At 43.8% G+C, this 115,343-nt stretch carries 110 protein-coding genes, 1 tRNA gene, 2 riboswitches and 1 other annotated feature (2 of these 114 running past the window's edge); of the genes, 64 read left to right on the top strand and 47 right to left on the bottom strand.

The window, feature by feature from the left end; all coding sequences use genetic code 11:
* Both pdxR and I6E26_RS01055 read right to left on the bottom strand, forming a co-directional pair.
* Window positions 1-559 carry the start of a MocR-like pyridoxine biosynthesis transcription factor PdxR gene (gene pdxR, locus I6E26_RS01060; protein ID WP_235319968.1) on the bottom strand. Its footprint begins 926 nt before the window's first position, so 559 of the gene's 1,485 nt are visible here — the first part of the coding sequence; it begins with the start codon at window positions 557-559; its stop codon lies beyond the left edge, outside the window.
* 79 nt (window positions 560-638) lie between these two features.
* Window positions 639-1,133 (bottom strand): ECF transporter S component, encoded by a 495-nt coding sequence (locus I6E26_RS01055; RefSeq protein ID WP_235319967.1) that lies wholly within the window; start codon window positions 1,131-1,133, stop codon window positions 639-641.
* Between the two features lie 153 nt (window positions 1,134-1,286).
* Here I6E26_RS01055 and I6E26_RS01050 point away from each other — a divergent pair, with 153 nt between their 5' ends.
* The 15 genes from I6E26_RS01050 to lysS all read left to right on the top strand — a co-directional run bounded on the left by I6E26_RS01050 (window position 1,287) and on the right by lysS (window position 20,734).
* Window positions 1,287-2,855, top strand: coding sequence for an HsdM family class I SAM-dependent methyltransferase (locus I6E26_RS01050; protein WP_235319966.1), 1,569 nt, complete (start codon window positions 1,287-1,289; stop codon window positions 2,853-2,855).
* A gap of 168 nt (window positions 2,856-3,023) precedes the next feature.
* Window positions 3,024-4,331: a phosphomethylpyrimidine synthase ThiC gene (gene thiC / locus I6E26_RS01045; RefSeq protein ID WP_235319965.1), complete on the top strand. Its 1,308-nt coding sequence runs from the start codon at window positions 3,024-3,026 to the stop codon at window positions 4,329-4,331.
* A 160-nt stretch (window positions 4,332-4,491) separates the two neighbouring features.
* Window positions 4,492-5,715: an O-antigen ligase family protein gene (locus tag I6E26_RS01040; RefSeq protein WP_235319964.1), complete on the top strand. Its 1,224-nt coding sequence runs from the start codon at window positions 4,492-4,494 to the stop codon at window positions 5,713-5,715.
* A gap of 28 nt (window positions 5,716-5,743) precedes the next feature.
* Complete coding sequence (locus I6E26_RS01035; protein WP_235319963.1) at window positions 5,744-6,382, top strand: hypothetical protein; 639 nt, start codon at window positions 5,744-5,746, stop codon at window positions 6,380-6,382.
* A gap of 69 nt (window positions 6,383-6,451) precedes the next feature.
* Window positions 6,452-6,557, top strand: a riboswitch (SAM riboswitch).
* 175 nt (window positions 6,558-6,732) lie between these two features.
* On the top strand, window positions 6,733-7,920 hold the full coding sequence (gene metK / locus I6E26_RS01030) for a methionine adenosyltransferase (RefSeq protein WP_235319962.1): 1,188 nt from the start codon (window positions 6,733-6,735) through the stop codon (window positions 7,918-7,920).
* A 268-nt stretch (window positions 7,921-8,188) separates the two neighbouring features.
* Window positions 8,189-9,106, top strand: a complete 918-nt coding sequence (locus I6E26_RS01025; protein WP_235319961.1) for an Rpn family recombination-promoting nuclease/putative transposase — start codon at window positions 8,189-8,191, stop codon at window positions 9,104-9,106.
* Between the two features lie 386 nt (window positions 9,107-9,492).
* Window positions 9,493-10,590 carry an aminofutalosine synthase MqnE gene (gene mqnE, locus I6E26_RS01020; RefSeq protein WP_235319960.1) on the top strand — a complete coding sequence of 366 codons (1,098 nt, stop codon included), beginning with the start codon at window positions 9,493-9,495 and terminating at the stop codon, window positions 10,588-10,590.
* Window positions 10,591-10,629: 39 nt separating this feature from the next.
* Complete coding sequence (gene mqnE, locus I6E26_RS01015) at window positions 10,630-11,730, top strand: aminofutalosine synthase MqnE (RefSeq protein ID WP_235319959.1); 1,101 nt, start codon at window positions 10,630-10,632, stop codon at window positions 11,728-11,730.
* The gene (mqnC, locus tag I6E26_RS01010) at window positions 11,730-12,773 is read left to right on the top strand and encodes a cyclic dehypoxanthinyl futalosine synthase (RefSeq protein WP_235320079.1); all 1,044 of its coding nucleotides are present in this window, start codon (window positions 11,730-11,732) and stop codon (window positions 12,771-12,773) included. The genes mqnE (I6E26_RS01015) and mqnC overlap by 1 nt, the downstream gene beginning before the upstream one ends.
* The gene (locus I6E26_RS01005) at window positions 12,763-13,611 is read left to right on the top strand and encodes an MTAP family purine nucleoside phosphorylase (RefSeq protein WP_235319958.1); all 849 of its coding nucleotides are present in this window, start codon (window positions 12,763-12,765) and stop codon (window positions 13,609-13,611) included. Before mqnC ends, I6E26_RS01005 begins: the two co-directional genes overlap by 11 nt.
* A gap of 334 nt (window positions 13,612-13,945) precedes the next feature.
* Window positions 13,946-15,337, top strand: coding sequence for an aspartate ammonia-lyase (locus I6E26_RS01000; protein ID WP_235319957.1), 1,392 nt, complete (start codon window positions 13,946-13,948; stop codon window positions 15,335-15,337).
* A 290-nt stretch (window positions 15,338-15,627) separates the two neighbouring features.
* Window positions 15,628-17,445: a translational GTPase TypA gene (gene typA / locus I6E26_RS00995; RefSeq protein ID WP_235319956.1), complete on the top strand. Its 1,818-nt coding sequence runs from the start codon at window positions 15,628-15,630 to the stop codon at window positions 17,443-17,445.
* 170 nt (window positions 17,446-17,615) lie between these two features.
* The gene (locus tag I6E26_RS11290; protein ID WP_235319955.1) at window positions 17,616-18,131 is read left to right on the top strand and encodes a cell division protein SepF; all 516 of its coding nucleotides are present in this window, start codon (window positions 17,616-17,618) and stop codon (window positions 18,129-18,131) included.
* 181 nt (window positions 18,132-18,312) lie between these two features.
* Entirely contained in the window at window positions 18,313-18,786 is a 474-nt protein-coding gene (greA, locus tag I6E26_RS00985; protein WP_235319954.1) for a transcription elongation factor GreA, read from the top strand.
* Window positions 18,787-18,841: 55 nt separating this feature from the next.
* Window positions 18,842-20,734 carry a lysine--tRNA ligase gene (lysS, locus tag I6E26_RS00980; RefSeq protein ID WP_235320078.1) on the top strand — a complete coding sequence of 631 codons (1,893 nt, stop codon included), beginning with the start codon at window positions 18,842-18,844 and terminating at the stop codon, window positions 20,732-20,734.
* Between the two features lie 269 nt (window positions 20,735-21,003).
* Here lysS and I6E26_RS00975 read toward each other — a convergent pair whose 3' ends face one another.
* From I6E26_RS00975 to I6E26_RS00960, 4 genes are all read right to left on the bottom strand, one after another.
* Window positions 21,004-22,152: a tyrosine-type recombinase/integrase gene (locus I6E26_RS00975; protein WP_235319953.1), complete on the bottom strand. Its 1,149-nt coding sequence runs from the start codon at window positions 22,150-22,152 to the stop codon at window positions 21,004-21,006.
* A gap of 232 nt (window positions 22,153-22,384) precedes the next feature.
* Window positions 22,385-22,813, bottom strand: a complete 429-nt coding sequence (locus I6E26_RS00970; protein WP_235319952.1) for a type II toxin-antitoxin system HicB family antitoxin — start codon at window positions 22,811-22,813, stop codon at window positions 22,385-22,387.
* Between the two features lie 33 nt (window positions 22,814-22,846).
* The gene (locus I6E26_RS00965; protein ID WP_235319951.1) at window positions 22,847-23,032 is read right to left on the bottom strand and encodes a type II toxin-antitoxin system HicA family toxin; all 186 of its coding nucleotides are present in this window, start codon (window positions 23,030-23,032) and stop codon (window positions 22,847-22,849) included.
* 63 nt (window positions 23,033-23,095) lie between these two features.
* On the bottom strand, window positions 23,096-23,719 hold the full coding sequence (locus I6E26_RS00960; RefSeq protein ID WP_268824722.1) for a helix-turn-helix domain-containing protein: 624 nt from the start codon (window positions 23,717-23,719) through the stop codon (window positions 23,096-23,098).
* A gap of 135 nt (window positions 23,720-23,854) precedes the next feature.
* Here I6E26_RS00960 and I6E26_RS00955 point away from each other — a divergent pair, with 135 nt between their 5' ends.
* The 43 genes from I6E26_RS00955 to I6E26_RS00745 all read left to right on the top strand — a co-directional run bounded on the left by I6E26_RS00955 (window position 23,855) and on the right by I6E26_RS00745 (window position 64,330).
* The gene (locus I6E26_RS00955; protein ID WP_235319949.1) at window positions 23,855-24,016 is read left to right on the top strand and encodes a hypothetical protein; all 162 of its coding nucleotides are present in this window, start codon (window positions 23,855-23,857) and stop codon (window positions 24,014-24,016) included.
* A gap of 49 nt (window positions 24,017-24,065) precedes the next feature.
* A complete protein-coding gene (locus I6E26_RS00950) occupies window positions 24,066-24,392 on the top strand; it encodes a hypothetical protein (protein ID WP_235319948.1) in 327 nt (108 codons plus the stop codon).
* The gene (locus tag I6E26_RS00945; protein ID WP_235319947.1) at window positions 24,389-24,601 is read left to right on the top strand and encodes a hypothetical protein; all 213 of its coding nucleotides are present in this window, start codon (window positions 24,389-24,391) and stop codon (window positions 24,599-24,601) included. The genes I6E26_RS00950 and I6E26_RS00945 overlap by 4 nt, the downstream gene beginning before the upstream one ends.
* A 45-nt stretch (window positions 24,602-24,646) precedes the next feature.
* Window positions 24,647-24,964 carry a hypothetical protein gene (locus I6E26_RS00940; protein ID WP_235319946.1) on the top strand — a complete coding sequence of 106 codons (318 nt, stop codon included), beginning with the start codon at window positions 24,647-24,649 and terminating at the stop codon, window positions 24,962-24,964.
* 218 nt (window positions 24,965-25,182) lie between these two features.
* Complete coding sequence (locus I6E26_RS00935) at window positions 25,183-25,422, top strand: helix-turn-helix domain-containing protein (protein WP_235319945.1); 240 nt, start codon at window positions 25,183-25,185, stop codon at window positions 25,420-25,422.
* Window positions 25,423-25,749 carry a hypothetical protein gene (locus tag I6E26_RS00930; RefSeq protein ID WP_235319944.1) on the top strand — a complete coding sequence of 109 codons (327 nt, stop codon included), beginning with the start codon at window positions 25,423-25,425 and terminating at the stop codon, window positions 25,747-25,749.
* Window positions 25,750-25,963: 214 nt separating this feature from the next.
* Window positions 25,964-26,245, top strand: a complete 282-nt coding sequence (locus I6E26_RS00925; RefSeq protein ID WP_235319943.1) for a LysM peptidoglycan-binding domain-containing protein — start codon at window positions 25,964-25,966, stop codon at window positions 26,243-26,245.
* 89 nt (window positions 26,246-26,334) lie between these two features.
* A complete protein-coding gene (locus I6E26_RS00920) occupies window positions 26,335-26,817 on the top strand; it encodes a hypothetical protein (protein ID WP_235319942.1) in 483 nt (160 codons plus the stop codon).
* Window positions 26,814-28,394, top strand: coding sequence for a PcfJ domain-containing protein (locus I6E26_RS00915; RefSeq protein WP_235319941.1), 1,581 nt, complete (start codon window positions 26,814-26,816; stop codon window positions 28,392-28,394). Before I6E26_RS00920 ends, I6E26_RS00915 begins: the two co-directional genes overlap by 4 nt.
* The gene (locus I6E26_RS00910) at window positions 28,391-29,404 is read left to right on the top strand and encodes a DUF3102 domain-containing protein (RefSeq protein ID WP_235319940.1); all 1,014 of its coding nucleotides are present in this window, start codon (window positions 28,391-28,393) and stop codon (window positions 29,402-29,404) included. The genes I6E26_RS00915 and I6E26_RS00910 overlap by 4 nt, the downstream gene beginning before the upstream one ends.
* A 109-nt stretch (window positions 29,405-29,513) precedes the next feature.
* Window positions 29,514-30,356, top strand: a complete 843-nt coding sequence (locus I6E26_RS00905; protein ID WP_235319939.1) for a rolling circle replication-associated protein — start codon at window positions 29,514-29,516, stop codon at window positions 30,354-30,356.
* Window positions 30,325-30,603, top strand: coding sequence for a hypothetical protein (locus tag I6E26_RS00900; protein ID WP_235319938.1), 279 nt, complete (start codon window positions 30,325-30,327; stop codon window positions 30,601-30,603). The genes I6E26_RS00905 and I6E26_RS00900 overlap by 32 nt, the downstream gene beginning before the upstream one ends.
* Entirely contained in the window at window positions 30,581-31,354 is a 774-nt protein-coding gene (locus I6E26_RS00895) for a hypothetical protein (protein WP_235319937.1), read from the top strand. The genes I6E26_RS00900 and I6E26_RS00895 overlap by 23 nt, the downstream gene beginning before the upstream one ends.
* A gap of 14 nt (window positions 31,355-31,368) precedes the next feature.
* Window positions 31,369-31,692, top strand: a complete 324-nt coding sequence (locus tag I6E26_RS00890) for a dATP/dGTP diphosphohydrolase domain-containing protein (protein ID WP_235319936.1) — start codon at window positions 31,369-31,371, stop codon at window positions 31,690-31,692.
* Window positions 31,693-31,857: 165 nt separating this feature from the next.
* The gene (locus I6E26_RS00885) at window positions 31,858-32,280 is read left to right on the top strand and encodes a hypothetical protein (RefSeq protein WP_235319935.1); all 423 of its coding nucleotides are present in this window, start codon (window positions 31,858-31,860) and stop codon (window positions 32,278-32,280) included.
* Window positions 32,273-33,613, top strand: coding sequence for a terminase large subunit domain-containing protein (locus I6E26_RS00880; RefSeq protein ID WP_235319934.1), 1,341 nt, complete (start codon window positions 32,273-32,275; stop codon window positions 33,611-33,613). The genes I6E26_RS00885 and I6E26_RS00880 overlap by 8 nt, the downstream gene beginning before the upstream one ends.
* Window positions 33,603-33,866 (top strand): hypothetical protein, encoded by a 264-nt coding sequence (locus tag I6E26_RS00875; RefSeq protein ID WP_235319933.1) that lies wholly within the window; start codon window positions 33,603-33,605, stop codon window positions 33,864-33,866. The genes I6E26_RS00880 and I6E26_RS00875 overlap by 11 nt, the downstream gene beginning before the upstream one ends.
* Window position 33,867: 1 nt before the next feature.
* Window positions 33,868-35,625 carry a portal protein gene (locus I6E26_RS00870; protein WP_235319932.1) on the top strand — a complete coding sequence of 586 codons (1,758 nt, stop codon included), beginning with the start codon at window positions 33,868-33,870 and terminating at the stop codon, window positions 35,623-35,625.
* An 11-nt stretch (window positions 35,626-35,636) separates the two neighbouring features.
* Window positions 35,637-36,026: a Bbp19 family protein gene (locus I6E26_RS00865; protein ID WP_235319931.1), complete on the top strand. Its 390-nt coding sequence runs from the start codon at window positions 35,637-35,639 to the stop codon at window positions 36,024-36,026.
* A 9-nt stretch (window positions 36,027-36,035) separates the two neighbouring features.
* Window positions 36,036-36,710 (top strand): hypothetical protein, encoded by a 675-nt coding sequence (locus I6E26_RS00860; RefSeq protein WP_235319930.1) that lies wholly within the window; start codon window positions 36,036-36,038, stop codon window positions 36,708-36,710.
* Between the two features lie 14 nt (window positions 36,711-36,724).
* Window positions 36,725-37,735, top strand: a complete 1,011-nt coding sequence (locus tag I6E26_RS00855) for a major capsid protein (protein WP_235319929.1) — start codon at window positions 36,725-36,727, stop codon at window positions 37,733-37,735.
* Between the two features lie 14 nt (window positions 37,736-37,749).
* Window positions 37,750-38,094: a hypothetical protein gene (locus I6E26_RS00850; protein ID WP_235319928.1), complete on the top strand. Its 345-nt coding sequence runs from the start codon at window positions 37,750-37,752 to the stop codon at window positions 38,092-38,094.
* A 103-nt stretch (window positions 38,095-38,197) separates the two neighbouring features.
* Window positions 38,198-38,794: a hypothetical protein gene (locus I6E26_RS00845; protein WP_235319927.1), complete on the top strand. Its 597-nt coding sequence runs from the start codon at window positions 38,198-38,200 to the stop codon at window positions 38,792-38,794.
* A 12-nt stretch (window positions 38,795-38,806) separates the two neighbouring features.
* Window positions 38,807-41,074 (top strand): hypothetical protein, encoded by a 2,268-nt coding sequence (locus I6E26_RS00840; RefSeq protein ID WP_235319926.1) that lies wholly within the window; start codon window positions 38,807-38,809, stop codon window positions 41,072-41,074.
* Window positions 41,058-41,537, top strand: a complete 480-nt coding sequence (locus I6E26_RS00835; RefSeq protein WP_235319925.1) for a phage protein Gp13 family protein — start codon at window positions 41,058-41,060, stop codon at window positions 41,535-41,537. Before I6E26_RS00840 ends, I6E26_RS00835 begins: the two co-directional genes overlap by 17 nt.
* Complete coding sequence (locus I6E26_RS00830) at window positions 41,530-42,165, top strand: virion core protein, T7 gp14 family (protein ID WP_235319924.1); 636 nt, start codon at window positions 41,530-41,532, stop codon at window positions 42,163-42,165. The genes I6E26_RS00835 and I6E26_RS00830 overlap by 8 nt, the downstream gene beginning before the upstream one ends.
* Window positions 42,166-42,175: 10 nt before the next feature.
* Window positions 42,176-44,053, top strand: a complete 1,878-nt coding sequence (locus I6E26_RS00825) for a hypothetical protein (protein ID WP_235319923.1) — start codon at window positions 42,176-42,178, stop codon at window positions 44,051-44,053.
* A gap of 9 nt (window positions 44,054-44,062) precedes the next feature.
* Window positions 44,063-54,034, top strand: a complete 9,972-nt coding sequence (locus I6E26_RS00820; protein WP_235319922.1) for an LPD23 domain-containing protein — start codon at window positions 44,063-44,065, stop codon at window positions 54,032-54,034.
* On the top strand, window positions 54,031-55,140 hold the full coding sequence (locus tag I6E26_RS00815) for a hypothetical protein (RefSeq protein WP_235319921.1): 1,110 nt from the start codon (window positions 54,031-54,033) through the stop codon (window positions 55,138-55,140). The genes I6E26_RS00820 and I6E26_RS00815 overlap by 4 nt, the downstream gene beginning before the upstream one ends.
* A 12-nt stretch (window positions 55,141-55,152) precedes the next feature.
* Window positions 55,153-55,383: a hypothetical protein gene (locus I6E26_RS00810; protein WP_235319920.1), complete on the top strand. Its 231-nt coding sequence runs from the start codon at window positions 55,153-55,155 to the stop codon at window positions 55,381-55,383.
* Window positions 55,384-55,395: 12 nt separating this feature from the next.
* The gene (locus tag I6E26_RS00805; protein WP_235319919.1) at window positions 55,396-56,250 is read left to right on the top strand and encodes a hypothetical protein; all 855 of its coding nucleotides are present in this window, start codon (window positions 55,396-55,398) and stop codon (window positions 56,248-56,250) included.
* A gap of 209 nt (window positions 56,251-56,459) precedes the next feature.
* A complete protein-coding gene (locus I6E26_RS00800) occupies window positions 56,460-56,858 on the top strand; it encodes a hypothetical protein (protein WP_235319918.1) in 399 nt (132 codons plus the stop codon).
* A gap of 295 nt (window positions 56,859-57,153) precedes the next feature.
* Window positions 57,154-58,320 (top strand): RNA-directed DNA polymerase, encoded by a 1,167-nt coding sequence (locus I6E26_RS00795; RefSeq protein WP_235319917.1) that lies wholly within the window; start codon window positions 57,154-57,156, stop codon window positions 58,318-58,320.
* A complete protein-coding gene (locus tag I6E26_RS00790; protein WP_235319916.1) occupies window positions 58,301-58,543 on the top strand; it encodes a hypothetical protein in 243 nt (80 codons plus the stop codon). The genes I6E26_RS00795 and I6E26_RS00790 overlap by 20 nt, the downstream gene beginning before the upstream one ends.
* Window positions 58,544-58,548: 5 nt before the next feature.
* Window positions 58,549-58,704, top strand: coding sequence for a hypothetical protein (locus tag I6E26_RS00785; RefSeq protein ID WP_235319915.1), 156 nt, complete (start codon window positions 58,549-58,551; stop codon window positions 58,702-58,704).
* Window positions 58,705-58,710: 6 nt separating this feature from the next.
* The gene (locus tag I6E26_RS00780) at window positions 58,711-58,998 is read left to right on the top strand and encodes a hypothetical protein (protein WP_235319914.1); all 288 of its coding nucleotides are present in this window, start codon (window positions 58,711-58,713) and stop codon (window positions 58,996-58,998) included.
* Window positions 58,999-59,012: 14 nt separating this feature from the next.
* On the top strand, window positions 59,013-59,294 hold the full coding sequence (locus tag I6E26_RS00775; protein ID WP_235319913.1) for a hypothetical protein: 282 nt from the start codon (window positions 59,013-59,015) through the stop codon (window positions 59,292-59,294).
* 18 nt (window positions 59,295-59,312) lie between these two features.
* Window positions 59,313-59,759, top strand: a complete 447-nt coding sequence (locus I6E26_RS00770) for a crAss001_48 related protein (RefSeq protein WP_235319912.1) — start codon at window positions 59,313-59,315, stop codon at window positions 59,757-59,759.
* Between the two features lie 5 nt (window positions 59,760-59,764).
* Window positions 59,765-60,367 (top strand): peptidoglycan recognition protein family protein, encoded by a 603-nt coding sequence (locus tag I6E26_RS00765; RefSeq protein ID WP_235319911.1) that lies wholly within the window; start codon window positions 59,765-59,767, stop codon window positions 60,365-60,367.
* Window positions 60,368-60,425: 58 nt separating this feature from the next.
* Entirely contained in the window at window positions 60,426-61,043 is a 618-nt protein-coding gene (locus I6E26_RS00760; RefSeq protein ID WP_235319910.1) for a hypothetical protein, read from the top strand.
* Between the two features lie 111 nt (window positions 61,044-61,154).
* Entirely contained in the window at window positions 61,155-61,487 is a 333-nt protein-coding gene (locus I6E26_RS00755) for a hypothetical protein (protein ID WP_235319909.1), read from the top strand.
* A 963-nt stretch (window positions 61,488-62,450) separates the two neighbouring features.
* Complete coding sequence (locus I6E26_RS00750; RefSeq protein ID WP_235319908.1) at window positions 62,451-62,933, top strand: hypothetical protein; 483 nt, start codon at window positions 62,451-62,453, stop codon at window positions 62,931-62,933.
* A gap of 200 nt (window positions 62,934-63,133) precedes the next feature.
* Window positions 63,134-64,330 (top strand): dicarboxylate/amino acid:cation symporter, encoded by a 1,197-nt coding sequence (locus tag I6E26_RS00745; RefSeq protein WP_235319907.1) that lies wholly within the window; start codon window positions 63,134-63,136, stop codon window positions 64,328-64,330.
* A gap of 130 nt (window positions 64,331-64,460) precedes the next feature.
* Here the strand turns inward: I6E26_RS00745 and I6E26_RS00740 are convergent, their stop codons facing one another.
* The 4 genes from I6E26_RS00740 to I6E26_RS00725 all read right to left on the bottom strand — a co-directional run bounded on the left by I6E26_RS00740 (window position 64,461) and on the right by I6E26_RS00725 (window position 69,377).
* Window positions 64,461-65,993 carry a nitrite/sulfite reductase gene (locus I6E26_RS00740; protein WP_235319906.1) on the bottom strand — a complete coding sequence of 511 codons (1,533 nt, stop codon included), beginning with the start codon at window positions 65,991-65,993 and terminating at the stop codon, window positions 64,461-64,463.
* Window positions 65,994-66,060: 67 nt separating this feature from the next.
* Window positions 66,061-67,017 (bottom strand): ketopantoate reductase family protein, encoded by a 957-nt coding sequence (locus I6E26_RS00735; protein ID WP_235319905.1) that lies wholly within the window; start codon window positions 67,015-67,017, stop codon window positions 66,061-66,063.
* Window positions 67,018-67,219: 202 nt separating this feature from the next.
* Window positions 67,220-69,106, bottom strand: a complete 1,887-nt coding sequence (locus tag I6E26_RS00730) for a heavy metal translocating P-type ATPase (RefSeq protein ID WP_235319904.1) — start codon at window positions 69,104-69,106, stop codon at window positions 67,220-67,222.
* A 52-nt stretch (window positions 69,107-69,158) separates the two neighbouring features.
* Window positions 69,159-69,377 carry a cation transporter gene (locus I6E26_RS00725; RefSeq protein WP_235319903.1) on the bottom strand — a complete coding sequence of 73 codons (219 nt, stop codon included), beginning with the start codon at window positions 69,375-69,377 and terminating at the stop codon, window positions 69,159-69,161.
* Between the two features lie 162 nt (window positions 69,378-69,539).
* Between I6E26_RS00725 and I6E26_RS00720 the strand changes: the two genes are divergently transcribed.
* The gene (locus I6E26_RS00720; RefSeq protein WP_235319902.1) at window positions 69,540-69,920 is read left to right on the top strand and encodes an ArsR/SmtB family transcription factor; all 381 of its coding nucleotides are present in this window, start codon (window positions 69,540-69,542) and stop codon (window positions 69,918-69,920) included.
* Window positions 69,921-69,996: 76 nt separating this feature from the next.
* On the opposite strand, the gene I6E26_RS00715 is transcribed toward I6E26_RS00720, so the two are convergent.
* Entirely contained in the window at window positions 69,997-71,397 is a 1,401-nt protein-coding gene (locus tag I6E26_RS00715) for a lipase family protein (RefSeq protein WP_235319901.1), read from the bottom strand.
* Window positions 71,398-71,603: 206 nt separating this feature from the next.
* On the opposite strand from I6E26_RS00715, the gene I6E26_RS00710 reads away from it, so the two are divergent.
* Window positions 71,604-72,398, top strand: a complete 795-nt coding sequence (locus I6E26_RS00710) for a ZIP family metal transporter (protein WP_235319900.1) — start codon at window positions 71,604-71,606, stop codon at window positions 72,396-72,398.
* Window position 72,399: 1 nt separating this feature from the next.
* Here I6E26_RS00710 and I6E26_RS00705 read toward each other — a convergent pair whose 3' ends face one another.
* The 5 genes from I6E26_RS00705 to I6E26_RS00685 all read right to left on the bottom strand — a co-directional run bounded on the left by I6E26_RS00705 (window position 72,400) and on the right by I6E26_RS00685 (window position 76,701).
* Window positions 72,400-73,005 (bottom strand): ribonuclease H1 domain-containing protein, encoded by a 606-nt coding sequence (locus I6E26_RS00705; protein ID WP_235319899.1) that lies wholly within the window; start codon window positions 73,003-73,005, stop codon window positions 72,400-72,402.
* 114 nt (window positions 73,006-73,119) lie between these two features.
* Entirely contained in the window at window positions 73,120-74,400 is a 1,281-nt protein-coding gene (locus I6E26_RS00700; protein ID WP_235319898.1) for an amidohydrolase, read from the bottom strand.
* A gap of 36 nt (window positions 74,401-74,436) precedes the next feature.
* Window positions 74,437-75,690: an adenosylhomocysteinase gene (locus I6E26_RS00695; RefSeq protein WP_235319897.1), complete on the bottom strand. Its 1,254-nt coding sequence runs from the start codon at window positions 75,688-75,690 to the stop codon at window positions 74,437-74,439.
* A gap of 93 nt (window positions 75,691-75,783) precedes the next feature.
* Window positions 75,784-76,551: a 5'/3'-nucleotidase SurE gene (gene surE / locus I6E26_RS00690; RefSeq protein WP_235319896.1), complete on the bottom strand. Its 768-nt coding sequence runs from the start codon at window positions 76,549-76,551 to the stop codon at window positions 75,784-75,786.
* Window positions 76,552-76,625: 74 nt separating this feature from the next.
* Window positions 76,626-76,701: transfer RNA gene (locus I6E26_RS00685), tRNA-Lys, on the bottom strand.
* Window positions 76,702-77,511: 810 nt separating this feature from the next.
* Between I6E26_RS00685 and I6E26_RS00680 the strand changes: the two genes are divergently transcribed.
* Window positions 77,512-78,534, top strand: coding sequence for a hypothetical protein (locus tag I6E26_RS00680; RefSeq protein WP_235319895.1), 1,023 nt, complete (start codon window positions 77,512-77,514; stop codon window positions 78,532-78,534).
* A gap of 179 nt (window positions 78,535-78,713) precedes the next feature.
* On the opposite strand, the gene I6E26_RS00675 is transcribed toward I6E26_RS00680, so the two are convergent.
* Together I6E26_RS00675 and trxA are read right to left on the bottom strand one after the other, a co-directional pair.
* Entirely contained in the window at window positions 78,714-79,091 is a 378-nt protein-coding gene (locus I6E26_RS00675; RefSeq protein WP_235319894.1) for a DUF134 domain-containing protein, read from the bottom strand.
* Window positions 79,092-79,102: 11 nt separating this feature from the next.
* Window positions 79,103-79,408 carry a thioredoxin gene (trxA, locus tag I6E26_RS00670; RefSeq protein ID WP_235319893.1) on the bottom strand — a complete coding sequence of 102 codons (306 nt, stop codon included), beginning with the start codon at window positions 79,406-79,408 and terminating at the stop codon, window positions 79,103-79,105.
* A 365-nt stretch (window positions 79,409-79,773) separates the two neighbouring features.
* Here trxA and I6E26_RS00665 point away from each other — a divergent pair, with 365 nt between their 5' ends.
* Together I6E26_RS00665 and I6E26_RS00660 are read left to right on the top strand one after the other, a co-directional pair.
* On the top strand, window positions 79,774-81,186 hold the full coding sequence (locus I6E26_RS00665) for a carbon starvation CstA family protein (RefSeq protein WP_235319892.1): 1,413 nt from the start codon (window positions 79,774-79,776) through the stop codon (window positions 81,184-81,186).
* 204 nt (window positions 81,187-81,390) lie between these two features.
* Complete coding sequence (locus tag I6E26_RS00660) at window positions 81,391-81,846, top strand: Lrp/AsnC family transcriptional regulator (RefSeq protein WP_235319891.1); 456 nt, start codon at window positions 81,391-81,393, stop codon at window positions 81,844-81,846.
* A 98-nt stretch (window positions 81,847-81,944) separates the two neighbouring features.
* On the opposite strand, the gene I6E26_RS00655 is transcribed toward I6E26_RS00660, so the two are convergent.
* From I6E26_RS00655 to thrS, 7 genes are all read right to left on the bottom strand, one after another.
* Entirely contained in the window at window positions 81,945-82,769 is an 825-nt protein-coding gene (locus I6E26_RS00655) for a TrmH family RNA methyltransferase (RefSeq protein WP_235319890.1), read from the bottom strand.
* 75 nt (window positions 82,770-82,844) lie between these two features.
* Window positions 82,845-83,450 (bottom strand): cytidylate kinase-like family protein, encoded by a 606-nt coding sequence (locus I6E26_RS00650; protein WP_235319889.1) that lies wholly within the window; start codon window positions 83,448-83,450, stop codon window positions 82,845-82,847.
* Window positions 83,451-83,561: 111 nt separating this feature from the next.
* Window positions 83,562-84,899, bottom strand: coding sequence for a branched-chain amino acid transport system II carrier protein (gene brnQ / locus I6E26_RS00645; RefSeq protein ID WP_419179893.1), 1,338 nt, complete (start codon window positions 84,897-84,899; stop codon window positions 83,562-83,564).
* Window positions 84,900-84,946: 47 nt separating this feature from the next.
* Window positions 84,947-85,300, bottom strand: a complete 354-nt coding sequence (gene rplT, locus I6E26_RS00640; RefSeq protein ID WP_235319887.1) for a 50S ribosomal protein L20 — start codon at window positions 85,298-85,300, stop codon at window positions 84,947-84,949.
* 38 nt (window positions 85,301-85,338) lie between these two features.
* Window positions 85,339-85,536 (bottom strand): 50S ribosomal protein L35, encoded by a 198-nt coding sequence (gene rpmI, locus I6E26_RS00635; RefSeq protein WP_154405306.1) that lies wholly within the window; start codon window positions 85,534-85,536, stop codon window positions 85,339-85,341.
* Window positions 85,536-86,075, bottom strand: coding sequence for a translation initiation factor IF-3 (gene infC / locus I6E26_RS00630; RefSeq protein ID WP_235320077.1), 540 nt, complete (start codon window positions 86,073-86,075; stop codon window positions 85,536-85,538). The genes rpmI and infC overlap by 1 nt, the downstream gene beginning before the upstream one ends.
* A 201-nt stretch (window positions 86,076-86,276) precedes the next feature.
* Window positions 86,277-88,196: a threonine--tRNA ligase gene (gene thrS, locus I6E26_RS00625; RefSeq protein ID WP_235319886.1), complete on the bottom strand. Its 1,920-nt coding sequence runs from the start codon at window positions 88,194-88,196 to the stop codon at window positions 86,277-86,279.
* Between the two features lie 342 nt (window positions 88,197-88,538).
* Between thrS and I6E26_RS00620 the strand changes: the two genes are divergently transcribed.
* Window positions 88,539-88,832 (top strand): peptidoglycan-binding protein LysM, encoded by a 294-nt coding sequence (locus I6E26_RS00620; protein ID WP_235319885.1) that lies wholly within the window; start codon window positions 88,539-88,541, stop codon window positions 88,830-88,832.
* A 185-nt stretch (window positions 88,833-89,017) separates the two neighbouring features.
* Here I6E26_RS00620 and zapA read toward each other — a convergent pair whose 3' ends face one another.
* The 22 genes from zapA to I6E26_RS00510 all read right to left on the bottom strand — a co-directional run.
* A complete protein-coding gene (zapA, locus tag I6E26_RS00615; RefSeq protein WP_235319884.1) occupies window positions 89,018-89,668 on the bottom strand; it encodes a cell division protein ZapA in 651 nt (216 codons plus the stop codon).
* A gap of 5 nt (window positions 89,669-89,673) precedes the next feature.
* Entirely contained in the window at window positions 89,674-92,109 is a 2,436-nt protein-coding gene (gene pheT, locus I6E26_RS00610; RefSeq protein WP_235319883.1) for a phenylalanine--tRNA ligase subunit beta, read from the bottom strand.
* A gap of 17 nt (window positions 92,110-92,126) precedes the next feature.
* Window positions 92,127-93,158, bottom strand: a complete 1,032-nt coding sequence (pheS, locus tag I6E26_RS00605; protein WP_235319882.1) for a phenylalanine--tRNA ligase subunit alpha — start codon at window positions 93,156-93,158, stop codon at window positions 92,127-92,129.
* A 56-nt stretch (window positions 93,159-93,214) separates the two neighbouring features.
* Window positions 93,215-93,423: a binding site (T-box leader), on the bottom strand.
* A 71-nt stretch (window positions 93,424-93,494) separates the two neighbouring features.
* A complete protein-coding gene (locus tag I6E26_RS00600; protein WP_235319881.1) occupies window positions 93,495-93,932 on the bottom strand; it encodes a MarR family winged helix-turn-helix transcriptional regulator in 438 nt (145 codons plus the stop codon).
* A gap of 164 nt (window positions 93,933-94,096) precedes the next feature.
* Entirely contained in the window at window positions 94,097-95,251 is a 1,155-nt protein-coding gene (gene nspC / locus I6E26_RS00595) for a carboxynorspermidine decarboxylase (protein WP_235319880.1), read from the bottom strand.
* Entirely contained in the window at window positions 95,251-96,450 is a 1,200-nt protein-coding gene (locus tag I6E26_RS00590; protein ID WP_235319879.1) for a saccharopine dehydrogenase family protein, read from the bottom strand. The genes nspC and I6E26_RS00590 overlap by 1 nt, the downstream gene beginning before the upstream one ends.
* A gap of 27 nt (window positions 96,451-96,477) precedes the next feature.
* On the bottom strand, window positions 96,478-97,356 hold the full coding sequence (gene speB / locus I6E26_RS00585) for an agmatinase (protein ID WP_235319878.1): 879 nt from the start codon (window positions 97,354-97,356) through the stop codon (window positions 96,478-96,480).
* A complete protein-coding gene (gene speE, locus I6E26_RS00580; protein ID WP_235319877.1) occupies window positions 97,343-98,194 on the bottom strand; it encodes a polyamine aminopropyltransferase in 852 nt (283 codons plus the stop codon). The genes speB and speE overlap by 14 nt, the downstream gene beginning before the upstream one ends.
* Before the next feature lie 64 nt (window positions 98,195-98,258).
* A complete protein-coding gene (locus I6E26_RS00575; protein ID WP_235319876.1) occupies window positions 98,259-99,713 on the bottom strand; it encodes an aminotransferase class I/II-fold pyridoxal phosphate-dependent enzyme in 1,455 nt (484 codons plus the stop codon).
* A gap of 70 nt (window positions 99,714-99,783) precedes the next feature.
* A complete protein-coding gene (speD, locus tag I6E26_RS00570) occupies window positions 99,784-100,614 on the bottom strand; it encodes an adenosylmethionine decarboxylase (protein ID WP_235319875.1) in 831 nt (276 codons plus the stop codon).
* A gap of 42 nt (window positions 100,615-100,656) precedes the next feature.
* Window positions 100,657-101,412 (bottom strand): TSUP family transporter, encoded by a 756-nt coding sequence (locus I6E26_RS00565; protein ID WP_235319874.1) that lies wholly within the window; start codon window positions 101,410-101,412, stop codon window positions 100,657-100,659.
* Window positions 101,413-101,473: 61 nt separating this feature from the next.
* On the bottom strand, window positions 101,474-102,358 hold the full coding sequence (gene truB, locus I6E26_RS00560) for a tRNA pseudouridine(55) synthase TruB (protein ID WP_235319873.1): 885 nt from the start codon (window positions 102,356-102,358) through the stop codon (window positions 101,474-101,476).
* 193 nt (window positions 102,359-102,551) lie between these two features.
* Entirely contained in the window at window positions 102,552-103,919 is a 1,368-nt protein-coding gene (locus I6E26_RS00555; protein WP_235320076.1) for an alanine/glycine:cation symporter family protein, read from the bottom strand.
* A gap of 122 nt (window positions 103,920-104,041) precedes the next feature.
* Window positions 104,042-104,180, bottom strand: a riboswitch (glycine riboswitch).
* A gap of 158 nt (window positions 104,181-104,338) precedes the next feature.
* Complete coding sequence (coaBC, locus tag I6E26_RS00550) at window positions 104,339-105,598, bottom strand: bifunctional phosphopantothenoylcysteine decarboxylase/phosphopantothenate--cysteine ligase CoaBC (RefSeq protein WP_235319872.1); 1,260 nt, start codon at window positions 105,596-105,598, stop codon at window positions 104,339-104,341.
* Between the two features lie 15 nt (window positions 105,599-105,613).
* Window positions 105,614-105,847, bottom strand: coding sequence for a DNA-directed RNA polymerase subunit omega (gene rpoZ, locus I6E26_RS00545; protein WP_235319871.1), 234 nt, complete (start codon window positions 105,845-105,847; stop codon window positions 105,614-105,616).
* The gene (gene gmk / locus I6E26_RS00540; RefSeq protein ID WP_235319870.1) at window positions 105,847-106,464 is read right to left on the bottom strand and encodes a guanylate kinase; all 618 of its coding nucleotides are present in this window, start codon (window positions 106,462-106,464) and stop codon (window positions 105,847-105,849) included. Before gmk ends, rpoZ begins: the two co-directional genes overlap by 1 nt.
* A gap of 4 nt (window positions 106,465-106,468) precedes the next feature.
* Complete coding sequence (gene remA / locus I6E26_RS00535) at window positions 106,469-106,714, bottom strand: extracellular matrix/biofilm regulator RemA (RefSeq protein WP_235319869.1); 246 nt, start codon at window positions 106,712-106,714, stop codon at window positions 106,469-106,471.
* A gap of 18 nt (window positions 106,715-106,732) precedes the next feature.
* Window positions 106,733-107,611 (bottom strand): YicC/YloC family endoribonuclease, encoded by an 879-nt coding sequence (locus I6E26_RS00530; RefSeq protein ID WP_235319868.1) that lies wholly within the window; start codon window positions 107,609-107,611, stop codon window positions 106,733-106,735.
* A gap of 87 nt (window positions 107,612-107,698) precedes the next feature.
* Window positions 107,699-108,547, bottom strand: a complete 849-nt coding sequence (gene dapF / locus I6E26_RS00525) for a diaminopimelate epimerase (protein ID WP_235319867.1) — start codon at window positions 108,545-108,547, stop codon at window positions 107,699-107,701.
* 81 nt (window positions 108,548-108,628) lie between these two features.
* Window positions 108,629-112,303, bottom strand: coding sequence for a dynamin family protein (locus tag I6E26_RS00520; RefSeq protein ID WP_235319866.1), 3,675 nt, complete (start codon window positions 112,301-112,303; stop codon window positions 108,629-108,631).
* Between the two features lie 36 nt (window positions 112,304-112,339).
* Entirely contained in the window at window positions 112,340-114,793 is a 2,454-nt protein-coding gene (priA, locus tag I6E26_RS00515; RefSeq protein WP_235319865.1) for a replication restart helicase PriA, read from the bottom strand.
* Between the two features lie 77 nt (window positions 114,794-114,870).
* On the bottom strand, window positions 114,871-115,343 hold the 3' portion of the coding sequence (locus tag I6E26_RS00510; RefSeq protein WP_235319864.1) for a prolyl-tRNA synthetase associated domain-containing protein. 28 nt of this gene lie beyond the right edge of the window; the window shows 473 of its 501 coding nt (coding positions 29-501); the start codon falls outside the window, past its right edge — the gene reads right to left on this strand; the stop codon is at window positions 114,871-114,873.

Genomic DNA, 115,343 nt, shown 5'->3' with positions numbered 1-115,343 from the left:
GATTGGCTATGGCCTGCCGCAAAGGGGCTACACCTGCTGTAGGAGACTGAGTGAGAAGAAGCTGCTGTTTCTCGTTAATGGTATGTCGTAGCAAACGGCTCCAGGTGCTAAAGGGAAAATTTTCCGCCAGCAGACTGTTAGAGGACAAATCCACTCTATGAGGGGCAGGGGCTATAGGCGAGTCCTTCAGCTCAGAATTTTTTTGGGTGTCCTGTTGGGGAATGTTATCTTCCCAGTCAGGAGAAGTATTCTTCTTTTGGGGATTGTTATTGTTTATTTGCTGTTGGTCAAAGAAATTCATGGATTGACGATAGTTTTCCACTGGGGAAACAAAATATCCTGATTTTAAGCGGGCATAGATATAACCCTCAGAAACCAGCTGTCCATAGGCTCCTTCTACAGTTATGGTACTGATGCCCAGCTGGGTGGCCAGGGAACGCTTGGAGGGCAGCTTGGTGCCTGGTGTTAGATGATGCAGAAGAATTTCGTTTTTGATGTATTGGTAAATCTGCATATAAATAGGCTGAGGCTTATTGGGGTCCAGATTCAAAGTCAGCATGTGGGGCCGCCTTTCTGTTATAGATTGAAATAAGCTAAAATTGTGGTAAAATAAAAGCGGCAGAAAATGCCGCTTTAGTTTACAGAGAAATTTTCTGCAATGGCTTTACCAATATCAGGAAGATTATGGCATTGAGAAGTGCCTTTAGAGCCAGTCCCGGTGTGGAGCTAAGTCCAGCCTCGATACTGTCATAAAGCACAGCGCCAAAAATAGTATAAGCAGCCACCATCCAGACAAGGCCTAAGAAAATAGCTGTAAGATTGCCACCATTAATCACAAAGCTGTTGTGATTGCTCTTGTAAAGTATGCCAAAAATCCAAGCCATAATATATTTGATAAGCAGTGTAGGCACAATCCAAAGGGCAAAGCCTCCAATCAAATCTGCCAGAGCAGAGCCAACTGCACCGGCAACAGCTCCCTGCTTACGGCCTAACAGTACCACCGCTAGCAAAACAGCTGCATCTCCTAAATGGGCATAACCCAAGGGAATCGGAATCTTTGGCACAAAGGTCATAACAAAAACAATAGCGGTAAATAAAGCAGTAAGACATAAATCCTTAGTTGTTAATTTCATAATTGTCACTCCTGACTGTATTTTTGTTCAATATATTGAATATGGTACTTAGTATAATGCCACATTGGCTATATTGAAATAGTCAGAATAAGATAAAAATATAATATCAGATTTATGGTCAGATGGAAAGATATTTTTGTAAAGGATGAGGAAATGGAGCAGGAAAAAATATATGCCAAGCAAGCAGGATATAAGCATTTGAAGGCTTTGGGACAGTTTTTTACCCCCAAGGCTGTGGCAGAATTTATGTGTAACTGGGCTGGTAAAAATGCCAAAAATATGCTGGACCCTGCAGCTGGTAACAGTGTGTTTCTGTGCCAGATGAACAGGATTTATCCTCAATGTCAGCTAAAGGGCTATGAAATTGACACCGGGATTCTGGATTTTTTTGGTAATCCCTCTGGCGCAGAAATGATTTTGGGAGATTATCTGACTCTGGATTGGCAGGAAAAATACCAGGCTATTGTGGGGAACCCTCCCTATAATAAATTCCAGGCTGTAGACAATCGTCTGAATATATTTAACAGAATTTATGCCGAAACCGGTATTCATTACAGTGGCAATAGCAATCTTTATAGCCTTTTTTTTATAAAAAGCATCTATCAGCTGGCACCGCAAGGGAGGCTGGCCTATATTATTCCCAGTGAATTTCTCAATTCCGCCTACGGCACCCAGCTAAAAGAATTGCTGTTAAGACAGGGATTATTACGGTGTATTATCAATTTTCGTTACAATGAGGAAGTATTTCCCGGGGCCAATACTACCTGTTGTATTATTTTGCTACAGCAGATGAAAAAAAAATATGTGGATTTTTATAATCTATCCTCCATAGAGGAGCTGGCTCAATTAGATGTGGATAAAGGCTTAGGACCACATGGTATCAGGGTGGCCTATAACAATCTAAAGCCAGAGGAAAAATGGCGTCCTTATCTTCATCAGGAAAGTCAGCGACAGCTGGCTCATTTAGTGTCCATAGGGAAGTATTGCCGGGTTGGCAGGGGGATTGCCACAGGAGCTAATGATTTCTTTTGCCTCAGCCGACAGCAGGCAGAGGAATTGAAAATTGATGAAAAGTATCTTCAGCCCTGTCTTTGTCGCAGTAAGGATGTAAAAGGTAATATTTGGCAGCTAAAGGATTGGCAGACTCTGGCAGATAAGCAGGGTAAGGCTTATCTACTGAATATACAGGGTGAGCCAGATGGCAGGGTACTGAAATACCTTCGACAGGGACAGGCTCAGGGACTGGATAAGCGGTATCTTCTGTCCAAAAGACAGCCCTGGTATAGTATGGAGCAAAAGCCTGTGGCTCCTATTTTGATTTCTTCTGCCTATCGCAAAGAATATAAGCTTTTGCGAAACTTGGCTAGAACAGCTAATCTAACAGCCTTTCATGGTATTTTTATTCGCAAGGACTATGAGAAATTAACGGATATTATCTTTTGTTATTTTCTAACAGCTACTGCCAGAGAGCTTGTTAATCGCAATCGGAAAGAGCTGGGACGAGGACTGGAGAAACTGCAACCAGGGGACTTACAGCAGGCAGAAATGCTGGATATAGAAATCCTTGGTGAGCAAGCCAGGTCAAAAATATTGACTATTTATGACCAAATAGTGAAGCAGGAAGCTTCTCAGGTAAATCTGGTTAATGAACTGGAGAAAATTTTTTCTCCCTATTATTGTACAAATTTGGAAAAAGATGTTACAATAAACAAAGACGAATAAATTAGACAAAACGGGAGCTTGCAGAGGCAGGCTGAGAGTAGGCGTAGGCCTTGACCGTACCTGATGTGGATAATGCCACCGTAGGGAACCATATTGTGTAGATATAATGGTATACCAATGGTTGTGGCTAGGTATACCATTTTTGTGTATTAGGAAAGGATGTTATGTATGGCAAAAGAGTATAAGACTCAGATGGAGGCAGCCCGCAAGGGGATTGTGACTCCGGAAATTGAAAAGGTTGCTGCCAAGGAGCATATGTCTGTAGATGAGCTGCTGCCACTGGTAGCTTGTGGCAAGGTGGCTATTCCTGCCAATGTTAACCACAAATGTCTGGAGCCAGAGGGTATTGGCTCCATGCTGCGCACTAAGATTAATGTAAACCTTGGTGTGTCCAGAGACTGCAAGGACTATGATGTGGAAATGGAAAAGGTTATGTCTGCTGTAAACATGGGCGCAGAGGCTATTATGGACTTGTCCAGTCACGGCAATACTCAGCCTTTCCGTCGTAAGCTTACCAGTGAATGTCCTGTAATGATTGGTACTGTACCGGTTTATGACAGTGTTATTCACTATCAGAGAGATTTGGATACCCTGACTGCCAAGGATTTTATTGATGTTATCCGCCTTCATGCTGAGGATGGTGTGGATTTTGTTACCCTCCATTGTGGTATTACCCGCAAGACCATTGACCAGATTAAGAAGCACAAGAGAAAGATGAATATTGTTTCTCGGGGTGGTTCCTTGGTTTTTGCCTGGATGTCCATGACTGGCAATGAGAATCCTTTCTATGAATATTATGATGAGATTCTGGACATTTGCCGTGAATACGATGTTACCATTTCTCTTGGTGATGCCTGCCGTCCTGGCTGTCTGGCTGATGCTACTGATGTATGCCAGATTGAGGAGCTGGTACGCCTTGGTGAGCTGACTAAGAGAGCTTGGGCTAAGGATGTACAGGTTATGGTTGAGGGACCTGGTCATGTGCCTATGGATCAGATTGCAGCCAATATGAAGGTACAGGAGACTATTTGTCAGGGAGCACCTTTCTATGTATTGGGGCCATTGGTAACAGATATTGCGCCTGGCTATGACCATATTACAGCAGCCATTGGTGGCGCTATAGCAGCTATGAATGGTGCGGCCTTCCTGTGCTATGTAACCCCAGCTGAGCATCTGGCTCTGCCAAATGTAGATGATGTAAAGCAGGGCATTATTGCCAGCAAGATTGCGGCTCATGCAGCTGATATTGCTAAGGGGGTCCGTGGTGCTAGGGATATAGACGATAAAATGGGTGATGCCCGCCGGGTATTGGATTGGGAGGCTCAGTGGGAGTGCGCTCTGGATCCTGAAACTGCCAAGGCCATCCGGGCGGATCGTTCTCCAGAGCATGAGGATACCTGCTCCATGTGTGGCAAATTCTGTGCTGTTCGCAGTATGAACAAGGCTTTGTCTGGAGAGCATATTGATATTCTCTAATAGGTATTAGTTCTGTAAGCCCTGCTGATAAATAAACTGCTGGCTTTCTTGAAATAAGAAATTGTTGCTGGCTGTTATTTATTGGCAGGGTTTTATCATGGTAAAAATTTTGTATTTGTGGTATGATAGGCAGGAACTAAAAATGTGGAGGTGCTAATATTTGAAGGCTTTAAGAAATTTTGCTTCCTCAAGAAGGTGCAAGGATTTGATTGTCATTGCTGTGGTGTTGGAGGCCTTTTTTCTGGCACTGTCGCCTTTAGTAGCGGAGGTTTCCCTGCTAATAGGCTTTTTGATTTATCTATTTCGCTGGCGAATGGATAAAAATTACCATTATAAGAAATCACCGGTATTTGGAGCTATAGCTGTATTTATGGTCTGTGGCGCAGCCTCCATACTGGTTTCTCCAGATAGTGGCTTTAGCTTTTACAATTGGTACAATCTGGCGGTAGTATACTGCATGACCTTTGTGCTGGTGACGCAGAATGTTACGACTAGGGATGAAATCAAGGTGGTAGCTTGTGCTCTTGGACTTTCTGCTTTAGTGGTGGTGGCAGATGGCTTCTATCAGTTTATTTTCGGCATTGATACTGCCGATATGAAGTGGGTGGATGGCGAGGCCTTTCCAGAACTGCGGAAGCGGGTTTTTGCTACCTGGGAGAATCCTAATATTTTGGCAGCCTATTTGGATATTGTTATCTGCGTTCTACTGGGGCTGTTTGCCAAAATGAATAATAAGAGCACCAGAATATATCTGGCTATGTTTATGGTGGCCTCCTTGGCCTGTCTGGCCATGACCTATGCTAGAGGAGCCTTGCTGACTATCGCTGTTATTATAGGCTGTTACGGTATTCTAAAGGATAGACGGATTCTGCTGACCCTTATTCTAGTGGCCGGTGGTGTATTGGCTTTGGATCCAGTGCTGTTGGAGCGCATGCAGACAGCTTTTCTGGTGGCAGATACATCCTCGGAAATGCGGATTGCCATGTGGGAAAGTACAGTTCAGATGATTATGGACCATCCTCTGCTGGGGATTGGCTGGGGTGCCTACTGGATGGTGTACCCGCTGTATGATACCTATATTGTTGATGGCAGTGTAACACTGGTTCATGCCCATAATATTTATTTGAATTACTGGGCAGAAATTGGGTTGATCGGCGGTACTGCTTTCCTGTGGTACTTTTTCAAAACTATGGGACTGGCTCTTTTTAACAAGCGGGTATTGCCAGACACTTTGATGGAAGGCTTGCTGCTGGGATTGGGATTGGCGTTGGTTTCTGTAGCGCTGAATGGTGTGACAGATGATGTATTGTTTAATATTCCATCCTCTATGCTGTTATGGCTGCTATGTGGATTGGTCTATGCTATAAGGAGTCTTGGGCGGTAGTAAAATAGATTCGAGGGGAGTGATTGCCATGAAAAGATTTGTAGTATTTGTTTTAGGCTTTATATTGTTCCTAAATGGTGCTTTGATGGCTGAGGCTAAGGACAATGTATCTGAAAATGCATCTACTACAGAAGCTATGGCAGTTATTGCTGCTGATACTCCAGAAATTGCTGTGCAAAAACCAACTGTTATTGTGATGAATGGCAGTGAAAGATATTTGCAGGAGGAATATCAGGATATTTTAACCCGCTATTTTGTAAAATGCTATTCCAAATATCGTTTTCCTATGGCATATGGCCGGAAAGCACAACAGGATTTTTATCAGGCCTGCAGCAAGGTAAATGGGGCTAAAGATATACACAGCCTTAGCCAAAAGGAAATGACAGAGGTTTTGACCAGTATGGACAAGGAACAGGCATTGTTTCTTAATGTTCATGACAGGGTATACAAGACAAGGCGCCATTGGGATTGGTGGTTTGGCTCTGAAGATACCTGGGATGCAGTAGTTTATTTAGAGGCCACCTTGGTAGATAAACAGGGTATCATCGGTCACAAAAAATATCAATACACCATTGAATCCCAGTACACCCCTGGCAAAGCACTACAGGCTGCTTATACCAGATGCATCAGACAGCTGCAGAAATCTGATATACTTACTGCTAAATAAATTGTTGACATTTGGTGTTTTTTCGTGTATCATTCATATGTGTTGTTAAGGACACTAAAAAGAAATATGAACTCATCCAGAGCGGTGGAGGGACTGGCCCTGCGAAGCCGCGGCAACCATTGTCAGTGTGACAAAACGGTGCTAATTCCTGAAGGCATAGCCTGAAAGATGAGAGGTTTAGAAACTCTCTCATTAGGGAGAGTTTTTTTGTGTATTAAAAGCGATAAGGGCTGTTATATAACGGTTGTTTTCATATTTCAGGTCGTGTTTTGTTAAGAGTACAGCGACGGATAGCTGATTAGGTTATGTAGAGGTTTCTGCTGTACAGTAGTTTATGAGGAGGCGTTTTTATGGCAAAGCGTTTATTTTTTACCTCTGAGTCTGTTACTGAGGGACATCCTGACAAAGTAGCAGATCAGATTTCTGATAGCATTTTGGATGCTATTCTGGCCAAGGATCCATATGGTCGTGTAGCTTGTGAGACTATGGTTACCACTGGTCAGGCTCATATTGCTGGCGAGATATCCACCAAGTGCTATGTGGATATTGCTAAAATCGTAAGAGATACAGTTCGTAAGATTGGTTATACCAGAGCAAAGTTCGGTTTTGATGCAGATACTTGCGGTATTCTTGTTTCCCTTGACGAGCAGTCCCCAGATATTGCTCAGGGTGTTGACAAGGCTCTGGAAGCTCGCGAGGGAAATCTGAATGAGGAAGAAGCTACTGGTGCTGGTGACCAGGGTATGATGTTTGGTTATGCTACCAACGAAACTCCTGAGTATTTGCCTGTTCCAATTGCTTTGGCACATCGTTTGGCTCGTCGTTTGGCTGAGGTGCGCAAGAATGGCACACTGCCGTATCTCCGCCCAGATGGCAAGACTCAGGTTACTGTTGCCTATGAGAATGGCAAGCCTGTAGCTATTGATACTATTGTTATCTCTACTCAGCATGATGAAAGCGTTACTCTGGAGCAGATTCGCAAGGATATGATTGAGTATGTAATCAAGGCTGTTATTCCTGCTGAACTTCTCAGCGAGGAAACCAAGTATTTCATTAACCCAACTGGCAAGTTCGTTATCGGCGGCCCACAGGGTGACTGCGGTCTTACTGGCCGTAAGATTATTGTTGATACCTATGGCGGTATGGCTCGTCATGGTGGCGGTGCTTTCTCCGGCAAGGATCCAACGAAGGTTGACCGTTCCGGTGCCTATGCAGCCCGTTATGTAGCAAAAAACATTGTGGCCGCTGGTTTGGCTGACAAGGCAGAGGTACAGCTGGCTTATGCTATTGGCGTAGCTACTCCTGTGTCCATCATGGTTGATACCTTTGGCACTGGCAAGGTTAGTGACCGTGTTCTGGAAGAGCTGGTTACCAAGAACTTTGACCTGCGCCCAGCTGGCATTATCAAGATGCTGGATCTTCGTCGTCCTATCTATGCTCAGACTGCAGCTTATGGTCATTTCGGCCGTACTGATGTGGATCTGCCTTGGGAGCATACTGACAAGGCAGAGGCTCTGAAGGCTCAGGCTGGACTCTAAGTAAAAACAAATAATGTGTGCAACATCTCTATAGGTAGCGGGGTGTTGTACTCTCTTAAAGAGCTGTTTCCTTGGGGATTTGTATAGCAGCGTGAAAATATGATATTTTCATGGTGTTAGCTTAATTTCTCTCCTGAGGAAATAGCTCTTTTTCGTTATAAGTGCCAAGGTGAACCCGTTTCACCATGAGGAGTTGGAAAACCTACCTATATCAATTACTATAAGTGTCTGGTTTATGGTATAATAAAAGCAGTAGGGGGGATTGGCTTTGGGAGAAAAAGACATTACGCAAAAGAATTTTGAGGCATACAACGATGTTTTTGCAGATATTATCAATGGCTGTCTTTTTGATGGGGAGGAAGTGATTTCTGAAAACAGCCTGATGGATGCCCAGACTTATTCACAGTATAAAGCAGATGATTCTGCTATACATGAACAGGAACGGGATGTAGCAAAATATTGGCTTGATAAAAAGTGTTGTCTACGCTTAGCACTTATAGGTGTGGAAAATCAATTGGCTATTGACACGGATATGCCTCTGCGAATCATGGGCTATGATGGTTCAGCTTATCGTGACGAAATGAATCAGGATGAGTTGCAGACCTGTCAGGTTACAGGACAGAAGCGCAGAGTCAAAAATAAGCGTTATCCTATCATAACCTTAGTTTTGTATTTTGGTAAAACACCTTGGAAAAAGCCACTTTGTTTGTATGATTCGTTGGATATTCCTCCCAGATTGAGGGATTTTGTTAGTGATTATAAAATAAACGTCATAGATGTGCCTAGACTAACTGACGAGCAGGTAGGAAAATTTGTAAGTGATTTTAGAATCATCGCTGATTATTTTGTGCAGATTTACAATACGAAAGAATATCAACCTAGTAAACAAAAAATCCGCCATGTAGACGGATTGCTGAAGCTTATGTCAGTATTGACTAACGATAAGCGCTATATGGAGGTATATTCTACAGACTTAAATGAAATGGAGGGATTGGATATGTGTGAGGTATTGGATAGAGCCGAATCCCGGGGCAAGGAAATTGGCAAGAAATATGGAATTGAGATGATTAATAAGCTATATGCCTTACTCTTGGCCAAGGGATTAAATGATGATGTAACCAAGGCTATTCAAGACAAAACTTATTGTGACTATTTGCTGAATAAATATCACTCTGCACTGGTGTAGAATTGGGGGCTGTTCCTTAGTGGACAGCTCTTTTGGTTATAATGGAAACAATAGTGGATAGTGCTGTTGTATGATATGCAAACAAAAAAGGCCCTGTAAAGGTAGAGGACTTCGCACGTTCTACCACTACTGCCACTAGCACGTATTCCGCTAATGGAGAGAGTCTTTCTTGTAATCCAACTATACCACAGAATCAGTAGAAGGGCAATGAAATCCCTAATGTCTCAAGCAAGAAAATGTGTAGGGAATTTATAGAACAGACTGTTGTCAATGAAGATACCCGAATAAATAGCAAGCAAACAAAAAGAATAATATGATATTTTGCAAATCTGCTTATTAATTGATATAATGTATTTTGTATGCATTTAAGATAGGAGGAGCGGGTTTTGTATAGTTCCGAGGAATATAAAGAAATAGAAAAAAAGATTTTTGCAGGGGAGAGATTGAGCCGTGAGGATGGTATAAAGCTTTTTGCCTGCAAGGATATAGCCTGGTTAGGTAATATGGCAGATTACGTCCGCCAGCAGAAATGTGGGGATATTGTTTATTACAATGTGAATTGCCATGTTAATCTAACCAATATTTGTACTTCCAAGTGCAAGTTCTGTGCCTTTGGCCGGGATAAGGATGACAAAGGGGCTTATGCCATGGATGTAGAAGATGCCTTGGCGCTGGTACGGGATGCCTCCAAGGATCCAAATCTGGCTGGGCTTCATGTGGTAAGCGGACTGCATAGTGATTGGAGTTTTGAGGATTATCTACAGCGATTGCAGGCCTTGCATGATGAGTTTCCAAATTTATATCTCAAAGGATTTACTGGGGTGGAAATTACGCATTTTGCCAAGATTTCTGGGTTGAGCGTTGAACAGGTTCTGCGCAAGCTGCAGCAGGCAGGTTTGCAGGCTATTGCTGGTGGCGGAGCGGAAATCCTTAGTGATAGAGTACGCAATGAACTGTGTCCTAACAAGGCTACGGCAGCTCAATGGCTGGAGGTGTCTAGAACAGCTCATAAGCTGGGCATCAAAACCAATGCCAGCATGCTCTATGGTCATATAGAAACCTTGGAGGAGCGGGTAGATCATCTGCTGACCTTACGGGATTTGCAGGATGAAACTGGCGGTATACAGACCTTTATCTGCTTCCCATTCCTGCCGAAACATACAGAGCTGGGCAAAACTGTTCAGCAAACCTCCATGTGGGATGATTTGCGCACCATTGCTATTTCTAGATTGATGCTGGATAATATTACCAATATCAAGGCCTATTGGGTTATGCTGACAGTGCCGGTAGCTCAGATTGCTTTGGGCTTTGGTGCTAACGATATTGATGGTACCATTCACAAGGAAACCATTCTTCACGACGCAGGAGCTTCCAGTCCTACTGCTCTCAGCGAGGACAATATTATCAAGATTATTCGTGAGGCAGGCCGGATTCCAGCAGCCTGTGACTGCAATTTCAATATTCTGAGAACTTTTGCAGATTAAGGATTAGATAGGAGATTTTTACAAATAAAAGGGGATATTATGATCAAAGAATTGATTCTGCAGGCCAGAGAAAAAGCCAATGCTGGCTTGCGGTTGAATTTACAGGAGGCCTTGGCCCTCTATGAAGATAATGATTTGTTGTTTTTGGCAGATTGTGCCAGACGCATGAAGGAAAAAAAGAGCGGACGACAGGTTTTTTATAATGTTAATAAGCATATTAATTTGACCAATATCTGTACTTCGGGCTGTCCTCTTTGTGCCTTTCAGAAAAAGGAAGGGGAGCCGGGAGGCTTTGTACTGGAGGAAACAGATATTGCCAAAATTCTGGAGGAGGCCAAGGTTACCAGAAATCTAGGCGAAATCCATATTGTCAGCGCACTCCATCCAGATAAGCCCTTTGAATATTACCTCAATGTAGTAAAACAGGTACGGCAGGCTTTGCCACAGGTGGATATCAAGGCTTTTACTCCGGTGGAGATTGTGCATTTTAGCCAAATGACTGGCAAATCCATCAAAGAAGTATTGGAGATTTTGCAAAAGGCTGGCCTTTCCTCTCTACCAGGAGGTGGCGCAGAGATTCTTAGCGATAGAGTAAGGGAAATTATCTGTCCGAAAAAAGCTACTACTGTCCAGTGGATTGAAACTATTAAGACAGCTCACAAGCTAGGCATCCGCACCAATTGCACCATGATGTATGGTCATATTGAAACCATTGAGGAAAGGTTGCAGCATCTATTTACCCTACGGGATATTCAGGATGAAACCGGTGGTTTTCAGGCCTTTGTTTCCTTCCCTTTCCACCCTGCCAATACAGGGTTGGATTATTTAAAGCGGGTTGGTTCCTGGGAGGATATGAAAATGATGGCCTTGTCCAGATTGATTCTGGATAATGTGGATCATATTAAGGCTTTTTGGATAATGCTGACCATGCCTATTGCCCAGCTAGCTTTGGGCTTTGGAGCTGATGATTTGGATGGTACCATTGGAGAGGAAAAAATCATTCATGCTGCTGGTGCCAATACAGGACGGGGGATTACCCGCAGCAAATTGCGTCAGCTGATTACAGAAGCTGGTTTTGAGCCTGTGGAGCGAGATACTTTCTATCATCCTGTGGAAACTGGAGAGGAGGCAGTCAAATGATGAGAATGAATGCCAAGGAAGCAGAACAGCTGCTGATAAATGGAGATCCTATCCAGTTAGGACAGCTGGCAGGAGCCGAAGCTAGAAAACGCTTTGGAGATAGAATTACCTTTATTGTAGATAGAAATATCAACTATACCAATGTATGTGTTAATGAATGTAGATTCTGTGCTTTTTTCCGTCGCAAGGAAAGCAAGGATGCCTATCTCCTGACCTTTGATGAAATTCTAGGCAAGGTGAGAGAGGCAGTAGATGCTGGGGCTACTCAGGTTATGATTCAGGGTGGTCTTTATCCTGATTTGGGGCTGGAGTATTATGAAAAAATGCTGCGGCTTATCAAGGAAAATTTCAAGATTACCATTCATTCTTTTACTGCTACGGAAATTCAGCATTTTGCCCGTCAGGCAGGTATTTCTATCTTGGATTGCCTCAAAAGATTGCAGGCAGCAGGTTTGGACAGCCTGCCTGGTGGTGGAGCTGAGATTCTGGTGGACGAGGTGCGCCAGCGGGTCAGCCCCAAGAAGATTATGACGGAGGATTGGCTCCATGTCATGGAATGTGCTCATTCCATCGGTATGGAAAGCACTGCAACTATGGTTATCGGCTTAGGTGAAACCATGGCTCAGCGGGTGGAGCATATGGAGCGTATTCGTCAGCTACAGGATAAAACAGGAGGCTTTAGGGCCTTTATTACTTGGAGCTTCCAGCCTGGCAATACAGAGCTGGGAGGAGAAAAAACCTCTGGCTGGGATTATATGCGAAATTTGGCTATAACCAGACTTTATATGGATAATGTGCCTCATATTCAGGGTTCTTGGGTAACTCAGGGAGAACGTATTGGACAACTTACTCCGGCTTTTGGGGCAGATGATTTGGGCAGTATTATGCTGGAGGAAAATGTGGTCAAGGCGGCCGGTACAGCCTATGATATGTCTATTCAGAAAATGGTGGACATGATTCAGGGAGCAGGCTGGCAGGCAGCTCAGCGAGATACGGAGTACAATGTAATCAAGACATATGGAGGCAAGGCTGATGTTAGATAACAAGATACCCAAAGCCGAATATGGTATTGTGGGAGGTTCTGGTACGCTTTCCAGCGATTTTCCTAACAATATTCAGGCTCAGGATGTAGAGATAATTGCGGATAATCTGAGATTTGAGACTCCTTATGGTGAAAGTCCAGCTATGCGGCTCTTTTCTGTAGGAGATAAGCAAGTATTGACGGTGAAAATGCACGGCTGGCGCAGCGGTGTCAGCAGAAGTGATGCTTCTCGACAGGTTTTCTGGGTGTTCCGGGAAGCAGGTGTTAAGAGGATTCTGTCCGAGGGGGGAGTAGGCACCGTAAACAAGCTGCTGGATTTACGGGATTTTATTGTGCCAGATGATTATTTGGATATGTCTGTCCGCAAGGATGTTATGCTGGATGGCAGATATCTGTTGATTATGCGGGAGGCTCTTTGCCCAGAAATGCGTAAAACTCTCATTGAGGCTGTTTCCAAGCGGTTTGATGGTAGAGTCTTTATTCGAGGAACCTATGCTGTAACCGATGGCAGGCATTTTGAAAGTCCAGCTGAGGTGGCTATGCTTAATGGACATGCAGATATTGTGGGCCAAAGCATGTGTCCTGAGGTATATCTAGCCCGGGAAATCGGCGCCTGCTATGCGGGATTGTATTTTACTGTCAACTACGGCGAGGGAATCAAAGTCTGGTCCCATGAGGATATGTCCAATATCTTCTATGACGATGCTGTTATGATAGGAGAAATTTTGCTGGAAACCATCCGTAACACCTCCGCCCAGGATAAGCATTGCCATTGCCAGGAACTACGCAAAGAAACCCTGCTAAAAGATGTATACAACTCCGAATCTGCTAAAGGATAAATAAATGAAAAAGCCTCGCACAACGCGGGGCCTACTAGCATACAACATTGTTTTTGAGCGCTTATGTTAATTCATAGGTGCTTTTTTGTGGAAAATTTTCTGATTATATGCCAAAACCAGTGTACATTTAAATAAAATATATTTATTTTATAATAATCAATAGATAGTATATTGTGCAAAGCTTGGATTAAAATGCTTGGTATAATAAATATTATTAATTTTTATATAAACTATGCCTTTTTAGTACTTGTCTGTTTGAGTATTCTGTGGTATATTATGGTCAACAGGAATATTGTATACAGAATACAAAATAAAATACGGGGGGGCGAGCAATATGAGAAAGGAACATGATTTTCTCGGTGAGTTAGAGGTTCCAGATGAGGTTTACTATGGGGTACAAACCTTAAGGGCTATAGAGAATTTTGCCATTACCGGTCATAAGCTGGACGATGATTTCATTACAGCTATGGCACAGGTAAAGAAGGCTACCTTCCTTGGCAATATGTCTACTGGCAGAATGGACAAGAAAATAGGCAATGCTCTTGTACAAGCTGCTGATGAAGTTATCCAGGGCAAAATGCATGATCAGTTCCCAGTTGATCCAATTCAGGGTGGTGCTGGTACCTCGTGCAATATGAACATGAATGAGGTTTTGTGCAACAGAGCTTTGGAGATTCTGGGTGAGGCTAGAGGACGTTATGATATTGTTTCACCAAATAACCATGCTAATATGGCTCAGTCTACCAATGATGTTTTCCCAACCTCCATTAAGGTTTGCCTCAGAGCCAAGGGCAAAAAGCTGATTGCAGCCCTGACTTCGCTGGCTGAAGAGCTGGATAAGAAAGCTGAGGAGTACAAGGATATCCTGAAAATGGGCCGTACACATCTTCAGGATGCCGTGCCTATTACTCTGGGACAGGAAATGGGATCTTACGCTTCTGCTGTTAGACGTGGGGTGCGTCGCATAGAAGCTGCTTTGGACAATCTCCAGTACATCAATATGGGCGGTACGGCTGTAGGTACTGGCCTTAACGCAGAGCCTGCTTATCTGGCTTGTATTGCCCAGGAATTAGAAAAGGTAACTGGGGAGCAGTGGCAGGAAGCAGAGAATCTCATTGATATGACCAACAACACCGATGGCTTTGCTGATGTATCTGCTGCCATGAAGAATACCGCTTTGGTACTTATTAAGATGGCCAATGACTTCCGCTTGATGGCTTCTGGACCAAGAGATGGCTTCTACGAATTGAAGTTACCTATGCGCCAGCCAGGTTCTTCCATTATGCCAGGCAAGGTAAACCCTGTTATTGCTGAGGTTTTGAACCAGACCTGCTATCAGGTTATTGGCAATGATTTGGCTGTTTCCCTGGGTGTAGAAAATGGCCAGTTCGAGCTGAATGTTATGGAGCCGGTTATTGCCTTCAATCTCTTTAACTCCATGAAGTTCCTGACCAATGCAGTAAATGGCTTTGTTGATAAGCTGTTGAAGGATTTGCAGGCCAATAGAGAGCAGTGTCAGCATTGGGTTGATGTCAGCGTAGGCGTTGTTACCGCTTTGCTGCCTCATATCGGCTATGAAACCTCTGCTATGCTGGCTAAGGAAGCATATAATTCCGGCCGTCCTATTAAAGAGATAATTCTGGAAAAGGGAATTATGACTCAGGAGAAGCTGGATGAGATTATGGCTCCTATGTCCATGACCACACCAGGTATTACTGGCAAATAAATTAATAATGTAGGATTTTGAATTTGTGATTTTTACATGATGGCATATACATAGAGAGCAGTTGCTGTACTATGTATATGTCATCATATTTTTATTGTAGTAAATCATGATATGATGAAAACAGTGTCAAAACTACTCATAAGGTACTCAAAATTTGGTGTTTTCTTATGAAAATAATTGACAGTGGTGAAATACTAGCATATAATTGTTATGTTATTACAGAATGTGTTATTAATGGGGAGTAGGTGACTCCCCTTTTGTTTGCATTAATGGGAGGAATTGAAAAACCAATGAGTACAAACGAGAATTTGAGAAATATTGCGATTATTGCCCATGTAGACCACGGTAAAACTACTTTGGTAGATGCCATGCTGCAGCAGAGCCACATTTTCCGTTCTAATGAGCAGGTTGCCGAGCGCGTAATGGATTCCGGTGACCTGGAGCGTGAGCGTGGTATCACAATTCTTTCCAAGAATACTGCTATTATGTATAATGGCATCAAAATCAATATCGTAGATACCCCGGGCCATGCTGATTTCGGTGGCGAGGTAGAGCGTGTACTGAACATGGTAGACGGTGTTGTTCTGCTGGTAGATGCCTTTGAGGGCCCAATGCCACAGACTAAGTATGTACTGCGCAAGGCCTTGGAGCAGGGACTGAAGCCTATCGTTGTTATTAACAAGATTGATCGCCCTGATCAGCGTGTTGATGATGTTTATGATGAGGTTCTGGAACTGTTCATGGATTTGGATGCTGATGACGATCAGCTGGATTTCCCTTGTATCTATGCAACTGCTCGTGATGGTATTGCCAAGTACAGCATGGATGATGATAATAATGATATGACTCCATTGATGGAAACTATTATCAAGGAGATTCCATGTCCACAGGGCGATGCAGATGGCCCTCTTCAGATGATGATTACTAATCTGGAAGCTGATGAATACGTAGGCAAGGTTGCTGTAGGCCGTATTATCCGTGGTAAAGTGAAGCCTAACCAGAACGTTGTTCTGTTAGATGGTGACAGCCAGACTAAGGCCAAGATTGGCAAGGTATATACCTATCAGGGCCTAAGCCGTGTAGAGGTTCCAGAGGCTTCCATGGGTGAGATTGTTTGCTTGACTGGTTTGGGCAATGTTAGCATTGGTTATACTGTTGCCGATGCAGAAAATCCAGAGGCGTTGCCAACTATTAATATTGATGAGCCGACTCTGTCCATGACCTTTGGTGTAAATACCAGTCCTTTTGCTGGTCGCGAGGGACAGTTTGTTACTTCCCGTCATCTCCGCGATCGTCTTTTCAAGGAAGTTGAGACCAATGTATCTCTCCGTGTAGAGGAAACTGATAGTGCTGATGTATTCAAGGTTTCTGGCCGTGGTGAGTTGCATCTGTCCATTTTGATTGAGACTATGCGTCGTGAAGGCTATGAGCTGCAGGTTGGTAAGCCAGAGGTTGTATACAAGACCATTAATGGTCAGAAGTGCGAGCCTATGGAGAATCTGACTATAGAGGTTCCACAGGAGTATCAGGGTACTGTCATGATGTCTCTGGGTACCCGCAAGGCAGAGCTGTCCAATATGACTGAGGTTTCTGGTTATATGCGCATGGAATTCCTGATTCCTGCTCGTGGCTTGATTGGTTTCCGTTCTGAGCTTTTGACTAATACTAAGGGTAATGGTATTATGAACCATACCTTTGCTGGTTATGTACCTTATAAGGGAGATATTCCAGGCCGTGCTCGTGGTTCTCTTGTAGCCTTTGAGCAGGGTGAGACCACTGGTTATGGTATCTTTTCCTTGCAGGACCGTGGTACTATGTTTATCTCTCCTGGTCAGGCTGTATATGAGGGCATGATTGTGGGTGAGAACTCCCGTGAGATGGATATTGATATTAATCCATGTAAGGCTAAGCATGTATCCAATATGCGTACTTCTGCATCTGATGAGGCAATTCGTCTTGTTCCTCCTCGTATTCTCAGCTTGGAGCAGGCTATTGAGTACATCAATCAGGACGAATTGGTAGAGGTTACTCCTGAAAGCATTCGTCTCCGCAAGGCTATCCTGGACAGAACCACTCGTGGCCGTGCTAGCAAAAATGCAAGAAAATAATTGAAATATATAAAATAGGTCTTTAATCTCTATTGCTATTTATTGAATTATCATGTACAATAGTAGCATGCTGAAATAATATATGATAATACAAGTAACCCTTGAACAGCGTAAAAATTATTTTTGGATGAAAGCCGTAGGGATATGGGACTTATTTGGAGGCGGAGATTGTGGAGATACTTGAAAAGCTTAAGAATTTTTTAGCACCTGTAGATGAAGAGGTTATTTTTGATGATGGATATGCTAAGGCAGAGGATGCTGTAGCATCTGCTGGCCAGCAGACACAGTCCGTTAACAGCCAGCAGGTTGTAGGTGGGGAGAGCATCAATGTTAACAGTGTTGATACTAATCCATTTGCTAAGGCAGCTATGAATCGTCAAAACATGAAGCTGGTTGTCAACAACAAGGAGCAGGATATGCGGATTCAGATTTACACTCCTCAGAATTTTGATAGTGTATCTGAGATTGCAGATGCACTCAAGTCCAAGCGCTCCGCAATCGTAAACTATGAGCGAGTAGAATTGGCTGAGCAGCGTCGTATTTGTGATTTCCTCAATGGCGTTTGCTATGTGCAGGATGGTGATGTACGTCGTATCACAGCTACTATGGTATTGTATGTACCTGACTGCGTGGAAATTAACGAGGTTAAGAGCGTAGCGCCTGATGCTGCACCAGTAAAATTCTAATAAAATGATAGGCATGGAGTCAGTTTGCCCTATGGCAGATTGACTCCATTTTTTTAGCTTGCCAGCTGAGCCAAGGTTGACACATTGACAATATACTAAAAAATTAATATAATAGTACAGTGTGACTTATGAAAAGTATGGGCTTTGCCCATAACAATATATGAAAAGGAGTTTTGACGATATGGCAGATAAACGTGTATTATTGACAGCTGATGGTCTGAAAAAGCTGCAGGAAAAACTGGATTTTTTGAAAGGCGAGAGAAGACAGGAGGTTGCTGCACGTCTGAAAGCAGCCATTGCTTTGGGCGATTTGTCAGAGAACTCCGAGTATGATGATGCCAAGAATGAGCAGGCATTCCTGGAGGGCGAAATCTTAGAGCTGGAGGAAAGCATCCGCAACTCCAAGATTATTGAGGCTAGTGCAGATAGCAATACTGTATCCCTTGGTGCGCAGGTTGTATTGAAGGATATTGAATTTGATGAGGTTGATACCTACATGCTGGTTGGTGCTACTGAGGCCGATCCTGATAACGGCAAAATTTCCAATGAGTCTCCAGTAGGCTTGGCTATTATGGGTCAGCCTGTAGGCTCTGTAGTGGATGTTGTGGTAGGCGAGAATGTTATCCAGTATCAGATAATGGAAATTAAGAACTAATAGGAGATAGATTTAAGTGTCAGAAAACAAGGAAAATAGACCTGTTGAGCAGGATATGAATGAATTGATGAAGGTTCGCCGGGATAAACTGGCTGCCTTTGAGGCTAAGGGGGTGGCTCCTTTTGGCCATCGCTTTGAGGTTTCTCATCATGCTAAGGATGTACTGGAGCAGTTTGGTCATCTGGAAGGTGAGGAGGAAAGCTCCGAGGAAATTACCATTGCTGGCCGTCTGATGGCTATTCGTGGTCATGGTAAGGCAAGCTTCTCCGTATTGATGGATCGCAGCGGTCGCATTCAGATTTATTTTAAGCTGGATGTTTTGGGTGAGGAAAAGTATTCTCAGTTTAAGCTACTGGATATTGGTGATATTATTGGTGTTAAGGGACATGTATTCCGTACTCGTCGTGGAGAGATTACCGTCCGTGTTGACGACTTTGATATGCTGTCCAAGTCTCTGCGTCCATTGCCAGAGAAGTTCCACGGCTTGACTGATACAGAGATTCGTTATCGTCAGCGTTATGTTGATTTGATTATGAATCCAGAGGTTATGAATACCTTTGTTGCTAGAACCAATATTATGAAGTCCATCCGTGAGTATCTAGATGAGAGGGATTATATTGAGGTAGAGACTCCTGTATTGGGCACTATTGCTGGCGGTGCTGCGGCTCGTCCATTTATTACCCATCACAATACTCTGGATCTCGATATGTACCTGCGTATCGCTACAGAGCTGAATCTGAAGCGTCTGATTGTTGGTGGCATGGAGCGTGTCTATGAAATGGGCCGCGTATTCCGTAATGAGGGTATGGATGTCCGTCACAACCCAGAGTTTACAACTATTGAGCTTTATCAGGCTTATGCGGATTATACTGATCTGATGGATATTACTGAAGGCCTTGTATTGAATGCAGCCAACAAGGTTCTTGGTACAACTGAATTTGATTATCAGGGTACTCACATTGATTTAGCCAATGTAAAGCGCATCAGCATGAATGATGCTGTTAAGGAAGCAACTGGCAAGGATTTCCTTAGCTGTCAGACTGTTGAGGAAGCAAGAGCTATGGCTACTGAAATTGGTGTACCTTATGAGGAGCGTTTCGGTATTGGCGGTATTCTCAACGCAGCCTTTGAGGAAAAGGTTGAGGAGACTCTGATTCAGCCAACCTTTATTACTGGTCATCCAACAGAGATTTCCCCATTGGCTAAGCGCAACCCTGAGAACCCAATGATTACAGATAGATTTGAGTTCTTTATCTATGGACGTGAGCTGGCTAACGGCTTTACTGAGCTGAATGATCCAATTGATCAGGAGGGACGTTTCCTGGATCAGTTGAAGCAGCGTGAGGCTGGTGACGATGAAGCTCATGAAATGGATCGTGACTTCATTACTGCTCTGGAATATGGTTTGCCACCAACGGGTGGTCTTGGAATCGGTATTGACCGTCTGGTAATGTTCTTGACTGACAGTGCATCCATTCGTGATGTATTGCTGTTCCCAACCATGAAACCATTGGCTGGTGAGGGTAAGAAGAACCTGCATGCAAATTCACCAGCAAAGGTTGAGGAAAAGATTGATTTCTCCAAGGTTCAGATTGAGCCTCTGTTTGAGGAATGCGTAGACTTTGAGACATTCTCTAAGTCGGATTTCCGTGCTGTTAAGGTTAAGGCCTGTGAGGCTGTACCAAAGTCCAAGAAGCTGTTGAAGTTTACTTTGGATGATGGTACTGACAATGACAGAGTTATCCTCAGCGGTATTCATCAGTATTATGAACCAGAGGAGCTGGTCGGTAAGACTTTGATTGCTATTGTTAACCTGCCTCCAAGAAAGATGATGGGCATTGACTCCTGTGGTATGATCATAAGTGCTGTTCATCAGGAGGATGACGAGGAAGCTCTGAATCTGTTAATGGTATCTGATCGCATCCCAGCCGGCGCAAAGCTGTATTAAAATAATATGCAATCCCGCAGCTTATAGTTGCGGGGACTGCGAATAATTGACAATAAACACTCTAATTATGGTACAATGCTACTGTAATTAGAGTGTTTTGTATATTGTGTTGTAGATTTAGCTCTTAAAATTACATCCGATAATTTATCATTAGGCATAAAATCCTGTATCGCTATATAGTTTTTGGCTTATTGCAAAAAGACTGCATTTGCAAGGAATCGTCATTCACAGCTACCCGTAGCGACTACATCCGATAATAAATTCGTAAGCTACTCACCGATGGGAAAGACTGCATCCATGGTTTTTTTCATTTGGGACTTGCCTTTTTCCGTTACATGGGAGTAATATTTAGATGTGGTTATTACGGTAGTGTGACCTAGGTGCTTGGAAACAGCCTCCAGCGATTCGCCAGCTTCAAGAAGCATTGTCGCGTGGGTGTGACGGAGGGAGTGTGTCGATCCTTCGCCGAAGGTTTCCTTGCACCATTCATTAAAGTAACGGAAGTCTCGTCCACACATCCTGTATCCGCTGTCAGGACGGCAACATACATAATTGCGTGGATTGTAGACTCCATACTTGAATGTCAGCCGGGCGGAGTCTTGATGCTCTCGTTCAGCTTTCAAAATCTCTTGCAGCTTCTCACCATAGGGTATGGTGCGGAAGCTGCTTTTTGTTTTGGGTACATCCTGCCAAACTCCATTTTCCATCATTGTACCTCTAATGGAAAGCTCCTGGTTCTCCATATTTACATCATCCCAGCGAAGCCCCAGAGCTTCACCGATGCGCAAACCTGCATACAAACAGATATGAAGTGGCACATAGTATTGATGGCCAGGCGGAAAACGCTTTTCGATGCTTGCTAACTCCTGCAATGTAAATACATGAGCTTTTTGGGGCTTGGCATCTATCGCTCTTGGCACTCTGATGTTAGTCGCCGGGCTGACATCAATAAAACAGCATGGCGATACAGCATAGGCCATAGCCTGCTTCAATACAGTCAGCAGCTTTGTTGCTGAAGCTCTGGCCAATTCAGTGTGCTTCACATTGATAAGCTTCTGGATGGCACGGGGTGTAACATCCTTTAGCTTAAGATTGCCAATTACAGGCAGAATATGCTTTTTGACCATGCCCTCATAAGATTTTTGGGTTGAAGGCCTGGTGTTAAGCTCAACATACTCGCTGAACCATACCTCAAAAACCTTGCGTACAGTAATGGTATCAGGATTGTATACCTTTACTTCCTGGCCAATCTGTTCTTTGGTGGCATAGTAGCTCGCAATACATTCTTCCTTGGTACTGCCACCCTTAATCTCAGTCCAGATCCATTCGCCATACATATTCGGTTTCTTAATACGGAAATACCAATTCTTGCCCCTGCATCTAACATGGGGCACATCTTTAACATTTGGGTTTTTCATTCTATACATCTCCTAGTGATAAACTTTTGGTCGGTGTGCTGAGTAGGAAATGTATAGTGCTATTAAAGTGTATTAGGATACCATTTCATGCACTTGCTCGAAATGGTCAATGTTCTATGCTCTCGCTACATCAAATTTCTTAATAACACCATTTTCAAAGAAAACCAGCAGCTGCATATTTGACAATGGTACTACATTAGCAATTTTTATAGACAGCATAAATATCACATCCTTATGAAACACTAACACCTAGCTCCTGGCATAGTGCTTTTTGCAATACCTTAGAAAAATTTACTTTTCTGGCCATTGCTACATCATTAAGCCACTGGGGAATAGTGAGGGTTTTCTTAACGGCCTTATTGAAATGCTTGGCAGCATAAGCCTCCACATCAACAGAAACCATATTAGCAAAGCGGGGAACGGCCCGCTCCTCATCAGTATCGTCCTCACAGTAAATATCCAGCTTATCAATAGGAGTAGGAGCGGGAACCTCATTGCCATCCAGCTTCTCAGAGAATAAATAACCAGCCAGGCAGTCAACAGCCATCTCCATAGCTTCCTGCATATCATCGCCACAGGTAGACAGATGATTAAGGTCTGGGAAAACTACAGAAATGCCATTTTCTTCCTGATAGAAAAGAGCAGGATAAACACTCAACATATAAATCATCCTTTCAGATAGCATTTGCCGGACTTACAGCCCGGCCTGCTTAAATATAGATTTCAGGGTTTTAGTTGACAGGTCTTTAGGTTTCTTGTGAAAAGGTATTGTAACCTTGCCAGATTTTTCATGGTGTTTGTAATGATGGTGTGAGCCTTCTATACTAACCAGATACCAGCCATCTTTTTTTACAATTTTCTCAACTTCCTTTGGTGTCATTACCAACCCTCCTTACACATTTATTATAACATAGTAATACGTATCAATCAAGCACGTATTATTTTATGCGATGTCGGAGCTTGTAGAGGATGAGGTTTGTGATGCCTGTCTTTTTTCCTGCCGTGCCATTTGGATGAGCTGCCATTCTTCATCTGTTAGACTCTCCGGGCGGGAATTATCAGCTGGCGGGGCTGAGTTTTCCCTAGCTGGAGAAGCAGTCTGATGGCAGCTATCCAAATTATTAATATTACCATTTTTCGATGTGTCAGATTCTGACACATCATTTTTTTTGCTTTTTTTTTCCTGCAAAGCACTGGCCACATCAGAAAGCTTACTGGTAAAGGTCTGTACAAACTCAATACCCATACGGCGCTGTTCCGGGGAAAGTTCCACAAAAGTTCTGATAATCTCCATTTCCTGACTGGTCAGCTTCAGCTCCTGCTGCAGTCTGTCCAGAATGTCAGGTTTATCAGCCGGGCGGAACATTTCGCCCTCGCCATTCAAAAGCCAAGTCTCGCTGACATTGAAAGTATCACAGATAATCTTTATGTTCTGCTTAGTGATAGTGTTGCCTTCCTTTTCCATCCAGCTGATAGTAACCCGCTGTACTCCTATTTTGTTAGCAAAATCTTGTTGAATCATTCCTAATTGTTTTCGTAATAAGTTTATTCTCCTATTAATACTCATAAAAATCACCTCTGTAAACATTATATGTTAGCGACTAACAAAAAGCAAGAAAAATATCTTGACAATTGTTAATAATTAGCTTATTATATAGACATAAAGTTAATCACTAACACAACTAAGAAAGGAGCAAACACCATGGAAACCAAAGACAGAGAAATGGAAGAAATCGTAAGAGATGCCCATCAGCTCATTGAAGAACTTCGCCAGGGCAACCCTTGGGAACAAGCGGTAAAGCGCATGGCTTCAAAATGTTTCAACATGGGTATGGCAGCCATCCCACCTCACAAGTCAGCATAACAGAGCAGAACTTACAGAATGTAAAGCAGATAAGAAAGGATGCTAAAAAATGACAACCGTTATTATTGTATGCACCATCGCAATTATCACAGTAGCCGCCCTCCATTGGGCCAAGGCTAGAAAAGAAGCCTATGAGGCCAAGCTCATGGAAGCAGCTCAGAAGGTATTGGGCGACAAGTACGACAGTGAAGCAGACTCTGACATTTGTAAAATCTACAGATTCATTGGCAAGGAGTACCTGCAGGTACAGAAGAACACTCCAAGCGAGCTGTACCATCGCAAGAATATCACCTGCGCTATCATGGCCATTCAGGAGCCAGGGGTTATCAGAAGAGAGCTGTTAAAGATGTTGGATAGAAGGGAGCTGGCAAGATGAAAACAATCATATTAGAAATAGACGAAACACAAAAAGCTCATCTATTCAAACCAGACGATATGGCGCCTATGGAGGCTATCAACTTATTAACCGCCGCCGCGGCTTGGTACTACAAAGAGTACCACGGCATAAGCTCAATTAACAGGGCAACTGAGATGATGGGAACAGAGCTTATACAGTCAGTAGCCGGAAGAACCTACAGAATGTAAAGCAAAAAGGAATTGGCAATATGAAAGATGAAATAGGTGAGAAAGATGAATAAGAAAATCTATGAGGAATACAAGATAGCGCGCCAGGAGCTTCGGACAATGGAGCGGATGTCGGCTCAGAGAGAAGCAGAGCTTCGCCGGATGGCTCATGACTTTGGCCAGATTGCTGAAAAGCTGATAAGGCTCTATACACCAGAGGAAAAGGATCAGAATACGAAAGTGAAGCTGGGAAGCACTGCATGTTGTGGGGCGTTGTATTGCCGGCTTAGAGCCGACAAATTGAAATACAAGTTGGATCAGCTGCACTATTCATTGAGATTGGATACCCTCCGTAAGATTGATGATGCCAAGTGGGGAAAGTGAAATATAGCCCCGCCATCCAGCGGGGCTAGCCTGTGGCAGAGCAGGTATCCATAGTTTAGACTGTACCCTCCTTCAGATGGTGGGAGGGGATAAGCATTGTCATTTTTCAACTTCTTTAGACAGTGCTGCTATGGGTGCCTGCTGCGCCCCAGGCGCACACACTTTGGTCGGTGTGTTGAGTAGGAAATGAGTTGAGAAAGTAGAAAGGAGTGTAAGAAATGTCAGAGTTTTCCGTGGTTGATGTGGCAGAGGGGGATCGCCTTATTTCTCAAAAAGAGGCGGCAGCCCGCCTGGGTACAAATCAAGCTTTTATAAAAAGGTTAATAGACACATCGTTGTTGCCCTGCATACAGTTTGGCAGACACAAGCGCATCAGTATCTATGTGCTGACTGAGTTTATTCGGGAGCACCAGGGAGATAATTTGCATACTATCGTGGCTATGAAAGAAGGCAAGTAAATGGGAAAAGAATTTGTGTATATAAGAGCAGTAAGAATATTGGTGCCAAGGAAGCTGGTAGAAGCCGGCCGTATCTATGCCATTAAGCGCTGGGCGGAGAAAATGGGCGAGATAGCCCGAGATATGGAAAAGCACACAGGGATTAAGATAATTTCCCATTTATGCGACGATTATGTATTTGTACTTTGCCGTAATGATTTAGAGGCAAGATTGGTTTACGATTTCCTCCAGGAAAAGATTGGTGAGGAAATTGATATAGTCAAGGCTTTTCCACAAATCACTAAAGAAGATTACGAAAAGCTGTGGGGAGCATATATCCAACACTGAGTATATTCTGCCACACAGTAGACGCTTCCAGTTGAGACTGCACCTGTTAGGGCAACATTGAACAGTACCCTCCCTTAGCAGGGATAAGCGCTTCTGCTTTTTTATACTATCCTTTCTGAGAACGCTGCTGGAGGTGCCTATTGTGTGGCAGAGTAAAGGGAAAATATGGATATAAAGCGGATGAAATGGTAGAGAAAGGATTGGTGACATTTATATGAGAAAGTTTATTGCAGGTGTGGCGCTGATAGTTTCTGTGGGGTTCCTGGTAGGCTGTTATGACGGCCCCAAGAAACTGGTAGAGACTACATATATCGTTAGAGAGGGCGATACCCTGCGGGATATATCCGAAGCGTACCTGCCTCTCAATACAGGCGGGCGCCGTTATATCTTGGAGTTTGAAGAAGGTATAGTGGAACTCAACCCAGAACTCCAGCAGGATAGAGGCAAAATCTACCCTGGCCAGGAGATAAGAATCAACTACTGGGTAAAGGAGTAGGCCTATGCTTTCAGATAGAGCTATGACATGGCTGGGATTTCTGGCTATGTTATTGATAGTTTTGTTTTTATGAACAGGAGGTTTTCATTGTGGATAAGAATGTGGATAAAGCACGGGAGAAGCTGGAGCAGGAGAAACTTACTGCCGGCAGTGCTAAGGATAGAGTCAGAGAAATTTTGTTTTTGTGGCTGGAGGCTTCCCCTGCTGAGGCTGCTGAGCTGATACTGAAAAAGGAGAAAACAGTAGGCGGAGCATATACCGCCATGAGAGAAAATGCCAGCAAAAATAGGGGCAGTGCAACCTGTGTATGCACACCGCCGGAAGAGGCAGTAGGTACTATCTTAGAATATTTTGGCATGAAAGATGTTCAGCAGAAGCTGGAGCATGGACTTCTGTATCAAATGATGATGGCAGCCAGCAAGAAGTTTAGACCATACGGAGTAGCGGAGCCAGCGGTAGAGAATCCGCAACCGGATGCGGAAACTGAGGAAATAGGGAAAGATGCGGCAGTAGAACAGCCCCATAGAGCGTTAGTAGATCTGTCTGCATTCAGTATGGAGGGGTTGTTATGACTGTGGATGAGGTACTATCCCACTTCCCAGACGAAGTGCCAGCAGAATTTCTCCATGAGGCTGATAATGTAAGGCCTATATATTTGTTTCAAACAGACAAAGAAGGTCATACCGTCTGCGGTAACTGTGGCAGTAACTTTTCTAAATACCACAAGCATTTGGAAATTGGTGAGTGCCCTTGCTGTCATAAGCGGGCCTGTGTGGTACATATGACTAGGTATCGTAAGGCTGAAGCTCGGAGGTTGCGGGAAACCTGGCTGACATATCATTGGGCACCATCTATTAAGGATCCGGATATATTGACCTGCACTGCTATATTAAGCTGCCATTGGTTCTCTAACACAAAGCCTTGGGAGTCAGAACCCTATAGATATGTGGATGCACGGTATATCTTCATACCTAACAAGGGTGGTTACTACATAGCCAGAAGTACAATGTTTCATCAGAATTTCTTCTATGCAGGGGAATACTATAACACCTACTACAGCGAACCTGCCGAAGCAAGGTGGGTTTTACGGGCAAGCTGCAGGGATAGAATCAGTTCATACTACGTAGCCAGCAAAGTAAAAATAGCCCATCCAAACCTTATGCAGATACAAAATGCTGTAAAGGGGCATGCCTTGCAATATGTATTTGACTCTATGAAGGGTGCTATGTGGGAGGTTTGGAGGCAGATTTATATAATGCATATGTTGGCTAAATATCCTTTACAGATAGAGTATCTAGCCAAAAGCGGATTTAAAAGTATTTTAATCTATGCCATTCAATCACGTGCAGGACTGGGAGCTGCGTTTAATATGCGTGGCCATACCTTAAAGGAAATATTAAGAGGCAAAATTCCCAAGTCAGATATGAAGTATATTCAGGAACACAATATAAATATACAAACATTACAGCGGTATCAGAAGATTAGGAAGCACCCTATGGGAGCCGGTATAGATATGCAGACAGTTAAAGAGAAGCTGTGCATATGCCATATGATGGATATAGAAAAAGTTATGGAGCATGTAAAGCTAAAAAAAGCCCTGCTGTATCTTGAGAAAAATGACTCTATGTATGGTATGGGCAAAAGCTATTTATTGAGCACATATGCAGACTACCTGCGGGACTGCGAGGAGCTGGAAATGGACTTCACGGAAAAGGCCACACTCTTTCCAAAGGACCTGGAGCAGCTTCATGTAAAGCTGCAAAAACAAATCAAACGCAAGAGAGACGAAGAAGCCGAACGCAAATGGATAGCTAGACAAAAGAAGTTAAAAGCTAAGTACAGCTTCAAGGCGGATGGATATGCAATTGTGGTTCCTAAGAAAATCAATGATTTAATTAGGGAAGGCAAGGATATGCATAATTGCGTGGGCGGCTATATCAGCAGAGTGGCCAACGGAAAGACTGATGTTGTGTATATCAGAAAAGTGGCCGAGATAAACAAATCCCTTGGCACAATGGAGATATGTGACGGCCGTATCAAACAGGCTAGGGGAAAATATAATCAAGACTTACCCAAAGAGGTACAGGATTTTGTAGATAAATTCCGTAAGGAAGTCCTGGAGAAAAAGAAAGGCAGGAAAACCGCATGAACGAAGTAATGAATACAGAGAGCCAATTGCCAGCAGAGCAGAAGCTGAGTCAACTGGCGGCTGAAATAAATGCTATCAAGGAGCAGGTAAGAGAGACGGTATACCTTTCTACCTGCCGTATAGGTGAAAAGCTGTTGCTAGCCAAGGGAGCTGTAGGGCATGGCAACTGGGGCCAGTGGTTAAAGGATAATGTAGATTATTCGGAAAGAACCGCCCAGAATATCATCACCATATACAAAAACTTCAATAATAAGGAAACAAAGTTATTTGGCACGGTACCGGATGCAGAGCTTCTGGGCAAGCTGAACCAGAGCCAGCTTTTAGCGTTATCTTCTATTAAAGATGAAGAAAAGCGTACTGAGTTTATGAATGAGCACAAAGAAGAACTTCCAGATATGAGCAAGCAGGAGCTGGCCAAAGCTCTAGCTGAATTAAAGGAAGTCAAGGAAACTGTGGCCAAGAAAGATTATGAAATAAAGGCCTTGCGAGGCCGATATGATGATATGCGGGACAACTGTGATGAGGCGAGAAAGAAATGGCAGGAAGCCGAAGCGAAGCTGCAGTCTGCTGGAGATAGCCAGGAACTGACAGAGCTAAAGAAAAAATGTGAGTCTTTACAGCGCGACTTAAGCCGGGCGGATAAGCAGCATGAAGCTATGGCCCAGGAAGTAGAAAAGTATCAAAATCTGTTTGAGGATACAAAGAACCAATTGGAAGAAGCCAAGAAGGCGCCGATAGAAACTACCGCTGTTACCGTTGAGAAGATGCCAGAGGATAAGGCGAAACAGTTAGAAATGTTACAGGCCAGGGTGGCAGAGTTGGAAGCGGTAAAGCCAGAGCGGACTCCAGAAGAAAAACAGCTGATACGGCACTATGAGAACATTCGTACTGAAATAGAAGCATTATTAACCCAGCTTAGTTATATGGAAGGAGAAAAGAAATATAACTATGGTGCAGCTATTAGAAACTTAATGAAGGGCGTTCTGGAAATGACGGCCTGGGCGGAATAATTATATAGAAAGTATTTGTCTCAAAGGGTTCGATGGAGCCCTTTGGGGCTTGTACTAGGGTAGTAACAAGTGAGGGAAAAGCATATCACTTAAATTTGGGGTAGAGAGTATGAAGAACATCATCAGAAAGATTAAAAGAAATTCATCAAAGAAGAACACAAGGGCAGATTATATACAGGTGTCCTATTTTAATTTTTCTGAGGGTGCTCTTCCAGGATGGGCACCGAGAAAGTATCGTGAGTCTACGCCTAAGCAAAAGAGACTTAATGCTAAGAAAGCAAAGAGATACTTTGAGGCTCTAGTAGAGGCTAACTTCAAAGGCAATAGAGATTTGGTAGTACACCCTACCTTTAGCGAAGATAATTATCCAGAGTCTGAGGAGCAGGCTCACAAGCTGGTGAAGAATTGGATAGCGAGGTTGAACTATCGTCGCAAGAAGCTGGGGCTGCCAAACTGCAAGTACATAATAGTCTTTGAGAAAAGCCCTAGAGGCAGAATGCATTTTCATGTACTGATGGACGGTCAGCTATCCAGAGAGGAAGTCGAAAACAAATGGCAGTTAGGTTACTGCAATGCGGATCGGCTGAGAAGTGATCCCAAGATAGGTCTACAGAAAATCATCAGCTATCTTTCCAAGGGTGGGGAGACTGACGAGAAAAACTCCAAACGCTGGATTTCCAGCAAAGGATTAATCAAGCCCTGGGTATCATGCAGTAAAAATACAAAAATATCCCGTAAGCGTTTTGAAGTTCTGAAAAGCATACCAGAGGACTCTGAGCTGTTGCGTGTGACTATAGAGAGGGACAATCCCGGCTATGAGCTGCAGGATGTAGAAAGGAGCGTAAGTGAAGAAACAGGGCAAATGTATTTGTTCTGCCGTATGAGGCTGAAAAAGGTGGAGAAAAAGAAAGGGCCGGAGAATGGGAGAGGTAGAAGAAACAATACACGCTGAAAATATCTGTGCTCTTGTACTGGCCATTCTGAATCCCTGGCCAATGTCAGCAGAGATGGCTTTTGAGAAACTGGCAAATCCCGGCATGAAAAGACGGGTTGACCATATAGGCATGGCACTTTTGCGCAAAGCTGGGTGCACATGGAAGGAGATAGGTGAGCTGATGGAGATGAATCATCCTCAGTCTGCCTATTGTCACGCGAGAAAAAGAAAGGAGAGGCAAAATGGGAAAATACAAAAGCGTTAAAAAGGCGATGCATAACAATGTCCTTGATAGAATCAACATGAGCTTAGGGGCTTCATCCAGCCTTGACGAAAAGAAAGCTATGAGAGAGATGAAGGAGGAGCTGCGCAAGAGCGGGGCGGGGGCTGCTATAGCTAACAAAAACCTAACCCGCATTGTGGATTTTTGTCGAGCTTACTATGTTCCACTTTTCGCGTGGGTGCTGTACAAAGACTTTGGCTATCGCTATGTACGGCTGGTAAGATTTGCCCAGCAGTTTAATAAAATCATTGGGCTGGTAGCAGAGACAAATGAATCAGATAAGCTGAGACTCCAAGGAGTGGTACTGCCAGAGTCTGGGGGTAAATACCCACACCACTATTTGAGCCTTCATGACATAAAGAGCGATTTGCAGGTGGAGTGTGGCTATTCCTACTTATGGCAGAAAAAGAATGAGGCACCAGCCAAGGCAAGCATTGACGAATACGCGCGCCACCATGCCAGGAATCACGCAATGAGAACGATGGACAATATGAGGCTGATTTGGCTGCATACCATGTGGACCACTTTTGGTTTTGGCAAAAAGAGATTGAAGCTGTGCGAGGAGTATTTTCGTGAGCATATTACTAATCTGCCTTTCAGCACATTCAAGAATATGCTGGAGGAGATGGAGAAGGTTTGCCAGACCAAAACAGATGCCGTAAGTTTTGCAACCAACCGGCGAATCTTTAAAAAGCTGGGTGTTGATAAAGAAGGAGCAACAGTGTTCTTGTAAGGAGGAATAGAAAAATGACAAAGGTTTTAGACAAAGAGAGTAGATTTCCCCAGGACGAGGAAAGAGACGAGTGCAGGTATCTTTTGAAAGACGGTTTATCCGGTGTACTGCTGGAAGTAGCAGAAGGACTGACTGTAGGAGCTAGGAAACATCCTGGGGCCACATGGCGGAGCATTCCTACAGAGGAGCATTTGGCCAGGGCTTTTCGCCACATCTTGAAGTACTGTGACGGGGATAGAATGGAGGATCATTTGAGCCACATTGTCATGCGGTCGCTGATGGCTATGGCCTGTGCCAGAGAGAAAAGCATCCGGGAAAATCACATAAGCGATAAGTAAAACAAGGGGCGGTATGGAGCAATCTGTACCGCCCCTAAAACATGGTCACTTTTTGGAGTGTATGATATGATTTTCACAGAGCAAAAATTTTACACATAAAGTCGGCCGGAAAAATCTAAAAACGCAATTGTCTGCGGATGTAGATAATACAAGGGCTGGGAGGTGATGGATAAAGTGGCCAAGCTTTACAGATTTACGAACGAGAAAAAGAAAAACGTATTTCTTAATAATCTAATATCGTGTGGTGGAAATATTGGCCGGGCGGCTGCTAAATCCGGAATTACCAGGCAGACACATTACAATTGGCTGAAAGAGGATGCCAGATATGCTGCTGTCTATGAGAATGATGTGAGGCCCCAGGCCATATCCGTTCTTGAAGATGAGGCACAGAGAAGGGCAACGGGCTTCGAGGAGGATGTGTACTACAAAGGGCAGAAGGTAGGCACTGTCACAAAATACTCTGATAAGCTGATGGAGATACTTCTAAAAGCTAATGCACCGGAAAAATATAGAGAGCGTTCAGAGGTTAAGAATGTGGATGGTGACGGGGTAGCTACAACGGCTTGGGAGGATGATGAAGATGGCTAAATATATAATTCCGTATTGCCCTACAGCGTATGCCAGAAAAGTTATTCATCCAGCCCTTGAGAGTCATTCACGGTCTGTGCTGGTGTGCCATAGACGATACGGAAAGACGGTACTTGTTATTAATCACATGATAAAAATGGCTATCAAGTGCAAAAAGAAGATGCCGGTCTTTGCGTACATTGCACCGTACAGAAAGCAGGCAAAGACAATTGCGTGGAGCTATCTCAAATACTACCTGCATGTATTGCCAGGCGTCACAGTGAATGAAAGTGAGCTTTATGTAGAGTTTGCCAGTATGCATAAGGGATGCAGTGGAGCAAGGATATATATCATGGGCGCTGATAATCCAGATAGTGCAAGAGGTCTTTACTTTGATGGGGTTGTGCTTGATGAGCCGGCTCAGATAAAGAGCGAGCTGTGGGATGAGGTTATACTCCCCGCTTTGATGGATAGAAACGGCTGGGCGGTGTTTATCGGCACGCCTAAAGGGCAAAACCAATTCTATGAGATATGGCAGAATGCACAGAGCGATGATAAATGGTATTCGTGCATGATACGCTGCGATGAGTCGGGGCTTTTTGATGTTGGCGGCAGATATGGACCGGAAGCATTGGAAACGCTGAAAGCAGAAATGTCCGAAACGAAATTCAGACAGGAAATGTTATGTGACTTTACGGCATCCTGCGAAAATGTGCTGATAACCATTGACGAGGTAACAGAGTCTGCGGGGCGCACCTACACAAAGGAAGATGTGGGCTTGGCTCCGGTAATCTTTGGCGTAGATGTGGCAAGATATGGTGATGATAGCTGTGTTATTACCAGACGTCAGGGCCTTGTATGCTATGAGCCAAAGGTGTACAAGGATATTGACAACATGACATTTGCTGCTTATCTCATGCGTGAGATAGATAAGCATAGGCCGGATGCGGTCTTTGTAGATGCTGGCCGTGGTGAAGGTGTTATTGACCGGTGCCGGCAGATGGGCTATGACGTGACAGAAGTCAACTTTGGTTCCCGTGCATTGAATCCGGAACGCTATATCAACAAGCGTGTAGAGATGTGGGATGAAATGCATGAATGGATAAAATCTGGTGGAGCATTGCCCAATGTTCCAGAATTGAAAAGCGAATTGGTAGTACCAGAATACAGCTTTGATGCTGCCAACAGAATGAAGCTGAGCAGCAAGGAAGACATCAAGGAGATTATGGGCAAGTCTCCGGATATAGCTGACTCATTGGCATTAACCTTTGCGTATCCGGTTCAACCGAAAGGTTTCATTAGCGGGACCAGGCGCGCAATGTGCAATGTAGATTTTGATTTATATGATGATTGAAAGTGAGGATGATAGTATGTGTGGAGGCGGCGGTGGTTCAAGTGCACCAGCACCAGCAAAGGTAGATCCAACTCCGGTGCAGGTAACAAGTGCTAATACAGGAGCTGACCAGGCAGAAGCAATTGCTAAGAAGAAGCAGAGAAAGCGGGTTAGCACCAGACTTAGTAATGACCGTTACAGTGGTACATTGCTTGGCGGTGTCTCTGCTGGTGATACTAGCGGTACAGTAAGCAACCTGGGCGGGGTGAAGTAGCATGTATGATACAGAGAAGCAGGAAAGAGCACCTGCAACATTGGTTACAACTTCGGATATGGCCTTGAAGCTGAATCTGGAAAAACGAAAGTATCAGGCCAAAGTAAAGCAAATGGAGTCTAACAGGCAGGACTATCTGAAAAGGTGGAAAGCAATTAGAGACTTCCAACTGCCGTACATTGGCCAGTTTGATGATACAGCCGACACTACGGACTATGCACGGAGACGGGATACAAACATCTATCACTCTGTAGCATGGCAGGCTAATCAGGCTTTTGCGGCCGGTGTTATGTCGGGATTAACACCGCCTTCCAGGCAATGGTTCCGTCTAACATGGTCTAGTGATGATATGAGAAATCATCCAGAAGCTGGGGAGCTGCTTGACAAGCGGATGGCTGTATTACAGGATGTGCTGCTGAAATCTAATTTCTATAATGCAATCCATAGTGCATATCTGGAACTTGCCTTTGGGCAGGCTCCTATGGCCATATTTCAGGACAGTGACACAGGAGTGCATTTTGTACCTTTTACCATAGGCACTTACATGATGGAAAACGGGCCGGATGGCATCGTGGATACATTCTGTACAAAGTTTGAAATGACGGCCCGCCAGTTGGTAGATAAGTATGGCGCTGACAAAATCCCTGCTGAAATCAGGGCTGACCTGGATAATGGCGGTATGAAAACAAAATATCGTGTGTGGTGGCTGGTGGAGCCTAACCGCTTCCACGACCGCAACAAGGAAATCATGGATAAGTATCACATGAAATATTTGTCACTGTATTGGCTGGAAGCAGGTAATACAGATACATTCCTTGATATTGGCGGTTTTGAGGAGTGGCCAATACCGGTAGCAAGATACCTTGTGACAGGCAGTGAAACCTATGGCAAGGGGCCTGGCTGGTTTGCGGAAGGTGACAGTAAAGGCCTCCAGAAATTGGAGAAGGACGATATTGTGGCGGTAGAGCTTGGCATCCGTCCTCCAATGATGGGAAGTGCCAGCACATTCAAGCAGGGCATTAACCTGGCCCCTGGCAGTTACACCATTGTTGGCAGGGATGAACCTGTTAAGCCATTGTTCCAGGTGGGCATCAATCTCCAGCACTTGCAGGAAAAGATAATGGACTTGCAGGACAGAATAAAGAGAGCTTACAGCGCTGACCTCTTTATGATGCTAGAGAGGCTGGAAGATAAGCATATGACGGCACAGGAAGTCTTGCAGAGAAAACAGGAACAGCTTCAGCAGCTTGGGCCAGTGGTCCAGCGCTTGCAGTTTGAATTTCTCCGCAAGATTATAGAGCGTGTCTATAACATACTTGACCGGGCAGGGGTACTGCCACAGGCTGAGGATCCAGAACTGGCTATGATAATGAGTCAGGAGGAAGTGACTATAGAGTACATTTCTCCGCTGGCACAGGCACAGAAGATGGCAGGCCTAACTAACATTGAACAGGCTATTGCATTTACTGGCCAGTTAGCACAGTTTGACCAGTCGGTATTGGATAAGGTTAATTGGACCAAGGCTATTGATGATTACTTCGATATGGTAGGTGCTCCAGCAGGTTTGAAGCGTACTGAGGATGAATTTGAAGCAATTCAGAAGCAGAAGGCAGAAGCGGCTGCCAAGCAGGAACAGCAGGCAGAAATGGCACAGGCCGTACAGCTTGCAGCTCCAGCGGCACAGGCGGCAAAGAATATTACGGATGCTGCCAACGATGGAAATCCAGCTCTTCAACAGTGGCTGGGCGGTATGATGTAAAGGAGTGGGCTATGGGAGCAGGATACGATATTGGAGAAATGCACCAGGAAATTAACAAGGTACTATCTGATAATGTTGCAGGCAGGGATAAAGCAGCTATCAGCTATGTAATGGAAAGCCCAGACGGGCGGTGGTTTGTAGCTAGATTGCTGGAGAATTGCCACATTGATTCTGCTTTGGGTTTGCTCCGTTCTGATGGCAGCATGGTTATGGATACTAATGCTATGCTGGTGCAGGAAGGCGAAAGGCGGGTAGGCTTGGTGATAAAGGAAAACATTCTCAGTATGGGTGATGGTTTATCCTTGTATCATCAAATGGAGTCTGAAAGCAAGGCCTATAACGATCAGCAGGAGGAAATTAAAAGGTCTATCGTATCAAGGTATATGAAGGCAGAGGAATAGGAGGGCATTATGGACAAGGAATTTGGTTTTGATTTTGATTTACAGCTGTTTGGGGAGGCTGGAGGAGATGGAGAAGCAGGAAGCGGAGATAATGCGGGAGATCCGCAACCAGATTCGAAAGTTGAGGCTGGCAAAAAGGAAAGCAGCAAAGGCCAGGAGAATGAAGTCGGAACTGGTAAGGCGGATCAGTCAACGCTGCTTGGAAAAACAGTTGAAGAAACTGAGGCATATGATTTTAAATCCGTTGTACCGGAAGGCATGGAATACAATCAGGAGCAGGCGGACTCGTTTGCCGCCATAGCCAAGGAGCTGAAGCTTTCCAACGAGCAGGCAAGCAAGCTGGCTGCATACGGTATGAACTATGCCGGTAGTATGACACAGCTTGCCCAGCAGGCGAGACAGAATGAAATTGCCGGCTGGGGACAGGAAGCCAAGCAGGAATTGGGCATTGACTTTGACAGAACCTTGCAGAAGGCAGGCGCCGGCCTTGAGGCTATGGAGAAAGCAATACCTAACCTGCGGGAGGCATTGAATTACACTGGTGCCGGTAATCGCATTGAGTTTATCAGAATGTTGGCCTTTGTGGGTGACTTGACTAAAGAGGATACCTTCAAAGGCTTTGGAGCCAACAGTGGAGCAATCCGCTCTAGCCTGTATGGCAATACTGATTTTGGAATTTATTAAGGAGATGATAAAGCATGAGCGTTTTAGGAACCCAGGCATTGACGCTGAGCGACTACAAGAAACGTATCAACCCGGACGGGACTACAGCATTTATTATTGAGGCATTGGAAAAGGTAAATCCTATTACTCAGGATGCCCGCTGGAAGGAAGGCAATCTGCCTACTGGTAATGTAACTACCATTCGTACCAGCCTGCCTACCCCGTCTATTCGTAAGATTAACCGTGGTATTAAGCGTAGCAAGAGCACCACTAAGCAGGTACAGGATACCTGCATTATCCTGGAGGATCGCTCCAGCGTGGATATTGAGCTTTTGGCATTGCAGAGGGACAAAGAAGGCTTCCGCCGTTCTGAGGATGCTGCTTTCGTGCAGGGCTTTGCTGATGTGGTGGCAGCCAATATGTTTTATGGCAGTACCGATGATAATCCGGATACATTCAACGGATTGAGTGTGCGCTACAATACTCTGACTGATGGCGGTAATGGTACCGCTGGCCACCAGGTTATTTCTGCTGGTACAGCCGGTACTGATACCAATACCAGTATCTACATTGTAGGCTGGGGCACACAGGCCACCTGCGGTATCTATCCAAAGAACTCTGCTATGGGCTTGCAGCACCGTGATTTGGGTGAACAGACTGTAACTGATTCCGAGGGCCGTGAGTACCAGGCTTTGCAGTCTTTGTTCACTTGGAAGGCAGGCTTGGCTGTACAGAATATCCGTGCAAATGCGCTGGTACGCAACATTGATGTTACTAAGCTGAAAACCGCTGCCAACAAGCAGGCTATCATTGAAGCTATCGTACAGGCCAAGAACCGCATCCAGGGGCTTGATAGAGGTGATAAGCAGATGGCCATGTATGTATCTCCAAGCATTTATGACATGCTGGAGCTGTGGCTGATGGATAAGAACAATGTGCATATTACCCGTCAGGAAATGATGGGCAAGATGCCACAGTTATTCTTCACCGGTCTGCCGGTTAAGAAGTGTGAGGCTATTTCCGAGCAGGAGCCGGCTATTACCTAACAGGAGGTGCTGATATGATTTTCGATGGTGAAAATACATTCTTTGACAAAAAGACTTTATCCAGTGGCAAGCTGCACAGCGACATTATCAAGCTGGGGCCTGGTGAGGCCAGTGATCCTTTGATTCTGTTTGCTGATGTAAACGGTGCCAGCGGGACTGGTACTTTGTCTGTAGCTGTTATTACGGCTGCGGATGAAGCGTTTACCAGACCGGTAACTTTGGCCACATATACAGAGTTACCAATCAAGGCCAAGCTGCCGAGAGGCAATAAGGGCTACATGAAGCTGGAAGCAACCAGCACATATACCGATGGCGAGCTTACAGCCGCGCTGGTGTTGGATGATGATATATTAGATTAAGCCGAGGGCGGGAGACAAAATCATATTTGTTTCCTGCCTTTTTGCTATATCGTTTATCCCCTCTGGGCGGTATAGCAAAAGGACAGGAAAGGAGAAAAGAAAAATGACAAGTACAGATATTTGCAACTTAGCACTAAGCTATTTATCAAAAGGCAAGATTACTTCTATGGATGATAATACGGAAGAGGCTGCACAGTGCAAGATACATTACGACCATGCCAGAAGATTGCTGCTTAGACAGTATCCCTGGGGGTTTGCCAAGCGTACTGTAAAGCTGGCACTGCTTGCCGGCAAGGAACCTGGGTGGGATTTTGCCTATGCATATCCGGCAGGGTGCCTGGCAGTACGCTATGTGTTTGACGAGGAAGGAGCCAGCGCAAAAGAAGAGCAGGTACAGGACTTTGATACAGCTATGCTGACAGGCAATCAAAAGGCACTGCTGACTGATGTAGAACTGGCATGGTGCGAGTACACATACAATGTGAAAGATGTTGATATGTTTCCAGACGAGTTTATAGAGGCCTTTGCTCACTATCTGGCCTGCAACATGGCTATGGTACTGACAGGCAGTGCCAGCATCCAGCAGACACAATTCCAACTGTATCAGGATAGCATAGAGGCGGCTAAGATTTATTCGGCACAGGAGCGAAGGAAGAGCACTGTTTTCCCGGAAAGCTATGCTCAGGCCAGATTTCAATGAGGAGGAAAATAAATGGCATCACCCAACGCGTTTTATTCTATACAGCCGGCATTTACGGGCGGTGAAATATCTGTCGATGTGGCCAGCCGTATAGACCTGGATAAATATCAGGTGGCACTACTACAGGCAGAGAATGCCATTGTACGCCCTTATGGGGCGGTACGGAAACGGCCTGGCATGATTTACTGTGGCCAGACAAAGTACCAGGATAAAAAGAGTATGCTGGTTAAGTTTAACTTTACAGTGACTATTTCCTATATGCTGGAGATTGGCCATAAGTATATAAGAGTATGGCGCAATGGTCATTACCTTGGTATAGAGCTGGATACACCGTATGAGGCAGGAGAGCTTGCAGGACTGCGTTTTGTGCAGTCTGTGGATGTTCTATATATAGCCAGCGGAAAACACCCTGTAAAGAAGCTGATGAGGTATTCAGAACGGGAGTGGAAACTGGCTGATGTAGATTGGCAGCAGGTGCCCTATGGGGATTTGAATGTTGACGAAGAGAATTTTATAACTCCATCCGGCACAACGGGGAATGTTACGCTGACAGCCGTAAAGGATACATGGACAGCAGAGAGTGTCGGGGATTGGATAAAGCTGGAACAATCCATGAGCGGGCAGACTGTAAGCTGTACCGGCGGTACAAGTAAAAGCATCCTGGCGGGGGATACTTGGAAAATCACATGTCATGGAACATGGAGCGGTACTGTGACGGTAGAAATATCATATGACGATGGTGCTACATGGCTTCAGCTTAGGCAGTACACATCCAGCAACGATTATAACCCTACTGAATCTGGTACTGTAGAAGAGTACGCTTTGGTGCGTGTTACTGTAGCAAAAAGCTCTGGAAGCTGTACTGCAGATCTAACAGTGTATCCATACACGCATGTTGGATATGCAAAGATAACAGGCTTTGTCAGTACAAGGAAAGTAACAGCTGATGTGGAGAAAGCCCTGGGCGGTACGAATAAGACAAACAATTGGTATCTATCGGCATGGGGAAAAAAGCAGGGGTATCCTAGCTGTGCAACATTCTTCCAAGACAGATTGTGCTTTGCTGCTAATGTGAAGTATCCCCAAAGAATATGGATGAGTATGACAGGGGATTATGAAAATTTTTCTGTAGATAAGGAATCCGGCACTGTAACTGATGATAGTGCTATATCAGCTGACCTGCTATCGCTGAGGCCGTATCAGATAACACACATGGATGCCGGTAACGATTTGATTGTATTAACAGAAGGCAACGAGTGGACAATATCAGGCTCTGAAACAGTGACACCTACAAATATCACACCAAGACTCCAACAGAATTACGGCTGTAATGATGTGGAGCCGGTGAGGGTAGGCAATAGATTGGTATATGTACAGAGACGGGGAAGTATTATCCGTGATATGGCATACAGCTATGATACAGATAGCTATGGCGGTTATGATTTAACATTGCTAGCTAAGCACCTTGTACATGGCAAGGAGATTGTAGATAGCAGCTTTGCTCAGGAACCGGACAGTGTTATCTACTTTGTGCGCTCTGATGGCACACTGCTTTGTCTCACATACATTATGGAGCAGAAGGTATATGGTTGGAGCCATATTGTGACCGACGGAGTAGTTGAGGCCGTGTTGGCGGCTCAGCAGGGGAACAATGATGTAGTGTATTGCCAGGTTGCACGGGAGATTAACGGCAAGACTGCCAGGTATATTGAGAAGCTGGATTTGGATAGTGATAGCGAAAATCAGCAGGACTATATCATGCTGGATTGTGCCGTAAGAAAAACATACGAAAAAGCAGAATGTGTTATTAATGGATTAGAGCACCTGGAAGGCCGTACTGTATTGGCGATGGGTGATGGTTATCTGTTTAATCCTAAGACAGTTCAGAACGGCGCTATTGAGCTGGAACAGGCAGCAAGTAATGTGGTGATAGGCATCCCGTACACAATGGTGCTGGAACAGCCTAATTTTAATACATCGGTATCCGGTATGGGCAACATTCAGGGTATGCAGCAGACAGTAAATACTGTGGTGCTTCGTCTGTCTAAAAGCTTTGGCGGGGAGATAGGCCCGGACAAGGATACTCTGCATGATATTGTCTACGACATAGGAGAAATGGATTTAGGTCAGCCCTGCCTATTTTCTGGTGACAAGAATGTAACAATGGGCAGTGGTGGTTTTAATAAAAATGGCAGGGTGTATATAAGGCATGATAAGCCGTATCCGTTTACCCTGCTGTCAGTAGTGAGAGGAGTGACATTAGGTGGAGCAGGCTTGTAAATATAGCATTGTGCCGATATGGGCAAATAGCGATTGGTTTATAGAAAATCTGGTGGAGAATATGCGCCAGCAGGATATTGATGAGATGGATAAGCTGGGGGTAAAGGATAGGTATAAAGAAGTCAAGGAGTCGGTCATGGCTTCTGATGAAGCCTTTGCTGCTTATGATAGTACGGGAAAAGTAATTGTCATATATGGAGTAATTGACAAGGAGCCGGGCGGTCAGATATGGTGCCTGGGTTCAAACATCTTCAACGATTATAAGAAATCATTTGTATGCTGCTGTATGGAGATACTGAAAAGATGGAGGAGAAGATACAAGGTGCTTTGGAATTTTGTATCTAAAGAAAATACTTTATCTATCCGCTGGCTTCGTACATACGGCGCTAAGTTTGATAAGGGATACATGGTAGGAAGCAATGAGTTTTGGAAATTTACAATAGGCGGTGAAAATAATGTGTAGTTTAACAGCAGGTCTTATAGGTGCCTCTGCGCTATTCGGTTATCAGCAGCAGGTTCAGCAGGCAGATACAAAGGCTAAGGCTATGAGAGCACAGGCAGAGGCGGATGAACAGAATGCAAGGATTGAAGGACGTAAGCAGGAGCAGATAGCGGATAACTATGCTAAGGAAGCAAGGGATTTGCGCAATCGACAGAGATTGGCCCAGGGTGCCCAGCGTGCCCAAGCGGGAGCGGCAGGACTTGGTTTTGGCGGTTCTCAGCAGGATATTTTATCCAGCGGTCTTGATGCTTATAGACAGGACCAGGCAACACTCTTAACTAATCAACGCAATGATAATTACAACAGTAGAGTGGTGCAGACTAACTATATTAACGATGCCAATCAGAAACGGGCGGCTGCTGATAATGTGGTCAGCCAGGCCAAAGGTCAGCTTGTTCCTACTCTGCTTTCCACGGCTGCAAGTATAGCAGGAGCGCAAACACCTACGGCTTCTGGAAGCACAGGTGGAAGCATTGGCAATGCTACTATGAAATGGCGGGAAAATACTGTCAGCGGTATGAGCAATTTCAATGCTGGCAAAAACAGGGGCTGGACTATTACCAATCCCAGCAAGAAAAATTATTGGTGAGGTGCTGTAAATGAAGTTTTCAACATATACACCAGCGGTAAAAGCTAACACTATTAATGCCAGGATATCTACCAGTGTTACTAAGGAAGCCTTCGGCACTGATGGAAGCCAGCTGGGAGCTTGGAGCTCTGCTGCAAATCATATTGCTGGCATTATCCAAAAGAGACAGGATGAGGACGATGCGGCGGACATTATGGCAGCCCGCAACGAGATTAGTCAAAAACTGAATGAAAGCCTTTACTCAGAAGATGGTATTATCACTACCGGCAAGGGTAAAAATGCCCAGGGCATGACAGACAGGGTAAATCAGTCTGTGCAGGATGTTACCCAGGAGGTAGCGGGAAATTATAATGGCCGTGTACGCTATCAGCTGATGAATAAATACTTGCCAAAGGATTTGGAGCAGTACGGCAAACTCGGTATGCAGACGGAAAACAAGGAAAGGGAAGCGTATCAAACTGACACTTTCAACGCTAGAATGAGCAACTTTTCAAACAGCATGGCTCTCAGCTATGCGGATCCAGATACTGTTTATGGGCAAATGCAGGAAGCGAACGAGACTCTGAACAGCTGGGCGGATAAGCAGGGCTGGGATGCTGCCACGACGGAAGCCAAGAAAATGACATTCCGTACCCAGACGGTATCAAGTCTTGTTAAGGCCTGCGTGGCTGATGAAAAATATGACGATGCCTACGAATGGCTGAAGCGCGAGAGAAAGAATATGAGCCAGGACGAGTTTAATTCTCTCTATGCCACTGTAGAAAAGCAGAAAAAGGCCAATGACAAAAAAGATACATCAAGGATTCTGATAGGCAAATTTTACAATCCGGAGACTAACGAGCTGGATATAGCAGGCCTGGAGAAAGAAGCCCGTGCAATGTGTACGAAAAGCAATGGTATATCCTCTGATAGTGTTGAGGCAGGGTATCAGAAATGGGGTGGCCAGACAATGCCACATGGCACAAATGGCTGTGTAGAGGCTGCCGTTAGAATACTAGGTACAGACAATAGCAATTCCTGGATTCAGTCTATACAAGGAGATACAGATGTGCCTACGCTGGTTTCTAAAAGCCAGACGGCAAATGGCGGTCCTGGGGTAATTCCCTATTCTGCTGATCAGGTGGAGCCAGGAGATATGATTATCTACGGAGATAATGATCATGTTGTTGTGGCTACTGGAGGCACTGGCTATGTAGGCAACAGCTCCAGCTCCAGTCAGAGTATGGTAATCAGAGGCGGTGATTATCGGGAGATGGACGGGCAACAGCCTAGCAAGATAATCAAGTCAAGCCGGCTGGGAAGTGGTGGCAGTACCTTTGATGCAGATAGATATGAGGAGCTGATGGATGGCGTGTACAGCTTATATGCTGATCAAAGCAGATTTTATAATATCGACCAGAAGCAGAAAATGCAGGATTTGGAAGCAACCCTCTCTGGCTGTAACACTTTTGAAGAACAGCGGGCGGCTATCGAAAATTCCGGCTTAAATGCAAAGACTAAGAACACATATCTTAATAGGCTGAACAAAGCACAGAAGCAGGCTATAAAGGCTGCCAGCGGAGGAAGCAGAAATAAATCTGCTAATAGATATTTCAATTCTCTGACAGAGGAAGAAGATTTAAGTTTGATAGAAGAATATAACGACCGTATGGACGATCCGGATGATACTATTTCGGCATCTGACCAGAAAAAGTACAATCGGGCAACAAGGCGGTATAACTTCTATCATGGCACAGGTACTGCTGATTTGAACGATACAGAAGTGCTGGATATGATTAACGAAAAGAAAAATGAGGGATACAGCTATAGCCAGATATGGGATATTCTTGAAGGTGTTGTGAGTGATGAAACCAAGGAGTATTATCTGCGGGCGGCTTTTAGTGAATAAGGAGTAATTATGACAGAGGAACAGCGCAATGCGATAAGACAGAGATTAGAGGGTATGAGTGGCAATATACAGCCGGAATACCAGCCAAGAGAGTCAGAGGAAAATGACAAGGGTATATTAGATACCATGATAGACGGTGTTAAGGAGGCGGCAGAGTGGGTGGCTGATTCTGCCGTTGGCCAGTTTATCAAAAATACAGATGCCTATAAAGATACACGGGATGTACTGATGGCCAAAAGCTGGGACGAGGCCTACGAGGCATATAATCGACATGATTTAACAGCTAATATCAATGCGGTAGCTAATGATAATAACAGCTTTTTTCAGCCTGTGGCCCAGGCTATACAGCAAAGCTCTACAGCAGCCGACTATTTCTTTAGTGAGACAGGCAAGCTGTCCCAGGCAAGGACTGTGGAGCAGGAATTGGGCATACCGGTAGCTGTTACTATGGCTGATTCGGAGTCGTGGAAAAAAGCCAATGCTATGTACCAGGAAAATCTGGAATATAAAAAGCTGGCAGAGGAAAATGGCCAGCAGTGGAGTATTGACGATTTTTATTCCCGCTATCCTGTTGTGAAGGAAGTGGCAGAAGCGGATCCTGCTGCTGGTGCCTTGATACTGAAAGATGCACCAAAGATAAGACGGGAGCTGGACATTATAGACGGCTTTTCTCAGTATCTAAGCATGGGTAACAAACAGCTGGAATTAAATAATCTTCGGTTTAAATCTCATGGCGGAGATTTGTCTGAAAATGACAAACAGCGTATGCAGGATTTGGAAAAGCAGCTGGATATAGAGCAGAAACTGTATGATGTGAAATTCAGAGATAATCCTATTTTGTATGCTTTGTCGACAGTAGGACAGTCTCTGCCAGAAATGGGCCAGTCTATCTATGCGGGCATGGAAGATGCAGGCGCATGGTGGGCTGCTGGTACTTGGGCCGGTGCTGGAGTAGGCAGTGCATTAGGGCCAGGTGGTGCAGCTGCCGGTGCTGTAGCAGGTGGCGCTGCCGGCGGTATTATCGGCACAGTGAAAGGCGTGGCAAAGGCTGTAGCAACCAGCGAGGCAAGACGGGAAGTGCTTCGTCAGGTAGCAATGGAAAGTGCAGCCAAGGCAACAGCACCTCAGCTTATGAAGGCTGGTATGCAGTTTGGCGCATTCCGAGGTATGGCGGCTCCGGAAATTGGTGATAGATATGATGAGTATAAAAAACTGCGGGATTCAAAGGGCAATCCTCTTTTGTCTGATGATGAAGCTTGGAGTAATGCAATCCTGGGCGGTTCTGCTAATGCAGCTTTAGAGGTAGTGCCTACATTCGGTGTATTGGGCAAGTTGGCCACACCTGGCAAACAATCAGCCAGAGTGTTTGAGGATATTATTGCCGGCCATACAGCAAAAACGCAACTGGCTTCGCATATGGGGGATAGCTTCAGGAAGTTTATGAGTGGTACCTTGGAAGTCGGCGCCACAGAGTCTTTTGAAGAAGCTACTCAGCAAATCTCTGATGATATTATTATGAACAATATCAAAAATGCTAATGGTGGCCGGGCATACAGTGAGAAGTATGGTGTACTGTATGATGAAGGCAAGGCACTAACAGCTAAGGAGATTTTGGGCAATGCAATAGATGCAGCTGTGGTGGCCATACCTTCTTCTTTGATTTTTGGTATGGCAGGCTCTATTGGTTCTGGTGCTGCTTCTACTGGCAGATATGCAGCAAGGCAGAGGCATTTGTCTCAGATAGAAGCCAACAACGGAGCTATGGCCAGACATACCTACACAGGTACTATCATGGCCCAGGAATTGCAGGAGGCTGTACATGATAGCGATTTACAGCAGACGGCCCCAGATGTACAGAAGAAACTGATACATGATAAGGCTGCCGGCACCGGTTTTGAAGTCATGTATATTGATACCGAAATGGCTATGCAGAAAGAGAACGGTAAGGAGGATTTGGCCCAGGTGGCCAAGGCTGCCGGCATTGACGAAGAAGCATTGCAGACGGCGGTAGAAACCAAGGGAACATTGGCTGTACCGTTGGAGTGCTTTGCTCAGTCAGAAGCTAGCTCTGAAATATTGGATGCAGCTTCCTTCAATGTGGAGGCTGATTCTATGGCTAGAATGAGAGAGAATGCAAAGCATACTCTGGAAACCATGAAAGCTAATGCTGAAAAGCTGGTAGAGCAGCAGATAAATTTAGTAAAAACTATTCCCCAGGAATTGTACCCAGAGGATACTCCAGAAGCACAAGTTTATAGAGACTTGGTAGAGGCTGCTATTGTAACGGATATGGAAAATCCCGCCAGAGGTCTAAAGCAGCTCATCCAGCAGGCAGAGGCAGAGAAGCTGGCCATATTACAGCCGGCTTTGAATTTTCTTAATGATACTCACGGCCAAGGTGTATCTATTATTGATACCGGTGACGGCCGTGGTATTCGTGTGTCTGAAAATGCTAAGTGGTATCAGGATTTCTATCGGGAGCACAAAAGAAAGCCCACCAAGCAGGAGCTTATGGATATAGCTTCCGATATGGTGAGCGGTAAATCAAATATTGAGTATTTCACTGTAACTGATGAACATATGGCAGCAGAGGCCGACAAGGTGTCTGCTGATTTGAGTGCTGTCAATGATAGGTTGGAGGCACTGAACAGCGTAAAAGATAAAGTACAGCAGATTAACAGCACTGAAATGAAGATAGCAGAGTCTATGAGCCCAGAGGCATACAAAGTTTATAGAAACTATATGACTATGCTAGGGAATGCGCCTGGCACTGCCAGCAGAGCTGCTAGGGTAAATGCCGTGCTTCTAGCCCACATGGCAGAGCGATTGGCAGAAAATACCAGACGAGCTACCGGAAACCAGGAATACACTGCCGTAGATGCGGCAAAAAAAATAGAGCTGCAGCTGGGCGGGGCCTATAACAGAGGCAGCAATATGAATCAGGCTATGTTTGATGTATCTAAAGTGGGCGTGTCATCTTTAAAAGAATTTGCTGACAAAGTGAAAGAAGTGGAAAGTGAAGGCAAAGCACCATCGAAAGTTATGTGGGTAGATAATTCTACTGGTGTTGTTTACCCAGGAGCCCAGCTGAAACACGCTATTACTAAGCATGAATTAACAGAAGATGATTTAGCTAATATACAGTCAGGTATAAATAAGCTGACTGATGTGTATAAGTCTAAACAACATGAAGGAATGTTTCATGGACAACCTATATTCGGAAAGTGCTACACGAATGGGGAGCTTTATTTTGTTTGTTTGGAAATGCGTTCAGGTGGTGAAGCTGTATTCTTGACTGCTTCTAAGACAAACGAATCATTATTTGAAACATACAAAAAAGAACATGGTTCTGAGAGACTTTGTTCACAAGGTGAACCAGTTCCGGACAGTAACCATGCTCTTTCAATTCCTAATATACAGGAATTATTAGGGATTGTCAAGAATGGAAATACACTCAATCAAATGGCAGGCGAAAATGCCAAAACTGCTGCACTGGATAAATTGGAGCAGGCTAAGGCTATGGCGGAGGATAGCTCATCGGAGGAAATTTATAAAGCTACTGGCTGGTTTAAAGGCCAGGATGGCAAATGGCGCTTTGAAATACCGGATAATCTGGAAGCCATAACTCTTGACAAATTGCTGAATGATAAGCGGGCTAAGCTGGGGGAAATATATGATAACCCGCAGCTTTTTGAAGCATACCCAGATTTGAAAGATGTTCCGGTTAGAATTGAGGAAATAGAGAAGGGATTTAACGGCTTTGCCTATGCAGATGCAATAACCATCTCTGCAAGTCTGAAAAACGACAATGAGGCAAAAAGTATCTTAGTGCATGAAATCCAGCACCTTATCCAAAAAAGAGAAGGATTTGCCCGTGGTGGTGGCCCAAAAACTGCCCGCGAACAAATTCGAGAAGAACAAAGAATATTAGATAGGCAGTTTGGAAGCTTTTCAGAAGATGAAAAAGCTTATTTGGTGTATCAAGATATGTGGATGGATGCCACCTTAATAGAATTTGACGATAAAAAAGCAGCCAGAGCTTCTGCTGAAATTGAAAAGCTAGAAAAAAGAATAAGCAAGGAACGCCGGGCAGAGATTCAAGAAATTAAGGCAAGACGCACTGCATTGAAAAATGCACTTACCGAAGGAGGAGATGGAGTAGATTTGTATTGGCGCCTGGCCGGAGAGCAGGAAGCTAGATACATTGAAAGCAGGGCTGCTCAAAATAGTGAGAATGTAAAAGAATACAAGAAGCAACAGCGTAAAGCTGACGAGTATAAGCAGAAATACAATAAGGCTTTTTCTGATGCATCGTCAGAGGTACAGGCATTGCTCAGTAAATTGGACTCTATATCTATTGGCGAAAAGGCTGATGATAAGGTTTGGGATACAATAGATAAATTAGAGAATGAGATAAATGAACGTCCGGGCGGTAAAGAAGCACTGGAAGCGTACCAAGCTTGGACCTGGGAAAGAGATACCGCCAGAGAGTGCTATCAGAAGATTGAAGAGGGTAGATATATGCCAAGCCCACATGGCATAGATGCTATTGTGATATTCGGAAATATGGCTATTCCAGCAAATGCTACTGTGGAGGCAAGCACTCAAAATACCTTGCATGGTGATGAACAAGAAGTGCAGCGCCAGATTAGAGCCAAGGAGGAATTGCTGAACTCAGAGCCTGTGGTAGAGATTACTGAAAATATTTTAGCCGGAAAAGATAAAGCAGAGCTGAAAAAATATTTTCGTGAAATGTATCAGCACACCGAAGCCGGTGCAAAATATCCTCAGCCTACTGTGGTTTATACAAAATATGGTGAACCAGTCTGCATAACAGTAAATGGTACTTACAAAGAAATGGTTAGGCACTCAGCAGATAAAAGAGTTATTATGCTTATGCCATATTTAAAACAAATATTAGAAAATAGCACATTGATGTTTTCAGAAAAACCTCTTACAGGTAGAATAAAAAAATTAAATTCCGTCACTAATGGCTATAGTCATTATGCCTGCAAAGTATCTATTGATGGGGAAAACGTATTGGTGCGCGCCGTAATAAGGCGATCTAATAATGGCGATTATTGTTATGACATAAATATTGATAATTACCAACAAGAAAAGAAGGATTCTTCACAACCCGGCTGGCCGGATCACAATTCCGGTGCTGTCATGAAGAATCCTTCTAAATCTGCTTCTATTGTAAGCGATTGGATAGAAAAAGTCAATAGCCATAACTTATCTATATTATCTGGCAATGGGGGAAGTGTCAAGAAAAATGAAATTTTCAATCAGGAAATTAAAGGCCAGACCGGCACTACAGCTAATGGTCAGTATATTGTTTCCCTGTTTGAGAAAGCAGATGAATCTACCTTTATGCATGAAATGGCTCATGTATATCTTCTGGAGCTGGAGAAGCTGGCAGAGCTGGATGATCAGTGCCGGGCGGATTTAAATACTATCATGGAGTGGGCTAACTATCACGAAGGAGACGAAAAGAAATTCAAGGGCAGTCCTTTTGCTAAAGAATTTCGCCAAATGGCCAATAACATGTTGGCAGCAGAGCAGGCAGGAGACTATGATACTGTCAATAAAATTCGTCGCCAGTGGGCTCATGAAAGATTTGCCCGTGGCTTTGAGATGTATTTACAGCACGGTACCGCGCCAAGCAGAGGCTTACAGAGCGTGTTTAGACGGTTCAAGCAATTCCTTAGCGCAATCTATATTGCCTTTACCGGTGAAGGTGTACGGGCTAATGCCAAGGTAGAGAGGGTTATGGCAAGAATGCTGGCCAGTGATGAAGAAATAGAAGCTATGACTTTGGATGATAGATATAAGGATATTGCCAAGGCAGGCGGTGAAAAGCTTCTTAACGAAACTCAGCAGGAAACCTATGCAAGGTGGTATCAGGAGGCCAAGGAGGAGGCCAAAGAAAAATTAATGAAGGTTATGATGAAAGACCTGGATGAAGAGCACCAACGGAAATACCAGGAAGCCTTGGAGCATGAGAGAGAGGAGACTAGAAAAAATCTAGAAGCCTTGCCTTTATATATCGCTCAAAAGGTAGCCAAGGAAACCGGCAATGATAATGCTGTTGTAGAAATTGGGCTGTACCCTACTGTTGAAGCCTATCATGCAGAGCTGGCAGAATATGGAAGTCTGGAAGATACTCTGGAAAACTACATGAAGGAGTTTGCAGAGGAAATGGACAAGAAGATTTTGCAGGAACATGTTTCTGAGGAACAGCTTTCCAAGATGATGGAGCAGACTGTATATCATAAGAAGCTGATGGCTTTTGAGGCTGAGGCACTGCGGGAAAAAGAAAAGGCTGCTAACAAGATTAATGCCAAGGCTAAGGAGGCTATGGATCAGGTAAATGCTGCTGTAAATAATTTGCCAGATGATATAGATATTACCGCCGAGAAGGATAACAAGGAAGTAAAGAAATTACTTCAAGCAATCAACAAGCTGCGGTTCTCTACCCGCTGGACGGCCAAGGAATTGGGCGATATAGAGGGGCTGGCCAAGCAGGCTACAAAGGCTGATGTAGAAAAAGCATTGAAAGAATTTTCTAAGGAGGCTACAGCTTGGAAGCGCAATCTCAAAACCCTGGAAGAAGCCTTCAAGGGGCGGATGCAGATTATCAAGAAAACTACCCGCTCTATGCTCCACAATCAGCCTATATCTGAATCCTGCGACTACGGCCGTTATGTAGCCAGCGAAAAAAGAGCTGCTGAAATGATGCATAAAATGGTACGGGCTGGGCGCTGGGATGTGGCTATGATACAGCAGGAAGCCAGATTTACCTCTGCTGCTTTAGCTGAGGCTGCGGAGAAAAACCGGGAAAAGGTAAATAAAATTCTAGCCAAAGTGGCAAAACAGCTGACTGCAAAAAGTGTTCGTATCCCTGTTGAGCATAGATATTGGATTCAGAAGATTGCTTTTGATATGAAGCTGGATAAGAATTGGCAGAAAGATATTGGCAGACCTACAAGCGAAAATGGCAGAATTGTACGCAAGGAACCTGTACGGCCGGAGGATTGCCGCCAGCTGGCAGAAATCTTTGCCGAATTGAAAAACAGCCTGGATGTAAAAGAAGATATGCTGGGCGCCTTGGACGTTATCTACCAGCCTGGTTTTACTGACTACAGAGCATTGACGGCCAAGCAGTTTGAAGCCTGCATAGATATTATTTCTGTACTCTACAAAACGGGTAAAAACAAATTCCAGCTAAAATCCTTTGATGGCAAACTTATCTCTGATGTACTGAATGACATACGTCTTGATATTAACGAGCAGGGCGATGTTATTAATCTGCCTCATGTTATACAAAATAAAGTTAATGATAATATTGGCGGGTTGGGCTACAATGATTACTTTGCTAAAATACCAGGTATTGGCCCGACTCTAAGTCAGTATGGCTCTAAGTACCTGGTAGCTCACATGAAGCCAGAAGAAATGATTAGGCTTTTGGGGCCGGTAGCACACAAATATCTGTATGGGCTATATGATAGAGCTGCCGGCGAAAATGGCAGACGTACCGCGGAAGCTACCAAAAAACTGCAGGAAATCATGTCTGTGTACAGCCGTAAAGAAAAGCAGAACTTTTCCAAACAGCAATATAGGTTCCGCATTGGTAAAAAAGAAGAAACCTTTAGTAAGGAAAATATTATTTGCATGGCACTGAACATGGGCAACGACGTAAATTTCATCCGCCTTTATAAGGGCTTGGATGTTATGGGCAATGTGCTCCAAGGATTTGTAGAGCGCAACATGACTAAAAAAGATTGGGAAGTAGTTCAAGCTATTTGGGATCTTATCGGGAGCTATTGGCCGGAGACAGTAAAGGTTGAAGAAGAGCTGAATGGCGTAACACTGGAGGGGGTAAAGCCTACTCCGTTTACTGTAATGTGTGATGGCCAGCCTATCAAAATGAGAGGTGGCTATTATCCTATAGCCTACAATCCTATGAAGAGTCCTAAGGCAGAACAGCAGGCAATGGATGCTGTAACTCAAAGAAACATGAGTGGTGCACAGGTACTGGGTACTGGCCGTAACCATACAAAGAGCAGAAGCGACACGCAAAACATTGAGCGCCCACTATTGCTGCAATTCAATGTCATTTCGGCACATTTACAAGATGTTATTCAAAACATTACATTCCGCATTGCTGCTAGAGATGCCTACAGACTAACTCATTCCCAGGGGTTTGAGGATCTGGTCAGGGGCACTTTGGGAGATGATGCGCTAAGAGCTATTGATCAGTGGGTAGTAGACTGCTGGCGAACCATGCCTACAGATAACGACCTGGGCTCAAGTATTTTTAGCAGCGCTATTGGCTTCTTACGAAGAAATGCTGCTATCAATATCATGGGTTGGAGATGGTGGCCGGTGATAGAAAATGTAACAAATATTTTTCCGATGATGGATTGTATCGGAGCTGCTGAAACTGTTACGGCAATAGGCGACTACATGAAGCATAGAAAGGAGAATGACAAACTATTATTGAAGTCAATATTTATGACTAACCGCATTAACAGCATGGATAGAGACATAGGTGCAACACCTGGCATTTTTAAAGCCGGATATGTTACTACTGATTGGCTAAAGGAACACGCATATACAGCATTAGCCTTTACAGATTTGATGTTCTCTAAGCCACTGTGGTGTAAAGCATATAAAGATAATTTTGCCAGCCGTTATCAAGAAGTACTTAGAGAAGAAAAGGAGGCTAAAGCAGATTTAGAAGCAGCTCAGGAGGCTGTAAAAGAATACCGCATCCAAATATCTGAATCCAACAAAGAAATATATATCTTGCAGCAGAGATTGACGGAAGGAAGCCCCTACGAGCAGGAAGCCGGCCCAGGGACTGTGCAAGAGATAAATGAAATAAGGAAAAGGATTGCAGAGCTGCAGATTGAGCTGGAGCCTTTGAAGAAAAGCCTTTTTAAAGCAACATGCGAAGTAGAACGGCTGTCTGAAAGGCCGTTTAAGAGCCAGTCTGATATAATCAAAGAAGCAGAGCATAGAGCTATACAAGATGCTGATGCTGTAGTTAGAAATGTTTTCGGTTCTGGTCAGACTAAAGACTTGGCATCTGTGCAGAAAGGCGGGGAGTTTCTAAAGCTGTTCACTGCCTTCTATAGTTTCTTCAGCACTCAAATGAATGCTATTTTAGCAGCTTACTATAAGGGCAAATTTGCTAAACAAGATATTGCAGGCGGCCAGAATTATAAAAGGTGGATGCCTTTTGCCAAAGCGGTATTCTATAGAATTGTGCTCACAAGTGCTATGGCCACACTTTTAAAAATGGTTATCCTGGGTGATGGCAGTGATGATGACCATAAATATAGAAAAGTAAAGGACGATGAAGGAAATGACATAAAAGAAGAAATACCTCTGATAGAAAGATTCTTTGTACAGCTAGCGAAAAATACTGTATCTACAGCCTCCGGCTCTTTTGTTGGACTAAGAGACATTGTAAGCCTTTATAACAATCTTGTATTTGAAGGTACAGATTTTGGCAGAGGTGCCAGCATCGGAAGTATCAGCGTGGGAGTTATTGACAAGCTGACTAATACCTTCAAACTGGTAACTCAGCAGGAAGAAAAAAACGCCAGGATAGACGAGCAGGAGGCAAAACGCGAAGCTAAGTATGACAAGATGACACCAGAGGCTAAAAAGAAATTTGATGAGAAACGACAGTATATGAAGCCGGCTCATAGGATTACCTGGGCAGATATTGCTAAGGGTGTTGCACAGACGGTTACAGCTGCAAGTGCAGCCAAAACTGGCATAACTGATACTATGGCCAATGCGGCTATGACTACACTGCAGTATATGGCAGATGGCGACGGCAGATATGATAAGACACTGTCTAATATCGTGTGGTCTGCCATCTGGAACAAAAAACCGGTAGAACGAGAGATACCTCAGGAGCCGGTAAAACCTAAGAAGAAAAAGAAAGGGGCTGATAAAAAATGATACCTTCTGCAGAAACTAAAATCACGTATATAGGCGATGGCAAAACTAAAATTTTCCCATTTGCTTTCAAGTACAATGATGCAGCTGACGTTAAAGTAGCGATATACGACATCTTGAATGATGTGACAAAAGTTATCAAAAAAGACTACTACGTTGATACTGTGGCAAATGTAGTGAAATATCCGGGCTACCCGCCAGGGCAGGAAGCGCCCCAAAACGAGCAACCGCCTGTGCTAACAAAAAACTGGAAAATAGTCGTTTATCGTGAGACACCTATAAGCCAAGAGATAGATCTAGGAGATAAATATCCGCTGGAGCTTTTGGAAAATATGCATGATAAACCCATTATGATATTACAGGAAATCTTGGAAATGCTAAACCGCTGCGTCATGGCATCGATCGGATCAGCTACAACGGCTGAAGAGATGATCGAAGCCATACATAATGATAGACTAAGCGCAAATGCATCTGCTAGCCACGCTGAAAACATGCGTGACGAAGCGGCTAAATCCGCAACTGATGCGAATTTGTCTGCCAAAGATTCAGCCCAGTACGCACAACAGTCATATAATTCATCTAATGAAGCTAAGCAATGGGCTGATGAATCAAAAGCGTATTCGGTAATAGCACTATCTTATAGTAAAGCTGCTGATACAAGCGCTACAATGGCTGCCGGCAGTGCTGATATAGCTGCAATACACAATGCTTCTGCTGAAAAATATAAAGAATTAGCAAAAAGCTGGGCGGAAGATGAAGCCTCTCCGGACAACATGTATGATAGCAAGAGCCCTACGAAGAAAACACAGAGCTCGCGAACCTGGTCCTTCAATGCAAAAGACTTTTCACTATCAGCACAACAGGCATCTGATAATGCCTTGGGGGCTGCCCAACAATGTCAAGGCATTGTTGATAATGCTCTAACTATCCTACGCGAAAGTTTAAATCCTAAAGCTCACGTTGTTGTTAGGTTAGAAGATGGGAGGGTAGTCGAATTGCAATATGTCGTTGATTCAACTACCGGAAAAATATACCCGGCTAATAATATATTTGTAGGAGAAGCGGCCCCGCCTGATGGGGCCAATCTCTGGATAAAACTAACCAATTAAGGAGGTGATGAAATGGCAAAAAACATAGTAGGTGAAGTGTGTGTGTTGATTGATGGGGAGTTTGTACCCTTGGTACATCGACAGGCAAAATGCGACGATAGTGGCGGGGTGATAAGATACACCTATGCTGCTATAGAAGAACTGCAAAATGGCACTGTCATTCCAGCAAAAGCACAAGAAGCCACAACAGCAGCAGGGCTATCTATTGAAGATGGCAAAATATGTGTTACGTATAACGTGTAAGGAGGAGACATAATGGCGACTGTAACGAAACCAATTTTATTAGATGAAACCGGAAAGCAGATTGTTGAAGCCTTAAACAAGCAGACAGAAGCTATAACATCAAAAGGTATCATGGATATTATCAGCACGCAGGGATTGTCTCATAACGGCATATACCGGGGCAAGAGCTTTGGCATATTTGCCAGCGTGTCTGCTGTACAACAGTTTTTGAGCGACCATGGGGTATCTACCGGTCTTTTTAACGACCTGTATATCGGTGATTATTTCAAGATTCAGGACGGCACTTACAATGTAGAGTGGGAGATTGCAGGTTTTGATACATATCTACACAAAGGTGATAGCGATTTTGCTACTCATCATCTTGCTCTGATTCCAAAGACGAATCTCACTACTAGCAAGATGAATGACACAGACGATACTACCGGCGGTTATGCAAACAGCTATATGCACAAGACTGTAATTCCGGCTGTTGACGCAAATCTGACAAAGGTGTTGGGGAATCACTTGCTGAGTCGGCGTGCTTATCTGACGACTACTGTCAATAAAGATATTGCAAGCAATGCCGGTGCAGGTTGGAAAGGCGCAAGCACTGCGGGGGACTGGTTCACTGTTAAATCCTGCTTAATGTCGGAAGTAGCAGTATACGGCAGCACTATTTTCAGCTCTTCCTTCTTTGATACAGCTGAAGATTGCGAGCGACTGCCAATCTTCCAGTTCAAAGGACATTCTTATTCTAGGCAGTGGTTCTGGCTGAAGTCTGTTGCCTCCGGTTCCAACTTTGCCGGTGCGTACGACGTCGGCAGCCCGATCAACGGCTACGCTAGCTGGGCTGGCGGGGGCGTGCGCCCGCTTATCTGTGTCGGCTGACACTAAACTGGAAAAGGCGGGGCCTTGTTGCCCCGCCATAGATTAGGAGGTAAAAAATGACGGTACCATTAGGCAGAAGAAGTGAGAGCAAGCTAGAATTTTTTCACACACTTTTCAAATTATAGCAAGAAATAACTAGGCTTTTCATTCGTGACTTCGGTGTAAAACCGGTAAACAGAAGTCTCAAATCTTTTGTACATAGTGCGAAAATGACTGAGGCTGACCGCACTGTATATACAGCACTGTGTGAAAAATATCGCATAGATGTGGAAGCAGAATGGCCACTGTGGCTTATAGAACACTATAGAGCAAAGATAATTAGAATTATGGATTCGCTGGAAGAAAATGTTGTGACAGCAAACTCTATTTATCCCACTGCTAATGACTATGAATATTGGCATACCCTCCGAAGAAAGTACCAGAAATTAGCTCAAGCAGACTGTTATAGGCTGTTGAGAGCAATGCAAAATATATGCTATATACTTCCTGTTGACAAAGAACGATTAATGCCCTATGTGGAGCTTGTGGATAAAGAGCTGACAGCCATAAAGAATTGGCAAAATCGCACTAATGCTCAATATAAGAAGTATCTTGCAAATAGAAAATAAAGGTTTGCCTCCGACGTGCCTCCGGTTCCAACTTTGCCAATGCGAACAACAACGGCAACCCGAACAACAACAACGCTAGCAATGCTGGCGGGGGCGTGCGCCCGATTATTAACACCTGCACCTAGGCCGTTGTTGCCGTTGCGGGTGGCAGATAAGGGGAGGCTGACCAGCTCCGCATGAATAGCGGACGAACACTAAGACAGGGACGCAGCCTACCAAGGTAGATGTTGCTATAAGCCCTGCCAGGAAAGGAGATGAGGCTGGCAGTAAAGATAACTGTCAGCCTATATCTGCTATGTCAATGAAAGATATATATAATGCTAATAGTCTTTTTGATGGATATATGAAGTCAAGGCAGGGCGTGGAATGGAAGGAAGGAGTGCAGAGCTATGAAGCTAATCTATTACTCAATCTATTGCATATGCAGAGTAACTTAAAAAATGGCTGCTATAAGCCAAAGCCAATGACAGAATTTAAACTTCAAGAGCGTGGGCATACCAGGCTTATTAAAGCTCAGCATATAGCTGATAGAGTAGTACAGCGGTCACTTAATGACAATGTGTTGATACCCAAAGTAAGACCAAAACTCATATATGACAACGGGGCCAGCTTAAAAGATAAAGGCCTTGAATTTGCCAGACGACGTTTTGAGATTCATCTCAGAAATGCGTATAGAGAATATGGCTATAGTGCCTATATTCTACTCATGGATTTCACTAAATACTATGATAATGTACGACACAGGCAGGCTCTGGAAATGTTCTCAAAGGTACTTGACGCTGACGAGCTGGCATTTGTTGCCGGCTGCTTTAAAGAGTTTGAAGTAGATGTTTCATATATGAGTGATGAAGAATATAAAAAATGTATGGATATACCATTCAATGCTCTAAAGTATGATGAAATACCCAGAAAGAAGCGCACAGGACAGAAAACTATGCGAAAATCTCTGGGGATTGGCAATCAATCAGCCCAGGTAACGGGCATATACTATCCTCACCGCATAGATAATTACTGCAAGACTGTCAGAGGTTTGCGGTACTATGGCAGATATATGGATGATACATATATCATCACAAGCAGTAAAGAAGAATTGAAGGAGATATATACTCACATCAAAGCTATGTGCAGCAAATTGGGTATCTTTGTGAATGAAGATAAAACACATATCAGAAAAATTTTTGGCTGGCTTACCTGGCTGAAAATCAACTATAAGCTGAAGCCTACCGGTGGGCTTATAAGAAAAGTACATAGCAGCTCTTTCAGGAGGGAACGGCGCAAGCTAAAGAAGTTCCACAGGCTTTGCAGGGAAGGCAAAATGTCTTTTAGTCACGTAATACACTGCTATAAGTCGTGGCGCGGGTCATACAGCAAGTATGATAGTGGCATAAAGTTAAAGAAGATGGATGAATATTTTTATAAACTATTTTATGGAGGAAAACAAAATGGACGAACAGAAAATTGAAATTCAGAAAAAGAAGCAGGAAATTATTAACCTTGAGGCCAGTCTTTCAAGTAACACCAGTGAAATCGGTGACTACCGTGTAATCAAATGCTATGAGGCCACCCTTTCCGGTGCCAAGACTATGCCATATGACACTGCAACTTTGCTGGCAGAGCGCCAGAAAGTGAGGGACAAGATTAATGCATTGGAAGCCGAGGTTGCTCAGCTTGAAGCTGAGCAGTGATACAGGTGAAGATTATGCAGCATGATTTTCAGAATATTAAGCAGAAAACCGACTTGCAGCTGCAAGAAGAGTTGAGCGTAAGGAGCAACGAGGAGCTGATTGAGATGAATATCAAGTTGCTGAGATTGCTTAGCTTATACGCATTAAAGAACGGGGAGTGATGGCTGGTGGGAGATATACTGACTAGCGCTGTACAGATTATCACGATAGCTTCTGCTACTTGTACACTGCTGTATAAAGTAACATTGAAGCCAATGAATGTTAGATTTGATAATTTGATACATTCTATTGATGAAAAAGTGGATGCCCTGGGAGAGTCGGTAGATAAGCTTAATACATCTATTGACAGGATGAATGACAAGCTGACTAGCTTCGATGTGAGATTAGCACGGGTTGAAGAGTCCACAAAGTCGGCGCATCACCGGCTCGATGGGCTAGAGAAGAAAATCGGATAGGAGATGATATAACTATGGATAAGTTGAAAGAGTTGTTCAAAGCCGTTCAGACACGGCAGATTGGCGTGCTGGTAACAGTTATGATGGTATTCTTGGCACTGGTAATGTTCAGTTGGTTTATCGGCTTCTGGGCCAATGGCTTGTGCGGAGCAAAGTTTGACTTGGGTAGCTGCTGGCAGGGTATCTCTGCCGTAGTAGCCGGTATGACAGGCGTTGCTGCTTTAGCCGGCACTAAATACGCCCGTTACTATCTTGACAGTAAGTATAATTCCAGCGACGGGGAACGTCCTGAGTGATTATTAGGAGGTAATATTATGCAGAAGTATATTGGTGTAGAAAGAGTCGAAGCAAGACCTATAACCCGCGGTGATTATAATATTTATCGTGGCTGGCAGATTCCGGCGGATGAAAATCCTGCTGATGAGGGTTATCTCGTAAAGCGTGGTGACGTTCATGAAAATTGGATCCCGAAAGAGATTTTCGAAAAAACTTATGCCGCAGAAGATAACTCTCCACTGCTGGCTACAGTGTTTGATATGAAGAGTCCCGATTACAAGAATCGGTTTGAAACTGAGTACCGCCAGCTGAGGATTCGCTATGAGGGCTTGAAGAGAATGTGTGAAAAGTGGGATGCAGGAGAGCTTGATTTCACACCTACTTGTCCGAGAGCTACTTACGATAAGCAGATGGCAGCTATGGTTGATTATTTGAGTGTTCTGGAAATACGGGCATATGATGAAGGTATTGATTTGTGGGGGTGATTGATATGCAGGAAGTAACGTTGGAGCAGGTAAAGCAGCTTGCAGAAGAAAGTCGGGAAAGCATTTGGAGCATTGCTAAGGCTAATGGCCACGAGCCGAAGATTTATTTGCATTGGACAGCAGGCAAATATGGCACTACTTTTCCGGATTATCATATTAATATTACAGGCGATGGCAAAATTTATGTATCTACTACCAATTTTGCAGAGACTAAGAGTCATACTTGGCGGAGAAACAGCGGTTCTTTAGGCATTGCTTTGTGTTGTGCCTATGGAGCTGGTTCTGCTGATCTAGGTTCTTATCCTCCTACAGCAAAGCAGATTGAAGTAATGGCCCAAGTGATTAATGCCGTGGCTTCTGCATGGTGGCTGACTATCGACAAGGATCACGTCCTTACACACGGCGAGGCTGCCAACAATGAGGACGGCGGTATCGGTACTCATAATCCTTACGCATGGTGGAACGATAGCTATCAGGACGGAGACACAAGAGGAGATTTAGAGTACCTTGGTACTGCTGAAAGTCCAGCGTATAATCCGTGGTCTACTAACGGTACACGGGGTGGCGATGTGTTGAGAGGCAAAGCTAACTGGTACAAACAGAATTAGTGTAATGGTGTGTGGCGGTGGCTTAGGCTGCCGCCTTATACGACATAGGAGGAAAACTATGTGGAAGAAAATTAAGAATTGGTTCAAAGGGGAATGGAATAGAGGCCTTTTTATAGTCATGAGCTTTTTGATTTTATTGACAGTGGTTTTTGCTTTTGCTAATGCGGGTTTGAATAGATACACAACCAAGCCTGCAACTACTATGCCACAGCAACAGGCAGAAACACCAGCAGGGATTGAAAAGGCTGCCAGCAATGCTCACATCAAGCTGGACAGCGGGCAGACAAAGCAGGTATCTGAAACTATACGAGAAATCAGAGTGACTGAAAAAGAACCTGTATATATTATTCAAACCACAGGCAACAAAGCTCAGGAGGCTTCTGAAAAGGCCAGTAAGCAGGAAAAGGCAGACTTCTCTATAGTCACTGATAAAGACCACCCAGACGAGTCTGTAGAGCTTGATAAGTTGGATAAGAACGCAACGGTTAATCTCAACCAGTACAATGTGCAGGCATACAAGAAGCACATCAATACAATAGAGTACTACCCTGCTGAAAAGACTGTTGGATATACCCACCAATGGAAAATCAGCAAAAGTGGCCGTTATATGGGTGTCGGATTAGATTACGATACAGATGATAATAGAGTGATGGCAAAAGTCACGTATTCCTGGTGACAACACAAAGGTTAATATATTTATGGCCAATCTGAATATGTTTAGGCGATACCGTAGTGGCCATGAATAATTATTCAGTCTGGCCAAGAAAAAATAAGGAGTGATTTTTTTATGAAGTTGTTTATCTCACAAGGTATGCGAGGAAAGACCGACGAAGATATTTTGACGGAACGTAACAAGGCTATTGAAATAGTCAGAAAAATGTTTCCAGGCAATGAAGTGGAAGTATTAGATTCGTTTTTTCAGGGTGAAGAAGAGCCAGCTGATGTTAAGGCTAGCGGGCTATGGCTTTTGGGTAAAAGTTTTCAGTTTCTTGCAAAAGCTGATGTTGCTTATTTTGCAGATGGCTGGGAGAATTACCGCGGGTGTCGCATGGAACACAATGCGTGTTTGAAATATGGCGTGAAAGTCATCCCACATCAAATTAGACAATGGGCAGACTAAGCAAGTGTCGGAAACTATCAGGGAAATCAGGGTGACTGAAAAGTGAGTTTGAGCAATAAAAAACTTGCAAAAAAAATATTTTTGCAAGTCGCTATTTTGGGCACTTTTTAAGCACTATACATTTCAATCTATCAATAACACAATGTTGATATAAAGCCTTATAGCACAAGGATTTAGTCCATAAGTTACTAGGGGACATTACCAGCTATTTTAGGCAATTACATCCGATAATTTATCATTATCGGATGTAATTGTGGAAAATTGCTGGTAATGCCCCCTAGTGACCTGTAGTCTAAATCCTTGAATTTTATCACCTTTTGTGTTAGAATTGAAACAAGGTTTGGGCCCGTGCGTGCCCTCACTCAGTCCTCTTAACGCTTTTTTGCTTGCTACATCTGCGTTTAGAGGGCTTTTCTTTTTTTATTGCATTTATACTGGATCCCAATGTTCTGACCACAATCATAGTGATGACGACCTCTTGTAAGTATCCTGAAAAGCTCTTGCGACAATGCAAGGGCTTTTATTTATGCGTTGCAATATGATTAATTTATGAAAATTTAATTTATTTTTATGGATATAACACTTTTACCATTGTAAAAATACTATTGAAAGAAAATGCATAGGCATTTTCTTTCCACACCATAGATGTTATAATGTATATATTATAGTAGTGATATGTTTTTTTGTGCTATATTATCAGGAATTACAGTAATATTTTCCTGTAATGGAATTTAGGGATGAATATAGATAATAGTTTACTTTATAATCTCACTGCTTTTTTACCTATTCATTCTAAGGAAATTTGCCCTCTGGCTACAGTTTTATAACCATTTATCTGTGTGTTCAAGCATGAATACCTGTATACAAAGTGCAAATTAATAAATATTCCGTAAAGGATTATAATTTTTATAGATTTTTCTATAGTTTTGATATATAATGTTATTAAATAAAGGAGCGATACTAGTGTTAGAAGTTTGTTTGTTTTCTATTGTTTGGCTTGCCTATGCTGGCTTTAGTCTCTATCATATTTTTCAAGAATCGGAGGATAGGGATTTTGTAGACCAGCTTATGGAGATAGAGCGTTTTATCGCCCCCTCCTACATTGCCAAATGTATGCTGATGATGGCCTTTGCCCTGTTGGCTATTGATATAGTTGGATTTTATCTAGCCTACAAATTTGCTTACGCCCTCGTTAATGATATATATTATCGTATTACATTTTTCTTTGTTTGCTTTTGCATATTCTTTACGGAGCAGATTATAGCTCTTCGCTTCACAGTAAGGGTTAGTTCCGTTATCAAGCGTGCTGAGGATAAGCCGAGACTTTTGCAGCGTTGGGTTGACAAAAATGAGCCAGATCTGAAAACCTTTGAAATTATAGCTATTATTTCCAAATTTACTATAGCCTTGCAGCTATTTATGTTTACAGTTTTAGCTCATATCTAGTGGGCTGACTATGCTTCTCATATAGTCAGTAAATATATTTTTAAGAAATTGTAGTGCGGACAGTTTCTTAGCATAAAAGCCTTCATATTCCTATATCCTAGACGAAGGAATATAAAAGGCATATCTTCATACATTGTCTTTTCCCTAGACAGTGTATGCCGGATGAGTATATTTTATCTATACAAATTAGGAGGGTTACTATGAATCTTTCAGTCAAAATTCTAATTTCCCTGGTACTGTCTGTTGTTGTTGGCTTGATGGCAGGGGTTGATGGTCTACCATTTATTAAATGGTGGATTGCTCCAGTTGGTACTATTTTCATCAATTTAATCAAGATGGTTATTGTACCAATCGTATTTACATCCTTGGTAGTCGGTATGACCAGTCTTGGCGATTTGAAAAAGCTAGGTCGTATTGGTATAAAGACTATTTTTATTTACCTGTTCACTACTGCTATTGCTATTATGATTGGCTTTATTGTAGCCGGCGTTATCCATCCAGGTATTGGTCTTGAAATGACCGCTGGCGAGGCTGTCAAGGTAAAGGAAGCACCTTCCATTATGCAGGTATTTGTTGCAATGGTGCCTACTAACCCTATTGCTTCTATGGCCAAGGCTGATATTTTGCCTATCATTATCTTTGCTCTGTTTGTTGGCGTTGGTATTCTTCAGGTTGGCGGCAAAAAGAGCCAGTTGTTGATTGACTGGTTCGATGCAGCTGCTGAAGTCAGCTATAAGATTATCAACATGGTAATGCAGTTCGCTCCTATCGGTGTATTCTGCTTGTTGCTGCCAGTTGTAGCCGAGAATGGTCCTAAGGTACTTTTGCCTTTGTTGTCTGTTATTGCGTGTATGGCGTTTGGTAGTGTTATTCACGCTGTTGCTGTTTATTCCAGCATGGCTCGTATCTGGGGCAACACCTCCCCTCTTAAGTTCTTCCGTGGTATGTCTGAAGCAATCCTGATTGCTTTCACCACCTGCTCTTCTGCAGCTACACTGCCTATCAACATGAAGAACTGCCAGGAGAAGCTGGGTTGCTCTCGTGATATTACTTCTTTCGTACTGCCTTTGGGAGCTACTATCAACATGGATGGTACAGCTATCTACATGGGTGTTTGCTCCCTGTTTATAGCAAATGTTTATGGCATTGACCTTACTATGGCTCAGATGGGTATGATCATTTTGACTGGTACTCTAGCTTCCATTGGTACTGCTGGTGTTCCTGGTGCAGGCTTGATTATGCTTTCCATGGTTCTCCTTTCCGTAGGCCTGCCTATGGAGGGGTTGGCTTTGGTAGCTGGTATTGACCGTATTCTGGATATGTTCCGTACTACTGTTAATATCACTGGTGATGCCGCTGTAACCTGCGTAATTAACGAAACCGAAAAGCAAGCTTGATTAATATTCAATAGATTCCTCGGTAACAGACTAGGCTGTGCCGAGGAATTTTTTTAGCAAAAAAAGGAGACGACAATCAGCCGTCTCCCCAAAGTTTAATTTTGAAGGTCACCTATCTTCAATGCTTTTATTAGATAAATGGTTCAGCAGCCTTCTGAATCCCCTCCGGATTCGCCTTGAGCCAATCGGCAAAGCTCATACCGCTATCTGCTACAGTTCTTCCCAAAGCCACCAGGAAATCCGGTACCTCTGTCTCAAAAATTACGCCTACCTCTTGGCCAAAAACCTCCTTGCCCTGTAGCTCACAGCCGTTAATTGTCAAAAGCCAAGCAGACTGTCTTTCCTTAACAGCACCTCGAAAACCCATAACAGCCAGCTGTGGAGTGGCACATGAGCCAGGACAGCCAGAAATATGAATAGCAGGCAATGCCCCATCAGGAATACCTGCTTCTCTTACAGCTTCTACTGCTACCTTAAGCACAGCCTGAGAATCCCGTACTCCCTGCTGACAGATAGATGAACCAATGCAGGCAGAGGCCATCTCAAACTGGGAACGTGCTGTATCGCTAGCTGTTATAGCAATAAATTTCTCTACTTCTTCGGCATTAAGATTAACAATATAAGCAGTTTCGTCAAGGGCTAATCTGATTTCTCCCGCCTCAACTTCCTGCAGTGCATCGCTAACCTGACAGAAAATTTCTGGATTTGGACATCCTCCCAATGGATGCCATATTACACTATAAAGTCCTTCCTGTTTCTGAGGAATAGCTCTTGGATGCTGAATAGTATCTGTGCCAGTCTTAGTAATCACATTGGGATGAATCTCAAAACCGAAATCATCAGTCCCCTCTACCTCGGCCAGCTTTTCCTGAAAAGCCTTCCGATAATTCTCTGGACCTCCCAAAGTTTCCTGCATAAAGCGGCTTCTGGCTCTCATGCGATTTTTATAGTCTCCGTAGGTACGAAACAATACCCACATGGCTCGAACATATTTTAAAATATCCTTTGGTTCTACAGCTTCAGCTACCTTAACACCTATCATTGGATTTAAGCCCAGACCACCTGCGCTGTATACATCAAATTTGCCATCAGGACGAGCTGCAAAGCCCAAATCACGCATGGTGGCATGGGATTGGTTTTTAGGGGAGCTGGAAAAACCTATTTTATATTTTCGAGGCATCTTCTCAGCATTGATAAACTGCATAGCATACTGTCCAGCAATCTCCGCATAAGGCATAACATCAAAGTATTCATCCTTATCTAAACCAGATAAAGGAGAGCAAGTGATGTTACGAGGGAAATCTCCCCCACCACCAACAGTTACAATGCCTACCTGCAAGGCATCCTCCATAATCTGGCATACTGGCTCCAGTTCCAGATTGTGGAGTTGAACTGTCTGACAGGTGGTAAACTTCATTTTATTTATGGCATATTTTCTCACAGAATCGGCTATAAAGGCCATTTTTTTAGGTGTAAGTCTGCCGGCAGGCATTCTCAATCTCAGCATGCTCAGAGGTTTATCTCCCTTCTGGGCGTAACTGCCAAACTTGCCGGAAATCCCCTTATATTCAGCTCTTTTCAGCTCGCCTGCATAATATTTTGCTGCTGCCGTCCGAAAAACCTTCATGTCCTCTTTCCAATTTGTTTCTGGAATAATCTTCATAAATATACACCTCTCCAAACTTACAATTCACACATCTAATATACAAGCAAAATCTCCTGACTAAATTTTATTTGGCACAGGTTATTTGCTGATTTTGGCTAGTATAATCAAATAAGCCGTTATTTTTCTCCTCCAGAGCCTTAATCATATGATAGGTATATTCATTGAAAGGAGTCGGTATCCCCAGCTGCTGCCCCATATTTATCAACGCTCCTGAGAACATATCAATTTCCGTATGCCTACCAGCATCCAAATCCTGTAAGGTGGAATATCTGGCTGCTGGTGGTACTGGACAGCCTTTGGTAACGGCTTTTTCAGCCAAAGAAATATCAATTCCCTTAGCTGCTGCAATGGCTTCCAGTTCACGGCGCAGGGCTTTGCTAATAAACTTCATATGTTGACTATCACGATAACAGCCAACCCCTGCCCCTAATATTGCCTGGGGTAAATTATTGGTAACATTGAGACGGAATTTGCTCCAAATTTCCTCCCGGATGTGCTCTGTTACGCGATAATGAATATTTGTCTCAGCAAAGAGCTTTTCTATCGCCTTTACTCTAATACTATCAAAGGGAGCTTGCAGCTCGCCTAAAATAATACCAATTGTAGATTCTACATCAAATACGTATTCATCCTGCTCCTTGTGGGAAGCTATTTTGATAAGAGAATAAAGCACCTTTTCCGGCCCAATAACAGATGCTATTGTCTCTTCGCTGTCCACACCGTTCATCAGGCTTATAACTGTGGTATTTTCCCCCGCAATAGTCTTAATATCCTCTAACGCCCCGGCTAAGGCACCATATTTCAGTGCTATTACCAGAAGATCCACATTATGAGCCTCCTTGGGACTCCACACCTGAGGATGATAAATTTTATTATTTATCTTGCAACCCTGCCCAAGGCGCTGAACCCGCTCTCCTGTAGCCACAACGCCTAGAGTTATACCCGGTTTCTCTGCTAAACCTTGAATTATATAGGAACCAACTGCTCCTGCTCCCAGAACAGCCACTGATTTCATCTCCATAATGATGACCTCCTATCAATACATATATTATATATATATTTATTATTATAATCCAATTTAATCAGCTTGTATATTATTTTTTTGCTAAAAACAAAAATCCCCTAAGGAATACTGTTTTCCATAACCTTGTCAGTTTTTCCAACGAGGTCGCTATAAAAAACAGTATCTCAAAGGGGATATGTACTTTAGCCAGAATGACGCTTTAACAATTTTTTACATTTAGGGCACGAATAGCGTTCAATACTGCCAGAATCATAACTCCTACATCGGCAAATATAGCAAACCACATATTTGCTATACCTACAGCCCCTAGAAGCAGGCACAACGCCTTAATACTAATGGCAAAGATAATATTTTCGTAAACTATGCTCATACATTTCTTTGCTATATTAATGGCCTTAGCAATATTTCTTGGATTATCATCCATAAGAACTACATCGGCAGCTTCAATAGCCGCATCAGAGCCCATAGCTCCCATAGCAATACCAATATCTGCTCTGGTTAATACAGGGGCGTCGTTAATGCCATCGCCCACAAAGGCCAAATTGCTGTCTTTTTCCTTGGCAGTCAGCAAATTTTCCACCTGTATAACCTTGTCTGCAGGCAGCAGCTGACTGTGAACCTCATCAATAGCCAGCTCATGAGCAACCTCTTGGGCCACAGAATCTCTATCACCAGTAAGCATAACAGTTTTTTTGATACCAGCCTTTTTTAGATCCTGAATTGCTTCCTTTGATTGAGGCTTAATAACATCGGAAATCACAATATGTCCTGCATAGTCATTATTAATAGCAATGTGAATAATGGTGCCAGTGCTATGACACTTTTTATATGCTACATGAAGTTGAGCCATCAACTTGTCATTACCTACAGCTACATATTTTCCATCTACCTTGGCCACAATACCATGACCGCTTATTTCCTGAATATCTGTAACTCTATTTCTATTTATCTCACCCTTATGTGCTCGTTGCAGACTCAGGCTTATAGGATGAGATGAAGCACATTCTGCCAAGGCTGCATATTCTAACAGCTTTTCCTGGGCCAGAGTGTTGTGATGTACGGCGCTAACCTGAAAAACTCCATGAGTCAAGGTGCCAGTTTTGTCAAAAACCACATATTTTATCTTGGACAGGGCTTCAAGATAATTGGAGCCCTTAACCAAAATTCCCTTTTTGCTGGCACCACCAATGCCAGCGAAAAAGCTCAAGGGCACACTTAGAACCAAGGCACAAGGACAGCTGATTACCAAGAAAGTTAAGGCCCTATATACCCAAATTTCCCAATTAGCACCAACCTGCCATATAAATTGATTGACCAAAGGTGGCAATATAGCCAAGGCCAAGGCACTATAGCAGACAAATGGCGTATATATCCGAGCGAATTTGGAAATAAAATTTTCCGATTTGGACTTACGGGAGGTAGCATTTTCCACCAGCTCCAAAATCTTGGCTACCGTGGAATCATCAAATTCCTTGGTGGTACGAATTTTCAACACTCCATTAATGTTGATACAGCCACTAGTAATTTCATCCCCTACCACAACATTGCGGGGGACGCTTTCACCAGTAAGGGCACTGGTGTCAAGGCTGGCCTTGCCATCCAGTACAATTCCGTCCAAGGGAACCTTTTCCCCAGGCTGAACTACAATAATATCCCCTACAGCCACATCATAAGGATCTACTTTGGTAAGCTGTCCATCCACTTCAATATTGGCATAATCCGGCCGAATATCCATCAAAGCTGTAATATTGCGACGGCTTTTGCCTACCGCATAACTTTGGAATAACTCACCAATCTGGTAAAACAGCATAACTGCAATAGCTTCATTGTAATCTCCACTTTGTTCATAAATTGCCAAAGCAAAGACGCCTATGGTAGCTACAGCCATCAGGAAGTTTTCATCAAAGACCTGTTTGTTGCGAATCCCCTTCCAGGATTTCCAAAGAATATCATAGCCAATAATGCCATATATCGCTAAAAAGCATATTAACTGCAACACACCAGTAATAGGCACAAATTGCAGGGCTATTAGCAAAAGGCTGGCTATGATAATGCGCTTCAACATTAGTTTTTGTTTTTTGTTCATTGCTTACCTCCCGAATATTGAATATTCCAGCACTGGATTAACGAATACCCAATTAGAATTCAATTTCGCAATCAGATTCAACCTTACGGCAATTCTTCAGCACTTCTTCCATAACAGCCTTAGGCTCCTGACCGTCTTCAAACTCTACAATCATTTTCTGAGCCATAAAATTCACTACAGCATTGGCTACCCCAGCAGTTTTCTTGGTGGCCTCCTCCATAAGATTAGCACAGTTGGCACAATCTACCTCAATCTTGTAATTTCTTTTCATTTGAAAATCTCCTTTCTAAAATGGATTGATTTAACAATTAAGTATTTGTTTAATTGTTATGTATGTAGTATAATATATGTACAGACAGAAGTCAATACCAGTGAGAAATTTTTTCATTGGTATGCCATCTGATTTGTATATTAATACAGGGAGCTGAATTAAATGAGTCAGGAAAAGCAACTTCCCCATGACCATCATGAAAATGAATTAGCCTTTAATTTTCTTTGCGCCAATATAGACCATATTGAAGATTTTCGCATTGTTTCAGATATTTTCAAGCAATTAGGAGATCCTACCCGTTTGCGGATTTTTTGGCTGCTTTGTCATTGTGAGGAATGTGTACAGAATATTGCCGCTATGATGAATATGTCCAGTCCAGCCATTTCCCACCATCTTCGGCCACTCAAGGCCAGCGGGCTGATAACCAGCCGTCGGGAAGGCAAGGAGGTTTATTATCGGACTGCCGATTCTCAACAAACAAAATTACTACATATTATGATGGAACAGGTTATGAAGATAAACTGCCAAATTTGTCCCAAATAAAGTAATCCCCCTAAGAAGCATGAAGCAAATTTCAAATTTCATAGGGGGTTGTGTTTTAGATACTATTTATATAATTTCATTTAGGCAAGATACCCTCTGCCTGGGCCTGCTGAATATCACCTGTTAAACGAGCCATATTATACATGGCAGCCTCTATAGGCGTAATTTCCTTAGTAGTGGTAGAAGTCATGGAAGATGCCACTGGTTCCCCAGAGGTTGTAAAGAAGCTGGTTTCTGTAGCAATTCTATACAAATTGGGATTTGCCTTGTCCATAGTACCGCTAATTTTTATCTGGGCAATATATTCACAGCCCACCTGTTCTGCTTCCTGGCAGGCTGTAAACAAGGTATCCACTTCATTGGAGGCTGCTACAGCATTTTCATCCACATGTATTCTCTGGAACTGATTCATAAGCAGATCTCCAACTGCCAACTGCATATAAGCACTATCATTCTGAATATTTTCAGGCAGCTTCATCTGCACAGGGGCAATATATACTCTCCCCTTATCAAATTGTTGATTCCACAGGGGACCTGTTGCCATTCCTTCCTCACTTATAGCCTCTGGCTTGTAGGAGGCCAGTTGCTGCAAGGTCAGCACTCCTCCTAAAGATTCATCATAATAGCCTCGAATGGCTGCATCCAAATAGCCTGCCATAGAGTGATTAAACCTGTGGGAATTTTCATTTTTCTGCCATTTATACTCTGTACCAAATTGTACATAGCCGGATTTTAACATTTGCAAGGCGTTTTTCACCAAATCCCCGCTCATGGTATAGCGGCTTACATCCAAGAGACAGCCGTATTCCTCAGCAAAAGCCGTATTACCTACCGTGGGAGCACCAAAGGTAAAGATACTTAGCTTGCTGGCATCTGCTCCAGCGGCCACCAATCTGGCCCCTAACAAGGTAGCCACTGCTCCTCCAAGACTGTGACCTGTAATATACAAATGATCATTGGATTCTGACAGAAATTTTTGTATTTCATCGGCAGCTATTTTCCCGCTCTCCCGTGGCGTAAAAAAAGCTGTCATGGTGTAGTCATTAAAGCCTCTATGGACCATAGGAGCATTGCTATCTACCTTTTCCTGCTCAGCGTATTGACGAAATTCATTAATATTGGAGCCACCAAACAATACCTTGCTGCAGCGCAAATCTACCTCAATATCCTTAAGCTTTTCTGTGCCAGGAATAACAATCAAGGTTTCCCTTTGGCCTGGTTCTGCCTGCATATTAACTACGGTATAAAAAACCGTATTTGCTCTGGCGTCCTTATTACGATAATCAGTGAAACGCCAGCCAAGGCGATTCATTTCCTGCCGCACCACATCATTCATATCTGTATCATATACCGCCATATCTGCCAAAGCACAGATGTAGGCCAATCTGGCCTGTTGAAGTGAATTGCGGATTTCAGCTCCAGCTTCCATGGGAACCAAAAATAGGATCGCTAAAAGCCAGATAAATATTTTCTTCATAATTAGAACCTCCTTCACAATTAAATAGCTTGACTATTGTGACAAAAAGCAATATAGTATTGCCCAGTAAAATGAGACTTATTCAGTGGGAGCTTTAGACTCCCACTGAATTTAGTCGAATAAATCCAGAGCCTTAGCACCCGTTAGCATGGAGTAAAGTAATTGATAATAGTTATCATAAAATACAATAGAAAGGAGTTTTATCTATGTCTGAACTATTAAATACCAGTATTTGGCAAGGGTTATTAATCCCCTTTGCCGGCACCACCTTGGGGGCAGCCTGTGTCTTTTTCATGAAAAAGGAGCTAAACCCGCTGGTACAGCGCAGCTTGACAGGCTTTGCTGCTGGAGTTATGGTGGCTGCCTCTATTTGGAGTCTGTTAATTCCTGCTATGGAGCAATCAGCAGATATGGGCAGTTTTGCCTTTATACCTGCTGTAGCAGGCTTTTGGCTAGGCATCCTGTTCTTGCTGCTACTGGATCATATTACGCCCCATATTCATATGTACAGTCAGGAACAGGAGGGCCCCAGATGTTCCTTCTCCAAAACCATGATGCTGGTACTAGCAGTTATCATCCACAATATTCCAGAAGGAATGGCTGTAGGTGTTGTATATGCCAGCTGGCAGGCAGGGGTATCCGAAATATCCCTGGCCGCAGCTACTGCCCTTTCCATTGGCATTGCCATTCAGAACTTTCCTGAAGGTGCCATTATCTCCATGCCCTTGAAATCTGCTGGCATTAGCACCAGCAAAGCCTTTGGCTGGGGTATGTTCTCCGGGGCTGTGGAGCCTTTGGCCGGCATATTAACCATTATCTTTGCCAGCCTAGTAATACCAGTATTGCCATATATGCTTAGCTTTGCTGCTGGAGCCATGCTTTATGTAGTAGTCGAGGAGCTAATACCAGAAATGTCCACTGGTACACATTCCGATATGGGCACTATTATGTTTGCCGTGGGCTTTAGCCTCATGATGACCTTGGATGTGGCCCTTGGCTAAATCAGATTTGCTCCAAGGCAGCCTTGGCCAGCTGGTCTGCTCGTTCGTTGCCTTCTACACCTGTGTGGCCCTCCACCTTCTGAAAGCGCACCATATTCAAACGAGCACTCATGAACTCTGCATAAGCCTTGGTTTCTGGCAATTTAGCCTGCCATCGCTTCAGTGGCCAGGCTGCAATCCCCTCATAGTCATGACAAATAGTAATTGCTTCTTCTCCCTGAGCCTCAGCCCAGAGAACAGCCTGCTGGGCTCCAGCCATTTCACCAGCCACATTCCGCAATCTAGCAGCTTCTGTAGAATTTCCCCTGCCCTTGTCCTCAAAAACCAGATGTCCATTCCGATAAGCCGCAAAACCCCAGCTATAGCAGCCATGACGATAGGAGCCATCCACAAAGATAACAGTTCCTTGTTTTAAGCTATCCGCATCAAAGGCCTTGGTGCCTTCGCTGCCCTCCATATAGCTTTGAGCCTCTGCCAAGGTTACAAAACCCTTGAATCTGGCTCCCTTAAACCCCACCACCTGTCGCTGGCATTCTGCCCAGTTTTTGTAGATACCTGGCTGACGGCCAGAAAGAACAGCATAATAATTATTCCTTGGTTTTGCCACAGGAACCTCCTTCATTTTCTCATAATTTTTGTAATAAAATATAAATAGATAAATATGGAAAAACGGCATGACCTTTCCAAATTGGAGTGGCTATGCCGTCTTTTATTGCCCTAATTATCTATTAACCAAATCCAAAGCACATTTATTGGCCTCAAAGAGAATCTTTTCCTCATCCATAGTTTTCAATTCTCCCTTTTCCATAATAATACGGCCATTGCAAAGCATGGTATCTGCACTAGAGCTATTAGCAGAATAAACCAGCAAGGATACCAGATTATGTCGTGGACACCATTCTGGACGACGCATATCATAGAGAACAATGTCCGCCTTGGCCCCAACTTCAATTTTGCCTACATTATCCAGCCACAGAGCCTTGGCACCATATTCTGTACCCATACGCAGAGCCTGAGCTGCATCTACAGCTAGAGGATCCAGCTCCTTTACCTTGTGGAGCATAGCAGCCAAGCGAACCTCCTCCAGCATATCCAAATTGTTATTGCTGGAAGCTCCATCAGTACCAAGAGCTACCTGCACCCCATGAGTCAAAAGCCAAGGCACTGGAGCTACACCGCTGGCCAGCTTCATATTGGACCCTGGATTATGCACTGGTGTTACCTGATGCTCCTTCATAATGGCCAAATCTTCATCATCCAGCCATACGCAATGAGCGGCAATAGATGGACGCTGGAACAGACCAGTATCCTCAATATATTTAAATGGACGCTTGCCATATTTTTCCTGAATCTCCTTGATTTCTGCCTGAGTTTCAGACATATGAATATGTACATTAATGCCATTTTCCACAGAAGCCTTAGCTGCTGCCTGACAGAAATCCGGTGGACAGGTATATGGTGCATGAACGCCTAACAATACGCTAATTCTGCCGTCTCCTGAACCATGATAGTTGCGGAACAACTCCACATTTTCCTCCAGAGTTTTCATTGCTCCCGGCATAAAGCCAATAGCCCCACGGCTCAGAATACCTCTAATGCCTGCGCCAATGGTTTCATCAGCAACGATTTCCATCCAAGGCCCGTACATATCTGCAAAGGCAGTTGTGCCAGTGCGAATCATTTCCACCAGAGCCAGCTGAGCACCAATGCGAATGTCCTGCTCCTTCATCTTGGCTTCTAATGGCCATATTTTATTGTTGAGCCAATCCATCAGCTCCATATCATCGGCATAGCTTCTCAGCAAGGTCATAGATGCATGGGTGTGAGCATTAACCAAGCCTGGCACCGCAAAATGATCCTTACCCTCAATAATATGGTCAGCCACAAAGCTCTCAGGAATATTTCCTACAGCAGCAATTTTGTCATTTTCTACAGCAATATCAGCAATATCAGTAGAATAATCAGGCCGCAAAACATTGGCACCCTTGATTAAAATCTTCATATATATCCCTCTTCCGTACTTATCTTTTCTCTATTCTTAGCACTGATGCAGATAAGCATACTGTTCTGGTGTCAGCTCGTCAATTTCAATGCCCATAGCCGCCAGCTTAATCTTGGCAATCTTAGCATTAACTTCCTCTGGCAGCACATATACCTTGTTCTCCAGCTTGTCATGATTCTCTACAATCTCCAAAGCAGAGAAGAACTGTACGCCCCAGCTCAAATCCATAATCTCTGCTGGATGTCCGTCACCGCAAGCCAGGTTTACCAAACGGCCCTCGCCTAACAGATACAGCTTTTTGCCGTTGGCAAATTTGAATTCCTCAATACCAGGCTTAACTGGACGACGGGACTCAGATACCTCTTCCAGCTCAGGGATATTTATCTCCAAATCAAAGTGACCAGAGTTGGCCATAACAGCGCCATCCTTCATGGACTCATAGTGCCAGCTCCGCAGAATATCCTTATCACCGGTAAGAGTCAGGAAAATATCACCAATCTTGGCAGCCTCATCCATAGGCATTACCCGGAAACCATCGAAAACAGCCTCAATAGCCTTGATTGGATCCACCTCGGTAATGATAACATTGGCACCCAAGCCCTTGGCACGCATAGCGCCACCCTTGCCACACCAGCCATAACCAGCAATAACTACAGTCTTGCCTGCAATTACCAGATTAGTGGCCCGCATAATGCCTTCCCAGGTGGACTGGCCTGTGCCATAACGATTGTCAAAGAGATACTTGCAATAAGCGTCGTTAGCAGCCATCATAGGGAATTCCAGCTTGCCAGCGGCCTCCAATGCTCTATCGCGAATAACGCCAGTAGTAGTTTCCTCAGAACCACCAATAATCTTTGGCAGCAGCTCACGGCGCTGATTGTGGAGACGATAAATCAAATCACCGCCATCATCCATAATAATATCAGGCTCACAATCCAGTGCCATATCAATATAAGCATCGTATTCGTCCATATCACAGCCATGATGAGCAAAAACAGTTACCCCATCCTCTACCAAAGCTGCACAAACATCATCCTGAGTGGACAAAGGATTGGAAGCTGTAGCAATAACCTCCGCCCCGGCAGCCTGCAATACCAGAGCCAAATAAGCGGTCTTTGCCTCCAAATGCATGGTCATAACCATGCGAATACCAGCAAAAGGCTTGGATACGGAATACTCCTTTTCAATAGCATTCATTACTGGCATAAAATTCTTTACCCAGTTTATTTTATCATGACCAGATGGTGCCAAATTAATATCTTTGATTTTGGATTTCTCTACAGAATTCATTGTCTACATTCCTCCTATGTCTCTCTTGTTCTCTTTATGTTTGTATTATAACATAGTTCCCTACCAAGTTGTAGTCAGGGAAAATAATATTTTCTACATATTTAATTCCGTGCCTGGGCAGAGATTCTCATATTTGGTTCTCTCCAGCTGAAGAGGGGTTACCGCAATATTTCCTGCCAAGGTAACCATAACATCAGTATCCTCTGGATTTCCTCCATCCAAGGGACCACCACCGACTACATAATATAGTCTGCCATTTTCATCGTGATGGGGCTGATAGGCATTGGCATAATCCCTTACTCCCTGACGGCACCACAGCCATTTTGGCTGCTGAGCCAATCTTTTGGGGAAATTTATATTCAAAAGGGTTTTGCCACAGCCTACAGGGAAAAGCAACTGCAACCTAGCTGCAATTTCCTTGGCCACTACTTCAAAATCATATTCTGCATTATAGTCTAGAGACACTGCCAAACCATTAACGCCCTGCACATATCCCTCAGTAGCGGCACCAATAGTGCCAGAATAAAGAATATCCGTACCTACATTGGAGCCATCATTAATGCCAGAAATAACCAAATCCGGCTTCAGAGCAGGATTCCTTTGAATAATCCCTTCTACATACAGCTTGACAGTATCTGCTGGCGTACCGCTAATGGCCAAAGCCTTGATGCCATAAGCCTCCTGCAGTGGAGCATATTCCTCCACATATAGCCGTTCTCTTACGGTAATAGCATGAGCCTTGGCACTTTGCTGAGAAGCAGGGGCTGCCACAATCACCTGATGCTCCTTATGCAGTACCTTGACCAGAGCTTCCAGACCGGGAGATTGAATGCCGTCATCATTAGTAATCAATATGCGCATAGATATCCTCCTTGAAACAATCATATATACAAAAAAAACAGGTTAGAAGCACGTTCCAACCTGCATATCTCAAATGGTGTCCCACCGGAGACTCGAACTCCGAACCTGCTGATTAAGAGTCAGATGCTCTACCAGTTGAGCTAGTGAGACATTTTTCTGAGGCCTTAGCGCCTCGCAACATTGATTATTATAGAGGGGAAACTAATCATTGTCAACACTTTTTTGAAAAAAATTTCGTTATTTTAAAAATCTACGATTGTAAAACTAACTTCAACCCTTTTTTTGCGTATACTATTGACTAAATTAGTATTGGACAAATAAACGTATTTGTTGTAGTGTATATGGGGATTAACTAGCTTTAAAGGGTGATTTATGATTACACTTTCCAATAGACTAAAAGGAATTATCCTGGCTGTAGGAGGTTCCATTTTCTGGGGTATGCTTATAGGCGGGGCAGCCATATCTCTAATATATCCTCCCCTCTCCTATCCCGGCACCTTGGATAGGGATGCCATTCTTAGTCTGGCTTACATTTGCCTCCTAGGTACAGCCATATCCTTCTGGGCCTATATTTCATATTTCTATATCTTAATCTTCCAGTTTAGATATTTCGCCAAAATTTCATAATATGTCGATATATCTTTTTTATTGCATTATCTATTGATTCTGCTATAATATATAATGTTTATTATTAGGAGAGCCGCAACGATGATGTTGTCTTTATTTAAGGAATTAAGTTTTGAGACAAGAAGTTGGAAGCCATCAGCGTCATTCAAGAATTTGAACGAATCAATGAGTATTTTGTCATCAGAATACATATCCTTGGCAAAATGGTTAAATTGGGTAATATCTATGTCAACGTAAATCATGAAAATCATTCTCCCTAATATATTAAAACACAACATTAAAAAGAAAGGAAGATATGATGTTTTGCTTCTAACGACATCGTACAAGTTTTTTATGGAATATTTTGTGTACTCTCAATTAAAAAGTAAAATAAATATTTTTGCCATATTTTCATTTTACTTTTTCTTAATTTATTTACATTTTCACTATACCGATTGGTATGTGTTAGCATTTTTTACAATATTTTTACTTCTTACTGGTGGAACTATGATATATAATATGATAATTATATCTGTTCTAGTTGCAGGAATTTTAGCTGCTTTGCCATTTTTAGCCCCAATAGCTTTTATAATTATGGCAGTATTGTTTTTTATGAGAATAAACTATGTTATAACTAATTGGAGACCTGTTATCTGTGGAATAATGCTTTATGCTACCGCATTTCAACTATTTGACTCTCCACATTCTTCAATGTCGCTTATTTATATTTCTAATTTACTAACTCAATATCTTCTCTATATTCCAGGAACTATACTTAATACACTTGGCATTTATAATCCATATATAATTCATTTATTTCATTTACTGCATATTACGACTCCATATTTTTTTACAGCTTTATTTTTTCAGATATTATTATATTGGTTATATTGCAATGGCTATAAATCTGAAACAGCACTGTCTATTATGGGAACTATCCCTTTGGTTATCATAGCTTTAATTTTACCATTTTTAAAAGTTATGCATTTTGATGGAATGATGGGAGATGCACATACCGTTGATGTTACCCCTCATGACAATGTTATTCCTCCACCCGATGGATACCATCATGTGAACGGATATTGGAGAACTATGCCGAACGGACATACAGAATACGTACATAGTTATATACGTTCGAATCCAGACGGAATTATAGAAAACAACCTTTCTTCTGGCTATTTCCCACATGATAGCAGCATAACACATACTACTATGTATAATTCTGAAGCCCATATGCCTAATGTATTTCTTACAAAAATGTATTACTCTGTAACGGATTTCTTAACTTTAAAAAAACCAAGCGTTTTATCAATTACTTTCCTTGGCATGTTAATCAATTGTATTACTACAGTTATCCTCTTTGCAATTTTACTTTAATCAAAGTTCACAAATTAGCAAGGTATATAATTTAAGATATGGCATATTCATAAAAAAGAACTTTTTTAGTTGCCTGCAGAAAAGACAAATCTCACTATCGATTACCAATAAAAAAACATGATGATATGCATCAAAGCCAAAATTATCACTCCGCTTTGTGTAATCATCATGTTTTTCTTTTATATCTGCTTGTGATGACAGCAGTGTTTGCCACAATAACAACCATGTCCACAGCGTTTGAAACATTCCTGCTCCAGACAATCATTACCCTCGCAAAGCTGAAAATCTCCACCTTGAATTTTGAGAGGCCTGCCTTCTACCAAGGCATCAGCCACCTTGCGACGAGCTACTTCATAGATTTTCTGCACTGTAGTCCTGGACACGCCCATGCGCTTGCTGCATTCCTGCTGGGACATACCTTCCCTGTCCATAAGGCGGATAGCTTCATATTCATCCAGATTTAGAATAATCGGCTCATCTTCTATCTGGCCTGTCGGCATAAATTCCTGCACCAGTGGCATATGACAAATGCGCCGGCATTTTGTTGGTCTAGCCATAGCGAGCTATCTTAGAGTAGCTGCTCAAGATTCTCTATAGGCTGTAGGCCTACAGTTTGAGCCGCAGCCTTACCACCCTTAAATACTATCAATGCAGGAATGGCATCTATCTGGAATTGCGTTGCCAGCTCTGGCTGTTCGTCCACATTGATTTTTCCTACCTTGATTTCAGGATGCTTAGTGGCCAGCTCATCCAAAATCGGGCCCATCATCTGGCAAGGACCACACCAGGTTGCCCAGAAATCCACCAAAACAGTCTGAGAGGCTGCCACTACCTCCTGCTGGAAATTATCCTTAGTAATATTTATAACTGCCATAATATTTCCTCCTTTAATACTACTCTTTGTAACTTATACTAATCTTATAATAGTTGTTTAGTTAATGTCAACTAAATTTTTGACATATGTCATTTTCAAAATACTCAAAGCTTATATTCATAAATATAAATCCTGCACAGCTTAATTACCCTAATCTGATTTACTTGTTTTTATTGAGAATTTTTTGACATTTTCCATCAACAGTGTTATTATTATGTCGTAATAAATATTTTTTATCATCATTTTGTACAGTGATTAACAGCTGTACCCTTATAGGTAAAAGAAAATTCATTTGAGCAAACTGCATTGATGAAGCATTTCCTTATCCATAAGGATGATTGGTATTATTTTAAGGGGGTATATTTATGTATTCATTCCTCGGTTGTTTGGCTATGCTGATTATCGGCTTCCTGGTTTATGGTAAGCTGGTGGACACAATCTTCAAACCAACTGACGAGCCAACACCTGCTGTGCGTATTAATGATGGTGTTGACTACATTCCGCTTCCTACTTGGAAGGTATTTATGATTCAGCTTTTGAATATCGCCGGGCTCGGTCCAATCTTCGGTGCTCTGGGCGGTGCACTTTGGGGGCCAAGCGTTTATCTTTGGATTGTATTCGGAACTATCTTTGCCGGCGGTGTGCACGATTACATGTCCGGTATGATTTCTCTCCGTGAAAACGGTAAGAGTATCTCCGAGGTTGTAGGTCATTATCTTGGCAAATTCATGCTGCAGCTTATGCGTCTCTTCTCCGTTGTATTGCTGGTTCTGGTAGGTACTGTATTTATGACTGGTCCTGCTAATCTGCTGGCAATGCTGACTGGCATGGATCCAACCATGTGGCTGTTAGTTGTTTTGGCTTACTACTTCTTGGCTACCCTGTTGCCAATTGATACTTTGATTGCTCGTTTCTATCCATTATTTGGTGCCTGCCTGTTGATTATGGCTTTTGGTATTATGTTTGCCATGCTGGCTGGCGTAGGCGGTCATACCATGCCTGAAATCACCTTGCAGAACCTGCATCCAAAGGATCTGCCTATCTGGCCTCTGATGTTCATTACTGTTGCTTGTGGTGCTGTATCTGGTTTCCACTCCACTCAGTCTCCTTTGATGGCTCGCTGCCTGAAGAATGAGCATATGGCTCGTCCTGTATTCTACGGTGCTATGGTAGCTGAGGGTGTTATTGCTCTGGTATGGGCTGCTGCTGGTGTTACCTTCTATGAAAGCACTGGTGGTTTGATGCAGGCTATGGCTGATGTTGGTCAGAATAAGGCTGTTTACGAAATCTGCGTTGGCTTTATGGGTTATGCTGGTGCTGTTATGGCTATGCTGGGCGTAATTGCCTGCCCTATTACTTCTGGTGATACCGCTTTCCGTTCCGCTCGTTTGACTTTGGCTGACTGGATTGGTCTGGATCAGAGCAACAAGACCAGGCGCTTGTATCTGGCTGTACCTCTGCTGGCTGTAGGCGGTTTGCTTTCCCAGATTAATTTCACCATTGTATGGCGTTATTTCGCCTGGACCAACCAGACTCTGGCTATGATTGTTCTTTGGACTGGTGCAGTATATATGTATCGTAAGTTCAAAGGTTCTAAGGCATATCTTGTAGCGGCTATTCCTGCTACCTTTATGTCAGTGGTAACTACCACCTATATTTTGCAGGCTAAGGAAGGATTACAGCTGCCAACAACTATCAGCTATCCAATGGGATTTGTTTTTGCAGCCATCTTCCTGTTCCTCTTCCTACGGGTAACTGTGCTTCGCAAAGAATCATAATTTAAAGATATTGTACTTACATTGTTAAGAACATATTAGTATTTTATTAAGAGCAGGTTAGGACAAACAAAATCCTACCTGCTCTTTTCTGTAGTAAAAACAAAATATTTATTTACTTTTGAAGCTATAACCTTTATAATAATAACAAATGTATTGTACAATCCTAGCAATATTCATTCCATCTACGGTATAGGAGTTGATTTCATGTACAAATTGGACAAAATAGACAAGGAACTTCTACGCTTACTGCAGGCTAATGGCCGAGCTACTATTTCCAGCCTTAGCGAAGCTGTTTCTCTATCCATGCCAGCTGTTAGCGAGCGTGTTAAGCGTTTAGAGTCCTCTGGTGTTATTCAGAAATTCACCGCCATGCTGAATCCTTCATTGGTAGATAAGCAGCTCATGGCATTGGTTCAGATTGGCTTTAAGCTTCAGCGCAATGCAGATGCTTTTGTAAATTATGTTTCTACAGAACGGGATGTTAAGGAATGCTTCCGGATTACTGGTAACTATGAATATACCCTAAAGGTACAAACCAGCAACACCTCTACCTTGGCAGAGCTTTTGAATCGCCTCAAGGCCCAGCCAGGCGTTAGCAAAACCCATTCCATTATAGTTTTGTCTACGGTTCTAGATCGCCCATCAGTAACCATTAGCTAAATTATCATTAGTAATAGATGCTAATTCCAGCTAAATTCAAAAAGGTACTATTCAGATTACCATATCTAATCTGAATAGTACCTTTTTTACGCTTATTTTTAGAGGATAGCTCTTTGACGATTAGCCTCATAGAGTACAATGGCTGCTGCTGAGGCCACATTTAAGGACTCTGCCTTGCCAGACATTGGAATGTACACCTTGCGATCCACCGCCTCCATCAGCTCTTGGGAAACCCCATTGCCCTCATTGCCAAATACCACTGCTGTAGGGCTGTTATACTCAGCCATATAATGCTTAAGAGAAAGCTTATCCAGGGCTGTAGCCACCATAATAACATCATTATCATGACAGGCATCTACAAAGGTGTCCCTGGACACATTATCCAAAAAAGGAATATTGAATATAGAGCCCATAGAAGCCCGTACCACCTTGTCACTAAACAAATCTACCGTACCTGTCAGGCAGATTACACCTGTACAACCTAAGGCATCAGCAGTACGAATAATATTACCAGCATTGCCAGGGTCCTGAATCCCATCAAGAACAGCCAACAAAGGAGCTTCTCCCTCCTTGCCAGTCAGTACCTCCTGCCAGGTAAAAAGGCGCTGTCCCATAACCAACAGCAACCCCTGACCATTAACAGTATCTGATACCTTGCTATACAGGTCCTGTGACAGCTCATAGACAGGGCATTTTCTTTCCTGCAGCTCCTCTACCGCTTTAATCACCCTTGGGTTATTCAAAGATTCTGTAGCAGCCAAGGCAAATTTTACAGGCCACTGAGCCTGGATGGCCATTTCAGCCAAACGTATTCCATCTGCCACAAAAAGATTTTCTTCCTTGCGATATTTATGATTATGCAGCTTGTTTACCAGCTTTAGCTTGCTATTAGCAGAGCTTTCAATACGCTCCAATTCCTTCAATGTATGCTCCTTCCTTAATACAAGCCTCCGGTAGAAATTTCCTATCTCTTCCGGAGGTCTTATCATCACTCTGTTTTATTTTAGCATATGACTATATGCTTCTGCCAGCTTTTTGATATCCATATCAGTAGTATTAATGCAGACATTGTAATTCTGGCGTGCCCCCCATTTCTGACCTGTGTAAAAATCATAGTATTTAGCACGACTCTCATCAACATTATTGATTTTCTTCTTCATTTCTTTTTCTGTCAGCTTTTCCTCCGGGGTAGCTCTTTCCATACATCTGGCAATCCTGGAAGGCATATCTGCATAGATGAAAATCTTATATGGATTATAATCCCGCAGAATATAGTCAGCACAGCGGCCAACAATAACACAGTCAGACTGCTCTGCCAACTCCTGCAACACCTCAGTTTGAGCTGTATAAACAGATTCCTCCACCATAAGAGGATAATACACCCCTACCGCTGCAAAAGTAGCACCAATGGTCATTGGGAACAAAGGCATAGGACGCTTCTCTACTACCTCCTTAACATATCCCTCAGACAAATCTGCCTTACTGGCTATTTTGGATATAATTTCTTTATCATAGTATTTAATACCGAGATTTTCCGCCAAGCGACAACCAAATTCACGACCGCCACTACCGAATTCACGACTTATAGTAATAATCTTGTTCATATAAATCACACCTTTCTGATACATATATATTTCAACAAAAATATTCAAAATCCTGCTAAATTATAAAAAAAAGAACGCCGGACTGTGTAAAAAATCCGACGTAATCGTTTTTTAGGCAGGCTGATGGCTCTTGTGCATCTGATTCCACAACATTCCCACTATAGCTCCTGCCAAAGCTGGCAATAACCAACCAAGATTAACACTATAAAGCGGCAGATAAGCCACGAGGAAATCATGGACACCTGGCAATGGAAGCTCTGCTGCCTGCAAGCCATCCATAATACTGAAAGGCAAGGTCATACCTATGCTTAGACGATAGACCAGGGAGCTTCCCTGAAATGCATCATCACAAAGAGACAATATTACCAAGACTATAAAAATTGGATAAAGCGCCACCAAGAATGGCACAGAAATGCGAATCAGCTCTGTTAAACCCATATTAGCAGCCCAATAGCTGAATAAGGTAGCTCCCAGCAGCAGCTTTTTATATCCCAATCTACCATCAGACACATACTGATAATAGCTGGCAAAAGCTGCACTGACACCAATGCTAGTGGTCAAACAAGCGAAACCAATAATAAAAGCCAATACCAGCTTGCCTGCATCCCCAAAGAATACATAAGTGGCAGAAGAAAGTATAATACCTCCATTAGCTGAATACCCCAATACAGATGGGCAGGTAGCACCTAAATAAGCAAGAGCAGTATATACAGTTCCCATAAGCACAATAGCCACTAAACAAGCCTTGATACAAGTTCTGTAAATAGCCTTTTGCTCAGTTACCCCTTTGGCTTTAACAGCAGAAATGGCCAAACCACCTACTGCTAATGCTGCCAGCAAATCCATAGTTAAATAACCATCTGTAAACCCAGAAGCAAAAGGAGCATCTACATATTGATCTACCGGTGGCAGAATTTCGCCAATTGGAGCATAAAATGTCCTGACGAAAAGCACACACAGAAATAGCAACAATACAGGACTGAGTACTTTACCTACTGTATCTACCAAGCGGCTTGGATTGGCTGCAAAGAAATAAGTCAGAATAAAAAATATGGCTGTATATATATACTGTCCTTCCGCCATAAAATCTACTGGCAAAAAAGGTCTAATACCAATTTCAAAAGAAACAGCTCCTGTTCTTGGCACAGCAAACAATGGTCCAATAGCCAAATATAAAAGTCCAAAGGTAATTATACGAAACCAAGGATGAACCCTTTGCTCCACTAATTCAGTATATTTGCCACTAAATTTAACTATAGCAATTAATCCCAACAGTGGTAAACCTATACCTGTAGTAAGAAAGCCTATTACAGCCATAGGATAATTAGTACCAGCATTCTGAGCCAGTAAAGGCGGAAAAATAAGATTACCTGCTCCAAAAAATATGGAAAAAACCATAAAACCAACGGAAAACATTTCCTTCATAGATAATTTCTGCAATTCATACACCCCAACTTACAAAAAAAGAGCTGCCGAAGCAGCTCCTAATTTCTCTCTTAGAGGTTTTCCTTAGCAACAGCAACCAACTGTGCAAATGCATTTGCATCACTGATAGCCAGGTCAGCCAGCATCTTACGGTTTACCTCAACACCAGCCTTGGTCAGGCCAGCAATCAGGCGGCTGTAGGAAATACCATTAGCACGAGCGGCAGCGTTGATACGAGCAATCCAGAGACGACGGAAAACACCCTTCTTGGCACGACGATCGCGACGTGCATAGTAGAGAGCCTTCATAACGGTCTCATTAGCCTTCTTAAACTGCTTGCTCTTGGAACCCTTATAGCCCTTAGCCAGCTTCAAAATCTTCTTATGTCTTCTATGTGCAGTCACACCAGTTTTAACTCTTGGCATGTTCTTATCCTCCTCAAATTCAAGCTTCTACAACGATATTATGCGTATGGCAGGCACTTCATAGCACGCTTCTTATCAGCAGCAACTACCAGAGCAGCCTTACGCAGATTGCGCTTACGCTTTGGAGACTTCTTCTCCAGAATGTGGCTCTTATAAGCCTTGTTTCTTCTAATTTCGCCACTACCAGTTAAAGTAAAGCGCTTTGCAGCAGCTCTGCGAGTCTTCATCTTCTGCATTACTGTTTTCCTCCCTTAGATGGGGCCTTTGGGGCCAAAATCATAATCATATTTTTACCTTCAAGCTTAGCATCTCTTTCAATAGATACTGAATCCTTTAGCTGTTCAGCAACCCGGCCGAGAATCTCACGGCCCAGCTCTGGATGAGACAGCTCACGGCCACGGAACATAATAGTAACCTTGACCTTGTTTCCCTCTTCCAGAAAACGAACGGCGTTCTTCAGCTTGACGTCAAAATCATGCTGCTCAATGTTTGGACGCAGCTTTACCTCTTTGATAGAGATAACCTTCTGCTTCTTACGGGCTTCCTTCTCCCGCTTCTGCTGTTCATATCTATATTTGCCAAAGTCCATGATGCGGCAAACAGGTGGCTTTGCCTTTGGAGCAATCTCCACTAGATCCAGATGCTGTTCCATGGCCATGTGCAATGCATCACGCACCTGCATAATACCGAGAGTCTGTCCCTCAACATCTGTTACACGGATCTCTCCGCCACGAACCCGGATTTCCTCATTGATTCTTGCAATTTCCTTAGCTATTTAAATACACCTCCTGATAGATATTTCAACGGCAGTGTCAGCAGATCCGCCAACAAAAAATGGAGGCGGCACAAAGCCACCTCCATAAGTATTCAATACTTACCTGCATGGCCTGCAGCCATCAGGTGAGAAGGTGGCGCCTTCTGCTTCAATCACTTGCATTATAATAGCATACCATTTAGGATATGTCAACACCCAAAATTAATATTTCTGAGATTTTTCAGCAATATTTTTCTGGATATACTGAATAAACTCGTCAACAGTCATGGTAGTAGTTTCCTTCTCACCATGACGACGCATATTAACAGTACCAGACTCCATTTCCTGATCGCCAACTACCAGCATATATGGAATCTTCTTAACCTGAGCCTCACGCATCTTGTAGCCAACCTTTTCATTGCGGTCGTCTACCTCTACTCTAAGACCCAAATCAAACATCTTCTTCTTCAATTCAAAGGCGTAATCCATATGCTTATCAGTAATAGGCAGAATCTTTGCCTGTACTGGAGCCAGCCAGGTTGGGAATGCACCAGCATAGTTCTCAATAAGGATACCGATGAATCTCTCAATAGAGCCATATACTACACGATGAATCATAACTGGACGATGTTTCTGGCCATCCTCACCAATATAGGTCAGGTCAAACTTCTCAGGCAGCTGCATATCCAGCTGGATAGTACCACACTGCCAGGTACGGCCAATGGAATCCTTCAGATGGAAATCAATCTTTGGACCATAGAAAGCACCATCGCCCTCGTTAACCACATAGTCCAAACCACGATGCTCCAAGGCATTGCGGAGGCCATTGGTAGCCAGCTCCCACATTTCATCGGAACCCATGGAATCCTCTGGACGAGTGGACAGTTCAGCATGATAGGTTAAGCCAAATGTACTATATACCTCATCAAAGAGGTTAATAACATTCTGAATCTCTTCTTCAATCTGATTTGGCATCATAAAGATATGAGCATCATCCTGAGTGAAGTTACGCACACGGAACAAACCATGTAGAGCACCGGACAGCTCATGACGATGTACCAAACCCAACTCGCCGGCACGCAGAGGCAAATCACGATAGCTGTGCTGCTGAGTCTTGTATACCAGCATACCGCCTGGGCAGTTCATAGGCTTGATAGCGTATTCCTCGCCATCAATCTGAGTGAAATACATATTTTCCTTGTAATGAGCCCAGTGACCGGAACGCTCCCACAGCTCACGATTCAGAATCATAGGAGTGCTGATTTCCTGATAACCATAACGGCGATGTACCTCACGCCAGTAATTAATCAGCTCATTGCGGACAATCATGCCATTGGGGTGGAAGAATGGGAAGCCTGGTCCTTCCTCATGAATGCTAAAGAGATCCAGCTCCTTGCCCAGCTTGCGATGGTCACGCTTGGCAGCCTCCTCCAGCATCTTCAGATAAGCATCCAAATCATCCTTCTTCTCAAAGGCAGTACCATAGATACGCTGCAGCATCTTGTTCTTTTCACTGCCACGCCAGTAAGCACCAGCCACACTCTGCAACTTCAAAGCCTTTACCTTGCCTGTAGAAACTACATGCGGGCCTGCACAAAGGTCAGTAAACTCACCCTGAACATACAGAGAAATCTCTGCATCCTCTGGCAAATCATTAATCAGCTCTACCTTGTAGTTCTCACCAGCCTTGGTGAACATATCCAGAGCTTCCTGACGGCTAACCAGCTTACGCTCCAGCTTCAGGTTCTCCTTGACAATCTTGTGCATTTCCTTCTCGATTTCCTTCAAATCCTCATCGGTAAGGCGCTTCTCCATGTCAATATCATAATAGAAACCATTTTCAATAGCAGGGCCAATAGCCAGCTGAACATTTTCATCCTTGTACAGACGCTTCACAGCCTGAGCAAGAATATGAGATGCAGTATGACGGAGGGCATGACGTCCCCCTTCATCCTCAAAGGTCAAAAACTGAACAACAGCATCCTTGTCCAATACTGTTGTCAAATCCATAACTTTATCATCAATACTTACAGCCAAAACTTTCTTAGCCAGGCTGTTGCTGATAGACTTTACCAACTCCAGGGCAGTAATACCTGCCTCTGCTTCTCTGATAGATCCATCCGGCATAGTCAATTTAATCATAGTAACCCTCCTGTATTTAAAGAAATTTTTTATTTCTTTTAAAGTACCATTTCTCATTATAGTATTTGCCGTAATTAGTTGCAAGATTTATTTACAAAAATACATTTTATTGTTTTTTGCTATAAAAATTTCGTAAATTTGTTTCGAAAATACTTGTCAAGAACATTACTTCGTGTTATTATATAGTCAAACAAACATGTTGCGAACTTCTCTTTCCGGAAAAAAGGTTTCTCAAAAGTCTTTTCGTAGATAGTACGTGTCATTTTATCTTCTGCGTTTAAGACTTCCAGCGACACACCATTAACAACAGACAAAAATTAGCTGTTAAAGGAGCTGTTCACCATGAAAAAAATATTAGTTATCTCTTTAATTTTCTTTGCGGCTTTCAGCCCATTGCATTTAAACAATGAATATCTTAGATGTAGCAGCTTTGATACTGTTACCACCCGTACAGGTGATACTCTGCTTACTATTGCCGAAAGATATACTGTTAATGAGGACGACAGAGAAAAGCTAGTGGAAGCCATCTCTGACATTAACAGCCTGCCTATAGATGGCCCACTTCCTTCAGGCAGAGCTATTCAAGTGCCCTTACTACCTGCTTCTGACCTTGGCCAAGTCGCCCAAAATAGATAAAAATATATACAATATGCTAAAAGACCATTATAGTTCCTGTTTCTGCGTTCTAGCCTCCTTAGATTTTGAACCCTTTGGAAATACTAAACATTACAGTTGCCACAATGGTCTTTTTATATTACTTTACTATACTGCAACCTGATGGTTTGGGAAGCACTGCAAACACTTCTCCTGATTGCAGCTTACTAGGCATCCTCCAGCAGCTCCATTAATTCATCATAGTCCTTTTGCAGCTTATCATATTTCGCCTGCAATTCCTTCAAGGCATCTGCCTGTTGAGAGGACTTGCTATTCAGCTCATTCTGCAGAGCTGTAACCTGCCGTTCCTTGGAAGCCTGCAGTTCTGTCAGGGCTGCTTCCTGACTAGACTTTAGATTAGCCATATCAGCCGCATGCTCCTGCTGCTGTCTGGTTATTTCCTGGGCGTGTCTGTCCCGCAGTTTCTGCATAGAGCTGCTATACTGAGAACTTTGGGCTGACATCCTTGCCTCATAGGATTTGCGCTCCTTTAGCAGTTTGGCCTCGTATTCAGCCTTTTGTTCAGCTAACAGCTTTTCACTTTGAGTCTTTTGCTGTTTGACAATATCTTCGTGCTGCTGCTTGATTCTTTCATAAGCCTGACGCGCCTCCTGCTTCAGATTGTACATTTCCTCTTCCAACTGGAGGCCAATAAGGATGCTGACATTTAGGGGATTGAATCGCCGACTGCCGCCGGCGATTTTATCCACTCTCCCATTAAAATCCTCAGCCAGCTTTTCCAGCCAGCCTTCTTCATCCCTATCAGTGGTCAGCTTATAACGATTACCAAGGATGACTACTTCTGCTTTTTTTGCCATAGGAATCAACCTCTCAGCTCTGCGTCAAACTCCTTCTTTACAGCCTCCAGAATCTGCTTAAAGCCCTGATCTGCATCAGCATCAGTCAAGGTCTTATCATTGGACTGGAACTGAATATTGAAGGCCATAGACTTCTTACCTGCTGCCACCTGCTTGCCCTGATATACATCAAAGAGAGTAACATCCGTAAAGTACTCACCGCCATTTTGGGCAATAGTGCGCTCAATCTCAGCTGCGCTGACATTTTCATCCACCAGCATAGCCAGATCCCGACAAATACCAGGATATTTAGGCAGAGCCTCTGTCTTAGTCTTTTCGGATTTATACTTCATCAAGGTCAGAAGATCCATCTCAAAGATATAAGCCTTTTTGGTAATACCAAAGTTCTCAGCCACCTTTGGATGCAGTTCACCTACAGCAGCGATTACCTCCTTGCCCTTCTTGAAGAGAGCTGTCTTACCAGGATGCATAGCAGTATATTCTCCTGCCTCTACCTGATAACGTTTGATGGAGAGAATCTCCAACAAATCCTCTACAATACCCTTGGCATCATAGAAATCAATCATATCGCTGTCATTGCTCCAGCCTACAGGATTGCGACGACCTGTCATAAAGCCAGCTACCTTTACAACCTCTCTTGGCAGTTCAGTCAACGGCAGAGCCTTTGGATAAAATACAGGCGCTACATCAAAAATCTTAATATCCTCGTTCTTGCGGGACAGATTGCGAACTGCATTTTCCAAAATGCTGCCTAACAGAGTAGTACGCACCAATGGGAATTCATCAGTCAGTGGATTCATAATAGGAATAGCCTTGCGAAGATTGCTTTCCTGTGGTATTTCCATCTTGTCAAAGATATCAGGGTTAGTAAAGCTGAAGGAAACCTCCTCGCTAAGGCCCATATGGCTCAAAGTCAGCTTCAATCTGTCCTCAAACATCTGGGCAGGCTTCTGGCCACCCTGAGTAACATTGCCTCGTGGCGTAGTAGAATGAATATTGTCAAAGCCGTAGATGCGAGCTATTTCCTCAGAGAGATCCTCCATAAAGGTTACATCATTGCGCCAAGATGGTACTTCTACACTATATACACCATTACCAGCCTCAGAAACCTTGAAATAAAGCTTCTCCAGAATATCAATCATTTTCTCTGCTGGCAAATCAGTTCCCAAACGATTGTTAATCTGCTCAGGAGTGAATTTTACATGAACAGGCTCCTTAGTTGTTGGATATACATCTACCACACCCTGAGTTACAGTACAAGCCCCCATATCCTGCAGCAGTTGGGCTGCTCTATCCAGGGCACGAATAGTACCTGTTACATCGGTGCCACGCTCAAATCGTCCAGATGCCTCAGAATGCAGACCGCAGCCTCTGGATGTACGACGGATGCTAGGGCCATTAAAGCAAGCTGCTTCCAGTACAATAGTGGTAGTTTTCTCAGTAACCTCAGTTTCCAAGCCACCCATAACACCAGCCAAGCCAGCTGCCTTTTCAGCATCAGCAATAACCAGTTCTGTACCCTTGGCCAAACGCTGGGAATCATCCAGAGTATGCAGGTTTTCCCCTGCTACAGCCTTGCGGGCTACCAGACTATGACCAGCAATTGCATCATAATCATAAGCATGCATAGGCTGCCCCAGCTCTACCATAACGAAATTGGTAACATCAACTACATTATTGATAGCACGGATACCAGCACCATCCAAACGCTGCTGCATCCACTTTGGAGAAGGACCAATTTTTACATTTTTCAGTACACGACCGGAGAAGCGGCTGCACAGATCATGAGCCTCAATGCCGATTTTAATCATATCAGCAGCCTTGGCAGCATCATCCTCATTAACCTTGATTTCTGGCCACTTTGGCTCATTGCCAGTAAGAATAGCCACCTCGCGAATCAGACCAAAGACACTAAAGCAATCCCCTCTGTTAGCTGTCAGCTCAAATTCCAAAACCACATCATCCAGGCCAAGAACCTCTGTAACTGCTACACCAACCGGAGTATCCTTTGGCAGAATATAAATGCCGTTAAGCTGATCTTCTGTCATATTGGTGGTGTCCAGCTTCAACTCATCGGCAGAACACAGCATGCCATTAGATGGTACACCACGAAGCTTGCCCTTAGATATCTTCTGTCCTGTTGGCAGCTTAGCACCTACCATTGCTACAGGAACAATATCATCCTGATGAACATTCTGAGCACCAGTAACAATCTGTACAGGCTCAGCTCCACCTACATTCATGGTGGTAATAAACATATGATCAGAATCTGGATGAGGAACGATATTTTCTACCTTGCCGGTAACAACCTTTTCCAGTCCTTCATCGGCACGAATAACATTTTCCACAGGAATCCCGGCCATAGTCAGCTTATCAGCCAATTCCTCGGCGGTTTCTGTGAAATCTATATAATCATGAAGCCATTTTATAGATACCTGCATTTTCTCAATCCTCCCTATTACCAGAACTGCTTCAAGAATCTCAAATCGTTGTCATAGAACAAACGCAGATCCTCAATACCATAACGCAGCATAGCAATACGCTCTACACCAAGGCCAAAGGCAAAGCCACTAACCTTTTCGGGATCATAGCCACTCATTCTTAATACATTTGGATGAATCATACCAGAGCCAAGAATCTCCAGCCAGCCAGTACCCTTGCAGACACGGCAGCCCTTACCCTGACACATAACGCAGGAAATATCTACCTCAGCACTAGGCTCAGTAAATGGGAAGAAGCTTGGACGGAAACGCACCTTTACCTTGTCATTGAAAATCTGCTTTAGGAAGTTCTCCAAGGTGCCCTTCAAATCAGCCAGGCTGATGCCCTTATCAATAACCATACCCTCAATCTGGGTAAACATTGGAGAATGGGTAGCATCATAATCATCACGACGATATACACGACCAGGAGCAATCATACGGATTGGACTATTAGGCTCATGAGCCTCCATAGTTCTAGCCTGTACAGGAGAGGTCTGGGAACGCATGAGAATATCTTCATTAATATAGAAAGAATCCTGCATATCCCGAGCTGGATGATCCTTAGGCAGGTTCAATGCCTCAAAGTTATAATACTCCTTCTCGATTTCTGGGCCTACTTCCACAGTAAAGCCCATCTTCATAAAGATATTTTTGATTTCCATCAAGGTCATAGTCAATGGATGGATATGACCACGAGGTGCACGGCGTCCTGGCAGAGTAACGTCAATCTTCTCATTTGCCAAACGCTTCTGAAGCTCCTTCTCCCGCAGCTCTTCATTTTTCTCTGCAATCAGCTGTTCCAGCTGCTGACGAGCCTCATTAACAATCTGACCAATACGAGGGCGATCCTCCTTGGACAGCTGTCCCATACCTCTCAGGATACTGGTTAATTCCCCTTTTTTGCCCAGATACTTGACTCTGATGTCATTCAGATCTCCAAGGCTGCTTACTGCCTGTTTTACAGCCTGAGCAGCTTCCTGCCGCAGCTGTTCAATCTTTTCTTCCATATTATCCTCCTTTATCTATCCGGGAGCAGAACAACAAAAAAGCCCTCGCCCCCATAGCTAGGGGCGAAGGCAAATAACTTGCGGTTCGCGGTACCACCCTAATTTTTACTTAATTAACTCCCTAACGCGGAAAACGTTCTGACTACATCTCTTCACCAGAATAGCTCCAGAGCGAACTTCATCTATTTGATACTGTTCCGGTTCCACCCTTCCGGCACTCTCTATAAGTCTGCAAACAGATTACTTTCTCTTTCTTCGCTGTACCATGTATTTTAACACTATTTTTATTACATGGCAACTATTTTTCCTGGCCAGATCCAGGATGCATACTTATTATCAGGTATTGCGAATATTACCACAGATTCGTTCAGCATATGTCTTAAGCTCATTCAGTTCCCTAACTGACAAGCCGTTATAAGACATATTTACCCAATCATCCTCAATCTTCACAATAGCCTCACCAACAGTTCTGCCATCCTCAGTAAGGAAAATATGATTTCTACGGTGATCCTGAGGATCCTTTAGCCGATGAATCAAGCCTGCTTCGCTAAGAGCATTGAGCTCTCTGGTGACAAAAGCCTTGTCCATGCTCAATCTGTTGCTGATATCATCCTGTACCAGACCTTCATTTTCAAAGACTGCATAAAGCACAGAACCTCTAGAGCTGGTTTTGATTCCCAGTGGCTGCAAACGAGCCATCATAAATTCCTTGTGCCGCTGACGGATGAATGATACCAATGTATCAATCTCATCCCTGACCTTCCTATTTTCCATATAGCTGCCCCTCCCTACATCAAACATAAAACTATACGGCAAATTTTCCTATACCTTCCAATTATATAAAAAATTGCAACTTTCGTAAATATCAAATGTGCATTTTTGTATATATTTACAAAAATTGGACTTAATACCTATTCGCCATAGAAATTAAATCTTTTTTACAATCTACACTTAAAATTCTCATAAGCAAATTTCTTAATACACTTTAACTTGTCCTGACTATCTACATAGTAAATATCAGGCAACGCCATGCCATTAAATGTATTATTTTTTACCATAGTATATATGGCCATATCACCAAATACAAGCCGCTGCCCACACTGCAAAGGCTTATCAAAGGAATAAATGCCTATATTATCACCAGCTAGGCAGGTAGCTCCTGCCAACATATAGGAATATATCTTTTCACCCTCCTCGCCACTATTAAAAAGAGGTGGTCTATAAGGCATTTCAATAACATCTGGCATATGACAGGCAGCAGAGGCATCCAGAATAGCCACCGGCATTTCCCGTTCCGGCCCCTCTATCAGCTCCAATACCTCTGTTATCAAGAAACCTGCATTAAGAGCCACAGCTTCACCAGGCTCCAAATAAACCTTCAAACCGTATTTTTCCTGCATGCGATTGATGCATTTTTCCAATAAAGGAATATTATACCCCTCTTTGGTAATATGATGTCCACCGCCAAAATTAATCCATTTTAGCTGAGGTAGATACTTGCCAAATTTTTCCTCTACAGCCTCCAAGGTTTCTGCCAAAGGCTCTGCGCCCTGCTCACAAAGAGTATGGAAGTGAAAGCCTGTCAATCCCTCCAGCTCCTCTGGCTGAATTTCGCTGATTCTCGCTCCCAATCTGGACAAAGGAGAGCAGGGATCATAGATAGCATGATCCTGAGTAGAATGCTCTGGGTTGATGCGCAAACCGCATTCTTTATGAGCTGCCAAGGCTCTCTCCCGGAATTTTTTCCACTGAGTCACGGAATTAAAAACAAAATGGTCGCAGTATTGCAACAGCTCAGAAAATTCTTTATCCTGAAAGGCCGGATTAAAAACATGATTCTCCCCAGGAAATTCTTCATAGGCAAGACGAGCCTCAAAAAGACCACTGGCAGCAGCCCCTTTTAGATACTTGGCAATCAAGGGATAACAGGCATACATGGAAAAAGCCTTTTGGGCCAACAGAATACTGCAGCCTGTTCTATCCTGAACTCCCTTGAGAATTTCCAAATTGTGAATCAATTGCTTTTCATCAATAACATAAGCCGGCGTGGCAACCTCCTGCAGCCAAGCAGGCTGCTTCTCCATAGCTGCCATTAGTCAACCAGCTCCGGATTGAAGCTTTCCTGCCAAGGCAATCCCCATTTATTCAGCGCATCCATAAATGGATCTGGATCAAATTCTTCAATATTATATACGCCTGGCTTGCTCCAGGTACCGTTCATTACCAGCATAGCACCAATCATAGCAGGTACACCGGTGGTATAGGAAACAGCCTGAGAACCTACCTCCTTGTAGCATTCCTGATGATCGCAGACATTGTAGAGATAATAGGTCTTATCCTTGCCATCCTTCTTGCCCCGGAATATACAGCCAATATTGGTCTTACCTACGGTTCTTGGGCCAAGACTGGCTGGATCAGGCAATACTGCCTTCAAGAACTGCAAAGGAATAATCTTCTTACCCTCAAACTCAATTGGCTCAATAGAGGTCATGCCTACATTCTCCAGACATTTGAGGTGACGGAGATAGCTTTCCCCAAAGGTCATAAAGAAACGAATTCTCTTAATACCAGGAATATTGATACCCAAGGACTCCAATTCCTCATGATGGAGCAGATACATATCCTTTGGACCTACCTCTGGGAAGTTGTATACCCGCTTAATCTCCATAGGCTCTGTTTCTACCCACTTGCCATCTTCCCAATAGCTTCCCTTGGCAGAAACCTCTCTAATGTTAATCTCTGGATTAAAATTAGTAGCAAATGGATAGCCGTGATCTCCTGCATTGCAATCCAGAATATCAATATAATTAATTTCATCAAAATGATGCTTCAAGGCATAAGCACTAAATACACCGGTAACACCAGGATCAAAGCCAGAGCCTAACAGAGCAGTAATACCAGCCTTCTCAAACTTCTCACGATAAGCCCACTGCCACTTGTATTCAAACTTGGCAGTATCCTCTGGCTCATAGTTAGCAGTATCCACATAGCTAACCTTGCACTCCAGGCAGGCATCCATAATGGTCAAATCCTGATATGGCAGAGCCAAATTCAACACTACATCTGGCTTTACCTTGTTAATCAGAGCTACCAGCTCCTCCACACTATTGGCATCTACCTGAGCTGTAGTAATCTTGCATTTGCCACCAGAAAGCTTTTCCTTCAAAGCATCACATTTGCTAACAGTACGGCTGGCAATGCAAATTTCATCGAAAACATCGCTATTCTGCACACATTTGTGAATGGCTACGCTGGCCACACCGCCACAACCTATAATTAAAGCTTTTCCCATATTTATACCTCCAAATAATTTTATTTATTAAACATTTATTGGTCCCTGAATAAAAGGAGCCTCTAATTTCAAAAGCATTTCCCGCATAATCTTTAAGGCCGCGGCTGTAGAAGCACCGCTCTGATCATAGGCAGGAGAAAGTTCCACCAAATCACAGCCTACTACATTCAGACCACAGCCAGCCAAGGCTGCTTCCAACAGCTCCTTAAAGGACACACCGCCATATTCCGGCGTACCTGTTCCCGGAAATACAGATGGGTCCATAACATCCAAATCAATGGTAAAATAAACCGGCTTCCCCTGCAAAGCCGCTAATGCCTCTGGCATAGCCTGCAAATCAAAAGGACGCAAATTGGTATGCTCCTTGGCCCACTGAAATTCCTCCCGCATACCGCTGCGGATTCCCAACTGCCAAATACGATTATCTCCCACCAAATCCCAAATACGGCGCAACACAGTAGCATGGGACAGCTCTGCACCAAGATATTCCTGGCGTAAATCTGTATGAGCATCAAAATGTAAAATATGCAAATCAGGATACTTTTTCTGGACAGCCCTTACAGCTCCCAAGGTTACCAAATGCTCACCGCCAATCATAAAAGGCAGCTTGCCAGCAGATACAATCTCATCTGCCCTAGCCTCAATATCCTTAAGAGCCATCTCTGTATTGCCAAAACACAGCTCCAAATCACCGCTATCCATAATAGCAGCATCCTCTAAATCCAAATCCTGATAGGGACTATAGGTTTCCAGTCCATAAGATTCCCCCCGCATGGTACGGCTGGCAAATCTGGTACCGGGACGAAAAGAGGTGGTAGAATCAAAGGGAGCACCATAAATAACGATTCTGGCTTCCTCCCAAGGGGATTCACACCCCAAAAAGGTTTCTACATTAGTCTTCAACATCTCTTAACAATTCCTCCACATAATTTGGCAGAGCAAAGGAGCCTGCATGCAACGGACAATTATAGTACCGGCAACGAATCCGCAAATCCTTCCAAGCCTGCCAATTTACTTCCTTTACAGGATGATATTTTCTGGAAGCAAATCCAAAAAGCCAGTGTCCCGAAGGATAGGTAGGAATATGCACCTGATATACCCTGCTTATAGGGAAGGAATGACATATTCTCTTATGGGCGCGCTGCATAGCATAGGCATCCTCCTGATAAAAAGGACTTTCATGCTGATTAACCATAATGCCATCCTCATGGAGAGCCTTAAAGCAATTGCCATAAAACTCCTTGGTAAATAACCCCTCACCAGGACCAAAAGGATCTGTGGAATCCACAATAATCAAATCATATTCGTCCTCCACATGGCGAATAAATTTCAGGCCATCCTCATAATAGCAATGAACCCTAGGATCTTCCAAGGCACAAGCCACCTTTGGCAGATACAGCTTGCTGATATCCACTACCCGCTCATCAATCTCTACCAAATCTATTTTTTCAATAGTTTTATATTTGCAAAGCTCCCTTACTGTGCCGCCATCGCCACCACCAATAACCAACACATTTTTGGCTTGGGGATGTACACACATAGGAACATGGGCAATCATTTCATGATAGATAAACTCATCCTTTTCCGTAAGCATCAAATAGCCGTCCAAGGTCAAAACCCGGCCAAATTCCTCTGATTCAAATACATCAATACGCTGGAATTCACTTTGCTCACTAAAAAGCTGACGATCAACCTTGATAGAAAATCTCACATTAGGAGTATGCTGTTCTGTAAACCAGAGCATGCCAGTCACTCTCCTCTCACTATTGTTCACCCTAAAACTATGACAAATATTTTCTATGCCGCCACTAGATATGAGTCAAAACATTTAGCTGTTTTAGCTCCATATCCTCCGGACCTGTCATTTGGCAGCCCTTTTTGCGGGCATAACGGATATAGCGAAGAATTTCTTCTGTGATTCGCTCTCCCGGTGCCAAAATAGGTATCCCCGGTGGATAGCACATGACAAACTCACTGCAAACCCTGCCCGAGGTATCATACAAAGGCAGAGATTCCTTCTCCCCATAAAAAGCTTCCTGAGGACCGCATACAACCTGTGGGCTGATATACTCAGCCTTCATCATTTCACGACCGGTTTGACGATAATTACGCCGAATTTCCGCCAGAGCAGAAACCAGTCTTTCAATATCCTTTTCCCTATCCCCAACAGACACATAGGCCAAAAGATTAGCAATATCACCAAATTCAGTCTGAATATCATATTCATCCCGCAGCAGGTCATAAACCTCTACTCCCGCCAAACCAATAGAGCGGGTATATATAGCCAGCTTGGTAATATCAAAGTCAAATATGGAGTCCCCATTTATCAGCTCTGAGGAATAGGCATAATAATCCCCAATGGTGTTGATTTCATCCCTAGCATACTGCACCTGAGCAATGATTTTGTCCACCAGTGCCTTGCCTCTAAGCGCCATGTTGCGACGGGAAATATCCAGACTTACCATAAGCAAATAAGATGCACTGGTAGTTTGAGTCAGATTAATAATCTGATGAACATAGCCCTGGGATACCCTATCCCCTATCAACAAAATTGAGCTCTGAGTCAAAGAGCCTCCGGATTTGTGCATGGAGATGGCGGCCATATCTGCCCCGGCATGCATAGCGGCCACTGGCAGCTTATCACTAAAATACAAATGAGAGCCATGAGCCTCATCTGCCAAAAGCAGCATGCCATGCTCATGAGCTAGCTTGGCAATTGATTTTATATCAGAACAAATGCCATAATAGGTAGGATTATTCACCAGAACAGCCTTGGCATCAGGATTCTCCTTAATAGCCCGCTCCACATCAGATACACTCATACCCAAGGAAATTCCCAAGGTAGGATCCATTTGAGGATTTACATATATTGGCACAGCACCACAAAGTATCAGAGCATTAATAGCACTGCGGTGTACGTTGCGAGGCATAATAATCTTATCCCCCTGCTTGCAGGCAGACATAACCATAGCCTGCACCGCAGAGGTAGTTCCTCCCACCATAAAAAAAGCATGGGCTGCCCCAAAAGCCTCTGCTGCCAGCTCCTCTGCCTCCTTAATAACCGAAACAGGATGGCAAAGATTATCCAGCATTTTCATTGAATTTACATCCACAGACAGACACTGCTCCCCCAGAAACTTAGTAAGCTCCGGATTGCCCCGGCCCCGTTTGTGACCTGGCACGTCAAAGGGCACCAATCTGGCAATTTTCATCCTTTCCAGCGCCTCCAGAATAGGAGCATTTTCCTGTGAGATATATTTCATTTTTTATATTCCCCCTGTATAGCATAACAAATTCCAGCAAAAAAACGATTCTGCCCCCTAAAACAGAATCTTAGCTGAAGATATTACTGCCACTGTAGATTTCAATCATTTCCCGACGCAGGCTGTTATGAATATCCAATCTTGTCTTGGGAGGAATCTCGTATATATCTGTATTAAACAAATAATTTTTCAGGTCCAGCTCCTTAATCAGCATCTTGGTGTGAAATAGATTAGCCTGATAGATGTTGATATCCACAGCATCATATTTATCCAAAGTTTCCTGCTTAATAAAATTCTGGATAGAAGTAATCTTATGATCCATAAACAGCTTGCGGCCAGCCATATTTCTGGTAAAGCCCCGCACCCGATAGTCCATAGTAATAATATCTGAATCAAACATACCAATAAGGTAGTCCAAAGTTTTTAGCGGAGTAATCTCTCCACAGGTAGCTACATCAATATCCACTCTAAAAGTAGCAATACTGGTCTCTGGATGAAACTCCGGATATGTATGAACTGTAACATGACTCTTGTCCAAATGAGCCACCACCGTGTCGCTTTGCAATACATCTGGAACAATCTGGCCTTCCTGCAGTACCTCTGCACAGTTTAAAGGCTTTTTCTTACCAGAGGTAACAGCTGCCTCCTCGGCTATGAGAAAGGTTACACTAGCACCCTGGGGATCATAATCCTGTTTGGACACACTAAGAACCTTGGCCCCTATCATTTCCGTTACCCGGTAAAGAATTTTGGTCAAGCGCTCTGAATTATATTGTGCATCAATATATTTTATATAATCCTGCTGTTCACGGGATGTCTTAGCGTAGCAAATATCATAGATATTAAAGCTAAGGGATTTGGTCAGGTTGTTAAACCCATACAATTTCAATTTATCTTCCAATCTGATCTCACGCCCCTCAATATAATATGCTGCCCTGCAAATTTAACCAATAAGGCTCAGCAGCTGTTTGCCGATTAAGAGAGTAGTAACCACTATAAACATAGGCCGCACATAGGTTACACCCTTGGTAATGGCAAATCTGGCACCACAATAGGCACCAAAAATCATGGTTATACCCATGAAAATACCCATTTCAAAATTAATCATGCCGGACAAACCAAAGAAAATAGTTGCCGAAAGATTGCTGGCAAAGTTCAAAGCCTTGGTATTGGCTGTAGCACTGATAAAATCAAAACCCAGCATACAAAAGATAAACAACAGCAAAGAACCAGTACCTGGTCCAAAAAAGCCATCATAAAACCCCATAGCCAAGGCAGCTGTCATGCTTAAAGCCAACATTTTGCCAGTCAGCTTGCCAGGCTGGGTATCCTTGTCCCAATCCTTCTTTAAAATACTATAAAGCACCACCACTATTAGCAAGACTACAATCAATGGGCGAAGAAACTCCGAAGGCACTTGCTTTACAGCCAATACACCCAGCACAGAACCGATTAAGGAAAGTGGAAACAACTTCTTGATAAGCTGTACATCCATCTTGCCTGAACGCACAAAGGTAATAAAGCTGGTACAGGCTCCCATAACAGCAGCCATCTTGTTAGTACCAAGAGCCTGCAGGGGAGAAATTCCCGTCAGCATCAAGGCTGGCAAAGATATCATACCACCACCGCCGGCAGCTGCATCAATAAAAGCTGCCACAAAACCTGTTACAGCAACAAAAATGTATATTTCCATGTCCATGTATACAAAAACTCCTCTTTTGGCTATATTATAGCAAAAATAAAATAACAAAAGCAACCAACTAGCGAATAATCACCTTATCAGGCAAAATAGCCTGCTGAGACACATCAAAATGCCCCATGCCCACAAAATTATCCTGGCAATATACCCGAAGGGGTACATTCTCCGTCACCTGATAACGCGCTATAAATTGCCTGTCATGTGTCAATAAGCCATTAGTAAAAGCCTTTAATCTGTCCTCTGGCAAATCATAGGCCATAATATGCTCCAAATACCCATCCATAGGCAGTAGAGCCTCAGCCTTCAACTCCGCCAGCTCCTCTATGGAAACAGTATCCTCCAAAGCAAATTTACCTACGCCACGCCGCACCAAAAAAGACATGGTGGCAGGTATCCCCAGCCAACTGCCCAAATCGGTACAAAGACTGCGGATATATGTACCCTTGGAGCATTCCACGTCAAAAACAATATGGCGCTGCCCTATATGCATTAATTTTATGCCATGAATCTGCACCTGTCTGGCAGGAATATCTACCTTCTGGCCCTCCCGCAGCAAATCACAGGCCCGTCGTCCATTTATCTTAATGGCAGAATGAGCTGGCGGTATCTGAGTAATACTACCAGTAAAATGCTGAAAAGCCTCCAAAAGCTTTTCCTTTGTGGGCATCACAAAACTGTCTGCCTGCTCCAGCACCTTGCCGCTATCATCACCGCTATCCGTAGCATAGCCAAATAAAAGCTCTGCCCTATAGGACTTCTCCACTCCGTCCAAATACTCTATCAGCCTAGTGGCCTTGCCTACGGCAATGGGCAATACTCCTGCTGCACCAGGATCAAGAGTACCTGCATGTCCAATTTTTTTCTCTCCCAGCTGTCTCCGCACATATCCTACAGCATCATGAGAGGTCATTCCTGGTGGTTTCAACAGATTAATAAATCCATCCACCTGGCAACCCTCCTTTTCACACGGTTTTCTAAATCCCATTATTTTACACTGTTTCTATAATATCATATTGGAACTTTTGCTACAAGAACAGTTTACAAAATGCTGCCTTGTTCACAAAAAAATCGACAGAGACATTTCTATCTCTGTCGACCAAATTTAATTAAATCCCATGTGTTATGAAACTATATAATTATCAGCCCTTCAACTCTTTCACAACTACCGCGCTAAGAGCAAAGAGAGCCAAAGCATTTGGTATTACCATGAGATTGTTGAACATATCTGCCAGCTCCCATACCAAATCATTGGAAAGGCAGGAACCAAGGAATACAAATACTACAGCCATGCAGGAGAATACCTTGGCAGCCTTGGCACCAAAGAGATAAGTCACATTAATCTTGGCAAAGAGATTCCAACTGAGAATAGTGGAAAAGGCAAAGAACAACAAGCTAACTGCTACGAAAACACTGGCTACGCCATGACCAAAAACAGTTGTAAAGGCTAACTGAGCCATATTAGTCTTGCTAACACCCTCAGCAGCACCGGAAGCCAGTACGCCACCATCGGTGTACAAGCCGGAAATAACCACCAGAGCAGTCAAAGTAAGAACTACGAAAGTATCAATGAATACGCCTACCATAGCAATAACACCCTGATCATGAGGCTGCTTTACATGAGCCAAAGCGTGAGCATGAGGAGTGGAACCCATACCTGCCTCATTGGAGAACAGGCCTCGCTTAGCACCCTGGCTAATAGCAGTTTTCAAAGCTGCACCCCAGCTACCGCCGATAATTGCCTCTGGATTAAAAGCATAATAGAAAATCATACCAAAAGCTTCAACAAGATGCTCCACATTCATGAGAAGCATGGTCAAGGAACCAGCAATATAGAGAAGAGCCATCAAAGGTACCAGTTTCTCAGTAATAGCTGCAATACGCTTTACGCCACCCAGGAAAACAAAACCGGACAATGTGGCAATTACAAGACCTACGCCCCAAGCAGGAACACCAAAAGCCAGGGAGCTGGTTTCACCAATGGAATTGGACTGTACCATACAACCCATAAAGCCCAGAGCCAAGGTAATAGCTACCGCAAAGAATACTGCCAGCACACGGCCCAAGGTACCAGGGAACGCCTTGTGAATATAGTAAACAGGACCACCATGATAGGTTCCATTAGGCTGCTTAACCCGTGTAACCTGAGCCAGTACAGCCTCGGCGTAAATGGTAGCCATACCAAAGAAAGCAATAATCCACATCCAGAAAATAGCACCAGGACCACCAGTCAAAATTGCACCGCAGGCACCTACGATATTACCAGTACCAACCTGAGCAGCAATAGCAGTAGCCAAAGCCTGGAAGGAACTCATCTGGCCTTCCTTGGCCTTACCGTTAATGGAAAAATTACCAAATACTCTCCGCAGTCCTTCACCAAAGCAGCGAATCTGGACAAATCTGGTACGAATACTGTAGAAAAGACCTACACCCATCAACAGGAACACCAAAATGTAGTCAGACAAACAGGCATTAATAGTCTGCACCACTGGCAACAAATCATTAAACATCAAAATAACCTACCTCCATTTAGCATAAAAATAATTGCACAAAAATAGGTGCTTCCACATACATGGAAAGCACCCTGGAGTACAGGACCAAAAGCCACACAATGTAAATAAATCATCGCATCACCATTAGCTCTGTCTTTTTACCTGAGAGATTCGAAAGGTTACGGCACAGCACCGTCACACAATCTTGCACCTTCGGTACCCATTCTGTTGCAGGTTTTGCCTGTCTGCAAGCCTATGGGATTCTCCAGAGATTCCTCCACCATCAGTCTTTGAATAAATCCTAATGGCTTCCTAGGAAATGTCAGCAATGTCATTATACGGCAAAAACATCTATTGGTCAAGGACATTTATACATTTTTAAGAAAAAATCAGCAAGAACATTATTCTGTCCTTGCTGATTGCCACTTAACTATATTTTAATTATGCTGCCGATAGATTTTCATAACATGGTTTAGAATAATATAAGCTAAATCCTTCTTACTCATCAAAGGCAGCTCCTCAATGGAGCCATCCCGCTTCAAAAGCTTGATAAGATTAGTATCCACATTAAAGCCTGCCTGAGGCTTAGATACATCATTAGCCACAATCATATCCAGATTTTTCTTTTCCAGCTTGCTTTGGGCATACTGAATCAGATTCTGGGTTTCTGCAGCAAAGCCCACCAATACCTGGCCCTTTTGCTTTTTTTGGCCCAGCTCTTTCAGAATATCAGGATTTTTCTCCAAAACCAGAGTCAATTCCTCATCATTCTTTTTTATCTTATGATCCGCTACATTCTTTACCCGGTAATCTGCCACCGCAGCAGCCTTAATCACAATCTGGCTTTCTGGGAAGTTTTCCAGTACCAGACGACGCATATCTCTAGCAGATTCCACCTTAAAGAAATTTACTCCAGCCAAAGGTGTCAAAGCAGATGGGCCGGAAATAAGGGTTACATTGGCCCCCAAATCTCTAGCTGCCTCAGCAATGGCATAGCCCATTTTGCCGCTGGAACGATTGCCAATATACCTAACAGGATCTATTGGCTCTCTGGTGCCAGCAGCCGTTACCAGAATATTTAGACCGCTAAAGTCCAACTCCTCAGCCAGATGCTGGCGAGAATCGGCCTCATCTGGCTCAGCAAGTTCCTTGCCTGTAGCAAAGAAATCTACCAATATTTCCACCAATTCCTGTGGCTCAGGCATTCTGCCTACACCACTAGTACCACAAGCCAAATGGCCTGCAGCCGGATCTATAATATGACAGCCCCTTTCCTGCAGAGTATGAAGATTCTGCTGGGTTATAGAGTTTTCATACATATTGGTGTTCATAGCCGGCGCAAAAAACACTGGCGCCTTAGTAGCCAGCAAGGTGGTGGTCAGCATATCATCTGCCATGCCACAGGCACATTTGGCAATAACATTAGCTGTTGCCGGAGCCACCAGCACCACATCAGCCAGCCGAGCCAAGGCAATATGCTCCACATCATACTGCTGTATTTCCTGCCACATGGAGGTTACAACAGGATTACCGCTGATTTCCCGCATAGCAGTTTCTGTAACAAAATTCTGGGCACCCTTGGTGAGAATCACATGAACATTAGCCCCCTGCTTCCGCAGACGGCTAACCAGATCCACACATTTGTAGGCAGCAATACCGCCAGTTACACCCAAAATAATATTTTTATCTTTTAGCATAACACTGTCCTATGATTATTTAATACCGCTATTCAGACGCTTGTAGGTAATTTTGCCCTCGTAAATCTCCTCCATAGCGTTGGTTACATCACGGGTAGAGGTTCTATCTGCAGTAACAGGATGGCTGTTATCCATAATATCGCGAGCTCTCTTGGCAGCCAAGGTTACCAGTGTGTAGCGGCTGTCTACCAATGGAGTCAGCTGATCCAGATTTGGGGTTACAATATTGGTAATGGTGTTTTTGCTCATTATTTATTCTCCTTCCACACCTGCAGCTTTGCCAGCAGGCTTTCATTCAAATCACTGCGATGATGCTCTGCCTCAATAATATTGGCAATAGTTTCCTCAGCATCCTCTACCTTGTCATTTACTACCACATAACGATATTTAGTGGCCAGCTTGATTTCATCTACAGCAGCCCCTAAACGACGGTGCAGGCTTTCCTCTGTTTCAGTGCCTCTGCCTTTGAGGCGGGCAGCCAGTTCCTCCAGAGAAGGAGGCAGCAGGAAGATAAACAATCCCTCTGGCATAACCTTCATTACATTCAAGGCACCCTGGGTATCTATCTCCAGCAGAATATCCTCCCCAGCGTCTAATCTATCCAGCACCTTCTGCTTGGGAGTACCATAAAAATTGCCATAAACCTCTGCCCATTCCAGCAGCTGTCCCTGGGCAATCATTTCCCGAAATTTTTCCTTGGTGTAAAAATAATAATTTACGCCATCCTGCTCTCCCGGTCTTGGCTGACGGGTAGTGGCAGATATGGAATAGGAAATCTCTGGATGCTTTTGTCGCAGCAAATCACAGACAGTTCCCTTGCCAGTACCGGAAGGACCGGAAATCAATATTAATAATCCTTTACGCATACGCTCAGGCCTCCTCAGTCATACGATGGGACATAGTATCAGGCTGGACAGCAGAAAGAATAATATAGCCGCTATCCGTAATAACCACTGCCCTGGTGCGTCTGCCATAGGTAGCATCAATCAGCTGACACCTGTCCCTGGCATCCTGCACCAAACGCTTGATAGGGGCGGATTCGGGACTAACTATAGCCACAATGCGATTGGCTGAAACCACATTGCCAAAACCTATATTCAGCAGCTTAATTTCCATTGGCAGAACCTCCCTCGACTATTCAATATTCTGAATCTGCTCTCTGATTTTCTCAATTTCGCTTTTAACATCTACCACAAACTGTGCTGCCCCGGCAGAATTTGCCTTAGAGGCTACCGTATTGATTTCCCGATTCATTTCCTGAATCAAAAAATCCAGCTTCCGGCCTACTGGCTCACCAGCAGTAATAATCTGGCGGAACTGATCAAAATGACTTCTCAGCCGTACCGTTTCCTCAGTGTAGTTCACCTTGTCAGTAAAGAGAGCTACCTCCTGAATAATTCTGCTTTCCTCAATATCCTCCTTAGCCAGATATTCCCTAAGGAGATTTTCCAAACGCTGACGATAAGCAGCTACAATCTCAGGAGCCAGCTTCTCCAGCTCCCCGACAAAATTCTCCAAAGTACCAATCCTGGCCAGCAAATCTCTCTGGATATTCTGTCCCTCAGCCTCTCGCATAGCTACAAAGCTTTCCAAGGCCTGCTCCATAGCCTGCATCAATACCGGCTGAGCAGCCTCCAAATCAGCATTTTCCTCATTCAGCTTCAATACATCAGGATAGCTGGCAATCTGAGCCGCAGTTACTGGGGCAGACAGCTCCAACTGACTGCTAATCTCCTGCAATGCCTGACCATAGGCAGCAACCAAGCCCTTGTCAACCTTTACGGTTACGGCCTTATCACGCAAGTCCTGAAAACGTATGTTGATATCCAGCTTGCCTCTGGAAGCATATTCCTTAATCTTCTTGGTAAGCTGATTCTCAAACATATTCATGCTATATGGCATATGATAATTGGTTTCCAAAAACCGCTGGTTTACAGCCTTTACTTCAATATGAACCTTGAAATCAGCAGTTTCGGCATCCCCGGCCCCAAAGCCAGTCATACTTTTAATCATGAATAAATCCTCTTCTTTACAAAATTTAGCCTATCTATTATATCACTAAATAACAGTAACATTCAACTTACAAAAGAAAAACCCTGCTTAATCCTTGATTTCGTAGGTGCCGGTATAAACCTCCAGAGCCGGGCCTGTCATGTACAGATGATTATCCTGAGCCCATTCCACCACCAGCTTGCCGCCATCTAGTTGGATTTCCGCCCGGCGATCCGCCAAATCATTCAGCACCGCTGCTGTCAAGGTTGCACAGGAGCCAGTACCGCAAGCCAAGGTAACTGCTGCCCCCCGCTCCCATACTCTCATGCGCAGATGCTGACGATCCAAAACCTGCACAAATTCCGTATTAGTCTTGCGAGGGAATTTCTCGTGAATCTCAAAGGAATGACCAATTTCAAAAATAGGGAAATTCTCTGCATCCTCTACAAACACCACACAATGAGGGTTGCCCATAGATACACAGGTCATTTTGAAATTCTGTCCCTCCACCTGAATATCCTCATTTATGACACGGTTCATGCCGTAGCCAGCCACAGGGATTTTATCTCCCTCCAGAATAGGCTCTCCCATATCCACCTGAATCATGGCAATGACGTTGTTTTCCTTAATGATTTTTGGCACCAGAATCCCGGCCCCGGTTTCCACCGTAAACTCATCGCTTTTCACATAACCCATTTCATAAACATAGCGGGCAAAACAGCGAATACCGTTACCGCACATCTCTGCCTCACTGCCATCAGCATTAATAATCCGCATACGAATATCCGCCTTATCAGAAGGCAGCACCAACAAAATGCCATCCGCCCCAATACCGTAGTGACGGTCACAGATTTCCTTGGCCCAATCCACCGTAGCTATATAAGCAGGATTCTTCAAGCAATCTGCCATTACAAAATCATTACCTGTACCCTGCCATTTGCTAAATTCAAATTTCATAATCACTTCACTCCTTAGGCACTACAGCCCTACACTATGCAATGTCACAATCTTCCTCACAAGGGAAATACGGACATTCTATTACACTAATTGCTTCTGAATATCCAGCAATATTTCTACCGGCACATCTCCCTTCAGGGCAGCTTTGCTGGCGACAAAATTCTCTGCCAAACGGTTCTGGAAACGCTCCTTTACCTGGTCAAAAACCATCTCTACCCCTCGGCTCATTTCCTGAGCCAGCATTTCCTGTTGCTGAGCCAGATACTTATCAGCCAGTGGATGCAAAAGCTTCTCCAAGGCATCAGCCATTTCCCGACTACCTCCCCCTTCAAAGAAGGCTTTGGGATTTTTATAGATCGCCAAAGCAGATTGGAAATATTTACCCTCTGCCTGCTGAAAAGCTGTAACAAACTCCAAATCACAGCTATAAGAAACATCCTGCAGAGAAAGAGGCAGTTCTCCACTGATTTCCCGCAATTTGTCATTTATCTGCTGCTGCAGCTTCACACCTTGCTTCTGGAGGAATTTTTCCAACCGCAGACTGGTTGCCCGCAGCTCCTGAGCAAAGTCAAAGCCCATGCTGTTGAGAAGCTCCCCTAGAGCCTTGGCCAGCATTTTACTATTATTGCCCTTTTTCTGCAAGGTAGCAGGATTAAAGGACTCCCGATAGAAATCCATATAGCGAATAAACACCCGCTGGTTGACATAATATATCAGCTCCTGCAGTTCCTGCTGCTGGCGCTTCTCCATTTCACCATTATCCAACCCAGCCAGTATCCCATCAGCCTTTTTCTGCTGCTCCTCCAGTTCCAGACGGCGCCGCTGTTTTTCCTCAGCATTTCCCTGACTTAGAGTAATCAGCTCCTGCAGACGCTCCTGAGCTAGTTTGTACTCACCAGCCGCAGCATTTACCGCAATATCTGTCAGCTCATGGAAAACAAAATTGTAAAAGGCATCCTCAAAGGCAAAGCCCTGTGTCTGTCCCGCCGCCTTGCTTTTCAGAATTTCCTGACTGGACAAACCAAACATTCTTGGCTGACCTACTCCGAATTTACGAAGCTGATCCGCCACATAGTCTATTACCCCCTGGGCTTCCTGCTGATTCTCTGCCAAATCAATGGCATTGACAATAAAGAACATCTTATCCAAGGCAAAGGAATCCTTCACACGGCCCAGCTGAATCAAAAATTCTCTATCCGCCCGGCTAAAGGCATGATTGTAATAAGTAACAAACAGCACTACATCAGATTGGCGAATGTAATTAAAGGACAAATTGGTATGACGGGCATTAATGGAATCCGCTCCCGGCGTATCCACCAGAGTAATTCCCAATCTGGTTAGCTGACAATCATAATAAACCTCCAGCCAATCCACAAAGCAGGACTTTTCCTCCTGGGCAGCATAAGCCCCGAAATCCTCTAGCTGACACCAAATCTCCTGTCCCAGATGGGAGGAAGCCTTTGACAATCCCTTAAGAAAAGCTCTCAGGAAGGATTTTTCCCGCTGACGATCATTGCTATCATCCTCTAAGGCTATCCCAGCCTGCTTCTCCGCCTCAGCTATACTGCTTCCCTGTAGTTCAAAGGCTCCCAGAGCACGGTTAACATCAGCCAACAGCATGAACTCATCCTTTAGCTTTACCACCACCGTACCATGAGGATGGTTTTCATCCACAGGACAAATCTTATTAATAGCCGCCGTAGTAGGATTTGGCGATACAGGCAAAAGTCCCTCCCCCAACAGAGAATTAGCAAAGGAAGATTTACCTGCACTAAAGGCACCAAAAAGAGTTACCATAAAGCCCTTATTATCCAACCGCTGAGCTCTTTCCGCCAACTCCTCAGACAGCTGTTTCAGCATAGGAATATTCTGTATCAGCTGGCTGCCCTGCCGCAGCTTATTCCCCCAATAGTTCAAAGCCTCATGGCCGGACATATTATTCTCTGCCTTAACCGCCTGTGCTTCCTTAGACTCAACAGTCCCTGTTTTTTCTGTCTGCCTACCAGCATCCACCTTACCCTGATTTCTTGAATCAGCTATTGCTTCTCCAGCAGATACTCCTTGGTGAAGAACAGCTTCTTCCTTACTTATAGGTGGAACGATTTCCTCCTCCAAAGGTGCTGTAGCAAAAACCTCCTGCCAATTTTCTGGCAGTTTATTTACCTTTTCCAACTCCCTCAGCTCCAGAGCTTCCTCCTTGGCAACCAGCTCTGCCTGCTTTATCTCCTCCCAGGCTGGCCCATAATCCGCCAAAGCCTGCAGCTGTTTTGCGATTTCTGCACCTCTGGCCTTGCGCCGCTGTTCCAGCAAAGCTCCTGCTTTTTCCTTGTAGGTATAACAGAAGCGCCTAGCCACCGCCTTGGTGCCCTCAGCAAAATTAGCTGTATAATTCATCACATAGGTGCCATCCTGAGTAAGCTTGGCTCCTGAACGCATAGCCTCTGTCAGTAGTTCTTCTGGTGGCAGAATCTCCATCTTTTCCACAAAATCCAGCAAATCCGCCTCATCAATATGCTGTTTTCTGGCAAAATCCACCAAATAGCTTTTAATATGCCAAGCCAGCTGAGTTTTTGCCTTTTCACTGGCATCCTCAAAAAACAGCTGACGGCGCCTTGCCATTTCTGCCAGAGTTTTCTTGCCCCGGCCAAAGAATCCCACCTTGAAATCAGGCTGACAGGCCTCCAGATAATCCCTGGCCAAATCTCTGGTAGAGGTTGGCATCAAATAGGCATTATCCATAATCTTCTGTACAGCCTCATCCAGCTCCTGCTCCCAATTGGACTGCAAATTCACCTGCTCCTGCTTAAGACGGAAATAATCCTGCCGCAGCTGTTTTTCCCTTTCCGGTTCCAGCCTTGCCAAAACCGCCACAGCCTCAGCCATATTTTCCTGTCTCAGCCGTATCTGCTCCTGCTGATATTCCTGCAATATTTTATGCAGAGAAGCCTCAATAGAAGTAAGCAAGGTATTTTCCCGCTGGGCAATCTGCTTTTGAAGCATTTCCTGTAACTGAACAAATTGATTATCCGGATGGTCTGGATAGCGAAGAGAGGTAAAATAAAAGCCTGCTGGCTGAACACCCCAATTCAGAAAAGCCTCCCGTACCCCCTGACAAAAGCTGTCAAAGGACAATTCCGTTGCCACATGCTTATCTATCTGATTTACCACCAGATAAACCACCTTGCCTGCCTGAGTCAAGTCTCTAGTAAAGGAAAGATTCAGCTCCGCCTGCACATGATTATAATCCATAACATAGAAAATAATATCTGCCAGATGCAGTGCTTCCTCTGTAGACTTTCTATGGGCATCATCAGCCGAGTCTATACCAGGGGTATCCATAACGATTACCTGCTCCGGCAGGGACAAATCACTGCGACAAAGCTCTATTTCCCGAATGGCATCCCCATCCCGGCAGAAACCGCGCAAAAGGTCATAATCATAGGGAGCCAGATATTTCCTTGGTTTATCCTGATGAAAATAAACTCTGGCATAATCCTCCCCCGGCTTGCCTTTATGCACCCGTACCAGATTGGCACTGGTAGGAATCGGACTGGAAGGCAATAGGTTCTCCCCTAAAATGGTATTAATCATGCGGGACTTGCCAGCAGAAAAATGGCCGGCAAAGGCAATGCCATATTCCCCTGTTTCCAGCTTTTGGGCCAGCTCCTTGATTCTCTGCATATTTTGTAGATGCTTGCGCTGATGAAAATAATTATAGGCTGCTGTTAAACGAGCCTGTAAAAGGGTTTTCTCCATAGATTATTTCTTTCCTTTATCCAATAATTTATCTTATCAAGAGGTAGTCAAAGGATCTATATCCACTGCCACCTGCATATTGCCAGCCATTCCCTGCTGCCGCAGGAAATCCAAAACGCCCCAGATATCTCCTGTTTTCAGGAGAAGTACATAACGATATACCCCCCGCAGACAGGACATCATAGCCGGGGCAGGCCCTACAGCCTGATAAATGGTACTATCCCCAAAGACAGCCTGATAGGCATCTCTAAGGTCTATGGCCATCTTCTTGGCCTCCTGCTCCTGAGGACTCTGAAAAATCAGCTTTATCAAACGGCTATAGGGAGGATTAAACAAAGTCTGCCGCAGACGCATTTCCTGCTTGAAAAATTCCCCATAATTCTGGGCCATACCGGTTTGCACCGCAAAATGCTCTGGATTGTAGCATTGCACCACTACCCGCCCAGGTATTTCCCCTCTGCCTGCTCGGCCTGCTGTCTGAGTAATCAGCATAAAAACCCGTTCCGCCGCCCGAAAATCCGGCATATTCAGAGTAGAATCCGCGCTAAGGATACCTACTCCTGTTACATTGGGAATATCGTGACCTTTCGCTACCATCTGGGTGCCTAATAATATATCATAATCTCCCCGACGGAATTTGTCCAATATCTCCGTATGGGCAAATTTACGACTGGTAGTATCCCTGTCCATCCGAACAATTCTGGCCTGGGGCACCAGCTGAGACAGCTCCTGCTCCAGCTTTTCCGTACCAGAACCAAAATATTTAATATAATGACTGCCACATTTAGGGCAAGTATCTGGCACCGGCATCTGAATATCACAGTGATGGCACAGCAATCGTCCATCCCGATGGTAAACCAGAGGCATGGTGCACTGAGGACATTTTATAGTCTCCCCACAAGAACGGCACATTACAAAGGTGGAAAACCCTCGCCGATTCAACATCAGGATTAACTGCTCTTTTTTGGCCAGCGTATCCAATATAAGCTGTTGCAAAGGCTGGGATATTACGCTCCGCCGTCCCATTTTCAATTCCTGCCGCATATCCGCACACTGAATCTGGGGCAAAAGCATATTGCCGATACGCTTGGTGAGCTTCAAAAGTCCATAATCGCCTTTAATGGCATGATAATAGGTTTCCAAGGAAGGAGTAGCACTGCCTAACAGCAATACAGCTCCATGAAGCTGAGCCAGCTTATCAGCCACCACTCTGGCATGATAGCGAGGAGATTCATCCTGCTTGTAGGAATTGTCCTGCTCCTCATCCATAATAATAATGCCTACATTCTCAACAGGCACAAAAAGAGCTGAACGGGCACCAATAATAATACCAGCTTCTCCGGTTCTAGCCCGCAGAATAGCATCATTCCGTTCATTGATAGAAAGACGGCTATGCATCACGATAATATCCTGACCAAAATAAGCCTTAAAGGCTTGCACCACCTGTCCCGTCAAGGCAATTTCCGGTACCAGCACCATAGCAATTCTGCCCTGCTGGCGCACCTGCTTCACAGCCTCTATATATACCTGAGTTTTGCCACTACCGGTAATGCCATAAAGCAAATAAGGCTTGTAAGCCTTTTCCGCTAGCTGTTGAGACAACTGGGCTACAGCCTGTTGCTGTTCCTGGGTTAGTTCCTCAACGGTGCCAGCCTGGCCAAAATTTCCATAGCTGTCCCGCAATACCCGTCTTTGCTCCAATTCTGCCAGACCAGAACCACACAGCCCCTTGATAACCAGCAGGGAAAAGCCCTGCTTTTTCAATTCAGCCAGAGAATACTCAGTCCTGCCATCCTGATACAGCCACTGGGCCAAAGCAATCTGTCCCCGTTTTTTCTTCTCTATGGACTGTAGCTTTGCCTCTGTCATAGGAGCAGGCATCACCAGATAGGGGGCTGTATTTTCCTTGGCCCGCTGGCTGGCCTGATAAACCCTTTTAGCCAGACCATGCCGCAGCAGCCCCTCCAGAACTATGTCCAGCTGGGCGGCTGCCTCCTCCCTGCCAGCCTGCAGCAGACCGTCCCTTAGCTGTTTTTTGCTGGCAATTCCCTGCTGTAATACTTCATGGACCTGACGATATACATCCACCAGAAGCAGCATATTTTCTCCTTCGGTCTGCACCGCCTCATATTGAAGCTGGATTCTCAAACCACTTTTCCCCGGCATAAACAATCGCATGATTTCTCCGGGAGAACAAAGATAAAACTTAGCCAGCCATTGGGACACCTCCAGCACCACAGGATTGAACCAAGGCTCCTCATCCACAGCGGCTTTTACCGCCTTTAGTTTCTCTAGGGGATAATTTTCCCTTTGACTATATTCTGTTTCTGAGTATACCTGCACCACAAAGCCCTCTATATCCCGTCCCCCAAAGGGCACCAGAACCCGCCAGCCTGCATTTACATTGGCCAGATTGGCTGGCAGAATGTAGCTAAAGGCCTGTGCGATGCTTTTTATTGGAATGTTTATATATACATCTGCAATCCGCATAATTCAAGTCCCAAAGAAAGCTGCAGTCCTGCCATAACAGTCTTGCAGCTTTGCACTTTCCCTATAAAAATATTTGTTTACTCCATCTGAGGCAAATCCACAATCTCCACCTCGTTGCCATGGTTTTCCACCAGATTCTTCAAATCATCCGCTTTCAGCCATACGGTAGCGGTATTGTCATTAGGATGAATACCGATGATGCCAGGCTTGCGGAAGAAATCCCCATCCAGATACAGCTTTACATTGCACTGCTGATTGTTCAACAAACCCAAAGGAGATACGGAACCAGGCTTGATATGAATCAGTTCCCAAAGATCCTCCGCTGAGGCAAAGCTAAGGCGCCTTGTACCATGCTCATGACGAAATTCCTTTAGATCCACCCGCTTAGGGCCGCAGACCGTAATCATATAATAATTCCGCTTTTTATCATCTCTTATAAAAAGATTTTTGGCATCACACTGAGGATAAGGCAGTTCCACGCTGATAGCTTCCTCCATGCTAAATACAGCTTCATGCTCTGTTATTTCGTGCCAAATATTTTTCTCGTCCA

It is taken from the genome of Anaerovibrio lipolyticus (genome assembly GCF_021531495.1).
Lineage (GTDB): Bacteria > Bacillota > Negativicutes > Selenomonadales > Selenomonadaceae > Anaerovibrio.
This window is presented reverse-complemented; position numbering and strand designations above follow the sequence as displayed.

Coding starts and splice junctions, on each gene's coding strand:
- I6E26_RS01055 (WP_235319967.1), bottom strand. CDS start 1,133: ATGAAATTAACAACTAAGGATTTATGTCTTACTGCTTTATTTACCGCT.
- I6E26_RS01050 (WP_235319966.1), top strand. CDS start 1,287: ATGGAGCAGGAAAAAATATATGCCAAGCAAGCAGGATATAAGCATTTG.
- thiC (WP_235319965.1), top strand. CDS start 3,024: ATGGCAAAAGAGTATAAGACTCAGATGGAGGCAGCCCGCAAGGGGATT.
- I6E26_RS01035 (WP_235319963.1), top strand. CDS start 5,744: ATGAAAAGATTTGTAGTATTTGTTTTAGGCTTTATATTGTTCCTAAAT.
- metK (WP_235319962.1), top strand. CDS start 6,733: ATGGCAAAGCGTTTATTTTTTACCTCTGAGTCTGTTACTGAGGGACAT.
- mqnE (WP_235319959.1), top strand. CDS start 10,630: ATGATCAAAGAATTGATTCTGCAGGCCAGAGAAAAAGCCAATGCTGGC.
- mqnC (WP_235320079.1), top strand. CDS start 11,730: ATGAGAATGAATGCCAAGGAAGCAGAACAGCTGCTGATAAATGGAGAT.
- I6E26_RS01005 (WP_235319958.1), top strand. CDS start 12,763: ATGTTAGATAACAAGATACCCAAAGCCGAATATGGTATTGTGGGAGGT.
- I6E26_RS01000 (WP_235319957.1), top strand. CDS start 13,946: ATGAGAAAGGAACATGATTTTCTCGGTGAGTTAGAGGTTCCAGATGAG.
- typA (WP_235319956.1), top strand. CDS start 15,628: ATGAGTACAAACGAGAATTTGAGAAATATTGCGATTATTGCCCATGTA.
- greA (WP_235319954.1), top strand. CDS start 18,313: ATGGCAGATAAACGTGTATTATTGACAGCTGATGGTCTGAAAAAGCTG.
- lysS (WP_235320078.1), top strand. CDS start 18,842: ATGAATGAATTGATGAAGGTTCGCCGGGATAAACTGGCTGCCTTTGAG.
- I6E26_RS00975 (WP_235319953.1), bottom strand. CDS start 22,152: ATGAAAAACCCAAATGTTAAAGATGTGCCCCATGTTAGATGCAGGGGC.
- I6E26_RS00970 (WP_235319952.1), bottom strand. CDS start 22,813: ATGTTGAGTGTTTATCCTGCTCTTTTCTATCAGGAAGAAAATGGCATT.
- I6E26_RS00965 (WP_235319951.1), bottom strand. CDS start 23,032: ATGACACCAAAGGAAGTTGAGAAAATTGTAAAAAAAGATGGCTGGTAT.
- I6E26_RS00960 (WP_268824722.1), bottom strand. CDS start 23,719: ATGAGTATTAATAGGAGAATAAACTTATTACGAAAACAATTAGGAATG.
- I6E26_RS00955 (WP_235319949.1), top strand. CDS start 23,855: ATGGAAACCAAAGACAGAGAAATGGAAGAAATCGTAAGAGATGCCCAT.
- I6E26_RS00950 (WP_235319948.1), top strand. CDS start 24,066: ATGACAACCGTTATTATTGTATGCACCATCGCAATTATCACAGTAGCC.
- I6E26_RS00945 (WP_235319947.1), top strand. CDS start 24,389: ATGAAAACAATCATATTAGAAATAGACGAAACACAAAAAGCTCATCTA.
- I6E26_RS00940 (WP_235319946.1), top strand. CDS start 24,647: ATGAATAAGAAAATCTATGAGGAATACAAGATAGCGCGCCAGGAGCTT.
- I6E26_RS00935 (WP_235319945.1), top strand. CDS start 25,183: ATGTCAGAGTTTTCCGTGGTTGATGTGGCAGAGGGGGATCGCCTTATT.
- I6E26_RS00930 (WP_235319944.1), top strand. CDS start 25,423: ATGGGAAAAGAATTTGTGTATATAAGAGCAGTAAGAATATTGGTGCCA.
- I6E26_RS00925 (WP_235319943.1), top strand. CDS start 25,964: ATGAGAAAGTTTATTGCAGGTGTGGCGCTGATAGTTTCTGTGGGGTTC.
- I6E26_RS00915 (WP_235319941.1), top strand. CDS start 26,814: ATGACTGTGGATGAGGTACTATCCCACTTCCCAGACGAAGTGCCAGCA.
- I6E26_RS00910 (WP_235319940.1), top strand. CDS start 28,391: ATGAACGAAGTAATGAATACAGAGAGCCAATTGCCAGCAGAGCAGAAG.
- I6E26_RS00905 (WP_235319939.1), top strand. CDS start 29,514: ATGAAGAACATCATCAGAAAGATTAAAAGAAATTCATCAAAGAAGAAC.
- I6E26_RS00900 (WP_235319938.1), top strand. CDS start 30,325: ATGGGAGAGGTAGAAGAAACAATACACGCTGAAAATATCTGTGCTCTT.
- I6E26_RS00895 (WP_235319937.1), top strand. CDS start 30,581: ATGGGAAAATACAAAAGCGTTAAAAAGGCGATGCATAACAATGTCCTT.
- I6E26_RS00890 (WP_235319936.1), top strand. CDS start 31,369: ATGACAAAGGTTTTAGACAAAGAGAGTAGATTTCCCCAGGACGAGGAA.
- I6E26_RS00885 (WP_235319935.1), top strand. CDS start 31,858: ATGGATAAAGTGGCCAAGCTTTACAGATTTACGAACGAGAAAAAGAAA.
- I6E26_RS00880 (WP_235319934.1), top strand. CDS start 32,273: ATGGCTAAATATATAATTCCGTATTGCCCTACAGCGTATGCCAGAAAA.
- I6E26_RS00875 (WP_235319933.1), top strand. CDS start 33,603: ATGATGATTGAAAGTGAGGATGATAGTATGTGTGGAGGCGGCGGTGGT.
- I6E26_RS00870 (WP_235319932.1), top strand. CDS start 33,868: ATGTATGATACAGAGAAGCAGGAAAGAGCACCTGCAACATTGGTTACA.
- I6E26_RS00865 (WP_235319931.1), top strand. CDS start 35,637: ATGGGAGCAGGATACGATATTGGAGAAATGCACCAGGAAATTAACAAG.
- I6E26_RS00860 (WP_235319930.1), top strand. CDS start 36,036: ATGGACAAGGAATTTGGTTTTGATTTTGATTTACAGCTGTTTGGGGAG.
- I6E26_RS00855 (WP_235319929.1), top strand. CDS start 36,725: ATGAGCGTTTTAGGAACCCAGGCATTGACGCTGAGCGACTACAAGAAA.
- I6E26_RS00850 (WP_235319928.1), top strand. CDS start 37,750: ATGATTTTCGATGGTGAAAATACATTCTTTGACAAAAAGACTTTATCC.
- I6E26_RS00845 (WP_235319927.1), top strand. CDS start 38,198: ATGACAAGTACAGATATTTGCAACTTAGCACTAAGCTATTTATCAAAA.
- I6E26_RS00840 (WP_235319926.1), top strand. CDS start 38,807: ATGGCATCACCCAACGCGTTTTATTCTATACAGCCGGCATTTACGGGC.
- I6E26_RS00830 (WP_235319924.1), top strand. CDS start 41,530: ATGTGTAGTTTAACAGCAGGTCTTATAGGTGCCTCTGCGCTATTCGGT.
- I6E26_RS00825 (WP_235319923.1), top strand. CDS start 42,176: ATGAAGTTTTCAACATATACACCAGCGGTAAAAGCTAACACTATTAAT.
- I6E26_RS00820 (WP_235319922.1), top strand. CDS start 44,063: ATGACAGAGGAACAGCGCAATGCGATAAGACAGAGATTAGAGGGTATG.
- I6E26_RS00815 (WP_235319921.1), top strand. CDS start 54,031: ATGATACCTTCTGCAGAAACTAAAATCACGTATATAGGCGATGGCAAA.
- I6E26_RS00810 (WP_235319920.1), top strand. CDS start 55,153: ATGGCAAAAAACATAGTAGGTGAAGTGTGTGTGTTGATTGATGGGGAG.
- I6E26_RS00805 (WP_235319919.1), top strand. CDS start 55,396: ATGGCGACTGTAACGAAACCAATTTTATTAGATGAAACCGGAAAGCAG.
- I6E26_RS00800 (WP_235319918.1), top strand. CDS start 56,460: ATGACTGAGGCTGACCGCACTGTATATACAGCACTGTGTGAAAAATAT.
- I6E26_RS00795 (WP_235319917.1), top strand. CDS start 57,154: ATGTCAATGAAAGATATATATAATGCTAATAGTCTTTTTGATGGATAT.
- I6E26_RS00790 (WP_235319916.1), top strand. CDS start 58,301: ATGGACGAACAGAAAATTGAAATTCAGAAAAAGAAGCAGGAAATTATT.
- I6E26_RS00775 (WP_235319913.1), top strand. CDS start 59,013: ATGGATAAGTTGAAAGAGTTGTTCAAAGCCGTTCAGACACGGCAGATT.
- I6E26_RS00770 (WP_235319912.1), top strand. CDS start 59,313: ATGCAGAAGTATATTGGTGTAGAAAGAGTCGAAGCAAGACCTATAACC.
- I6E26_RS00765 (WP_235319911.1), top strand. CDS start 59,765: ATGCAGGAAGTAACGTTGGAGCAGGTAAAGCAGCTTGCAGAAGAAAGT.
- I6E26_RS00760 (WP_235319910.1), top strand. CDS start 60,426: ATGTGGAAGAAAATTAAGAATTGGTTCAAAGGGGAATGGAATAGAGGC.
- I6E26_RS00755 (WP_235319909.1), top strand. CDS start 61,155: ATGAAGTTGTTTATCTCACAAGGTATGCGAGGAAAGACCGACGAAGAT.
- I6E26_RS00745 (WP_235319907.1), top strand. CDS start 63,134: ATGAATCTTTCAGTCAAAATTCTAATTTCCCTGGTACTGTCTGTTGTT.
- I6E26_RS00740 (WP_235319906.1), bottom strand. CDS start 65,993: ATGAAGATTATTCCAGAAACAAATTGGAAAGAGGACATGAAGGTTTTT.
- I6E26_RS00735 (WP_235319905.1), bottom strand. CDS start 67,017: ATGGAGATGAAATCAGTGGCTGTTCTGGGAGCAGGAGCAGTTGGTTCC.
- I6E26_RS00730 (WP_235319904.1), bottom strand. CDS start 69,106: ATGAACAAAAAACAAAAACTAATGTTGAAGCGCATTATCATAGCCAGC.
- I6E26_RS00725 (WP_235319903.1), bottom strand. CDS start 69,377: ATGAAAAGAAATTACAAGATTGAGGTAGATTGTGCCAACTGTGCTAAT.
- I6E26_RS00720 (WP_235319902.1), top strand. CDS start 69,540: ATGAGTCAGGAAAAGCAACTTCCCCATGACCATCATGAAAATGAATTA.
- I6E26_RS00715 (WP_235319901.1), bottom strand. CDS start 71,397: ATGAAGAAAATATTTATCTGGCTTTTAGCGATCCTATTTTTGGTTCCC.
- I6E26_RS00710 (WP_235319900.1), top strand. CDS start 71,604: ATGTCTGAACTATTAAATACCAGTATTTGGCAAGGGTTATTAATCCCC.
- I6E26_RS00700 (WP_235319898.1), bottom strand. CDS start 74,400: ATGAAGATTTTAATCAAGGGTGCCAATGTTTTGCGGCCTGATTATTCT.
- I6E26_RS00695 (WP_235319897.1), bottom strand. CDS start 75,690: ATGAATTCTGTAGAGAAATCCAAAATCAAAGATATTAATTTGGCACCA.
- surE (WP_235319896.1), bottom strand. CDS start 76,551: ATGCGCATATTGATTACTAATGATGACGGCATTCAATCTCCCGGTCTG.
- I6E26_RS00680 (WP_235319895.1), top strand. CDS start 77,512: ATGGAATATTTTGTGTACTCTCAATTAAAAAGTAAAATAAATATTTTT.
- I6E26_RS00675 (WP_235319894.1), bottom strand. CDS start 79,091: ATGGCTAGACCAACAAAATGCCGGCGCATTTGTCATATGCCACTGGTG.
- trxA (WP_235319893.1), bottom strand. CDS start 79,408: ATGGCAGTTATAAATATTACTAAGGATAATTTCCAGCAGGAGGTAGTG.
- I6E26_RS00665 (WP_235319892.1), top strand. CDS start 79,774: ATGTATTCATTCCTCGGTTGTTTGGCTATGCTGATTATCGGCTTCCTG.
- I6E26_RS00660 (WP_235319891.1), top strand. CDS start 81,391: ATGTACAAATTGGACAAAATAGACAAGGAACTTCTACGCTTACTGCAG.
- I6E26_RS00650 (WP_235319889.1), bottom strand. CDS start 83,450: ATGAACAAGATTATTACTATAAGTCGTGAATTCGGTAGTGGCGGTCGT.
- rplT (WP_235319887.1), bottom strand. CDS start 85,300: ATGCCAAGAGTTAAAACTGGTGTGACTGCACATAGAAGACATAAGAAG.
- rpmI (WP_154405306.1), bottom strand. CDS start 85,536: ATGCAGAAGATGAAGACTCGCAGAGCTGCTGCAAAGCGCTTTACTTTA.
- thrS (WP_235319886.1), bottom strand. CDS start 88,196: ATGATTAAATTGACTATGCCGGATGGATCTATCAGAGAAGCAGAGGCA.
- I6E26_RS00620 (WP_235319885.1), top strand. CDS start 88,539: ATGAAAAAAATATTAGTTATCTCTTTAATTTTCTTTGCGGCTTTCAGC.
- zapA (WP_235319884.1), bottom strand. CDS start 89,668: ATGGCAAAAAAAGCAGAAGTAGTCATCCTTGGTAATCGTTATAAGCTG.
- pheT (WP_235319883.1), bottom strand. CDS start 92,109: ATGCAGGTATCTATAAAATGGCTTCATGATTATATAGATTTCACAGAA.
- pheS (WP_235319882.1), bottom strand. CDS start 93,158: ATGGAAGAAAAGATTGAACAGCTGCGGCAGGAAGCTGCTCAGGCTGTA.
- I6E26_RS00600 (WP_235319881.1), bottom strand. CDS start 93,932: ATGGAAAATAGGAAGGTCAGGGATGAGATTGATACATTGGTATCATTC.
- nspC (WP_235319880.1), bottom strand. CDS start 95,251: ATGGCAGCTATGGAGAAGCAGCCTGCTTGGCTGCAGGAGGTTGCCACG.
- I6E26_RS00590 (WP_235319879.1), bottom strand. CDS start 96,450: ATGGGAAAAGCTTTAATTATAGGTTGTGGCGGTGTGGCCAGCGTAGCC.
- speB (WP_235319878.1), bottom strand. CDS start 97,356: ATGTTGAAGACTAATGTAGAAACCTTTTTGGGGTGTGAATCCCCTTGG.
- speE (WP_235319877.1), bottom strand. CDS start 98,194: ATGCTCTGGTTTACAGAACAGCATACTCCTAATGTGAGATTTTCTATC.
- I6E26_RS00575 (WP_235319876.1), bottom strand. CDS start 99,713: ATGAAATATATCTCACAGGAAAATGCTCCTATTCTGGAGGCGCTGGAA.
- I6E26_RS00565 (WP_235319874.1), bottom strand. CDS start 101,412: ATGGACATGGAAATATACATTTTTGTTGCTGTAACAGGTTTTGTGGCA.
- I6E26_RS00555 (WP_235320076.1), bottom strand. CDS start 103,919: ATGTTTAATGATTTGTTGCCAGTGGTGCAGACTATTAATGCCTGTTTG.
- coaBC (WP_235319872.1), bottom strand. CDS start 105,598: ATGCTAAAAGATAAAAATATTATTTTGGGTGTAACTGGCGGTATTGCT.
- rpoZ (WP_235319871.1), bottom strand. CDS start 105,847: ATGAGCAAAAACACCATTACCAATATTGTAACCCCAAATCTGGATCAG.
- gmk (WP_235319870.1), bottom strand. CDS start 106,464: ATGCGTAAAGGATTATTAATATTGATTTCCGGTCCTTCCGGTACTGGC.
- remA (WP_235319869.1), bottom strand. CDS start 106,714: ATGGAAATTAAGCTGCTGAATATAGGTTTTGGCAATGTGGTTTCAGCC.
- I6E26_RS00530 (WP_235319868.1), bottom strand. CDS start 107,611: ATGATTAAAAGTATGACTGGCTTTGGGGCCGGGGATGCCGAAACTGCT.
- dapF (WP_235319867.1), bottom strand. CDS start 108,547: ATGAAATTTGAATTTAGCAAATGGCAGGGTACAGGTAATGATTTTGTA.
- I6E26_RS00520 (WP_235319866.1), bottom strand. CDS start 112,303: ATGGAGAAAACCCTTTTACAGGCTCGTTTAACAGCAGCCTATAATTAT.
- priA (WP_235319865.1), bottom strand. CDS start 114,793: ATGCGGATTGCAGATGTATATATAAACATTCCAATAAAAAGCATCGCA.